This window comes from Lactobacillus kullabergensis, from assembly GCF_000967195.1.
GTDB lineage: Bacteria > Bacillota > Bacilli > Lactobacillales > Lactobacillaceae > Lactobacillus > Lactobacillus kullabergensis.
Genome location: NZ_KQ033871.1, coordinates 1,831,636 through 1,931,034 on the forward strand (window position 1 = coordinate 1,831,636; position 99,399 = coordinate 1,931,034).

Below are 99,399 nucleotides of genomic sequence, written 5' to 3' on the forward strand. Positions count from 1 at the left end.
TGTTGTCTTTGTCTACGAAAAAGACAACATGCCTGAATCAGATAACCACGAAGATACTGTTATTCCAAATTATCGCCAAAAAGCTGCACCAGTTACTGTAAAATATCAAGACGAATTCGGTAATACTTTAGCTGAAAATATAGTTTTAAATGGTTACGTTGGCGATGGCTATACCACTGGTTCCGAGCCTGTTGTAGGCTATACTCTAAAAGCTAGACCAGATAATGCCACAGGTTTCTTTAGTGCTTACCCACAAAGCGTAATTTACATATATGCCAAAGACAATCAGGATAATCCTCAAATTAATGACGGTGATACGGGAAAGGATAAAACTGATAAAACCGGAAAGTCCAATAAGATAACAGAAACCGGAAATCATAAGCGTAATAATAGTGGTAAAAATAATGATAGTTCCGGTGATTTAATTAACACTGACAACCATAATGGTCAAACTGCTACCAAGGTAGCAAACAATAATAATGCAAAAAAGGATGAAAAAATACCACAAACCGGATCTGATGAACATTCACAATTGGCTGCTTTGTTACTTGGTTTTATGGCAACTATTAGCAGCACAGCAGGTGCTTGGTTTAATCGGAAAAAGAAAGAATAACTAAAATCAATACTAATTGCAAAAATGCTTCGTGAAGTATACATCGCTTTTCGAAGTATTTTTTATGTAAACATTAACTTATTATTATATTAAAAAATGTTTATTTGACCTATAATTACTATCCTAATATACTATTTATGAACATTTTTTATATTAGTAGTATAGGAAAAATTATGAATAAACAAAAAACATTATATAGCAGTATGGCAGTCGTAACATTGGGACTGTTTTGTATCAATTCGCAAGTCGTTCAAGCGGATAAATTACCGAAAAACCAGGTAACTAACAGTTCTTTGACTAAGAAAGTTGTTAATCCTAAATATAATTCCACTTTAGCTTCTGCCAAACCAAACAATGACGCAGTTTCTGCCGATTATCTGAGTAATAAATCTAATTCTGAAATTAACAATTCCGCGATTAAAAGTGAATGGAACAACTTGGAAGTTAGTTACAATAACCATGTTTTAACAATTCACAGTGGTACTGTTACAAATCCCAAAAGAATAGCTGGTAACATTAAAAGTGTTGATACAAGCGACATTACGAAAATAAAACTAGATGGTAAATTAACAATTAATGGTTCGGCACTTGAGCTTTTTAGTGAGCTTAATAATTTAGTATCAATTGAAAATCTCAACCAGCTTGACACGACTAATGTAACTGACATGTCATATATGTTCGCTGGTTGCCTTAAATTACAAAACATCAATGTAGCTAGATTCAACACTACAAATGTGACCACCATGCGAGCAATGTTTGCTACTTGTGATAATTTAACCAACTTGGATTTATCAAATTTTGACAGTAGCAAGGTAGTAGATATGTCATATATGTTTGCTTCCAGCAGGCAACTAGCAAACATAACTTTCTCCAACAAGTTCAATACGAGTATTGTCACCAATATGTCCAACATGTTTTATGACTGCCAAAGCCTTGATGGTCTTGATTTAGCTAATTTTAAGACAACAAGAGTTGCCAATATGCAGGCAATGTTTGCGTATTGCTCAAAACTAACTAATTTGAATTTATCTAGCTTTGATACGAGCAGAGTTTATAATATGCAAAAAATGTTTACAGGTGACAAAAATCTTAAAATCCTTGATATTAGCAAATTTACTATATCTAATGGTGTTAATACAGGTGATATGTTATCTGATTTAGCCAGTCTCAACACTTTAAAACTCGGTTCTAATACAATTATTAAAAATACAGGATTAAATACACCAGTCACATGGTCATATAATGGCGAAAAGTTCTCATCAGCTGAGCTAATTGCACAATACGATGGTTCAAAACCTGGTACTTATACTGCTATTTCAACCACAAATCCCGGTCCTAAGCCTGTTGATCCGACACCTGTTATGCCTGATCCTAAACCAAAGCCAACTCCGATTAAACCCAACTTGTCCTCTTCATCTGTCACTGTTCATTATCAAGACGAAAATGGCAACGAAATTGCTCCAAACAAAATTATCACTGGATATATAGGTGACGGATATGTCACTCCTGCTATAACTGCTGGTGGCTACCTTTTGAAGCTTCGACCAAACAATGCTGTTGGTTTCTTCACCAAAAATCCGCAAGATGTTGTTTACGTTTATACCAAGGCATCAGAAAATGAAATTAATCAAGCAGATACCCCAGCTAATACAACACCTACTGATAAAAACAGGCAAAATTATACTCCTGAATCTAACCTGAATCCTGAAGTAACAGATGATAATTCCTCTGCTAAAATTACACCATCATTAAAATCAACCAACCTTCCTAATAATGAAAATGGCGTTAAAACTGTAGCTGCTACTGATAAGCAAAATATTAAAACTTTACCGCAAACTGGTTTTGATGAAAAAAGTCGAATAGTTGCCTTATTTTTCGGTAGCTTAGCTATATTCATCAGTTCAATTGGAACTTGGTTTAATCACAAAAAAGATTAATTTAGACTTAATTACATCTAATATTTACTGTGAATAAGCTTATTTTATGAATGATGGGCAAATTTTATTTACTTGTAGTATGCAAAAATATTAAATCTATATGAAAATACCTATCAAAGTATTGAATTGGTCAAAATATATGTATATACTTAATTACGGTATAATGAAATTTAGATGGTATAAATGGAGGAAAAATATGAGTAAGCATAACAATTTTTATCATAAAGGTAAAAAGGTACTATTCTCTAGTATGGCAGTTGCTGCGTTAAGCGTAATTGCAGTTAATCCTGTTGCAGCTAAGACTGCCGAAGCACAGAAAGAGCAACCTGCTAAGTCAGCTGATACAAAGCCGACAGTACCACCAGTTAATTCTGGTGATAACGCTGGCGAAAATGATTCACACAGTCTATGGGCTTCAAGTTGGACTGAGGGCATTTATAGTTATGACAAAAAGACTAAGACTTTTACTATTAGACTAGGTAAAGAAAATAAATTTAACAATCATTATGCAGGTGATCAAGAACCACCTATCAATCCCGCCCGAATAGCTTGGAATATTGATGATGTTAACACAGATGAAATTGAAACCATTAACATTGACGGTCCTGTTATTTTCGAAGGAGATGCCAGTTTATTATTTGCTAATTTACCAAACTTGAAGAAAATTAAGGGATTAAACAACCTTAATACAAAAGAAGTTACTAGCATGAAAGAAATGTTTGCCAATGATCCTAAATTAACTTCAATAGACCTGTCAAACTTTAACACTTCTAACGTAACTGACATGATGGGTATGTTCTTTGGCGATGAAGCATTAAGTACTTTAAATGTATCCAACTTTAAGACAGATTCAGTAGAAGACATGTCTTATATGTTTAGTGATGATTCAAGTTTAACCAAAATTGATGGCTTGGAAAAATTCAACACCGAAAAAGTTACTAAGATGTGGGAAATGTTTAAGGGTGATAAAGCTTTGACATCCCTAGACATTAGTAGTTTTAAGATGCTTGAAAATAACGAAACCATTAAAGATGACGTTTCTGACACTAACAATACCGACGATAATAAAGGTACTGCAAACCCATCTCATCAAACATATACCATTGATCAAGATATGTTATCAGGCATGGACAGCTTAAGTGATATTACACTTGGTGCAGGTAATATCATTAACAATTCAGGACTCCGTGGTTCAGTAGAAGAGAGTCTATGGGATGGAAAGACTACCTGGTTCTTAAATGATAGTAAAGACAAAGGATTAAGTTCAGTAGAACTTATGCAGAAATTTGACGGTAAAAATGATGTTACTAAATATGCTGGTGAATACACTACCACCAAGCCTGCTCCAACTACACCAAACACACCTTCAACCCCAAGCACACCAAGCACCCCTTCAACTCCAAGTACTCCAACTACACCAAGCACACCGACTACTCCAAGTAATACTACTAACACAGGTAACACCAACACAAATACTACGACTGATAAGCAAGACACTAATAAGACCGATACTAACAAGCCAGACACTAACAAGCCTGCTGCTGACAACAAGAAGCCAGCTAAGAAGGCCAAGAAAGGTGTTAAGAGAGTAGTTACCCACAACGCTTATATCTTTAACCAAAAAGGCAAGCGTGTAAAAGCTGAATACTTCGTTGGTAAAACTATTACTACTTATGGTACTAAGACCATTAACGGCAAGAAGTTCTATGCTTTAGGCAAGAACCGTTTCGTTAAGGCTAATAATGTTACTGGTATCAACCGTAAATTAAAGCACAATGCCTTTATTTACACTAAGAAAGCCAATAACAAAGTTAAACGTTATGGTCATGATGTTCTGAAGAAGAACAAGTCAGTTAGAACTTACGGTGGTGCTGTTAAGATGCACAATAAGTTATACTACATCGTAGGCAAGAATCAATTTGTCAAGAAAGCTAACTTTTAAAGATTAAGAGATTTACTCTATAAATGAAAAGAACTCAACTAGCAGTTAAAAATGCTAATTGAGTTTTTTTCTATGCTCAAAAATTAATAAATTACTTCTAAATTATGTGTCTATATTACTACCTAGTGCTATATCTTCCAGCAAATAACCAAATTGAATTTAAAAATCAAAAATTACCTCTTAGCTAAGGCTAATTATTAATTCTTTTAAAATAAGTCGAAATGTATAAATAATGTTATTAAGTTTAATGAATTGTATAATAAGGTAAATAAGGTATAAGAAAAATATTAATCATGTATATGTTTATTTTATAATCAAGGAATGAATAGCAAAATGAGCCAGAAAAAGAAATCTATGCGAACCAAAACAGCAACAATGTTTTTCAGTATTGCTACAGCAATTTCAAGTTCACTAACTGTTAGCTCTATAACAGCTAAAGCAGATCCATCTCTGCCCTCTCCTGCACAAATTAAGAATAAACAAATTAGTAATACCAATTATGCTAATTCTAAGTTAATTAGCAAAGAGCAACCAAACCCTCAAAAACAACTTCAGCCAAAAATTGCAGAGTCTACTGCTCCAAGTGCTGCTAATTTTAAATGGGGCAACCTTGATGTCAGCTATAGTAACCATGTAATTACCGTCCCCAGTGGCAGTGTAGGTCAACCGGATTCTTTAGCTCACATTAACGGCATTAATAGTGACGATGTGCAAGAAGTTAAATTTACAGGTCAACTAAAGATTGGCTCAGCTTCTGAAATGTTTAAAGACTTAACTAATTTAACTAAAATCACTGGTTTGGAAAATCTGGATACATCTGCTACCAGTGATATGCGGTACATGTTTACGAATTGCCAAAATTTAACCAGCATAGATGGCATTGATAATTTGCAGACCACCAAAGTTACTAATATGTCTTTTATGTTTGCGGGCTGCAGTAAATTAGCCAGTCTGGACCTATCAAGTTTTAATACTGCTAATACTAGTTATGTAGAGAGCATGTTTCAGGATTGTGAAAATTTACAGAACATTAAGTTTTCACCTGATTTCACAATAGCCAAGGTGGACGATATAAGTCACATGTTCAGTGGATGTTCAAGCTTAACTGCTTTAGATCTCAGTATGTTTAATACTAGCCAAGTTAAAAAAATGATTTGGACTTTTAAGGATTGCTCCAGCTTAACCAAGTTGGATTTATCATCATTCGACACGTCTAACGTAATTGATATGAATGGGATGTTTAATAATTGTAGTAGCTTAAAAGAACTTGATCTCAGGAGTTTTATCATAGATCCCAATATTGATAAGGGTTATATGTTAGATGGACTCGCTAAATTAAATACCCTTAAACTAGGTAAAAATACATATATTAATGATACACATCTTAACACTTCAGGAACTTGGGTCAATATCGGCAATGGAAAAGAAGACGCACCACAAGCAAACAATAAATATCCGTCTGAAGACTTAATTGCCCATGCCCGCGACATTCTTGGCGACACTTATATTCGACCAGGTAGTCCTATTACTGTTTCTTACTTGGATACTAGTAAAAGATCACTTACACCTGATATTAGTTTGAAGGGTAAAATTGGCGATGATTATAAGGTGACGGCGAAGACAATTCCGGGATATACCGTAAAGGAAGTCCCAGATAATGCCACTGGAGTTTTCACTGATCAACAGCAGAATGTCAAATTTATTTATTCTGCTGACCCCGAATCTAACTCTACAAATACACCAATTAAAGCTGCAAATGTTACCGTTTTTTATCAAGATGAAAACGGCAATCAAATCGCACCTGAAACCATATTACAAGGCAATGTGGGTGACGGCTATACTACTGGTGTTGTTGAGATCCCGGGTTATACTTTAAAAGTAAGGCCTGAGAATGCCACCGGTTTTTTCAGTACTGCACCGCAAAGCGTAACTTATATTTATGCTCAAAATAATGCCATCCCTGAAGAAAATGACCAAAATAGTCCAACAAATTCATCCAGTAATAACCCTAGCCAAAAAGGGACTTCACAAACTAATGAGTCCCAAAATAAGCACAGGCTCAACAAGAATGGTGTTACTGAGAACTATACTATTTTCAAATCCTCTGACAGTGATTCTGACTCCACTAATCCAGTACTTATCACCAACAATGGCCAAGAAGAAGAGTTGCCACAAACTGGCACTAATGAACGTTCACAAATAATCGAGCTGCTGTTAGGCCTGTTGTCGGTAATTTGCAGCCTGCTTGCCAGCTGCTTTAGTAAAAAGAAAAAAGGGTGATTGCAAATTCAAAAATTCCGTCATAATTGACGGAATTTTTTGTCTTGCATAAAAATAAACGAACCGTTTTAATAAGAGAAGAAATTTTTTAAAAAAAGGAGTAAAAATGGGACTTAACAAACCACTTTTATTTGCGCTTAGCGATACTAAGCCTGGACCAAAAAACTTAATTACAGATGTTGCGGGCATTACCGTTGGCCACAAGACGGTTGTCACTGACAGACTCAGGACTGGCGTCACTGTGATCAACCCCTGCCCAGACAATATCTTTCGTGAAAAAATGCCGGCAGCTGCACACGTTATCAACGGCTTTGGCAAAAGCACAGGACTCATTCAAGTTAACGAGCTGGGTACAATTGAAACACCACTGGTTTTAACCAATACTCTCAACGTGGGTACCGCATCAATGGCTTTAGTCAAAAGAATGCTGGCTGAAAATCCTGAAATTGGTCTGTCAACTGGCAGCGTCAATCCGATCATCATGGAGTGCAATGACAGTTCGATTAACCATATTCGCGATTTAGGCGTCACCGAAGACGATGTTAACGATGCTTTTGCAGCTGCTAGTGCAGATTTCGCTGAAGGCGGAGTTGGCGGTGGCACAGGAATGCGCTGCTATGAACTTAAGGGCGGTATTGGCTCGGCTTCAAGACAAGTCGAAATTGACGGTAAGACCTTTACAATGGGCGCACTTGTTATGTCCAATTTTGGTCTTAGTGCTGATTTGAACATTTATGGTCATGCTATTGGTAAAAAATTTGTGGATAACAAGGACAGTAAGGAAAAAGGCAGCATTATCACAGTAATTGCTACTGACATTCCGTTTAACTCCAGACAACTAAAACGCATTGCCAAGCGTTCCGGTGTTGGTATCACACGCAGCGGCTCATTTAGCGGCAACGGTAGTGGCGAGATTACTCTAGCTTTCTCTACTGCTAACCGGGTAAGTCATTTCCCCGACCATGAGTTGAGTACAATCCAGGCAATTACTGATGACAAAATTGACCGCTACTTCAGAATTACGGTAGATATTGTGCACGAAGCCATTCTCAGTTCTTTGGCTCATGCCCAAACAACGTCCGACCGTGACGGTAAGCCAATGTTATGCCTAAAAGATGCCCTATTGCATCTGGGTGATGATAAAGAGGCAGTGCAATTAGTTGCAGATTTAGGACTTTAATCAGATACCGGTAACAATAATTTTTCCTATCTTGCAGTGTTATAATTAACTGAAAATGTGAGCGATTGCAAAGGAGAATTAATATGACACCATGGTGGAAAAATGCAGTAATTTATCAGATCTATCCCAAGTCTTTCCAAGATAGCAACGGTGACGGTATTGGTGACCTGCCCGGCATTATTAGTCACTTGGATTATTTGCAAAAATTGGGAATAGATGCAATTTGGCTTTCACCAATTTATAAATCTCCTGGCATCGATAATGGGTATGATATTGCCGATTATAAAGCAATCGATCTGCAATATGGCAGCATGCAAGATATGGACAGGCTGATTAGTGAGGCTAAAAAACGCGGTATTCGAATCATCATGGATTTAGTCGTTAATCATACTTCTGATCAACATGAGTGGTTTATTGAAGCACGTAAAAGTAAAGATAATCCTTACCGAGACTATTACATCTGGCGTGATCCTGTTGCCGGTCATGAACCTAATGATCTAAAATCTGATTTTTCAGGTTCTGCCTGGCAATTTGATGATAAAACGAGCCAGTATTACTTACACTTTTTTGCCCCGCAACAACCAGATTTGAACTGGCAAAACCCACAATTACGGCACAAAATATATGACATGATGAACTTCTGGCTTGATAAAGGCATTGGTGGCTTTCGCATGGACGTGATCGAACTAATTGGCAAAGAGCCGGATCGCAAAATTCGCGAAAATGGTCCCCAGCTTCATCATTATATTCAGGAAATGAACCAAGCTGTTTTAGCTAACCGCGATGTAGTCACTGTTGGTGAGACCTGGAGTGCTGATCTCGATAGTGCCCGTAAATATTCTGATCCTGACCGGCATGAGCTCTCTATGATTTTTCAGTTTGAAGATCAAAACATTGATAAACAGCCGGGAAAGACAAAATGGGATCTTAAACCCTTTAAGGCCAGCGATCTTAAAGAGATCTTGATTAAATGGCAAACACAAATTGATTATAATCATGGCTGGAATAGTTTGTTCTGGGAGAACCATGACCTTCCCCGTGTCATTTCACGTTGGGGTGATGACGGCAAATACCGCGTACAATCTGCCAAAATGTTTGCCATTGCCTTACATTTAATGCGTGGTACTCCGTATATTTATAATGGTGAAGAAATTGGTATGACTAACTGCCCAGTCAAAGATATCTCTGAAGTTGAAGACCTCGAGAGTATCAATATGTATAATGAGCGAATCAAGCAAGGTTATACCAAAGAAGAACTTATCAGGTCAATCAATGCCAAAGGACGCGACAATGCCCGCAGGCCGATGCAATGGTCAACGGCTAAAGCTGCTGGCTTTACTACTGGTAAGCCTTGGCTGGCACTTAATCCTAATTATCAGGATATTAACGTTCAAGCCGCTTTGGCGGACCCACAATCAATTTTTTATACCTATCAAAAACTCATTAAATTACGTCATGAAAACGAAATTATCGTTAATGGCAGCTTCACTCCTGTTTCTGCCAGTCCTAGCATCTTGGCATATTACCGTGAACTTGCTGGCGAGCGCTGGTTAGTCGTTGCTAATTTGACAGGCAATGAAGAACGATTTTCTGCACCTGATAAAATTGACCAAGTTTTAATTAGTAATTATAATGCACCGCAATCACTTAATAACATTAACTTAAGGCCATATGAAGCCTTCGCTGTGGTCGTAAAATAAATAAAAGTCGTATTTAAGTTTAACTTCAAATACGGCTTTTTAATTTGCTCAAGTTGATTCTTTTCACCTGCTATAATATGCTTCATTAATTGTTGCACTGATATCACTATTTTCATCAGTATATGCCCTTGATTAATTCATATTTAACCTTAAATGTTCGAATACGACATTTTTGCTAATTCTTATTATACCCAAGTTATAACTTAAGTATAAAAGTTTTAAGTTAGGAGCTACAAAATTATGGACGTTTTCGCAAAAAATAAGAATTATCGCAATTTTACAATCGCCAGCTTTTTATCTGGTGCAGGCAACATTTTATTTTACTTAGCACTCATTACTTACGCTAGTAAATTAAGAAATTATGCTTTAGCAATTTCATTGATTTCAATTTCTGAATCAATACCTGAAATACTGCAAGTTTTTAGTGGTTATTTAGCTGACCGTACTAAAAATAAATTTAAATTGATGGTTTGGCTAGCCGTTATCCGTTTTGGACTTTACTTAATCGTTGGTATACTTTTCGCCAGTGGCTTTGCTGGTTGGAATCTAGTTTTAACTGTTATTGTCATCAACCTGATGTCAGATATTGCCGGTTCATATTCTGGTGGTTTGCAAACCCCACTAATTGTTGCTATTGTTGGAAACGATGATCTCGCTGAAGCTGAAGGCTTTGCCAGCGGCATTAACAGTATTATAAATATGATTGCCCAATTTATTGGATCAGGTTTATTACTATTTATGTCCTACTCTAGCCTGGCAATCTTTAACGCGTTAACATTTCTAGCAGCAGGTGCTCTTTTTGCCAATGTTGGTTTCAATTATCACAAAAATCATTCTCAAAAAGAAACTGTTCAGGTTAACGAGCATGGCTTTTTTAAGACGATTGCTTTGTCATTCAAAGAAGTTAGAAAAGCTAATGGACTATTAACTGTTGTTTTAGTAATTGCCTTGCTAAATGGTATTTTAGGCACTATTGAGCCTTTAATTTCAATCGTAGTTGCAGGCAATAAATCATCTATGATTATCGGAACATATAGTTTTACCATTGCTCTAATTGGCGGTGTAATGACTGCCGGCATGGCTCTTGGCAGTATCGTAGGCACCAAATTATTTAAAAACATGTCATTATTTACTGTAGCAATAATTGCCACTGCCCTAAGCACAGCAGTTGTAGGCAGCATGCTTATTAAAAATATTTTCATTTGCTTACCTGTTATGGCAAGTCTTGCAGCATTTATTGGTACTGCCAGTCCTAAATTAACGCAATGGCTAGTTGGTGCCGTTGACCAAGATATTCTATCTTCAACGATTGGATTGTTGAACACAATTTTAATAATAACCAGTCCTGTTATGACTACCATTTTTACTACAATTACTGCTTCGTTTAATGTTACTACTGCATTAATACTACTGGGAATCACAAGTTTAATAGTACTCGTAATAACGGTCAAAGTTGCTTGCTCAATTAACAAAAAGCCAGCAATTGAGGCAGCATAATTTGGAAATGTTTATTGGCAATTAAAAACCATCCTAGTTAACGGCTGGATGGTCTTTAACTTTTACTCAAAATTTTTTGATTTCTGCTTGGTATAACTGGGTTGTTTTGGAATCAAAGGCACACATAATGACTTCCATTTGATAATCAGATTGTTGAGTGAGCCAATTTTGCACGGCAGTAAAAGCAATATGTGCAGCAGCTGCAGCTGGAAAGCCGTAAGCCCCTGTAGAAATTGCCGGGAACGCGATACTATGTAAGCCATGACTTTTGGCTAAATTTAGTGAGTTAACATAGCAACTTTTCAATAACTTATTATCTTCTGCAGACCCTGAATAAATTGGTCCCACAGTATGGATTACAAACTTAGCCGGTAACTTGTACCCCTTGGTAATTTTAGCCTGTCCCGTTTCACAGCCATGAAGCTGGCGACACTCTGCCAATAATTCTGGTCCAGCTACCTGGTGGATTGCCCCATCAACTCCCAAGCCACCTAACAATGTCTTATTGGCAGCATTAACAATTGCATCTACCGTTAATTTAGTTATGTCCCCTTGAATTATTTTGATATTTTCCATAAACTGAGCCTCTCTTTTATTTCATTTTAAACCCAAAAAGATTTTTTGCTCAAAAAGTTATCTGTAAACTCTCTCTTATAATTAAATATTTTTAGTCAAAGTCTCAATGTTAAGTAATTCTACATCATAAAAACTCTTTATTTTGTCAATAAAATTTTAAAATTATTTCAATTCAAGCAGTGCTTTAAAGTATACATACATGTGAACAGTAAAAAACTTTTTTAAAAAGTATTGCTTTTTTATTCTCAAAGTATCAGAATTAGATATAGGTAAACGCTTACCTAAAAATGAATATATTTGTTGCAAATAAAAAAAGATAGATGAAATTTCAAAATTCTTATCCAAATTACTTATTCAGTTAATTTATAGTTTTCTACTATCAAATTTAGATTTGTTTTTAAGCTAATTAAGGAAGAAAAATTATGGTTTCATATATAATTCCAATTTTACTATTAATCAGCTTTTTCCTTTTTATTTATTTCATACTAAAGGGCGGCAATTTAACAATTGGTTTATTTGTGATGGCTATTTTGTGGGCTATCATTGGAATTGTTCCCTTTAACACAGCTATCAAGAAAATATTCACTGAACCAGTCCTTGGTTATGGACCAACAATTATTTATATCATATTTGGTTCATGGTTTGGCCGAGTGCTAGTTGAAAGTGGAATAGCTTCTTCTATTTCTGAAGAGACAAATAGGATTGGTAAAAAGAAGCCTTTATTATCGGCAATTTTAGTTTTATTGGTTACTTCGTTTATTTTTATCAGTGCATACGGCGTTGGCTCAGTTATAGCTATTGGGGTAATTTTATTACCGATTATGCTATCAGTAGGCATTCCACGTGACCTAGCTTTAACGACTTTTTGTTTAGCTATCGGTGCGCCAATGTACATTAATGTGGTTTTATTTAATCAAATAAAGCCTTTCTTTCCATCCGTTACCTATGATGACAAGTATCTGAAATTTGCTTGGATAGCAGCGATTATCCAACTGGCGTTCGTAATACTTCTGCTAGTCCTAAATCGTAAAAAGATAGACCCTGCAAAAGCACAGGAAAATCTTGCAGTTATCGGTGCCCAAATTGATAACAGTGATCAGAAACCCCAAATTTCAAAGATTGCCTACATAGTACCAATTATCCCTGTAGCAATGAATATGCTTTTTAAGTGGGACGCTGTCCCGTCACTCACTTTAGCTGCACTGCTAGCCATGCTTTTAACTAAAAAAATGAACAACTATAAGAAATTAGTGGATTTCATTAATGATACTGTTAAAAAAGCTATATCCGATATTGCTGGTTTAATCATGTTCTTAATGGCACTGACAATGTTTACAGGAGCCGCCAAAATTGACGCAGTTCATTTTAAGCCCCTGTTCAGTGCAATTTTACCTCATGGTCATTTAATATTAGCAATTATATTTGGAATATTAGCTCCGTTAGCACTATTTAGAGGCCCTCTACACGTTTGGGGAGCTGGTGCAGCAACAGCCGCAGTTCTTTCAGGTACCCACTTGTTTAGTGACTATTTCTTACTTCCACTATTACTGATTCCAAGCTTACTAGCAGTGTCCACTGACGTTACACAGTCTTGGAACATTTGGGGACTTGATTATATGAAGGTTGATACCAAGAGTTTCCTAAAATATGGGGTGCCAACAATGTGGATTGTGTCTATTATTAATGAAGTTGTGGCCTTCATGTTTTTCGGCTAAATATTAGTTAAATTTGGAAATTAAAATTATTATATAGAAATGGAGAACATAAAGATGAAGAAAGAATATATTTGCCCTATTTTGACAATATTAAAAGATGAAAATACTGTAGATTTTGATGCTATGCATAAGCTGTATGACCGCTTAATTAAAGATGGAATTTCAGAAATTGCTCTTTTAGGCAGTTGTGGAGAATTCTATGCTCAAACCTTTGAAGTTTGCCAATCTTTAGTAGAAGATGCAATTAAGTATATTGACCACCGGACTAAAGTTTTAGTCGGTGCCAACCGTATGGATGATCAATTAACTATTAAATTTGCAAACAAGGCATTGGAACTTGGTGCAGATGGCATTTTGCTAGTAGGACCATATTACATGTCTTGTGATAGAGCTGGTATTATTACCTTCTATAATAAGATGGCTAAAGCTATTAAAGGCGATATTATAATCTATAATTATCCTGACAGAACTGGTTATGATGTTAACGCCGACATTCTCTTAACTTTATTAAAAGACAACTCCAATATTGTCGGAATTAAAGATACTGTTGGAGACGTTAACCACACTCTCAACACTATTAAAGTTGTAAATGCACAATTCCCTGAATTTAGAGTTTACACTGGTTATGACGGTAATGTAATTGATGTAGTTAAAGCTGGTGGTCAAGGCGTAGTTGGCGGATTATCTAATCTTTACAGTCATGTTTGTGTTGACTTGTTAAGAAACTATGAGGCAGGTAATGATGAGCAAGTGGCAAAAGAGCAAAAGACAATTGCCGAGGCTTCTGAATTATTAAATATAGTTAACCCATTTATGACTTTATTCAAATATATCCTCGATCAAAGAGAAATCCCGAATAACGTTGTGGCTTTAACACCATCTTCTCCAATGTCAGATGAACAAAAGCAAAAAGCTTTAAGCATTTATGACAAGACAATATAAACTAGTTTATATATAACATACAAGGTTTGATTCTGATGCAACAGGTTAGAATCAAGCCTTTTTTTGTTCTGTTTTTATATAAAAATTTGGAATAACAAAAAATGCGACTCTTAAGAGCCGCATTTTTCTTACTAAGTCCTATCCCTTTTCTGCGCCAGCTGTAATACCATTGACGTAAAACTTCTGCATGAAGACGAATAAGATCGTAATTGGAATAGCGATAATCACACAACCAGCAACAAACTCTGCAAAATATGCGGTAGCATTGCCTTTAGTATTGTGCACCATGTTATAAAGTCCATATGCAATTGTGTATGTTTTAGGATTGCCAGACGTTGATAAAATAATTCCCGAGAAAATAAAGTCTGTCCACGGACCAATAAAGGCTGTTAACGCAGTGTAAACTATCATAGGCTTAGCTAATGGCAAATCAACGTGCATGAAGATTTGCCATTTAGTGGCCCCATCAATTTCAGCTGCTTCATCAATTGAAAATGGTACCGTGTCAAAGAAGCCTTTGGCAACGTAGAATCCCAGTCCAGCACCACCGACATATACCAGTAGCAGGCCGCCCAGGTTTAACATGTTTAAGCCCTTTAAAATGTAATAAAGAGCAATCATTGACATAAATCCAGGAAACATGCCCAAGACCAGTGCAATCTGCATGAACGGCTTTCTAAACGAAAAGCGTAACCGTGACAACACATAAGCAACTGAAATCGTTAAAAAAGTAGAAATGATCATTGATAGTATAGAAACAATCAATGTGTTAATAATCCAGCTGACCAGTGGGTACTGTGAATTGGTAAAAATACCAATGTAGTTGTCAAAAGTAAATTTGTCAGGCCAAAAAGTTGAAACAAATCCCGTATCATTATAGGAAAAACTGGCTAATATTATCCAGATAATTGGTAAAATCCAAACCACAGCCAGGATAATCAATAATAGATAACGAAAAATGAGTGAAAGGCGTTTTTGATTTTGATATGATTTCATTTTTAGCCCTCCTTAAAAGCATTGGTATGGCGGTATGCAATTAATGAAAATACCGCACTAATAATAAAGATAAGGATGCCTAAGACTGCTGACGCATTGTAGCGCTGCTCCTGACCAAAGGTTAAGTTGTACAGCCACGTTACCAATAAGTCGGTAGAACCCGCACCATTATACTTATTATTCATTGGTGCTCCTCCAGTTAACAGGAAGATCACGTTAAAGTTATTAATATTACCAATAAACTGTTGAATAAGAGAAGGTGCCATTACAAATAATATTTGTGGAAAAGTAATTGATTTGAATACTTGTAACGCATTAGCACCATCGATTTTAGCAGCTTCAATTTGATCAGTTGGCAAGTTTTGAATAATCGCAGTTGAAACTAGCATTGAAACCGGGATACCGATCCACATATTAACAATAATAACCGTTATTCGTGCCACCAAAGGTGATGCCTGACTGTCAATAAAATGTAACGGGTGAGAAATCCAGCCGATATTCATTAAGATATTGTTGAGTGCGCCTTGATAATCTAAGAACTGAGCCATCATTAACAAAGAAACAAACTGAGGTACAGCCCAGACAATCACAAAGATTGTCCGCCAGAAGCCTTTATGTTTTATTCCTTTAGATTCAATCAACAAGGCAAGCAAAACTCCAAAAAAGAATGTTGTTGCCGTAGCAGCTACTGCCCAGACGAGTGTCCAGCCCAAAACCGGGAAGAAAGTGCCTGAAAGATCGCCACTAAGGACATTGCCAAAAGCTTGAAACCCTGTCCAAGAAAAGGCAATTGGGTGTTGCCGATTATAGTTGGTAAACGCCATTGAAATCATAAAGATTGTTGGCAAAATGGTGAAGCAGAGAATACCAATAATTGGAAAAGTCATCAGAGTATCATGCAAACGAGAATCAAACAAGTTTGCCAGTTCTTCTTTATTGGTTAAAATGTGTTTGCCATCCCGCTCGAGTACATAATTTTTTCTGGTAGAGCGCAGGTTGACAATGTATAAGTAGACCATTGCAATGCATACAATTATTGCCAGTAAGCCAAACAAAAGAATCAAAACTGAATTTGAAGGTTGCTTGGTAATATAAACGCCTTGGGCGCTATCATAAACAACCTTTTTATTTTTAATTGATCCCAAATTTGACAACATACTAATTGCGGATATGCCACTAAAAACAAACCAAACAATAAAGGCTACTTCTGCCAGCAATAATGCTATGCCTTTTACCCACTGATTATTTGCCAGAGCATTGGAACCCATGAAAAAGAATGACAATTTGGTAGCAATATTGCCTTTAGACCATACTTCCTTAAAGGTTGCCTCAGGTGCCGCATGTTTTTTCTTTCTAAACATAATTCTTCCTCTTCTTGAACAAAAAGGTTGGGCACTACTTGTCCAACCTTTAAGTATTTTAATTAACTATTTCTTTGATGAGTGCTTAGCTAATTTATCAAGTTGTGCTTTATATTGATCAGGTTTAACTTTACCATCATATGCACCATTGATTAGAGGAGGAACATCGTTCCAGAAGACAGACATTTGTGGTAATTTCGGCATCAAGACTGAGTTGCCAGGTTTAGACATTTCAATTACCGCATCAGCAACTGGATCATTCTTAATTGCTGAGTCATTAACTGCCTCTTTAAGAACTGGGATTTGACCAGCTTCTTTGTGAGCAATTAATTGTGACTTTTTATCTGTGATAAATGCTGCTAATTGTGATGCAGCCTTAGGATTCTTAGTATGAGCATTAACAGCGAACCCTTCGATTCCCAAAAAGGCCTGCATTTGCACGTTCTTGCCACCAACATTAATCATTGGGTACTTAGCAACAGCAAAGTTTTTACCTAAAATCTTCTTAATGTTAGCTGCGTTCCAAGGACCATCCAAGATGGCTTGAGCGTTGCCCTTCTTTAATTGGTTCAAAGCATTAGAGGTCTGCATTACGCCCTTATTATTCTTTTGCTCTGCAAACCACTTCAATGCGTTAACACCTTTAGCGGAGTTAAAGGTTGAGCCCTTCAAATCTTCACCACTGTCACCATAAAGCTTTGTACCAGCAGAGAAGAATACCGGCCACATAACATAAGCGTTAGTAAAGTCTGTTGCCACAACTCCCTTTGAAGTTAAAGTCTTCCAGTCTTTTACATCGCTTGCTGACAATTTAGACTTGTTGTAATAAATTGTTTGTGCCTGTTGTGCATATGGATAAGCATAGATCTTGCCCTTCCAAGTTACACCTTTAGCTGCAACGTCAATGTAATTAGATTTAATGTTATTACTATCTTTTGGTGACAGCGGGTTAATATAACCAGAATCTGCCAGTTGACCTAATTGATCATTTGGTGCTTCAAAAACATCGGCTGCTTTTGAAGGGTCCTTGCCCACATCAGTTTTAGCATTAGCTGACCCGGTTGGATTTTGCGTAACACGCACTGAAATATTCTTATGTGATTTAGTAAAATCACTGGCAATTTTCTTATAATACGATACTTGGTTAGTATCAACCCATAAAGTCAGCTTGGTATTTTGATTACTGCTACTGCTTGATGAGGAATCTGATTTACCATTAGAACATGCTGCAAGTGACATTGCAGCTAAAACTGCTGTACTTCCTAAAGCTACTTTCTTCCAAATATTCATGTTATTTACCTCCTAATATAAAACAACATGTTTTTATATCAATGACAACTAAAGTCACTGATTTTATTCCCTAATTAACTACCGCCAAGGTTGTATCCTTGTCGAAAAAGTGTGCTTTGTTTAAATCAAAGCCCATCTTGACCTTTTGCCCTGGTTGATAAATATCCCGGGCATTGATGTTAGCTACAAACTCTGTTTCATCCACTCTTTGGTAAAGCTGAATAGTAGCGCCCAAGAGTTCAGAAACAACGACTTCAGATTCGACCACCGCGTCAGGCCAAGTTTCTAAAAAGGCCTCTTCTGCGTGGATATCTTCTGGCCGAATACCCAGTATCAAGTCGCGGTCATTATAGCCCTGCTCATTAAGCAGTTTTGACTTGCCTTCAGGTATTCCCAGATTAAGGCCCTTGCCATCAGAGACTTGACCATCATGATAGTGGACATTAAAGAAATTCATTTGCGGTGAACCGATAAAGCCGGCGACAAATTGATTAACTGGATGGTTATATACTTCCTGCGGTGTCCCAATTTGTTCAATTTTACCGACTGACATTACGACTACTCGGTCAGCCAAGGTCATAGCTTCAGTCTGATCATGAGTAACGTAAATTGTAGTTGTACCTAAGTTCTGGTGCAGCTTGGCAATCTCTGCCCGCATGGAAACACGCAGTTTCGCATCCAAGTTTGACAGCGGTTCATCCATCAAGAAGATGGGAGCATCCCGCACAATTGCCCGTCCTAGTGCAACTCTTTGCCTTTGACCACCAGAAAGTTCTGCGGGCTTTTTATCCAAATATTCACGCAAATTAAGAATCTTAGCAGCATTTTGTACCCTTTTATCAATCTCATCTTTATGATAATGGCGTAGTTTCAAGCCGAATGCCATATTATCGTAAATTGACATGTGCGGATAAAGCGCGTAGTTCTGGAAAACCATGGCAATGTGACGGTCTTTTGGTGCTACATCATTCATTACCTTGTGATCAATTTCAAGAGTACCTTTGCTAATATCCTCTAATCCCGCAATCATTCTTAAAGTAGTTGATTTACCACAACCTGAGGGACCGACAAAAACAATGAATTCTTTATCTTTAATGTGTAAATCAAAGTCTTTCACTGAATAGTGATCATTGCCTTCATACTTTTTACACATATGGTTTAAGTCAACTTCAACCATATCTTTAACCTACCTTCTTATTATTTTTCTTAAATACAGCCACAATTTGATCCAGCTTTAATTCTTTTGTAGATTTAACGATATAATCAGCTCCTTTAAGTATTTGTTTATCTCCAATTCCCACTGCAAACTGGTACGCAGCCTTAATTGCTGCAACACCGGCAGCTGCATCTTCAAAGCTAATTACTTCATCATTATGCAACTGCAATAATTGCTGTGCTTTTTGATAAATTTCCGGATCCGGCTTGCCGCGTTTCAGTAAAGCAGGATTAACAATTTGATCAAATTGACTGGCAATACCCAGCTTACTCAAGATTTTGGGGGCATTTTTAGAAGCAGAAGCAATACACATTTTCAGACCTGCCTTTTTGGCATCTGCCAGTAATTCTGTGATTCCGGGCAAAATATCAGCTGGCGTCATGGTTTCGACCTGCTCTAAAAACTTTTCATTTTTTTCTGCCGCAAATTCTTCTTTTTGGGTCTCAGTGTACTTATTTTCCTGCTTGCCATACTTCAGAATTAAATTAAGAGAGTCCATCCGTGATATTCCCCGCAGAGAATCTAACTGCGCGCTGGTTAATTTAATACCCAGTTCTTGAGCTAAATTATTCCACGCTGCCAGGTGAAATTTGGCTGAATCTGTCAGCACACCATCTAAATCAAAAATCAGGCCTTTAAGCAATTTTGTTCACCCTCTTTTAAAGTAACCTTTTGCTCTTTAACTAAAATCGTTAGTTCCTTTCCGCTAATTAACGTAATGCGTGTCTCCTGCTGCGTTACTTCCACCTGAATTAAGCGACCGCGGTAATTAATTTTAAAACTATACCCGACCCAATTATCTGGCACAAAAGGATTAAATCTCAATTGATTGTGACCATAACGCATGCCGGCAAATCCCTGGACTATTGCCAGCCAAGAACCGCTCATTGAAGTAATGTGCAGGCCGTCATCTGTATCATTATTGTAGTTATCGAGATCTAGGCGGGCCGTGCGTTCATAAAATTCTACTGACTGCTTTTTACGCCCTAATTCTGCTGCCAAAATTGAATGGATACAGGCGGAAAGTGAACTTTCATGTACCGTCAACGGCTCATAAAATGCAAAGTTACGCTCTTTTTGCTCCTTGGTAAACCTGTCATCCAAGTAATAAATACCCTGCAATACATCGGCCTGCTTGATGAAAGGTGACCGTAAGATTTTATCCCAAGACCAATGCTGATTTATTGGTCTTTGGTCAAGCGGAATTTCTGTAGCCGGTCTAATATCTTTATCCAAAAAATCATCTTGCTGCAAGAAAATGCCGCGTTCTTTATCTTCAGGCAAATAAATATTTTCAATAATGTCCTGCCATTTTGCCTGTTCTTCTTTAGTTACGTTTAAACGCTCCTGGGCAGCCTTATCCGCAAGTGGCAGTCGCTCTAAAGTATATTGCAGTACCCATTGCGCCATAATATTGGTAAACCAATTATTATTAACATTATTGTCGTATTCATCAGGTCCTGTTACTCCGTGGATAACATATTTATGCCGCCATTTGGAATAATGGACTCGATCAGCCCAAAATCTGGCAGTGCCTACCAGGACATCCATGCCTTCGTCCTTAACGTAGGATTCGTCTCCCGTATAACTAGTATACTGTTTGATTGCAAAGGGAATATCTTCATTACGGTGTATTTCTTCAAAAGTAATTTCCCACTCGTTATGACATTCAATCCCGTTAAAGGTTACCATCGGGAAAAGCGCTCCGGCTAAGCCCTGCTGCTGGGCGTTATAATAGGCACCGTCAAGTTGATCATGCCTGTATTGTAATAATGCCCGCGTGACATTTGGCTTAGTAATACAAAGGTACATCGGAAAGATAAAAGCCTCTGTGTCCCAATATGTGGCTCCACCATATTTTTCACCAGTAAAACCTTTAGGACCGATATTAAGCCTTTTGTCTTCACCGTAATACGTCATGAATAACTGTAAAATGTTAAAACGAATACCCTGTTGCGCTTCATCATTACCAGTAATAACTACATCACTTTTAGTCCAGCGATCCTGCCAAACCGCAGTATGATCAGCCAAATTTTCTGCAAAGCTTTTTGATTGCAATTGTTGCATCAACTTATCCGCACGATCACTTTGCTTTTCGGGTGCTACATCACGACTGGTAATTACGATTACATCTTTTTCTAGAGTGTAACTTTCTCCAGCATTTAGAGTAACTGCTAGTTTCTCGCTTAACTTTGCTGTTTCAGTTTTAACAGTACCCTTAACAACATGATTATTATTTCTCAGGCCTGCTTTTAATAAAACCGTAAACTGGGGCACATCGTAAGGATTGGGCTTGGTTATAACTTGAATAGAACGCTTTGCAGCATTCTCATTGCAGCTAAGCCAAAAATGTTCATTATAGTTACTGTCTTCATTAGTAACTGTGCCGTCAAGCGTTGAATTAAACTCAATTTCTGCCTGACCTGCAAGTACAGTAGCTTTAACAGTGATTAAAGCCGCTTCTTTTAACCTGATATGTAAAAAACGCTGAAATTCAAACTTAACTTTAGTATCCACACCCTCATAAATAAAACTGCGGGTAAGCAAGCCTTGATGCATATCTAATTCAAAATAAAAATCTGTAAATTTAATCTTGGCTAAGTCAATTTTTTCATTATTAACTGTGATGCCAATTCCAATAAAGCTGGGGGCATTAATGCTTTTGCCAAAATATTTCGGATAGCCGTTTTTCCACCAGCCTACTCGCGTTTTATCTGGAAACCAGACACCTGCTATGTATGTACCCTGCAGTTGATCGCCAGAATAGCCTTCTTCAAAATTACCGCGCATCCCCATGTAGTCATTACCAATCGCAGTAATGCTTTCCTGCAGCCTTTTATCCACCGGGGAAAACTTGTGCGTGGCAACTTTCCATGGGTCAACCTCAAAAATTCGTTTCATTTACTTTCGCTCCCTCTTTGTGAGGTTTTTGTTTACGCTTTCATTATTCGCAAAAACGGGATATTTGGCAATAGCAAAATCGCTGTTAACGGTATCAGAATCATGTTTTAAAAAAGTCTGGGAAGAAATAGTTTCTCCCAGACTCTTTAAAATTAATTTGCAAGTTCAATGATAAATCCGTGCTCAGCAAGTTGTCCATCTGCAAAATTCTGACTCAGTACTACCTGACCGTTTGTGGAAACGGCAATCTTATCAGGAGTTGTATTAAAAAGAGCAGTGATCTTTTCTGTACCAATTCGCTTAACTTTGATTAAGCCGGTAGACGTAACGCTTAGACTGATTGTGCCGTTACCTAAAGTAGCAGCATGGTTATTTCTAAAAGCAATCAACTTTTGCACTTCATGCCAAAAATGCGTGCCTTCTTTTTGCCAGTCCATTGGCTTGCGGCAATCGGGATCTTCTCCTCCCGTCATTCCCATTTCAGTACCGTAATAAATGCACGGGCTGCCAGTCTGCACGAACATGAAAGTCAGGGTTTGCAAAGCCAGCGCCTTATTTTCACCTGCAAGCGTCAGTAAACGGGCGGTATCATGAGAATCAAGCATATTCATCATTGCCTGATTCGTGCAGTCGCGGTACATCATTAGTTGATCAGTAAGAGCCGCAACTAGTTCCTGGGCTGTTTTTGTTTTGTGCAGAAAATGTTCCTCAATCTGTAAAGTATACGGATAATTCATCACTGCAGAAAACTCGTCACCGTTGAGCCAGGGCCGTGCACTATGCCAAATTTCACCTACAATATAGAAGTCGGGCTTAATTGCAGTAAGTGCATCATGAAATTTTCGCCAAAAATGATGGTCTACTTCGTTAGCCACATCCAACCGCCAGGCATCAATATCAAAATATTTTACCCAGTAAGTTGCGATTTCCAGCAGAAAATCTTGGACTGCAGGATTGGCAGTATTTAATTTGGGCATCTGTCCTTCAAAAGCAAAGGTATCATAATTTGGACCGCCTGCCTCAGGTCCTTGATATGGTTTAACTGGAAAATGATTAATATGAAACCAGGATGCAAACCGCGATTTAGTGCCATTTTTGATTACATCCTGCCACTGCATTGACTGGCCGCCTAAATGATTAAAGACAGCGTCCAGCATTACTTTCATTCCCCTTTTATGAGCTTCACTCACAAAATTGGCAAACAAATCCTTGTCACCAAAATCAGGGTCAATCTGCAGATAGTCAATCGTATCATACTTATGATTGGAGCTGGCCTTAAAGACTGGGCACAGGTATAACCCACTAACTCCCAGTTCCTTTAAGTAGTCCAGATGGTCAATAATGCCTTGTAAATCGCCCCCGTAAAAATCTTCTCGTCCGGGATGATCATGCGGATTCCAGGGTTTTGTGCCTTGAGGATCATTATTTTTATCACCGTTTGCGAAACGCTCTGGGAAGATCTGATACCAAACAGTATTTTTAACCCAGTCAGGGGTTTTGGTTTGATCAATTCCATGCAAGTAAGGCAATTTGAAGTAGCTGCTGTCAGCTGCTAAATTTGCTGCAGTAAAATCTTTAATCCCGCGGTCCCCAACAATTTTATGGCTGTCATCCTGGCCAATGACTTCGAAAGTATATTTAAGGCGGCGATAAGGAGCATTCAAAGTTGCTACCCAATAATCAGTTGCCTGACCTTGTCCTGCTTTAGTCATGGCCACGGTTTTATCAGTCTTGGTATCAAGATAATTATCAGTATAGTGAACTATTACTTTTTTAACATCATTTTTGGCACTGTGGAACCGGATCCGCACGTGATGCTGACTAATGACAAAACAGTCTTCGCTTTCTGTTCTATGTTTTAGGGCTGCTAATTGCATTTTTTCCTCCATTATTTACTTAAAACCACACCAGAGTATGGCATCAAAATTAATTCATCCTTATTCAAATAATGCTGTCCGGCAGTTAACATGACTTTCCTATATTCACTAGGTAGTTTAATTCTTAATTTTTGACTGCTTAGTGAAACTGCCACAATTGCACTATCATTTGCTAAATCCCGCTGGTAAACGTAGCTGTCATTAGCGGTTGCTAGCAAGTAAAAACTACCTGATTGAAACAAAGCCGTTTTTTTCAAACTAATCAGTTGTCTATAGAAGTTAAACATACTGTCAGGGTCATCCAGTTCAGCCTGAGCATTAGCGTTATTTTGGCTTTGCCCTTCAAGCCACGGACTCACTTTTGAAAAACCATAATTTGGCTTTTTAGCTGTCCACGGCATCGGCCCTCGTGCCGGCATTTTATGCGTTTGACTGACCATTTTTAGTGCTGCTGCTTTTGTTAGATCCCAATCTGCAGCTTTCGTGATAAAACGTTCCGCTTCTTGATCATTAAATTCTTCTTTAGCAGTAAAAAGCAGATTTTTTAAGCCCAATTCTTCGCCATAATAGATAATTGGGATTCCCCGTTGCAAATACATCAGCATTGCCAAGCTGCGTGCCTGTGTTTCAGTTTTTGCTATTCTGCTAGCCAGTCGCGGCATGTCGTGATTACTCCAATATAATGTAGGCTGAGAAACCTGCATCAGAGTTTGCTGCCAAATAACCTGCGTCTTTTTAAAAGCATCCCAGTCAAGCCCTTTAGGCTGAAAATCTGCTGGCAAGTTAAGATCAATATGACTCTGATCATCCTTAAAATAGCGAAAAGTAACAACACTATCTAAAAGATGATGATCTTTTGCCGTATAGTCCGCTGCCAAGTTAACATTAGCGCTGGCAGCTTCCCCCAAAAGGAAAGCTTCAGGATAATCCTTTTTTATTTGCTCACAAAATGGTCGCAGCCATTTCTGAACTTGGGGCAAATTAGCAAAAAAGGGTTCGGCAACTATCGTTTGGTCGTTTTCGTTTGCTATTTCCTTTACCGGAAAACTTTGCCGTAAATCTGCCTTGGCAATATGAATAAAAGCGTCAAGGCGCAAGCCATCTATTCCTTGAGCCAGCCAAAATTCCGCAATTTTGAGCATTTCTTGTCTTACTTTAGGATTACGCCAGTTTAAATCGGGCATGTGCTTGTCAAACAAATGGAAATAAAATTGGCCCGTACCTGCCGGATCCGGCTCCCAAACGCTGCCGCCAAAAAAGCTGCCCCAGTTATTGGGACGCTGATTATTTGCACCTGCAAAAATATAGTAGTCGCGGTATTGACTATGCGGATCACTTTTGGCCTTTTGAAACCATTCATTTTGATCAGAAGTATGGTTTAAAACAAAATCTAAAAGCACATGAATCCCTACTTGATGACAAGCAGCAATTAGAGCTTTCATGTCTTTCATTGTTCCCATTCGGGGATCGATTTTAAAATAATCTGCCACATCATAGCCGTTATCAACCTGCGGTGAAACAAAGATAGGATTTAGCCAAATAGTATTAATACCCAGCTGTTGTAAATAAGGTAATCTCTGCCTGATTCCATTTAAATCACCAATACCATCATCATTACTGTCTTGAAAAGACTTGGGATAAATTTGGTAAATTATTGCATGCTCATACCAATGCGTCATAAATCTATACCTCCACCTGTAGTTTAGCGGAGAAATCTCATACAAGGCAACTATATTAATGATGTTACCGCTATCAGAAAAAATCGCCGCTAGTTCAATTAAATTAGCGTAGTTCGGTATATTCAGGTATGTTTTTTCCTAAAAAACTATTGTATTTTTTGTGAGTTCAATTATATCATTTCAATTCTCACAGACTAGCCTTTTTAACCATTAAAAAAGCACATAATAATCAGTCCGATATCTGATTATTATGTGTATTTCTATTTGTACTTAAATATTTTACCTGGTTGATTCTCTCTTAACTAGGGAAGGCTTAATTAATGCCTCTCCTTGAGGAGATCCCTTTTGATTAATTTTGCGTAAGAGCATGTTGGCTAGCAATTCTCCCATTTTAAAAATTGGCTGTTTAACGGTAGTTAACTTCAAGTTGGAAACCTGATCCAGGAAAACGCCATCGTAGCCAATCACACCAAAGTCAGCCGGAACTTTAGCCTTTTCATCCTGCAATTGCCTAACCACTCCTGTAGCAATACGATCGCTGGCACAGATAAAACAGGTATCTTTAGGAAACTTGTGGAAATTATTTTTGATTACTTCTTGCGCTGCATGACTATGATTAGCAATGCGATAGATTTGAGGCACCTTTTTATTCTTCTGTAAAGTATTGACGTAGCCCGTTTCACGTGAATACTCAAATGGCTCTCTGACATCAATGCCAATGAAAATAATATTTTGGTATAACCGCGAAAGTGCATATTTTGTCGCCAGTTCTCCACCATACTGGTTATTATTGTCCACATAATCATAGCCATGGTGATTTTCACCAAATAAAATAAAGGGTTTTTTAAGACTGTCAAATAAAGCATAATCGCTAGAACGGGCGCCGGTAATGAGATAACCGTCAAAGTTGCCATCTTCTATTTGATTTCTGTCTGTAACCAGCTGGATGGCATATTGCTTTTTAGATAACCCGCGAGCAATACCAAATAACAGGTTCATATAATAGGGCTCTGTCGTATCCACATCTTCCAGCGTGACAAATTTAATCACATTTGTACGCTTATTTACCAAAGCCTGAGCAACATAATTAGGGTGATAATCAAGTTCATCCATCGCCTGTTCAACTAATTCGCGCAATTCATCGGTTACTTGTTCAGGATGATTAATTACCCGCGAAACCGTCATCTTTGAAACATTAGCTTTTTTAGCAACATCAAGCAAGGTTACCATCACGATTCGCCCCTAATCTAAGTACATTCGTTTTAGTTGAGCCAAGTCATCATCATTAAAGCCCAATACTTTTTTGAAAAAGGTGGGAAAATCGCCCCAGCCGCCACGGACTGTTTCTGTAATGCCGCGAATAGCTATACCTTCACCTTTAGTTACATTCATTTTTGAAACCATTTGCGTAATTTCATCATTACTTGGCAATTGGCGAGAAACAGCAAAATCATATAACTCGTTAGTTAATAAATAATCGCGGGCGATGGTATCATCATCTACGCCAAGTGCCATTAATATTAAAGCCGAAACCATTCCTGTTCTGTCCTTACCAGCACTGCAGTGATAGACCAGTGCTTCATCTTCGGGCAATTCCAGCAACTCCGCAAAAACACGGGCAAACATTTCCTGACTGTGCGAACTAAGCAGAGTTTGCTGGTAAATGCGACCAATAAAATTATTGTGCATATCAGGAATATGGTGCAAAAAACGGTAGATTGAACGATTGTTTTGGGCATCATTGACGTTATCAGAATATACCGGCAAGTCCACATATTCCACATCGGGCCAAGAAATATCCGGTGAAGAGGACTTCTCGTATTCAGAGCGTAAATCGCAATCAACAGTGACACGCATTTTAGCTAATTTAACTTGATCCCTGGCCGTTAAAGAACTAAGTGAATCTGAACGATAAATTTTATTCCATTTAACTGTTTTACCAGTCACACTTTGATAACCGCCAACATCACGAAAGTTCATCGGACTATCTAGTGCAACTATTCGATCATGTGCCAATTTCTTGTCCCCCTTTTTTAAATAACTTATTCACCATGTGCAAAAACCTGAGTAGCTTTTACGGCCTTCTTCCAGCCTTGATATAAATGTTCTTTTTCACTTTCAGGCATTTGAGGTTCAAAGGTCTTGCCTACAACAAAAATATCTTTTAATTCAGCCACATTTTGCCAATAGCCGACTGCGAGGCCAGCCAAGAAGGCTGCGCCCATTGAAGTTGTTTCCAATACTTTAGCACGTTCGATTTTAATGCCCAGGATATCTGACTGGAATTGGAGCAAATAATCATTATTGGACGCTCCGCCATCAACGCGCAAGGTTGGAATTTTAATGCCGGAATCAACCTGCATCGTATCCACTACATCCCGTGTTTGATAAGCCAGCGATTGCAACGTCGCCTTGATAAAATCCTTATCATTTGTTCCACGTGTAATTCCAAAAACGGATCCACGTGCTTCTGAATCCCAGTACGGTGCACCTAAACCTGTGAAAGCCGGAACAACGTAAACCTCATTTTCAGACTTCGACTGCCTGGCCGCCTGTTCTGAATCTGCAGCCGTCTTAATCATTTTTAACGAGTCACGCAGCCACTGAATAGCACTGCCCGAAACAAAAATAGAACCCTCTAAAGCGTAGGAAATTTTACCATTTAAGCCATAAGCAATAGTCGTCAACAAATTATTGTCCGACTCTGTCGGCTGCTCACCGGTATTCATCACGATAAAGGAGCCGGTGCCATAAGTATTTTTAACCATGCCCTTCTTCAAGGCTAACTGACCAAACAAGGCTGCCTGCTGATCTCCTGCAATACCGGCAATTGGTACTTTGCCACCAAAAAAAGTATAAGATTTGGTATAACCATAGATTTCAGAATTGGACTTAACTTCTGGCAACATTACTTTGGGAATATTGAGCAGTTTCAAAATGTCGTCGTCCCATTTTAAGTCGTGAATATTAAACAGCATCGTTCTCGAAGCATTAGTGTAGTCAGTCACATGGACTTCACCATCAGTTAAGTTCCACAAAAGCCAGCTGTCAATTGTACCAAAAAGCAAGTCACCATTTGCGGCTTTTTCTTGTGCACCAGCAACATGGTCTAAAATCCAGCGAATTTTAGTAGCACTAAAGTACGGGTCAATTATTAGTCCCGTCTTTTTATGGATCAATTCACTATAGCCATCTTTTTTTAGCTTTTCAGCTAAGTCGGTTGTCTGCCGCGATTGCCAAACAATTGCATTATAAATAGGTTTGCCGGTCTTTTTATCCCAAATTACCGTTGTTTCACGCTGGTTAGTAATACCAATTGCTGCTATCTGCCCAGGGCGCACGCCAGAATTAATAATCGCATTGGCAATTGTTGTTTGGACTGCATGCCAAATCTCTTCAGGTTTATGTTCTACCCAACCAGGTTGAGGAAAATATTGGGTAAATTCTTTTTGTGAAGAAGCTATTTTTCTGCCCTGATGATCAATTATCATCGCCCTAGTTGAAGTAGTTCCCTCATCGATCGCCATAATATATTGTTTTAGCATGTTGTCTCTTGTATCCTCTCCGACAGAAAGCGGTTTATACTAATTTTACTACCCGGACTTGCTTTTACAAGAAATTATTATAACATTATCCCTATTTTAAGTTATACTGGTTACATAGAGCTTACGTTAAAAAGAGGATACATGAAAATGAAAAAAGAAATTATTGCTTTAACAATCGCGGGAAATGACAGTGATGGCAGTGCGGGGATGACTGCCGATTTACATTCATTTTATGCCCGTCAAGTGTACGGTATGGGGCTTTTGACAGCTGCCGTTGCTGGTAATACAACTGGTATATATGCACAAGAAGTTATGCCTATTTCTTTTATTCAGGAACAATTTGACGTACTAAACGATGATTTTAAAATTGACGCACTTAAAACCGGTATGCTGGCTAACAAGGACGTAATTGCCTGTGTTGCTGCTAATTTGCACAAATATGATATGGGTAAGATCGTACTCGATCCGGTTATTATGACCAAACACGGTGATACCTTGCTTGATGACGATGCCTACCAGGCTTTTCTTGAGCAGTTAATGCCACTGGCTGACATTATTACACCTAACTTTTACGAGCAGAAAAAGTTAACAGGCTTAAGTTTAGAAACCAAAGATGAAATTCATCAGGGAGCCAAAAAATTGCAGGATATGGGAGCCAAAAATGTTTTAATGAAAGGCCGTCATGATGATTCTGCGCAGTCGCAAGTAACAGATATTTTACTCACTGCAGACGGAAAATTTCACGAATTTACCAAGCCGTTTATTAATACAGATAGAATTAATGGTACAGGTGACACACTATCAGCAGTAATTGCTGCTGAATTAGCAAAAGGACAATCAATTATTGCCAGTGTACAAACTGCTAAAGATTTTACTTATGAAGCTATTGCTCACCCCATTGCAGTTGGCTCCAAATATGGCCCAATTAATCATTTTGCAGCGCAGCAAAATCTTAAATAACTATTCTTTGCCCGCTTCTAACTATTAAGATATACTTTAAACAAGATAATAGGGGTTGGTAAACAATGGCAAACAAAACAATTAAGATTGCATATTTATACGAAGACCTGATGAATACTTACGGTGATTCTGGCGACGTTAAAATTATCAGGTTTTTGCTAAAAAATCAGGGCTATGATACACAAGTTGATAATATTTCTCTTGGTGATCAATTTAACGCTTTTGACTATGATTTCATCTTTTTTGGCGGTGGACAGGACTTCGAGCAAACTGTTATTGCCAAAGATTTACCGCGTCATAAGGAAACTTTAACCAAGTACATTAACGCAGGTAAACCTATGGTAGGCGTTTGTGGCGGCTACCAACTCGTTGGCACTTATTACAAAACTAATGCCGGTGTGACTATCAAGGGGCTAGATATCCTGCCTTTCCATACCGTTTTTAAGGCAGATAAGCGGATGATTGGCGACACCCGCTACATGAGTGAATGGGGCGAAGTCAAGGCCTTTGAAAATCATTCCGGGCAAACTTATTTTGATGATCAGGATAAGTTGCATCCATTAGGAGAAATGATTGAGGGCTACGGCAACAACCCGCAAGACCACGTTGAAGGCCTGCGTTATCGCAATTTCATTGGTACCTATTCTCACGGACCATTGTTAAAAAACTTGAATGTCGCTAACGCCATAGTAAAGATGATTCTTGAATGGCATGATGAGCGAATAGCAGCTAAAACAAATTAATTACAAAAATGCTACTAGGCGTAGTAAATGATATGACCCCGAATTAAGACAATTTCGCAGGTCATATTTTTATGTCTAAATTGTCTAAGCAAGATAAAATTGAAATCTATTATCTTTGGCAGAACTATCAGGGTGGAACAGTTCGCTTGTTACCATCGTAGAACATTTACTGGCGCATATTGTGATACATCAGGGTCAGTGCCTTATCGGTGACAGTACTATCACTGGCTAGCAGCTGCTTTAAATATTTCTGTTCCTGACCCTCTTCAATCATAGGCGGTTCAAACTCGCCTTGGTACGTTTCCACCCCGCCTGATCCATTACGCAAATATCCTGGAAAGGCAGCCGTATCGCGGGCAACAATCTTATTAAGCTTCTTTTCGAAGTTTAAGTCTAGGGGCATTTTTTCGTTGATGGCAAACTGCCAACCGCGCTTAAGTTGAACGATAATATTAATATCATCGATTGGAATGCCATCAACACCCAGACCCATCAATGATTGTCTGGGTCTGTGGCATAGTGATAGTCAGGCCTTCAAAGCGTGAGTTCGTGAAGACTAATTTGGTTAAATTAGTTTTGGCAAAGCGTCTATTTTCTTCAGGCGTTAGTCTGAATTTGTCTTCATACTTCAATTGATTTATCCTGCTTTCTAATCTAATCCAAGGCTATCGTCATGATCAAGCCCCTGCTGCTCTTTTTCCTGTTGTTCAGCGTATTTTTGGGCAAGTTCAGCTTGGCTAAGTGTCTTTCCAGCACTTTGCAGTACTTGGAACGCTCGATTGCGGCTGGGTGTGTTTTCGACTTTAATTAGTTTAGCAATTTTGTCAACATTAGCTTCATTTTGCGCTTCAATCATCTCTTTGTTTCTTCGCGGATAGTCAATTACTTGGCCATGATTAGCCGCGTATGCAGAAAGAAAAACTTTGCAACTACGGCCGTTGCCCTCTCTAAACGGGTGCATGAAATTAATTGCGTCTAGCAGCTCAGCATAGTCTTTGTTAGCCAAAGGCTTGCCCGCGGGGTGCTTGTGCAGCATGTTATTAATATCTTTTTCGGCAAAATCGAATCTGGTATGATCAAAAAACTCATACCCGTTTTTATTGAAATTGCCGGGGCGATATTTACCGGCCCAATCGTATAGTTCACCAAATAAGAATTGGTGTACCTTCTTAAGGTCTTCGATATCGTTTATTTGGGGCTTTTTTTGCAACAAGAACAAAGCATTCCGAGCGGATAGCTCATATTCCTTTTTCTCTAACTCCTTTGGGTCATGGATATGGAGCTTATTTTTTAGGACGCCATTTGAATACAAGGTTTCACTAATCCAATCACTCATTATCCTTGCCCCAAATTTCTTCAAAGCGCTCAGCTACTACTGGATCAGGCTGGATAGCTTCATCAAGCAATTCCTGGATATCTGATTCTGTAGGATTCCACCCTTCCAGGTGGTTGACTTCCACGACAGTTCTAATTTGTTGGTAAATTTCTTTATTAGCAATGAAAACGCCTTGGATAGTCTGCGTTTCATCGTTTATATCTAAAATATATGGTTGTGTTTCTAGCATATTGAGTAAATCTCCTGGCTTCTCTTTAAGTGCGATTGCAAAGGCATTAAGGACCCTAATTGACCAGGTCTCAATTGGTTTAACAATTGAGTTTCTTAAAGTACTAAGTGGGACGTTGCTGGCCTCAGCGACTTTAGCGACGCTTATATTTTTGCTTTTGAGTAGTTTAACGATTGTTGCACTCATTTTAAAGCCTCCAATATCTTTACTCATATTATACCATATTTAATCACTTTTATAGTGATATATGGTAAAAAGCGATATTAGATTTTAAAGTAGTGCTATTCAAGTTCTATACTTGTGGATTGTATTACCTGCTTATTGGAAATCACAACACTATCTGTTTTGTCTTTATTTAATTGTATCTCCGCTTAGTAGAATTTTCTTGTTTTTTACTATTAACTAACACATCGTTCCAATCTTTACCAATAGTTTTGGCAGGCTGTAAATTGCTGAATTGGGGTGTAGTGGTCAAAATTGCAATTTTCGAATTTGATTATTTACAAAAGGAATGATTTTTTTGTTGTAGGCTAATTCAGGAATATCTTTATTTTCCATATATTTTAATGAGAGTTACATCGTCACCTTTGACCTCAATAACCACTGTGTTGTCAATTGTTGCTATATTTTTTATATGTTGCGACAAGCTCAAAAGGCTCTGCAGATGTATTATTCATCTCAGGCATATTATCATTTGATGCAAAAACGGTATTAATTCTTAAAACCCCAAAAGTGATATAATTAAGGCTACTATTAATAAAGAAGACTGTTTATATTTTTTAAATTCTGTTTTCATAATTTTTTCTCTCTTCCTAACATATTAAAAATGAGCAAAAATGAAAAAATAACAAAAACTATAATTGTATTTATTTTAACATTTCTCTTTTTAGGCATTGGAATGGGCTTTATACATTATTATAGAATTAATTCTTTAGAAAAAACCGTATATCTTAGTGCTGGCGAAAGAAAATATTCATATAACTTAGACACATATAAATGCTTACATAATAAAAAAATTGCTTCTGTTAAAATAACTACTGATAATCAAGGATCTTATGATACGCTTTATTATGTCGGAAAAATTAATAATAGATATTATGGCTTTCTATTTAAAGATCGTGGTATATTAAGAAAAGCAAAATTAATTTATATTAAAAAAATTGATGAATAATAGCATACTAGCTTTTAATATAATGATTTCAACAATGCGAAATAACTGAACTAAAAAAGGCAGCTTAAGCTATATGACCCCAAAATTTAGGACAAATTTGGGGTCATATCAGTTACTGCCTTTTTGATGAATTAATGAAATTAACCGTAATATTGATCCTGGTCTAAAGCAGTTTCATCAAAATCAACTATCATAAATTCATAGTTTGAAAAACACTCCATCCAGTTGTTATAATAGTCGTTCTCCTTTTTTAGCGCCTTGCTGTTTTCTTCTCCTTCTATTATAAAAGGCTTTGAACGTATATTAAAATTTGCATGTATTGCACCCAGCAAATTCAATAAACACAAGAAATCTTTTGCGGAATCCACACTTACATGAAAAGATTTAAACGAATTATTATTTTCGCCAAGATAACTTTTTGCCCTATTATACTCATCAGCAGATTCTGTTTTAAAATTTTCAACGCTATTTACATTCTCTTCAATAATAGCTGTCGGAGCTTGCTTTTTAAAAAAATCTAGTATCTTTCTTAATTTAAAAAATTGTTCATCATTCATTTTTATTATTCTCATTTAAAAGGCGGTGCTCGGAAACATTATATCTCCTATGAAGCAATCAATTTTACCGCTTAAAGTGGCATAGCCATGTCATCTACGAATGCAAGAATAAGAATATTGCGACTAAGTTTGGCATCGGCCTATACCGCGAGCACTATAACTGACGGTTCTTGCTTTTTTTTGCTTCCACTAGCATAGTAGTGCATTGTTAGCTCTCCAGACCAATTATAGACTAGAAATACAGGTTTAAGATCAGTTGCTTTTAGTGCATAATATATGCTGCCACTAGTAACCCACATTTTAGAAATTCCTAAATCACCATTAACAGTACTAGGTAAATCTACATTATTATAAAATAAATATATCTTATTTTCTCCAAGTTGCACACTTTCCTGGGACTTTGAACAATAATTACATTGTCCAATATCAAAATTTTATTATGAAATTGACTAAAGACAAGTAAGAATAAAATAAAAGCGGTTTTTACAGAAGTTACTTCCAATCTTGCTTTTCATAAGCCATCTGCCAAAACTGCAATTCATAATAGCTGCTGCGCACAAACGCAGTTTGCATTTGCTCAAGTTCTTCATTAGTGGCACTTTCAGCCAAAGAGTTGGTTAAATGCAGCATTTTGGCTACGTTGGCGCCATACCATTCGCCATCATAAGTATCAATCCATTCCTGATAATAAGAAACCGGTGAGCCCTTTTCTGCCATTTTTTGGCCAATTTCCTGATAGAGCCAGTAACATGGTAAAAGTGCTGCAACCGCTGGTTTAACACCAGATCGATTTAATGTCATATGCATATGGTTAACGTAGTTATAAGCTGTTGGCGCCACCGGAGTTTCAGCAATTTCAGACGCAGTTATGTTTAATTCTTCAAAAAAATGGCCTCGCACTGATATTTCGACATCTTTTAAGTCTTGTGCCCCTGCCAGTAAAAATTCCTTTACTTCCTGATTATCCGTTTTTGCCGCAATTAATTCATGCAACTTGCTAAATTCTCTTAAATAATAGCGATCCTGCAACAGATAAAATTTAAAAGTGGCAATTGGGAGTTCGCCACTTTGTAACTCCTTTATAAAGGGATGCACCATACTTTTATGCCACAATGCCTTCCCCGTTTCGTGCAGTCGATCAGTGAAATTCATGATTATTCTCCTCCAAATTAAATAACTGTTAATTATTACTAACTACACTTTATTCAAAATTAACTATAATCACTATCCTTTTTTTGCTTTTTAGCACATTTTTAATAATAACTAAAATTCTAGTACTTATGACATAAACAAATAGTATCTTTATCAACCTAACGTTGTAATAAGCAATAAAATACGCTATAATTGTAAGCGATAACACGAGGGGTGCCTTTTTGGCTGAGATGAAAATTTTTCAGACCCTTTGAACCTGTAAGTTAATACTTGCGTAGGAACGTGTCAAAACTGCTTTAGCTTTGGCATTTCCATATGCCAAAGTTTTTTTATTAGTCAAAAATTTTAAGGATATTAAATTAGGAGTAATAAAATGCAGTTAGAATTATTAGACAAATTGCGAGCAGAAAACCCGGTTATTTTCAACATTGCTAATTTTGTAACAGTTCAAGACGTGGCCAATGCTGTTAATGCTATTGGTGCTTCGCCAATTATGAGCAATGAAGTTGCTGAAGCTGAAGAAATTGTGCGGATGGCTTCCGCCGTGGCAGTTAATATTGGTTGCTTAACCAAGCAGCAAATTAACCACATTAAAAAAGTGGAAGATTTAGCGCGCCAATATAATAAACCCATAGTATTTGATCCCGTTGCCGTTGGCGCCGTGGAGTACCGTTATAAAATCACAGATAAACTTTTATGGGATTTTCATACTAGTATTATTCGGGGCAATATTGGTGAGATAGCTGCCTTAGGTGGCTTTGATTGGAGCTCAAAGGGGATTGATGCAGGCTCCGGTTCTGGTGATATTGATGAAATTACTGCAAAAACTGCTCAAAAATATCGTTGCACAGTCATTGCGAGCGGGCCTATAGACACAATAAGCGACGGTAAAAGAATAGCCCATATCCATAACGGCTCACCCCTTTTTAAAACTCATGTCGGCTCAGGAGATATGTTAACCAGTATTGTCACAGCTTTTACAGCTGTTGCTGACGATCCTTTTGAAGCAGCTCAAATAGGTGCTTTAGTTTTCAGTTGTGCGGGTCAAATGGTTGTCCAAGATCATCCCAGTGTTGGACCAGGTACTTTTGGTATGTACCTCATGGATTATTTGTACAAAATAACAGTCGCAGATATTAAACAAATTGCTGATTTTGATTAAGGAACTTTATGATGACTGAAAAAATTAATTCTTTTCCCCAGGTTTTAACTATTGCCGGCACAGATTCAGGTGGAGGTGCCGGAATCATGGCTGATTTAAAAACTTTTCAAATGCAAAAAGTATTTGGTACAGCTGTAGTAGTAGCAGTGACAGCACAAAACACTTTAGGTGTGCAAAAGTCTTTTTTACTGCCCTTAGAAATGGTCGATGCCCAATTCGCCTCTCTGGCAGAAGATTTCCACATCCGTGCTTGTAAAACGGGAATGTTAGGTGATGCAGCTCACGTTCACCAAGTCGCACTTAATTTGCAAAAGTATGACTTTGGCCCTGTTACCATAGATCCAGTGATGGTTGCTAAGGGTGGGGCACCATTATTAAGTCAAGATGCTGTCGCCACCGTTAAAAACGAATTGCTGCCTTTAGCCGATCTTATAACACCCAACTTGCCAGAAGCGGAGACTTTAACTGGCATCAAGGTACAAGATCAAGCCCAATATCCAGAATTAGCTCATAAATTACAAGATATGGGAGTTAAAAATGTGCTAATTAAAGGCGGTCATGCAAGTAGCGCAGAAGTAAAAGATTATGCTTTATTTGCTGATGGTTCCGATCTTTGGGTCAGCAGTTCCAGAATACATACCGAGCGCACCCACGGCACCGGTGACACGTTAGCTGCAGCAATTACGGCTCAGCTGGCTTTAGGTCAAAGTTTACCGTCAGCAATTAAAATTGCTAAAAAGTACGTTACTAAAACCATTAAAGAAACCATTCAAGTTGGTCATGGTCACGGCCCCTTAAATCATTGGGCCCAGTAATTTAGGAGAAATAATGAAAGACTTTAACACTGAATTTTTACATGCTTATTTTATTTGTGGCAGTCAAGACGTTCCAGAAGGTAAAACATTACCGGGCATAGTCGAAGAAGCACTTGCTGCAGGTATTACTGCTTTTCAATTTCGGGACAAGGGACCTAATTCAACTTTAAGTGAAGCTGAAAGACTCCCTATGGCGCAAAAGCTGCACCAATTGTGTTATGCATATCACGTGCCCTTCTTCATTGACGATGATGTTCAGCTTGCACAACAAGTTCATGCCGAAGGCGTTCATGTTGGTCAAAGCGATGAAGAAATCAGACAGGTCATTAAAGAAGTTGGCGCTCAAATGATTATCGGCTATTCCTGCTCGAATTTAACGCAAGTTGAACAAGCCAATAAAATTAGCGGAATTGATTATTATGGCAGCGGTCCAATTTATGCCACCCAATCTAAAAGTGATGCTGACCCCGAAATTGGTATTGCCGGCTTAAGCCAACTGGTTAAAAATACTGCTCGGCCAATTGTTGCTATTGGTGGGATTACTGCTAGCGACTTAGAAGCAATTGCTAAAACTAAAGCAGCTGGAGCTGCGGTCATTTCTTTGATTGCCCAAAGCAATGATATTAAGCAAACCGTTAGTCAAATGCTTACAGCACCATGGATGAAAAATGACTAGCATATTTTAAAGACACAAAAAATGATTCTGCACTGGACAGAACCATTTTTTATTGATGATAAACAGTCTTTAATTGTAAAAATATGAGTTATATTGATAATTAACCTAACTGGGCAATCTTTTGCAGTGTTCTGATCATTTGGGCTACAAAACCGGACTCATTATCATACCATGCGTAACCTTTGACTAGCTGTACCCCATTATCTCCAGTTTCAACCTGGGTAAGAGTTGGATCAAAGACCGAACCAAATTCAGTGCCAATAATATCTGATGAGACAATTTGGTCGTCATTATAGCCAAAAGAAGCATTGCCTTCGGTATGCTTTTTAATTCTAGCGTTAAATTCTGCAGCTGTAACTTTTTCTCTTAAAATAGCAGCTAGTTCAGTAATAGAACCAGAAATAACAGGGACTCGTTGAGCAATACCCGTAAGTTTGCCATCCAGTTCAGGTATAACTAGGCCAATAGCTTTAGCTGCTCCAGTTGAATGCGGAATAACATTAGCGACAGCGGCACGAGCATTACGGACGTTGCCACCACGATCAGGGCCATCCTGCAACATTTGTGAAGCTGTGTAGGCATGCGTTGTAGACATAATTCCCACTTGAATGCCAAATTCATCGTTCATTGCCTGAGCTAATGGTGCTAAACAATTAGTGGTACATGAGCCTGCGGAAATAATTTGATCAGAGTCAGTTAGTTGATCATCATTTACGCTATAGACAATAGTTTTCATATTGCCTGCGGGAGCAGAAATTAATACTCTTTTAACACCGGCATCAAGGTGAGCTTGGGATTTTGCAGTTGAAGTATAAAATCCAGTGCATTCAAGTACTATTTTAACTCCGTCGTTTTTAACCCACGGAATTTGACTGGCATCTTTTTCCGCATAAACCGGAATATTTTTACCATCAATTACAATACTATTAGTTGTAGCAGTTACTTCATGATTAAATTGACCATGCGCAGTATCATATTTTAATAAGTGTGCTAACATAGCTGGTGAGGTTAAGTCGTTGATTGCGACAATTTCGATGTCGTCACTGGCCACTTCATAAATTCGCCGTAAAGCAAGCCGACCAATGCGACCAAAACCATTAATACCAATTTTTGTAGTCATAATAAGTTCCCCCTTTAGATTACAAAATTAGTATATTAAAACTAAATCACCTTGCATAATCCGAGATTGTAATAGGGTTATCACTTTTAATGATATGGAGTATTATGAATTTTAACGATTTATATATTTACCAAACAATTTATGAAACTAGATCACTGAATAAAGCGGCATTAAAACTGGGCTACACTCAATCCAATATTACGGCCAGGCTCAAAACAATGGAGCGAGAACTGAAAGCGCCACTTTTTGTGCGTTCTAATTTAGGAGTCAGACCAACTAAAAATGGGCAAAAAATGTATCATTTTGCGACTAAGGCACTACAAAACTATCAGAATTTAAAAGACGATTTAACCAGTAACAAACCCAAAGTTTTAATCTCTGAGTTGCTTTTTGGTTATATTATTACCCGAAAGGCACAACTTGCACTTGATCAATATGAAATCATCATTAAAAGTACTAATGAAATCCAAGAATTATTAACCAAGCATCCTTATGACATGGTCTGGGCCTTTACTCCGATCACTTTACCCCAATATTCGTTAATCAAGAAAAGTCATTTACAAGCCTGTTTTTTAAAAGGCAAAAAGCAGGAAAGTAAAAATGTACCGGTTGCCATAAACGCAGACATAAATTGTCCGTTTCGTAACTTGACTCTCAAATTAACGCAGAATAAAAACAGCGTCACTGAAATTGATTCGCTGGAAATGATTTTAGAGCTGGTCAAAAAAGGCCAGGCAACTGCATTATTGCCTAAATACTTAATGAATGATGATTTAGTTGCAGCTGATTCGCAAAGTTGGAATATCCCCTATTATTTTTATCGCTATCAATTATAGATAAGTAAAAAGACGCCATTATTTGATGTGAACCCTAAAATTAGGACAAATTTGGGGGTTATATCAATTTGCATAAAGGTGCCTTTTTAAATCTCTAATCTAATTTTTTTAAATACGTTTCATAAACTGGACACAGATTAAACGCATATTTGCTGTAAGTCCGCGTTGCTAATGGGTCTGTAGAATCAAATTCACCACTTAAAGTTTGATATTTTGCTTGTGCCCAATTTAGCAATTGCTGTTGCAATTGGTCTAACAAATTAGACTTAACGGCACCCATCCATCCTAAAGTCAATTCTTGAGAGGTATCCTCAAAAGAAAAGCAATAAGCCTTAATTTGTCCAGCAGCAATTAGTGCTAAGGGGGCGTGTTCAAGTTGATCAGTGAAAATAGTTTTGCTCCACTCACTAAGAGGTATCTTTGCAACCGGATTTGCTAAATGATTTTTTTGATAATCGGAGAAACTCACTTGTGCCAGCCTATTCATTATTACAGAATCTTTTTTTATTTCGTGTAGAGTGATCAACTGTAAATCAGTATCTATCAGAATATTTTTCAGTGCCCTTTTCAAGGGCATCTGGGGTTCTACAGTAGTTCTGATTAACTTAAAACCATTTTTTTGACCAATGGCATTAAAGAGTAATTGCGGTGCATAATCATAAGTAATTAAAGCGTTTTGGTGATTTTTTTGGGCTTTTGCCGTTAAATCCGTCAATATTTGCTCATAAACCTGCATTTGTTCACCGCTGGTTAGTCTAGGTGCAAGATAGCCCGCAAAATTTAAGGAATAAGGGTGAAAAGCATTTTGTCAACATGTCATTAATCCGACTGGCTTATTTTCCAGATAATAGGCTTGTGTATGTTGAGGAAATTGTTCTATAGTTTCCCTAATTTTTCTATCTGAACTTACATTGGCTAATAATGAGCCATACATAATTAATAATCTCCTTTATGGACTATTTTTTCGCCCGTAAAATTTTGGCCTTGGCATCATTGTAGCCGTCAATGTAGCGTTCTATTTCAATTGCTTTATTCTGGGTAACACGATTAACTAAGTTAACACCTTTTTTAGGAAAATCCTTGAAAGAATGACTCTCTGCATAGTCCTTTTTGGCTTGTTCATAACCCATTTGATAATCACTGAGAGAACTCTTTTTCACAGCAGTTTTTGCTGCATTATAGGTATAATCATTGGTATCACGCCATTTTTTATATGCTTTTTCAGCATCTTTATAGTTTCCGGCTTCATAATTTTCTTTGACATAATCATGTAATTGTTTTAAATTGACCATTTTATTTTCCCCAAGTTAAACATAATTAACTTCCACATCACCCATGCTGAAATGCCCAGTTAGCATTAATGTAGGACCGTCACCGGTAGATTCGTCATTAATATCTAATTCTCCCAGAGCTAAGTTCAAGTTATCACTGTTGACTTTCCATGAAGTTGGAACGTAAATTTCAATCTCACCCATAGTGCCATTAATGTCAACAGTCACCACATCGCCTGCAGCTTTAGCCTGATCAAGGTAGACTTCTACTTCACCCAAAGAAGAATTAATTGTTATACTGCGTAAATTTTGTGAATGAACGTAGCGCGAAACTGATGACAAGCGCTGATTGATTACTATATCTTCGCCATCAACTTTTCCAGTACCGCTACTGAATACGTTATTATCAATTCTTGAACGATTATTGCTAAAGTTCTTCCATTTGCCGTCTTTTTTTTGGTTAAAATAGACTATCCTGGGAAACCAGCTTCTCTTAAAAATCAGCGTTAAGCCTAAATAAATTAATAACGCCGCCACTAAGACCGTCCACGGTACAATTTTGGTAATATGCAAGGGTTCAGCGTAAACAATTAATAAAAAGGCAATGGAAAAAGTTGTACCAAACAAACTTTTATTAGCCACGCTTTCGATCAGTGCTGCTCCGAATATTATCGTCCAAATAATCATGCTTACTTTTAAATGAAATGAAAGCAGATGCAGCTGATTAAGGACTAAGAATACGGCAGCTGCTACTAGAGCAATGCCCCAAAATACTTCTCTAAGTTTAAATTTTTTCATTATGATGACCTTCTCTCGTTTAACCTATCATTCAAATTGTGATAGTAGTGACGTGAAACATAGACAGTTTTATAAGAATCGCGAAAATTAATCTTACAGTTAGAAATCGAACGTGTTAACGCATAAATTTGATTTAAATTTAAAATTGTTGACTTAGATACCCGCATGAACTGATTATTTAACAAATTTTCTAGTTCATAGAGTTTGTAGTCTACGGTAAAGGCATCCTTGGCAGTATGTGCAATCACCTGTTTATCTTCTGTTTCAAAAAATAAAATCTCATTCATGCTCAAGTAATAGGACACATTATCTTTTTTGCCTTCTATCTGGTCAGGATGTTCACTGATACCTTGCAACTGTCGGTATATCTGTTCAACTTCTGGCGTTACAGATTTAGCATGAATTGTTACACTGGTATCGTCATCTTCCATATCCGGATTCAGTTCTATTTTTATTTTCACGCTTCTCACCTGCCCTTCATCACTTGATGATTTAATTAAACGCTTATTTTAATGTAAAATCTAGCACTTTTAACTAAGTGGCAATTATAAGAAACCAAGTGGCATATTTTTTTGATTGAAGAAAAGAAAAAAATTCAAGAGCAGTAAAAAGCCGTAATTCGCTTTAGTACGAAATACGGCTAAAATATGGTTTTATTTAAGACAATTTTAGGCTAAAATTTACAAAAAGTACCTAAAATATGCTATTTTTGGTACTTTTATGATATTATTTGTGTAATAAAATAATTTCGGGAGGCAAATTATGGCAACTAAGATTGTTACTAAAAGATACTCTGTTAATATAGACAAGCAAATAGCGGATACTGCAGAGCTAGTTATCAGAAAAATTGGTCTTAAACCTAATGATGTGATTTCAATGATGCTTACACAGATTGCTGACAAAGGTAAACTACCCGTAGCATTTTCAGTTGACGACTATGACCATCTAAAAGATGAAATTATTGCAGCTAGTCGTAAAATTCCTGCACAAAAGGTCGAAACCTCCGAAGAAATAGCTGACTTTTTCGCAGATTAAGGAGACCAGTTAATGAATTTGGGCGATATTTTTATAACATACCTTGAATACGAAGATGTACCAAACGGAAAAAGTCGGCCAGTTTTATATATTGAGCAGGATGATGAATTTTATTATGTATTTAAAATTACCAGTAAATATCAGAATAAATCAAAACACATTCGCGCAAAGTATGCTAAAATTACCGATTGGCAAAAGTCTGGCCTTAACAAGGAATCATGGATAGACTGTAATAAGCGTTATCAGCTAAGAATTGATAAAACAAGACTAAAAGGTATTGGTTATTTAACGGTAACTGATTTAAATAATCTTAAGAAATTTATGTGGTAGAGAACAACTGGGACAAGTATGAAAAAGGCACTGAGTTTTGATGTGAACCCTAAAATTAGGACAAATTTGGGGGTCATATCATTTTGATACTCAATGCCTTTTAATTGTTCTAAGAGAAGCAGGTTTTTTCAAACCCATTTAAATTTCAAACAACCATTTATTTAATTTTGCTCAATGCATCCCTGACAGCATCTTTTAATCCTCTAGTAGTATTAGAGGCGCCCGAAACCGCATCTACGTCAACCTTATTTTCATCGACCATTTTTTGAGGTAATTCGTTAATTGCTTTTTGACCATAGTCATCGGATTCAGCTTGTTTCAGAACTTCAACTTTTTTGAGGTTCTTTTGCTTATCAGCTGTTACTCTGACAACTATTTCATCTCCCATTCCTTTAGTAGATTTACCAATATATTGTTCAGGGCCAGTCGGATATTCTTCTTTCTTAATATCAGAAGCAAGTGGACGTGGCTTTAACGGCTTTTCATGCTTAGGAGAAGGTACATTAACTTCTGCGATATCGTCTTTAGGATGGGCTGCATTTTGACCGGCAATTTTACCGAAAATCAAACAGTCGCCCAAATCCGAACCACCTTGATATAAGTTAGACATATTACTGCCCAGTTCACCAGCACCATATAAATGTGGAATCGGCTTGTGCTCAGGATCAAGAATTTCAGCTCGGGCATTTCTTCTAGGACCAGCTTCAGACCAGCCAATAGTCTGTACTAGCGGTATAGCATAATACGGACCCTCTTCAGAAAATGCACTTAAAGTAGCGGGATCACGATGATAAGCATAATCATGCTTCTTTTCGGCAAAAAAGTTAAATTCATCAATTGTACTTTGCAGTTTATCCGCAGCAACTCCCATCTTTTCTGCTAATTCAGAAACAGAATCAGCTTTAAGAACGGAATTAAGTGCTTTATTATCAGGGAAAGTATCAATCTCACTGATCTTGTCATATTGCTTTTGATCAAAGACAAAGTAAGGGTGAATTGGATTCAATGGTTTATACCATGAACCATGATTTTCTACATAGCCTTCACGTGCTCCTTGATCTTCCTTAAAGTAGCGTGTGCCGTCATCGCCAACCGTAAAAATACTGCCTGTATAGAAGATTGGGTTACCCATATAAAATGGTGCACGCTTCATCCCAGGTTCATAAAAAGCAAAAGCTTGTTGCATTCCACCGGCCGCATACATTGACATATGCCACATATCCGCACCTGCTTCGTGAGCCAAGTCAATACCCTTACCTTTATTATAAAGTGAACCCAGTGGCACTAACTTGTGTGAACCAATGTAATCCTGAACCATTTGCGGATTATTTTCGATACCACCAGTGGTCAACACGACACCATTTTTAGCGTAAACATTTAATAAAACATGATCACGCTCAATTTGAGCTCCGACAACTTTTTTACCAGGAGTTTGCAAAATATGCTTAACAGGTGCAGAATACCAAACATCAATCTTATCACTACGATCAAGTACTTTTTGCCGTAAAATGTTCCACAATGAAGCGTTAAAAATACCCTTCTCTATTGTGATCATGTCATAGCTTTTAGCACCTGGTAGATTAGGATGATCTGCAATTACAGCATCTTCTGGCAGCCCTAAAATAGTTTTATAGCTAACAGGTTCATTAACATCCAGATATTTTTTAAAATATTCTTTCATGTGTGTAATGCCATGAACAACTGTGTCTTCTATTTCAGGGTCAATATTAAAGTGTTGTGCCAAATGTTCATAGTAGGACCGATAATCCTCTTCGCTGCTACTGTAACCTACAAGTTCAGCAGCATATCTTGTATTACCACCTTCATGACCCTCCGGAGCAGAATCAACCAGCAGCACTTTTGCACCACTATCAGCAGCAAAGCGAGCTGCGGTCGCACCGGCTCCACCGAAGCCCAAGACTACTACATCATAACTTGCATCGTAGTATGTATGTTCATTAACTATCATAATTGACTACCTCTTTTAAAAAAGAATCTTATTTTAGCTTAAAAGACTTAAATTTTTGCCTTTCAGCCTTTAAATATTATCTAGTGTTTATGTTAATAATATCACATAATCGCTTACATTTTTTATTTATCAGCAATTTAAATTCCATGACAAAAAGCAGCTCACTATTAAGTGAACTGCTTTACTATTTATTATTCTAAGCCAACTTTTTTAAAGATTTCATCAACATGACGCAAATGGTAATGATAATCAAATGCATCAGCTACATCATCTTCTGAAAGATAGTCCATGATTGGACTGCTTTCAACTAATTTTCTAAAGGAAATTCCTTCGTTCCAAGATCTCGTGGTTAACTTCTGAACCATATCATAAGCATCTTCACGAGAAAGACCAGCCTCATCAATTAATTTTAACAGCAAGCGCTGAGAATAAATCAACCCATAAGTTTTATCCATGTTCTTAAGCATGGTTTCTGGAAAAACATCAAGATTGGTCAAAATGCGATTAAAACGATTGAGCATATAATCAATACCAATTGTAGTATCAGGTAAAATTACACGTTCAGCACTGGAATGGGAAATATCGCGTTCATGCCAAAGTGATACATCCTCATAAGCAGTTATAATATAGCCCCGTAAAACCCGTGCCATACCACAAAGATTTTCTGAGCCAATAGGATTACGTTTGTGAGGCATTGCTGAAGAGCCTTTTTGCCCTGCACGGAAGTGTTCTTCTACTTCGTGAATTTCAGAGCGTTGCAGACTTCTAATTTCGGTTGCCCAATTTTCAATACTGGTGGCTATTAGCGCCAAAGTCGCAATATATTCAGCGTGTAAATCGCGTGGCAATACTTGACTGGTAATTGGCTGCTGGGTTAAGCCTAGCTGCTTTAAAACACTAGTTTCAACAGCTGGCGGCACATTAGCAAAAGTCCCAACGGCTCCGGAAATTTTTCCCGATTCTACCCCTTTTGCTGCATGTTCAAAGCGTTCAATATCACGCTTAATTTCCGCATACCAGCGAGCTAGTTTCAAGCCAAAAGTAGTGGGTTCAGCTTGCACACCATGCGTGCGCCCCATTTCCACCGTATTTTTATATTTACGTGCTTTTTCAGCAATTGTCTTTTTTAATTCATGTAGATCTTGAAGAATAATCGCATCTGCCTGTTTTAAGATATATCCTTGTGCCGTATCAACAACATCCGTCGAAGTCAGCCCAAAGTGTACCCACTTTTTCTCAGGTCCAAGGCTTTCAGAAACTGTTCGTGTAAAAGCAACCACGTCATGATGAGTTACCTGCTCTAATTCTGCCACCCGCTCTGGCGTGAAGCTGGCATTTTGGGCAATTTTAGCAGCATCTTCTTTTGGGACTTCGCCTAATTCACTCCAGGCATTGGTAGCAGCAATTTCTACTTTTAGCCATGCTTCATATTTATTTTCATCAGACCATATTTTACCCATTTCAGGGCGAGTATAACGTTCCAGCATAAATTACATTTCCCACGGATTCTGTAACACGATTGTTTGTTCGCGGTCAGGACCTACCGAAACAGTAACTAAAGGTATGCCTACAAGTTCTGAAACGCGGTTTAAAAACTTCTGTGCATTTTCTGGCAAATCAGACCAAGTCTTAGCGCCTGTAATGTCCTCTTTCCAAGCAGGTAATTCTTCATAAACAGGTTGACAGCGGTCCAATTCTTTTAGACTAGCAGGATAGTAATCAATTTTTTGACCATCAAGTTCATAAGCAGTTGCAATTTTAATAGAGTCAAAGCCGCTAAAAATATCAAGCAGGTTAAGACTTAAACCATTGATGCCAGAAACGCGTTTGGCGTGACGTAAAGCGACTGAATCAAACCAGCCCACGCGCCGAGGACGACCGGTAACTGTGCCATATTCATGAGCAGTTTCGCGAATACGGTCACCAGTTTCATCTAATAATTCGGTCGGGAAAGGACCAGCACCAACACGGGTGGTATAAGCTTTGCAGACACCGATGACACTTTTTACCCGGTTGGCACCAACACCGATACCGCTGGCAATTCCACCTGAAATTGTGTTTGACGAAGTAACAAATGGATAAGTTCCTTCATCTATATCAAGCATAATTCCTTGCGCCCCTTCAAACAGTACTTTTTTATCATTATCCAGAGCATCGTTAACTAGCACTGAAGTGTCAGTGACGTATTTCTTCATTTTTTGACCATATTCATAATACTTAGTGAAAATGTCATCAAATTCAAGTGCCGGTTTGCCATAAATTTTGGTAAATACTTCGTTTTTTTGCTCTAAATTAGCGCGTAATTTAGCTGCAAAAGTATCCTTCTCAAGTAAGTCACAAACGCGAATACCAATTCTGGATGCTTTATCCATATAAGCCGGTCCGATACCATTTTTAGTAGTACCGATTTTTTGATCGCCTTTTGCTTCTTCTTGGTATTCATCTTGCTTGATATGGTAAGGCATGATGATATGAGCCCGGTTAGAGATCTTTAATTTACTGGTATCGATTCCCTTTTCAGCCAGATTCTCTAATTCGCTAAATAAAACCTCGGGATTAATAACTACGCCATTACCGATTACAGCCCCTTCTTTTGACGCAAAAATACCTGAAGGAATTAAACGCATCTTAAAATCTTGACCATTTATTTCAATAGTATGGCCAGCATTATTACCACCATTGGAACGAACAGTATAGGCAGCGTCATTACTTAAAAAATCAGTAATTTTGCCCTTTCCTTCGTCGCCCCATTGGCTACCAACGACTGCAACTGCTGTCATTTTTATTCACCTCATTAAATTTCTACAAATATCACGTAAATAGTCTAGCAATTTACCATTCTTTAGTCAAATTTAAATGCGAATTATTATAGCAAGTTTATTTTTAATAGTTCGATTTTTATATTGACAAAAAAAGCTTTTTTGATTATAGTGATTTCGTTTGTAAAGATAGTTAATAAGGAGCCGATTTACTTATGAGCAATTATTTCAGTATGGAAGCATTTGATTATGATGATATCCAGCTTGTTCCGAATAAAGGGATCATTAAGAGCCGTCATGATGCAGATACCAGTGTTAAGTTCGGAAACCGAACATTTAAAATACCAGTCGTACCTGCCAACATGGAAAGCGTCATTAATGATGACTTAGCAGTCTGGCTCGCACAAAATGGCTACTACTATGTCATGCACCGCTTTCAACCTGAAAAGCGTTTCGCTTTTATCAAGATGATGCATGAAAAAGGTCTATTTGCTTCTATATCTGTTGGTATTAAAAAAGGCGAATATGATTTTATCGATCAGCTGGTTGCTGAAAACATTAAGCCTGAATATATCACGATTGATGTAGCTCATGGGCATTCTGTCTATGTTATTGATATGATTAAATACATCAAAGAAAAATTGCCGGATACTTTTTTAACAGCAGGTAACATTGCAACCCCTGAAGCCGTACGTGAATTAGAAGGTGCAGGAGCAGACGCCACAAAAGTTGGTGTTGGTCCTGGCCGCGCTTGCATTACCAAGCTTAAAACCGGCTTTGGCACTGGTGGCTGGCAACTCGCTGCATTAAGAATGTGCAGTAAAGTAGCAAGCAAACCGCTGATTGCTGATGGCGGCATCCGTTATAACGGCGATATAGCGAAGTCAATTCGGTTTGGCGCTACCATGGTTATGATTGGCTCAATGCTTGCAGGACATGAAGAGTCCCCTGGTAACGTGATTAAAATTAATGGTAAAACCTATAAGCAATATTGGGGATCAGCTTCTGAAGTCCAAAAAGGTGCCTATCGCAATGTTGAGGGTAAACAGATGCTCGTTCCCTACCGCGGCCACATTGCCGATACCTTAAAAGAGATGCAGGAAGATTTGCAATCCTCAATTTCATATGCCGGGGGCAGAAATCTTAGTTCAATTAAATTAGTTGATTATGTAATTGTTAAAAATACAATTATGAATGGCGACAAATAAGCAATTTAAATTTTATCCCCAAATCATTGACAAATATGGTAATAATTTGCTTTTTCCGTTAAAATAATGTTATCCCAGTTCTGTTAGGTAGTCAGCGCTGGGATTTTTTGTGTTCAAACTATAAAAGGTTTTGTATCTTTATCAAAGGCTGTTTTGCCTTGCCTAAATCTGAAAGCAGAGCTTATATATTTTCAATTAGTTGCCTGGTATTTCTTTATTTATGCTTTTTTATCCGCTTTAAAGTGTTACACGAAACATGAAAAGCGTATAATTTGTTTGTAGTAAAGCTAAATTTTGTATAGAGGTAATAAAAAATGAAATTTAAAAAAGTGATTATGTTGGTAGCTGCCTTAATAAGTGTTGGCACGATTGGCAGTTTTATTAATACGCCAAGTAATGTGCAAGCTAAGCAAACTCAGGCAGTTTTTCCTAAAAGCTGGCGTGGGACATGGTACTCATATAATTCAAAGACAAAGAAAATCGATAAGATGACTTTCACTAAAACAAAACAAATTTATTACGAAAATGGCCACCAGTATCCTAAATTGCTAAAAGCTAAACCTAAGGTTATGCCTAAACCTAGTAAAAAAACAAGATCTTGGGTTTATTTATCAAATAAAATGACTCAAAAAGGCTATACTTGGACAGGAGTTGGCATTTGGGGCTACCCTGACGAAGGTACGCTTGATTGGTATAACGTTGCTAAATTAGATGGAAATAAAGTTTTAGGTTATGCAGAATATCAGAACGTTTATTGGTATGTAGATAGTCACTGGTATCAGACAGCTAAACTTGCCAAAAAGTTAAAAGATCACAAATATCCAAATTACGACTTTATTATTGGCGGCGATGACCTATAAATTTATCCGTATATTCTTATTCTGTTTTTAAAGGGAAATAAATAATGAAGAAAAAATCAGTTGTTAAAATTATTGCTACTTTTTTTATGCTATTGACTGGCCTTATTCTATTTTCACCTAAAAGCGTTAGTGCATCTGCTATAACAATTAAAGCAGCTTTTGATAAAAAATATTATAACGTTAATTCTACTAAAAAGGCTTATAGTGATTGGGTAGGAAATGTTACTTTTTTCACTCGACATCTAAAAGTTAACACGGGAAAGCCAATGTTCTTTACTCCAAGCATATATGTTGTTAATAAAAAGGCGACAGGACTTTCTGCTAAAGAAGATGGTATTTACATAAATACAATCGACCACAAAAGGTTTGTACATGGTCGTGTTTATTTAATGCGATTTCGCTTTGATCTCTCTCACCTTAAGCCCGGGAAAAAATATCGTTTTAAAAATGACATGCTCTTCAATAGCCCACATTATGCTAAATATCGGTGGTTTACTCAGAAGGCTTCACGCAAAGGCAATCTTTCCAATAGTACTCACCTTCCCCAAGTAGACCTGTATGTCAACTGTGGCGCCAAGAAATCCTTTTTGAAAAAAGTAATGCATAATAATAAAAAGATCGTTAATTCGAAAATTAAATTATATTAATTTAATAATTTTTTGACTAATAAGTTTTATTATTTTATGAAGGGAGAAGCAATGAAGAAAAAGAGTTTTATTGCAATAATTGCCAGTATTTTAATATTACTAGGTACTGGTTCATTTAGTAGTCCGCAACCCGTATCTGCTGCGAAACACCAAATATTTGTTTCCAGCAAAACATATGTCTATGATCACAAGGGCAAGAAAACCAAAAAAGTATACAAAAAGAGCAAGAGTCTTTATTATACTTCTATTAAAAAGATTAAAGGCTATAAATATTATCGTATCGGTAAAAATAAATACATTCACTATTACGATGGTTTACCAATTAATATTGTCAAAACTCCAAAAAATAGGCCTGCTAAAAACGGAGCAAGTTTGATGGATTTTATGGCAAATGATAGTTCGCTAACTACTGCTCAAAGACAAGAAGCACAAAAAGCAGCCACTTTACTCAGAACTGGAAAAATTGATAATCAAGCGCAAAAAGGTGCACCATCATGGTTCAATACTTATGTCAAGCTAGGAGGCAAAGATGATGCTACCAGCAACGTTAATATTAAAGCTTCACTTCAGAGTCTTGCTAATGCAAACAAGGAAAGAAAAAGAGCTGGAGTTGGTGAGCTAAAGATTTCTCCAACTTCTACAGCAATTTCAATGATTGATGCGGATTATCAAAAACAGGGTTCCTTAAATCATCCAGGCTTTTACGGTTATCATTTCAACCTGGAAAATCTTTCTGCCGGTGCTGAGCCAATTAGCAACTGGATGACTGAAAAAGTAGCCTGGGAATGGAACGTAAAAAAAAGCCCTAGCCTAGCGCCTTATGAGTTCACCCCTAATTGGGAAGACCCTGTATATAATCAGGCCGTTTTAGGAACAAACGGTTATAGAATGGCAGGACACTATACCAACTTATTAAATAAGGGACATCGCGTAATGGGCATGGCTCATATGACGCAAACTCCTTATGGTGCTGCTGATGCTTTTAACGCAACTAGTGAAGGTGAAGATGGCGCAATTACTTTGGCTCAATATAAGGCTATAGTAAAAGAATGGTTAAAGAAATAAACGTCTTCACTTCTTAAGTATGAAAAAATCTGTTAGTTTATATTGTGAAATCTCACAATATCTGACTAGCAGATTTTTTGGTTATTATTTAATTAATTTTTTCACTCTCTACTTAATTTCTTCAAAAAGTGGAATCTTTTTCTGACTTTTGACCTCAAATAGACCCTTATCTGAAATTTTAATGGTTGGTGAAACCAGCAAAGACAAAGTAGAAAATGACATAATCTCGTTAGGATTTTTATACCCTAGCTCCTGCAGTGTCTTGCGCACCTTGCCTATTTCTGTGCCTAAAACAGACATTGGTTGGTCACTGGCAACACCGCCAATAGCTAATTTTGCATTAGCAACTATTTTATCACCCTTTGCTGCAATATAGCCACCCTGCTGTTCAACCAGTTGATTCTGAATCTTGAGCATTGCAGCAGTATTCGTACCCATGATCATTATGTTGTGGTGATCATGAGCCCAAGTCGCTCCTACCGCACCGTCTTTTATAATACCACGGTCAACGAAGCCAAGACTATAATGTCCGCTGCCGCTATAACGGTCCTGCACCATAATCAGTGCTAAACCGGCTTTCTGCCATTGAACTATGTGATCTTTTACCTCAAGCTTTTCTTGAATATGGTTAGTAAAAGTACCCACAGGATTAAGTTGAATAATATTTGCCAATACTTCGCCGTTTGCGACTAAATCTGTTTTAACCACAAAGTCATCAGGTAATAATTTAGGCGCATTAACCGAGTGACGCAACTCTGGCAAAAATTGGTAACCTGTCTGCTCTTTGATATCTGCTGCATTAATTCCATTTTTATAAACAGCTGCGATTGACAAATCTTGCAGATCATCTAGGATAACAAAATCAGCTACTCGGCCAGGAGCAATTGCACCTCTATCCCATAATCCCATATGGCGAGCCGGTGTATAGGTAGCTATGTAAATTGCTTCTTCTGGTGTCATCCCCATTTTGATTGCTTTTTTCACCAAATAGTTTAAATGACCATGAAGCAGAGTGTCAGGCATAGAATCATCAGTCACCAGGGCAACATGTTCAAAGTAGTTGTTCTTAATGATCGTGTCAATTACTTCCTGCAACATTGATTTCAGTTGCACCTCGACAAACATGCCATTAGGAACTTTTTCATTAACTAAGGCAGCTGTCTGTTCCGTATGGTCAGTGGTAACTCCAGCATAGATAACTTTAGCCAGATCTTCACCAGCATATGCCGGCACATGTCCTTCAAGAGGCATTGTAGGTTTTTCCTCACGACAAACTTTGATAATATCTTTGATCAAGGTTTTATGCGGAGAAGTCATATCCTTAAAGTTCATCACTTCGCCTAAGCAAATAAAGCGCGGATCTTTAAGCAGTTCTTGTACTTCTTTCACGCCAATTTTGCCACCTGTTGTTTCCATATCTGGATTCGTTGATGGAACCGAAGATGGAATGCCAAAGAAAATATCAATCGGTGACGGCTCTGCAATGAAATTTTTTAGTCCCTTGATGCCAGCAACATTCGTTACTTCATGGTCGTCAGCAATAATCGTTGTCGTACCGTATTTTAGAATCGTTTGTCCCATAATCGCAGGAGTAGTCATGGATGAATCGATATGCATGTGGGCATCAACAAATCCTGGGATCAGATACTTACCTTTGAGATTAATTGTCTTTTTAGCCCTAATTCCGGGTAAATCTTGGTTAACCCAATAGAATTTGCCATTTTTGACTGTAACTTGAGTATCAACAAATTTACGTAAAAAAACATTAAAAACATGGCCATTTTTTATCAAAAGATCAACTTGTGTCATTTTTCTCCCCCATAAACAACGAAAGAGTTGAAATATTCCAACCCTTCATTTTATATCTACTTATTCATAATTTTATTCCATTGATTAACCCAAGAAGGCAAGTGGCTATTAACATAGAAGAAATTCATGTTCTTTGCGCGTTTAGCCACATCCCCGTAAGTCTTATTAGCGGCTTCAGCCGGTGTTAACTTAACTTGCGTGTTAACTGGGGCGTTATTAAGTGATTTTGCACTGGCACATCTCTTTTGAATAGCTTCACTTAGTCTAAAATTAATATACTTATATGCAGCATCTGTATTCTTGCTATTCTTTAAAATGGCAACAACGTTGCTGTTAGAATATGTGCCTGATGCTGGAACAATGTATTTAAGGCCTGGATTAGTAGCCTGCAACATGCTGATAGCATAGTCACCAACAACGGCCACACTGATTTCACCTGTTTTGAACATATTGGTTAAATCTGAACTTTGATCGTATGTCTTAACCACATTAGGCTTCAATTCTTTCATAGCCTTGAAAGCTGCTTTACCACCGTCGCTTGGGACATCGACTTTAGCATGGCGACCCGCAATATACAGCATTGCAGGACCAAAAGTTGTTACGATATCAGGAATTGCAATCTTGCCCTTTAACTTTTTAGACCACAGTTGATCCCATTCTGTAATATGAACTTTTTTAGGATTATAAATTATACCTACGCTGTTAACAGTATAAGGAACGGTGCCTGTGTCTTTAGCCAGCTTTTGTTCACTACTGGATAAATATTTAAAATCTTTGATTTTAGAAAAATCTACTTTTTTATACAACTTCTTTTTCGTACCCGCATAAGCATTCTTTTGTGCCACTTCAATCACGTCAACTGAAGAATTAGGATTATGCTCAATTTGGGTTAAGCTCGTAGTTGTATCTGCAGTAAATTGTGCGGAAACTTTAACGTTATTTTTCTTGGCAAAAGGATTGAGTACATCTGATCTCATTTGCTTAGTCAAGATGCCGAACGTAGAAACAACCAACTTGCCACCGTTTGCTTTAGAAGAACAAGCTGAAGTAGCAATAGCTGCTCCCGCAACAATTAAACTTGCTGCCATTAAACATACTTTTTTGATTTTCATGATAGACCTTTCCGTAAATCTAAAATGCCTTATTAATGAAGGCAGGTTCTTTTTTGACAATTATTGGTTCATAATTTTATTCCATTGACTGATCCATGAAGGCATTTGCTTGTTCACGTAATAAAAGTCAATAGTTTTTGCTCTTTGGGCGATCGCACCATATGTTTTATTGGCAGCTTCAGCAGCAGTCAATTTTACTTGTGAATTAACCGGTGCATTATTAAGAGATTTTGCACTGGCAACTTTCTTTTGGTTAGCTTCACTTATACGAAAGTCAATATACTTATATGCCGCTTGAGTATTCTTACTGTTTTTCAAGATTGCAATATTATCGTAGTTAGCATATGTTCCTGAGGCTGGCACCAGATACTTCAAACTAGGATTAGTGGCCTGCAGCATGCTGATTGAAAAATCACCTACAACCGCTGCGGTAATTTCTTCCGTTTTAAACATATTGCTTAAATCTGAACTTTGAGAATATGTTTTAACAACGTTCGGCTTTAACTGCTTTAACGCTTTGAAGGCAGCCTTGCCATCATCCTTGGTTACGCTCACTTTAGCATGGTCCCCTGCCACATAGAGCATTGCAGGACCAAAAGTTGTTACAATATCAGGAATTGCAATCTTGCCCTTTAAGTTCTTAGACCATAAATCATCCCAACTTTTAATGTGGGCCTTTTTCGGATTATAAATAATGCCAAAACTATTAACAGTGTACGGAACAGTATTTGTGTCTTTTGCCAGCTTTTGCTGATCAGCTGATAAATACTTGAAATTCTTGAGTTTGGAAAAATCCAATTTTTTAAAGAGTTTCTTTTTGGATCCTGTAATTGCATTGTTTTGTGCCAATTCAATGACATCTACAGGTGAATTAGAATTGTGCTCAATCTGAGTTAGGCGAGTTGAGCTGTCCCCAAACTGTGTAGACACCTTAACATTGTTTTTCTTAGCATACGGATCAAGCACGTCGGAGCGCATCTGTTTAGTTGCCAAGCCAAAAGTAGAAACTGTCAGTTTACCGCTGCCAGCATTAGACGAGCAAGCTGAAGTTGCCAAAGTTGTACCGGCAATGACAAAACTAGCTGCTAACAAACAAGCTTTTTTAAATTTCATAACAAAACCTTTCTAAAGAATGATTATTCTGATAACGGATGAAGATGTTTAGCAGGAAGAGTTAGCGTTACTTCTTCTCCTGAGCTGCGCATCTTTTGCCGTGCTTCCTCAACTTGAAAGTCTCCAATAGCTGAATGAATGGCATACTTAAAACTTTGTCCTAAATATTCACGACTCATGATTGTACCGGCAAATGTATTTTCAGAAGCATCCGCTAAATTCAAGTGGATGTTTTCCGGACGAATAGTTAGCACTTTTGCATTTTGATTTGGTTCAACCGTATTCAAAACCGTATCACCTACTTTGATATGATGCTCATCCTGACGATTAGCAGCAGTGACAGTAATAAAATTGTCATAGCCAATAAAACGGGCAACATATTCTGTCCGGGGATGATGAAAAATATTCTGTGGCGTATCAAACTGATCAATACGTCCCTGTTTCATAATTAAAACCTTGTCGGAAATTGCAAAACATTCTTGCTGATCATGTGTTACAAACAGCACTGTCATTTTAAGTTTTTGCTGCAAGTCACGAATTTCTTCACGCATCTTCAGTCGCAATTTTGCATCAAGATTGCTTAATGGCTCATCCATTAATAACAATTCTGGATTGGTAACCAGAGCCCTTGCTAACGAAACTCTTTGTTGCTGTCCTCCAGAAAGCTGCGCTGGAAATTGTTTAGATAGTTGACTTAAGCCGGTAGTTCCCAGCATTTCAGTCACTCTTTTCTTGATGGCACTTTTGTCAAGCTTGCGCATTTTCAGTCCAAAAGCAACGTTATCAAAAACATTCATATGGGGAAAAAGTGCGTAGCTTTGAAAAACCATCCCGAAATTTCTCTTATAAACAGGTACTTTAGTAATATCTTTACCGTTAACTAAAACTTGTCCTGCAGTTTCTGGAATTAAACCGGCAATAATTCTAAGTGTTGTTGTTTTGCCACAGCCGGAAGGACCAAGAATTGAAACCAGCTCTCCGTTATTGACAGCAAAAGATATATCTTTTAAAACTTTAGTTTTGCCATCGTATGATTTTGCTAAATTTTGTACTTCTAAATTTGCCACTGCACTACTCCTCTACTTTGTAATATTTTTAATACCAATTGCTTTTTCAACCAAGAACATCATGAGTGCTGTAAAGATCATCAAAAGCACAGAAATTGCTGATACAGTAGGGTCATAATTATTTTGCAAATAATTTAAAATTGCCGGTGGCAACATGGTTAAAGAAGGACCGCTCATGAATAAAGAAACTGGAATGTTGTTGAAGGAATTGATGAAACACATCATAAACGCAGCAATGATACTGGCCTTAATATTTGGCAAAACAATCAGAAAAAATCCTTTTTTGCGTGAGCAGCCACAAATCCAGCCCGCTTCTTCGATATGACTGTCCATTAGCAGCATGCTGGCTGTAATTAAACGAATGACATACGGTAAACACAAAAGAAAATGTCCGACAATCAAGCCAATAAATACCGGAATTCTCATAGTAATAACTGCGGCTTGATAGAGCGCAAAGCCAATAACAATTTCGGGAATTAAAGTTGGACTGAGAAAAAATGATTGAAACCAAGCGGCATGATGAATGTTGTAACGCGTTAAGGCGTAGACAGCAGGAATGCCAATAACTAAAGCCGAAATGCTGGCAATTAAAGCTACAATTAAACTTGATTCAAAACCTGCAATAAAATCAGGCTGTTGAAAAATATTGCTGTACCAAGAAAGGGTAAAGCCGGTAATTGGTAATGAAATCGAGCTTTGCGTATTAAAGGATGTAATTACGACTAAAATTAGTGGCAACATGATTAAAGCCAAAATAATAATCGAAATCACAGTCAACGTTTTATTTTTACGATCAAGCATTAGTTGGCCTCCGATCTAAATGTTGGCTAAGCTTCCTCATGAGCCACATTGAAAGAGCAGAAATAACAATTAAAATTAATGAGATAACGCTGGCATTTTGCCAATTGCCCAACGTCATTGCTTGCTGATAAATCAAAGTCGCCATTACCAGATGGCGGTTGCCACCAAGAATTTCTGGGGTAGTATAGGCTGTCATTGTTCCGGCAAACACTAAAATGCAGCCAGTTAAAATGCCAGTAGTTAATTGAGGAATGATCACCTTAAATAATGTTCGCCAAGGACTGGAACCAAGAACGGCTGCAGCTTCTTCAATCTCCACATTTAATTCAGCCACGCTGCCAATTAATGAATTAATCATAATTGGTAAAAACAAGTAAACTGAACCAATAATAATAGAGGTATTAGTGTAAAGTATATTTAGCGGTGACTTAATTAGATGCAATGCCAGCAAAGTTTTATTGACGATTCCATCATGTCCCAAAATAATAATCCAGGCAAAGTTTCTTACAACTGCATTGGTTAACATGGGAAAAAGGATTAGCAAATTTAGTATTTGTCTAACTACTGTTTTTTGTCTTCCTATCCAGATAGAAATAGGCACTCCAAGGATCAAAACAACAATCACTGTTACAATTGCTATTAGAAAACTACGTCCAAGAACTGCCCAGTTGAAAGAACTCTTTAAAAATTGTGCGTAAAGTGAAAAGAAGCCACTTTTACTTTGGAATGTTGGTATTGCAATTTGAATTAAGGGGAAAAAAGTGAATACCAATACTCCCAAGAATGCAGGAATTAACAACCATACTGCTGTTTTGCGATTCATATATTACCTCCGCTTTGTATATTAGGTTATCTAATTTTTAATCTGCTGTCAACATAAAATACGAATAAAATTTATCATTATTCATTAAATAGTTTGTATTTTTCAACTAATGAAAGTGCTTAAGATTGCCATACGTGTATTATCAAGAGCATTACGAACATTAAACAAAAAAACTCTTTTAAACTGAATTAAATCAGTTTAAAAGAGTTAATTTTTATATTAAATATTGAACAGCCCAAAGTTTGGCTTATTTATTAACAAAAACATTACTTATCAGGGACACGCACCAAATTATCTCTGACTAAACACTCTGCAATTTCCACGGTATTGCTGGCAGCGCCCCTTAATAAGTTATCAGCAACTACCCACATATTAAACGCACCGGGATTTTCCTGGTCTGGACGAATACGGCCAACGAAAGTTTCTTTTTTACCTGCTGCTAAAAGCGGTTGCGGATAAATTTGGTTTTGCGGATCATCTTGTAAAACTAACCCGGGAGTCCGCTCAATTTCCTGCTTTATTTCAGCAGCAGTCGCTGACTGATCTTTTAAGGTGAAATAAACCGTTTCACCATGACCAATTTCAACTGGCACACGAACACAAGTAGCAGTAACTTTTATTTGCTTTGAATCCTGATCATTAAACAAAATCTTTTTGGTTTCATGAATCATTTTCCATTCTTCGTGCGTATAGCCATCATCTTCAAAAACATCAATCTGCGGTAACAGGTTAAATGCCATAGGATAATGCTTTTTAGCAGACGCAGTTGGCAAAATTTTGGCTTCAGTTTTTTGATTATTCAGCCTATCTTGTGCTTGTTGCAGCAGTTCATCCCAAGCCGCTTTGCCAGCGCCAGAAACAGCCTGGTAAGTTGAAACGATGATTTGCTTAATACCCCACTTGATGTGGAGTGGATAAAGTGCAGCTACCATCTGAATAGTCGAGCAATTAGGATTAGCAATGATGCCATGATGATTAACTAATTGGTCATCGTTAACTCCAGGAACAATTAATGGAACATCATCATTCATACGAAAAGCACTAGTATTATCTACACACACTGCCCCCCTTTTTACAGCTTCAGGCAACAATTTTTTTGAAACAGCACCGCCAGCAGATGATAAAACCAAGTCCACGCCAGTGAATGATTCAGGTTGTGCCTCTTCAACTGTAATTTCTTGCCCTTTGAATTGTAACTTCTTGCCTGCTGAACGCTTGGAAGCCAGCAACTTAACTTGCTTGACTGGAATTGCTGCTTTTTCCAATTCACTAATTAAACGTTGACCTACTGCACCTGTAGCACCCAAAATTGCAACTGCGTATTTTCTCATCAATTTTCACCCTTTTCTGCTAAAAACTTTTGAATTCGACTCATAGCTGTATGTAGATTTTCATCACTCGCAGCATAAGAAAAACGAATATAGCCTTCTCCGCCAGGGCCAAAAGCATTACCCGGAGTGCCACCAACTTTGGCTTTATGAGCCAAATCCAGTGCGAAGGCTTCATCATCCTTACCATAGCTTGCCGGTATTTTGGCAAAAACGTAAAATGCACCCTCACTGGCATGAGTTTCTAAACCCATTTTGTTTAATGCATCAACAATATAGTCACGCCGTTTTTGATAAATTAGTCGTGCTTCTACCGGATCCTGATCACCATTTTCCAAGGCCTCAGTAGCTGCTGCTTGTGCCGGATTTGATGGAGCTGTAACCAAGAATGCATGCATTTTTGCAATTAAGCTAATTAGATCGGCTGGTCCAGTTACATAACCCAAACGGTAACCGGTCATCGCATGAGACTTGGATAAGCCATTAATTAGTAGGGTACGATCGGGTAAATAATGCGCAATCGATACGTGATTAAAGTTATAAGTCAGCTCACTGTATATTTCATCAGAAATCACATAAAGGTGATGCTCTTTAATGATTGGTGCTATTTGCTCTAAAACAGAACTGGGACATTCCCTGCCAGTTGGATTAGTAGGATAATTCAGTAAAATTGCTTTAGCATGAGGGTGCTCATCCAGTGTCTTTTCCAAATCTTCGGGAGTTAACACAAAATTTGTGTCTGCTGTATTAATAGCAACCAACTCAGCTTTAGTGTATTGAATTAATGGAAAATAAAGGGCATAAGAAGGAGTAGGTACAATAATTTCATCCCCCGGTTGAAACAAAGCCAGCATTGTTACGGCTATAGCTTCAGTTGCACCCACTGTGACTACAATTTCGCTGTCAGGATCATAAGTTAAGCCCTGCTTGCGCTGTAAAAAGTTGCTAATAGCCTGACGCAATCTGGGTGTTCCTTTTTGAGCAGAATAATGTGAATCATTATCTAAAATGCTCTGAGCAGCTGCTTTTTTAACATGTTCAGGTGTATTTAAATCAGGTTCTCCTAAGGTTAATTTTATTAAATCTGGAATGTCCTCAACTTTTTGGGCAAAAGCACGTATACCAGAAGGAGGGATTTTTTCCAATGGTGTATGAATAATTGAAGTTAAATCAGTAGCTAATTGTGGCATTTTTGTTCTCCTTATAAATTATAAAATCTGGTCTAAACCGACCACTAAATCTGGTAAGTCCATTACCCGACTCAAGGCCACTTTCACGCCCTGCATAAATGAAGAACGGGAAAATGAATCTTGTCTGATTGTTAAAGCTTCTCCGATGCCACCAAAAAGCACCTGTTCGTGAGCTACATATCCTGGTAAGCGAACGGAATGAACAGGAACGCCATCATAATCAGCACCGCGAGCTGCAGAATCGTTCGTAGTTTGAGAGCAATTTTCTGGATTGCGGTTTTCTGCAATTAATTTTGCAGTTGCTATTGCCGTTGCACTAGGTGCATCCCTTTTATCAGCATGATGCATTTCAATGACTTCTGCATCTGGAAAATAACGGGCCGCTTCTTGAGCAAACTTCATTAATAAGACAGCCGACAACCCAAAATTCGGAGCAATAAGGCCACTGACTTTTTCTTTTTTCGCCAATTCTTGTAACTGTTTTGTTTGTTCAGAAGTTAAACCACTTGTTCCCACAATGGGATGCATATGGTGCTTTAAAGCAAATTTGGTATTTTCATAAACGGCTTGTGGGGTGGTAAAATCAATCCAAATATCCGCATCAATATCAACAGCAGCCAAATTGTCAAAGCATTTGACAGAAGATTTGAAGTCTGAACTTTTAGATGCCGTTGGAGCTAAAACAGCTACTAATTGACAATCAGGTAATTTATTAACTAATTGCACTGTTTGTTTTCCCATAGATCCCGTGGCTCCAGCTACTAAAATTTTTTTCATATTATACTCCTAGTTCTAACGGCAGTTTATGTAATAAAGCCGAATCAGCTAAACCTAAATGAACAGCTAATTGCCGCTTTTCTGCTTCATTTAAGTCCATAATAGGCAGGCGACATCCACCAGCTGGTAAGCCTTGTGCATTTAACACAGCTTTAACTGGAGATGGTGAAGGATACATGAACAAGGCTTGCATCTTTGGCATTAGTCGTCTTTGCAATTTCCCTGCTGCAGCTACTTTGCCCTGATCTAAATCATCATACATTTCACGCATGGCCGAGCCATAAATATGAGAAGCTACCGAAATCACTCCTTTTGCACCTAAAACTTTAGCAGTTAAAGATTGCAGGTCTTCGCCTGTATACACTAAAAAGTCACTTGCTGCGTGTTCAACAATATATTCTAAGTCTTCTAACTCCGCACATTGCTTAACACCAGCAATTTTAGGATTATGCGACAGACTAACCAAAGTTTCTTTACTAATCTTAATTCCTGTTCGACCTGGAATGTTATAAATAATAATTGGTACGGGAGAATTTTCTGCTACTTTTTCAAAGTGGGCTATAATGCCTCTTTGATTAGGCTTGTTATAATATGGCGCTACTACCAAAGCCATATCAATGCCGGGAATTTGCCCTACTTCTTGAGTAAATGCAACTGTCTGTTCAGTATTATTACTGCCCGTGCCCGCAATTACAGGGACTCGTCCTGCAATTATTTGAGCAAAATTAGTATATAGTTCTATTTTTTCGTCATGGGTCATTGTTGCTGTTTCACCAGTGGTACCCCCAATCACAAAGCCGTTGCTGCCCGTATTAATTAAATGTTCTGTCAATTCTTTCAGTCCGGGATAATCAACTTTTCCTTCTTTATTAAAGGGCGTAATTATCGCGGTCATTAAATCCGCTTTATCAAAATTAGTCATGTCTTTCTCCTTTTGAGCTACATATGACTCAGTAAAAAACCTACCATTGCTTTAATTCCTATTACTATTGCTTCTTCGTGTGGATTAAAGGTTGCAGAATGGAGTTGAGAATTATCGTTCACTCCCAGCCAGAACATAGTACCGGGAATTTGTGCCAGTAAGTAGCCAAAGTCTTCCCCTGTCATAGCCGGTTGCATCTCTTGGTAGTTAATTTGAGGATTTTTCTTCATATAATTAATGAATTCTGCTGTAATTTGGGGGTCATTTTCAACTGGCAAATAACCACCCTGATTAAGCTGCAAATCAACCTTAGCATTAAAACTCTGCGCTATTCCTTGAGTCACATCCCGCAGGCGTTGATCGATTCTTTCAATCATTTTTTGGGTTAGTCCGCGAATAGTTCCTTCTAGATGAGCATGACCTGCAATAGCATTTCTAACTGTTCCAGCCCTGACCTTTCCTATTGTGATAACTCCGCTTGCAATGGGATCAATACTACGTGAGACAATTGTCTGAATTTGTTCTATTAAAGAAGCAGCAGCTACTACCATATCGTTAGCTTGCTGTGGATATGCGGCATGTCCATCTTTACCATATAAATCAATATTGATTTCAGTTGTCCCCGCAAATAATGTTCCCAAACGGCAGCCAATTGTGCCAGTAGGCAAATCAGGAGTAACATGCAAGGCAAAGAACTCGTCTGGACGCCATTTACCAGAAAAAATTCCAGCTTCATAGGCTTTTTTACCGCCACTTTCACTTTCTTCAGCTGGTTGAAAAAAGAAAAGCAAATTATCCTGTGGCTGATGTTCACAAAAATAAGCCAAAATTCCTAGGGCTACCGTCATGTGGATATCGTGACCACAGGCGTGCATTTGACCTTGAGTTTGAGAAGCAAACGCCAAGCCGGTATCTTCTTTAATTGGGAGACCATCTATATCTGCTCGATAACCAATTGTTTTTTGCGGTTTGCTTCCCTGAACCCTGACCAATATTGCTGTGGGCAGCTCAGGGCATGTGCGAACTTCAATATATTTTTGAGTAAAATTGCCAATAATCTGTAATAAATATTTTTGTGTTTGGTGTTCATGCAAGGCTAATTCAGGGATTTGATGTAAATCGCGGCGGATTTTAACAAGTTGCTCAGAAGTTAACATTAATTCACAGCTTTCTTAATCCCTGTTCAATTCCTGTCTTAGAGGCAGTTTTTTGATCACGCATTTTAACAACTTTTGCCGGCACTCCGGCAACGACGCTGTTCGCAGGTACATCTTTTGTTACTACCGCCCCGGCGGCTACTACCGCATGGTCGCCAACTTGGACTCCTTCTAAAACCACGGCATTAGCACCAATCAAAACGTTTTTGCCAATTTTCACAGGTTGTGCTGAAGCCGGTTCGACAACTCCGGCAATTACGGCACCCGCTCCTACATGGCTGTTAGCACCAATGATTGCTCTACCGCCCAAAACAGCATTCATATCAATCATGGCATTTTCACCAATTTCCGCACCAATATTAATGACTGCACCCATCATGATTACAGCATTTTTCCCTATCTCAACGTTTTCACGGATAAGCGCACCCGGTTCAATTCTGGCGGAAATATTTTTTAAATCCAATAATGGAATGGCAGAATTACGACTGACATTTTCCACTTGATAATATGTTATCTTCTTGGCGTTTTTTTCTAAAAAAGGTTCCAAGACTTGCCAATCTCCAAAAACGACACCAGTGTGAGTTTCATTAAAAATTTTGCAGTTTTCAGGCCAGTCTAACTTAGCCATCTCACCTTTGACATATACTTTAACTGGTGTTTTTTTGGTTGAATTAGCAATGAAATCAATGATTTCAGCAGCCGACATTTTTTTCATATTTATTAATTATCCTTTCGTTTGATAAAAGCGATCATGGTTGATTAGATCCGCATAAGTTTCACGTGTAACTACTACTTGTGCTTGACCATTTTCTGCAAATACAACGGCTGGCCGTGGAACACGGTTGTAATTTGAAGCCATACTATAGCCATAAGCCCCAGTTGCCAGAACTGCAATTACATCACCTGGTTTACTTTGAGGCAGTGCCAGTTCGTTAATAAGAATATCGCCTGATTCACAATAGCGCCCTGCCAGTCTGACAGTTTCTTCAGGCTCTGCATGAGGATTTTCTGCTAATAATGCCTCATATTGTGCTTGATAAAGTGCCGGTCTGATATTATCTCCCATACCACCATCTACTGTAACGTAAGGCAATAGTCCCGGTACTTCTTTGCGTGCACCAACTGTATATAAGCTATAACCAGCCTCTCCTACAATTGAACGACCCGGTTCTATCCAGATAGCCGGCATTTTTAAGTGACTTTCTTGTATGCATTTTTTAACTGTCTGCACTATTTGACTGATAAAAGTTTGCGCAGTCAAAGCTTTGTCCTGCTTGGTATATCTAATGCCAAACCCGCCACCTAAATTTAAGACTTGAGGCTGGTAATCATATTTTTGTTTCAAGTTATTGACCAGTTGCATAAGTTTTTCAACTTCCAGCTTAAAACCCGCTGTTTCCAAAATTTGTGAACCGATATGTGCATGCAAGCCAATCAAGTCCATCTGTTTATTAGCTTTTACCTCTAAAAATGCCTGCTCGGCTTGGCCTGATCTAATATCAAAACCAAATTTACTGTCCTCTTGACCAGTTTGATCATACTCGTGAGTATGTGCTGAGACAGCTGGAGTTAGCCTCAGCATTACTTGCACTTGAGCATTTGTTTTTTGCAAAATTTGCGTCAGCAACTTAATTTCATAAAAATTATCTAAAACAATGACACCGACATGGTTTTGCACAGCCATTAATAACTCATCTGCTGTCTTATTATTACCATGAAAACTGATTTTTTCTGCCGGAAATCCTGCTTTTAAGGCTGTATACAATTCGCCGCCAGAAACAACATCAACATGTCCGCCAAGTTCATTAATTACCTGATAAATCGCAATTGTAGCAAAAGCCTTACTGGCATAACTAATTGCATAATTCACATTTTCTTCTGCAAATGCATTTTGGAAAGCCTGAAATTGCTGTTTGATTTTTTGTACGTCATAAACAACTAATGGAGTACCAAATTCTTTTGCCAGTTTCAATGCATCTACCCCACCAATTGCTAAGTGACCTTGAGCGTTAGTCTGGTAATAATCATTAGCAGCCATTTAAGTCTCTCCCTTTTGTTAAATAAAAAAGGCTCTTTTGTTGTGCTTAACAAAAGAGTCCTTCAAGTTATTATCTGGTATCAATTTTGTCGATAGCGCTCCGCGAATATAAAATTGCGACAGTTCGTAACCTGTTAGATTACGTCCCAGCTAATTAATTACCGCAATAATTAATGCTTCGGCAACCGCCCCTTTAACTGGCTTCTTAGTTTTTGCAGAAACTCCACCAGCTACTTTTGTTGGTTGCAACCTCTTCGATTTATTAAAATATTATTATTAATTAATATGATTGTCAACCATTTTTGCTGGTAAATATTTTTTGATTTTCAAATCCGCAAAATTATTTTTTACAATTGATTTTTTTAAAGTTATAACAAATGCTATTAAGACCGGCATTTATCGAGAGTCTTTTTACCAAAGTTTTCTTAAGAGAAATAATAGCGTTATTAATTAGCAACTTTCTTTTTCAGTTGAAGATTAAAATTTTAATGTTAAAATCCAATACTAATTACTTAAATTAAATTTAATTGTGAAAGGTATTAACATGAAAGTTGTAAAATTTGGTGGTAGTTCTCTAGCTGACGGAGAACAGTTTCAAAAAGTTTTAAAAATTATTAATGCTGATCCGGCTCGTAAAATTGTAGTTACTTCAGCGCCAGGAAAAAGATATAAAAATGACACTAAAGTAACAGATTTATTAATAAAATATGCCCAGGAAACAATTAATAAACAAAATTATAGTGAAACTGTTACAACAATTTGGTCCAGGTATCATGACATTGCCGCTTATTTTAAAATACCCGAACAATTACTAAAGCCTCTATTGCAGGAATTACATAATCTGCCTCAAGTTTCTTATCCAAGTAAAGATTTTTTAATGGCAGGCTTTAAAGCACATGGAGAAAAACTAAATGCACAGCTTCTGACTTTAATTTTACAAAGTTTACATCTACCCGCTCGTTTCTTAGACCCGAAAGAGTCTGGCTTTATAGTGACTGATAATCCTAATGACACCCAGGTTTTGCCGGAAACTTACAGCAATTTGCAGAAGTGGACTCAAACTTCAGACTTATTAATTGTTCCTGGCTTTTATGGTGTTACTCAAGACGGTTTAATTGCTACTTTTTCTCGTGGTGGTTCTGATATTACCGGAGCAATTTGGGCACGGGGACTTGATGCTGACCTTTATGAAAATTTCACTGATGTCGATGCTATTTACGCTGCTGATCCTAGAATAGTTACGCATCCCCACGCTGTTAATGTTATGACATACCGCGAGTTGCGAGAACTGTCATATGCGGGCTTTTCAGTTTTTCACGATGAAGCTATTATTCCTGCAATTGAAGGACAAATACCAATTAATGTCAAAAATACCAATCACCCAGATTTACCGGGAACAATGATCGTACCTGAAAATAACTTCCAGCCTCAAAGTACAATTACAGGAGTAGCTAGTTCTGGTCATTTTGCAGCATTATATTTACATAAATACTTGCTAAATAAACAGGTTGGTTTTACTCTTAAATTACTACAAATTTTTTATAAATTTAATATATCTTATGAGCACATGCCTTCAGGAATTGATGATTTAACTGTGATTTTTGACAAACGCCAATTTAATGAGCAAATTCGCCAGCAAATGTGTTTTGAAATTCAACAGGCACTTAATCCTGATCAATTAGAGTGGATCGATGACTATGCCATTATCATGGTTGTAGGAGAAGGAATGAAAAACAAAATTGGCGTAATGAAGAATATCACGCTGCCTCTGGCACAAAAGCATATTGCAATTCATATGATTAACCAAGGTGCTTCACGAATCTCAATTATGCTGGGTACCAAAAAAGCGGACGCAGCTGCTGCTGTTAGAGAAATTTACCACCAGTTTTTTTAATTAATTTAAGGAGCAATTTTTATGGTACAACTACAAAAAGTTCACGGTTCACAGAATAAATTTTTTCTACTAGATCAAACACAATTGCAAAACCCTTTAACTAAAAATGAATTAGTTAATTTGGCTCGGCAAATAACTAACTCTGCCACTGGATTATTAAACGGAGCTGATGGTCTGTTAGTAGTCAGCAATTCGCATCATCCACAAGCTTTAGGCAAAATGCAGGTCATTAATGCTGATGGTTCTTTTGCTTCCATGTGTGGCAATGGCTTACGGACTGTGGGCCGTTATCTAGCGCAAAAATTTCACAAAAAATCTTTCAAGGTTGAAACAATGCAAAGTGATTTACGTGTTAGTTGTCAGCCGGACTGGGCGCAAAACGTTAAAGCAGTCAGTGTCGAAATTAGTCCGGTTAGTTTTGCAGCTGCAGATCTTCCTTTTACCAACTTAGGCTGCTCTGAACTACTAAACCAAGCAATACCTGAATTTGCACCCAAGTTAACCTTTTCAGCAGTCGCTGTCCCCAACCCTCATTTGATTAGTTTAGTTTCAGATGATGTTTTAAAAAGTGACTTGTTAGCAAATTTAGGAACAAAATTAAATCATAAAAATCCTTATTTTCCAGATGGAGTAAATGTCAGTTTTGCTCAAGTTCTGAGTTCTGACCACCTTTTCGTTCGCACTTTTGAGCGCGGTGTTGGTTTTACCAATGCTTGTGGTACTGGCATGTCTGCAGCAAGCTTAATTTACGCTTTGACTAACAAGTCAGAGGATCTGTTTGATAAATTGCTGACTGTTTCAAATCCCGGAGGATTTGTCCAAATAAAGGTACATAGCAACGCCAATAGCTATTGGATTGAATTAATTGGAAATGCGACAGTTACACATTACATTGACGTTGCAGAAAGTACCTTGCACCAGAAGCAGCCTGATTTTAATAATTTTAAGATTACCACTACTTCAGAGAATGAAGCATATCAGAATTTTATTGCTGTGAATAATAACTAAAGTAGCTGATATTTTAAAAACCAAACTTAAACAAGTTTGGTTTTTTATGGCTTATGTTTAAATATATAAATTAATAAGTTAATATATTAATATTAAATATAACAAAAAATAATATTTTATTTCCATGTTAATTCTTTCTTTTTTATCCAGTTTTTAAAATGCAATACAGCTTTTGAATTATCATCTTTTCTAATAGCGATACCGTATCTGAGCTTTAAATCTGTCTTAAGTGGCCTAGTATAAATAGTTGAATCATTTGGATCAGTGACGAAATTACACCATAATCCTAATGCTAAACCAGATTGCACCATGGCGTTTTCCGCGGTTATATTATTAGCATAAGTAATATCTATATTTTTATTTAGCTTGCTAATTTTTTTTTGCAAGTTGATAGAAATTGTAGGGAGCCATTGTGTATCAAGAAAAATAATACTTTTAAAATCTAAATCTTTTACATAAATTTCTTTATTAAAAAAATAATTTTCATTTTTAGGAATACTGATTACATAATGGCCATTTGTTAAATTAATATAATGTAAATCTGACATGTGTCTGACAATATCTGGCATAGTAAATATTATATCAAGATCACCATTACTAAGTCTTTGCTTGAGATTCTCATGACTATGTATTTCTAAAAAAATTTTTACTGTAGGATTTTCATTTTTATATTCTTTTATAATTCCAGGCAATTCTGCAATCTCCCATGGTGTGCCACTATAGCCAATGCTTAAATCAGTTTGATCGTTATCGTTAGCATGCTGAGCTTCTTGTTTAGCTTTATAATATATATTGATAAGAGATTTGATATTAATATAAAAAATTTTACCTGATTTTGTTAAATTGACTGTTCTTCGATTCCTAATAAAAAGCTTAAAGCCTAATTGATTTTCCAATTTAGAAATATTTTGGGAAACAGCCGACTGAGATATATTTAGTTTTAATGCTGTTTGCGTAAAACTCAAATTTTCTGCTAGATTTATAAAAATTGATAATTGTTCTATATTCATTGTAACTTATTAGTTTTCCTTATTAGTCATTGCAAAATGGATAATAACATATACTTGAAAAATGGTAAATTTTATTTGTAAGCGATTTGTTTATGAAATAGAGGTAAAGTAATATGTTAACTAATAAAAATAAATATGATGTAGTAATAGTAGGCGGAGGACTATCTGGCTTAATTTCTGCTTTTCAAGCAGCTGATAAAGGCTTGAAAACATTAGTCCTAGAAAAGGGACGAAATTTAGGTGGTAGTGGTAATTATGTCGAAGGCTTATGTGCAGTTGGAACAGAAATGCAAAAAGCAAAAGGCATAAATTATACTCCTTCTCAACTAGTACAAACTGAATTAAATTATTCTCATTATGAAGCAGACAGTCGCAGTTTGAAAGAATACTTTAATGAAAGTGCTGAGACTCTAAAATGGTTACAATCAAAAATGGGAGTGGAATTTACCGAAGTTACTAAATTAGGCTCAGGTATGGTAACTTGGCACTTACTAAAAGGACAAGGTAAAGAACAAATTCAAAAAAACATTATTCCTTCAGTAAAAAAGGTGGGTTGTGAAATTGAGGTTTCTGTTTCTGCACAAAAAATTTTAAAAGACGGAAAAGGAAAAGTATCTGGATTAGTTATTAAAAGTGAAGCTAATGGAGCAGAAGAAGCAATATCTACTAATGCCGTAGTTATTGCTACAGGAGGATTTTTAAATAATCCAAAATTATTAAGAGAAGAAACTGGATACGATCCTGATAAAATTATTAATATTAATTCAGGCAAAAACACTGGTGATGGTCAAAAACTTGCTTGGGCAGCTGGTGCTCAAAGAGTAGCAAAGGGAACTTTAATGGCATTTAATGGCTATCTAAATGACCCCACTAATCCTCCATATAAATACTGGTATTCAGAAATGAACACCGCTGCGTCATTACAATCATTACTTTTCGTCAATGAACAAGGCGACCGCTTTGTTAATGAACAAGTAACAGACAATTTTGCTGATTGTGGGAATGTTTTTCTTCATCAAAATGCTGTTTATAGCATTATAGATCAAGCTACTGTGGATTATCTAAGTAAAAAAGGTCTATTGAAGATTATTGAAATCTATTATGAAGACACTAATAAGCCACTCAGCCACTTACAAGAACAAATTGATGAAGCTCTCACACAAAAATTACCATTTATACATAAAGCTAACAGCATTGAAGATTTAGTGAAAAAACTAAGCTTGACCAATTTAAAGCCTACTGTAGAAAGATATAATGAATTATGTAAAAAGGGTATTGATGAAGATTTTGGAAAAGATTCTCATTTTTTGGTTTCAGTAGAAAGGGGACCATTTTATGCTTTTGATCTAGGAGTTGGTGCATTTACAACACTAGGTGGACTAAAAACTGATTTAGATAATCATGTACTAGATCGAAATGGAAAAATAATTGATGGATTATATGCTATTGGAGCAGACGCGGCTGGAAAATTGTGTGGCGACACTTACAGTCCCAATATTTGTGGCACTTGCGCAGGGTACTGTGCATATTCTGGCAGAAAAGCAGCTTTAGATATCGCTAAAAATTTAACTAGATAAATTATAAAATAATTTAAAATATTGTAAGCAATTATTTTACAAAGTGAAAATTTTCTAAGAGATGATTTGACGTTAATTTATGATCTTCTTTTTTACTTATATTGAAGTAAAATATAATACTAAAGCGATTACAAAAAAGGAGAGCTGTAAAATGTCAGAACCTGACTATCGAAAATTAGTTGAAGAAACACGAAATGCAATTAAAAAAGGTGATGATCAGCGCGATGCTGGATTGCCAACACAAATTCCGGAAGTAGAAAGGTTTGACAATATTTCCTATGGTAAGGATCCCAAGTATCAGATACTCGATGTTTATTTACCAAAGAATAGAACCCATGCTAAATTACCGGTAATCGTAAATATTCACGGTGGTGGCTGGATATATGGCACCAAAGAAACTTATCAGTTTTATTGCTTGGCTCTGGCTAAAGAAGGATTTGCCGTAGTTAATTCCAATTATCGATTAGCACCAGATGTGGCCTATCCCGGAGAACTAGATGATATCAACCGTGTATTTCACTGGGTAGCCCAAGAGGAAAATGCGACAAAATATCAATTCGATCTAAATAACGTCTTTATTGTTGGAGACAGTGCCGGTGGTCAAATGGGAGAACAAATTTTAACAGCATACACTAACAATGAATACCGTAAGTATTTTGGTTATTCAGTACCCCGTTTAACAATTAAAGCTGCCGCTTTAAATTGTGGCGCCTACTTCCTAACCGCAATTCCCTCATATACTGGGGCACCAGAAGCCTATTTTCGGCCAGAAATTCGGTTAAATAAGCATGATGAATTAGATGCGGAACAGTTTTTAACCCAAGCACTGCCACCGCTTTTCTTAATGACCTGCACAGATGATTTCTTGCGTGATAACGCCTACATGTTGTCAGGCTACCTGAAGGCCAAAAATATTTATCATGAACTTCATTTCTATGGTGATAAGGAACATCCACGAGGCCACGTTTTCCATGTTAATCAAAAGGATGACTTGGCCAAAAAATGTAATGAAGATGAACTAAACTTCTTCCGTAAATACATTAATTAACAGTGTAAAAAACCGAACTAGTATTTTCTAGTCCGGTTTTTTTACTGTAAATTTCTAAAGCTATTGCTGATTGCTTCTTTCTTTTCTGGAAAACCAAAACATAAATAGTGGTAAAATTATGAACCCAAAGATCATCATGAAAATTGCATACCAGTTAACACCAACGACTTTACCATTCTCAATAATACCAAATTGTGCTTGCCAGTTATATTTAACCAGCAAAAAGATTACTAAAACTATTGACAAAATTGGTACAAATATATCAGTTATGATATTCTTAGGAGCCGGTAAAATTGGTTGCTTATTTTTACCGTAGTAAAAGCATATTACTGCCAGCGGAACAATGATAAAGCCTAAAAATCTGACCATAGCACTCAATGTAATCAAGTTAGTCATGTTATATTGAAAAGCTAAGGGTACTAAAATTGCTAGTGCTTCAGAAATAAAGAAAGTTTTAATGGGAAAGTTATTTTTAGTTCTTTTGGTTAAAGTAGCTGGCAGTTGATGTTCACGGGCCATTGCCTCCAAAATGCGTGGTGCATTAAAACTAGAGGCAACATTTATTCCTAGCATCGAAATGAGCGCCCCAACTAAAATTACATCCCGCAATATATCATTTTTAAAAATCGCACTGATTGCCACCACTTGTTTAGTTGTCATCAGCGCCTTAGGATCCAAAACCATTGCTACAGCGACTACTCCAATATAAATAGCAGCGATAACCAAAATTGCCAGTGGAATAGCCTTAGGTAAATTCTTTTCTGGTTCCTGCATATCTTCCGAACCAGAAGCAACTGATTCAAAACCGGTAAAAGCATAAAATGCAGAAACAACAGCCATAACAAGACCGGTAGTGGTTAAAGCCGGTACTATTTTATGCCCATTTTGCGTTATTTGGTCAACAGACGACAAACTATGTGTGGCACCAGTGGTAATAAGTAAAATGACACCTGCCACTATGATCAAAATTAATGCAGCTAATTTACCTGCTGTAGCCATGTTCATCACAAGTTTTACAAATTTTTGTCCAAATAAGTTAATTACAGTTACTGCAAGCATTAATATAATGAAGCCAATGGTGACATTTAAAAATTTGTCAGGATTGCCACCAAAAATAGAAATAGTTGATTTGATTACACCAACAGCCATTACTCCCCAGGCAACACTAGCAGAAAAGTAACGCAAAATGCCGACATAAAAACCAACGTTATTACCAAAAGCAGCTTTAGAGTATGCATAAGAAGCACCAGACTTGGTGACATATTTAGCGGCTGCTGAAAATGAAATAGCTAAGACTGAGGCAAAAATTGCAGCAATGAAGTAGACAATTAAAGCTTTACTCCCTGCCTGACTAACTACACTACCAGGTGTTAAAAAGATACCGGAACCAATAATTGAGTTAATAGCTAAAAGAACAATCGACCAAAAGCCAAGTTTGTCTCCTGCGTTTTTGTTTTGAGTCATATTTACTCCCTACTTGGCATTTTCAACCACAAATTTAAATAAATTATTCATATACTTAGTATTAGGATTGTTATGTAACATTTCTGGGTGCCATTGAATCGCCAAAACAGTACCCTGTTTATTTTCAAGCCCTTCCGGGACGCCATCGCTTGCATCCGCAACTTCAAGTAAATCTGGCGCTATGTCTTTAATTAATTGATGGTGAAAAGAATTAACCATGCATTCAGTCTTACCCAATGTTTTAGCTAATAAGCTGTTTTCCTTAATTGTTACTTTGTGAGTAGGCAAATCAGGTGTATGACCTTGTTCGTGTTTTAGAGTTTGCTCTGAGCGATAACTAATATCCTGGTAGAGACTGCCGCCATGTGCTACATTAATAATCTGTGCCCCGCGGCAAACTCCCAGAACGGGTTTATTAGATTCTTCAGCAATTTTTAATAAAAGCATGTCAAAGTGATCTCGCTCAGGCCAAATCGGCCCTATTTTGGGCGATAATTCTTCACCATATAGATGAGGGTCAACATCGTGACCGCCACTTAAAATAAGACCCTGAACATATTCCATTTGGCTCTTTATAATGTCGTCATTTTCGGTAAATGGAATTATAAACGGAATTCCGCCATTTTTAACAATAGAATCCACATAGTCTTCATTAACATAACTACGTCTGTATCCTGGAAACATTCCACCAGAATCAATCATTTCAGATCCGGCAATGCCAATAATTGGTTTCGTCATTTTTTCTCCTCATTTAAGCTGATACTAATAGTTATTAATATTATAATAGTTATTATCAATTTAAGTGTATCTTTTGTTTTTAAATCTTTTTTACCAGAAGCATAGTAATAATTTATAGTTATTTATGTAAAAAATTAACTCTTGTTTACTTTTCGTAGTAAAATATTTAAGTTAAAAATTTTGAGCAGGTTATTTCTAAAAGAGTGATGCAGCATGAAAGCAGTCAATAAAATCATTAAGCAGCAAAAAATAATGTGGGCTACTCTTCTAATTTTATTTTTAGTTTGTGTGATTTGTCGCACCCTGCCAAAAATATCCGATGTTAACTGGCAAACAATTTTATCTTTATTTAGTTTAATGCTTGTCACACAATATTTGATTAACATTAAGGCATTGGACTACTTAAGTCAAAAAATCATCAATCTAGCTCATACCCATAGACAAGTTACTCAGTTATTAGTTCTATTAGCAGGATTTTTAGCTATGTTTTTAACTAATGATGTTGCGATCCTAAGCTTAATACCATTATTTTTAGTTATTCACAAGCAGGTTCATGGACCATTTACTTTTCCTTTGGCACTAATCACAATTGCAGCAAATCTAGGAAGTGCATTGGCTCCTTTCGGTAATCCGCAGAACCTCTATCTCTATAATCATTATCAGCTTTCTACGGCTAATTTTTTCAAAATTTCACTCCCATTGTTCCTAATTAGTTTTGTTTTAATTTTGTTAACAACATTTGTAATTCCAGCAACTCCACTTCCAGTTTTAAAACAAACAGACTATGAGGTAAAACCAATTTCTCTAATCATTGCTTTTGCACTACTAATAGTTACACTTGCAGGAGTACTTCATTTCGTACCGCTAATTTATACTACAATTGCTGTTGTGGCAGTCATTTTAATTACAAACCGTTTTGTTTTTACACAAGTTGATTATGGTACTTTAATTACTTTTATCGGCTTTTTCCTGATAGTAGGCATTTTAGGAAGACAAAAATTTATCATTACGCTTGTAACCCAGCTTTTAAAACAGAGTTTCTTTATCACCTATTTAACTGGTATATTATTGAGCCAAGTAATCAGCAATGTTCCGGCTACTTTCCTAATTACACGCTTCAGCACAGATATCACTGCAATCTTTCTTGGCGTTAATGTCGGTGGATTAGGGACTCCATTAGCATCATTTGCAAATTTATTAGCTTTAAAGCAAGCCCACGTACATAGCAGGCAAGTATTATTAGGCTTTTTGACAATTAATTTTATTTTTTTAATTGTTTTAGCTACAATAATTTTCCTGCTATTACCCCAATTAATAAAACTTAGTTCTTTTTAGAAATTCTATTTATTTCCCGGGAAATATTTTCAATGTCATTAAATGAAGCATTAGGATCGGAAATCAGTTGGTCTAATTTGAATTGTAATAAACTGATCTGATTAGCAATTTTAGCATTTTCTTTACTCGAGAAATCACTGGGAGTTATTAACTTGTGATTTTTTATTTTCCAAGAAGTAAAGTTTAAGTTTTTTAACAGGTTCTGATCGTGAGAAACTACAATAACAGCAAACGGATAGTTTCTTAGAAATTCTTCTAAAGCATTAATAGATGAAATGTCTAAGAAATTGTCCGGTTCATCAAGGACCAGTAAGTTATGCTCACCTAAAAGCACTTTTGCCAATTTATAACAAACCAGCTGTCCTCCACTCAAAGCACTAACGCGATTATCCAAAGATCTTTGCAAATGCAAGTCACCTAAAAGCTGCATTGTAGTGGTTTTATTAAAAATGCTGTTTTTATATATTACCTCTTTTACTGTAGCTGTTTCTTCAGTTTCCTGCGCCATATTTTGTTTGAAATAGCCCATTTTTAGCTGTGGATTAAGCCAGACAGCCAATTCTTTGTGAAATAATTTTGCTAAAAAAACTGATTTTCCAGCACCATTTTTTCCAGTTAACGCTATTTTTTCTTTTCCTTTGATTTTCAGTTCTTTAGTTATACTGAATAATTGCTTTTTATGAACAGCAACATCTTGAGTCTTGAATCTGACTATGCTGCTTTTCTGTGACAGCTCTAGGTTCATGTTTTCAATATTACCCAAAGTGATTGGATGATGAACTTGTGGCTTTTCCAGCGTTGTTTCTGCTTTAGCTATACGCCTTTTCAGTAAAGTACTTTTACGAAAAAGACTTTTCTCTAAACCGCTACTATCTTTTATTTTCCAATCAGACCAGGAAATATTTTTCTTTTTCTTAGTAGATTTTTTAGCCCTGGTTTCAAATTTTTGTTGGTTCTTTTTTAGTCTTTTAATCTCAACTTGTTTTTGAAAATACTGAGTGTTCTGCCTTTTTTCTTGTGCTCTAAGAAATTGCTGGTATTCGTCATAAGTACCTTTAAATTCATAAACTTGCTGGTTTTTGATCTGCCAAATAACATTGACAAGCTTGCTTAAAAAAACCTGATCATGACTTATTACTAAAAGCGGTTGTTTTAAGCCGTTTAAGACTTTAATTAACCATTTCTGTTGCTCAATATCTAAATTAGATGTCGGCTCATCCAAAATTAGCAGAGAATTCTGAGTTTGATTTAACTGAAGTAATGCTTGAATAATAGCTGCTTTTTCTTTTTCTCCACCACTTTGCTCACTGTTATTTAAAATTTGGGGTACTAAAATAGTATGACAATTTCGTTTAACTTGCCCTTCTATCCCAAAAATTATAGGCTTTTCAGCAATAATGTTGACTAACGTAGTTTTACCTACACCATTATCACCTATCAAACCAACTATTTGTCGGTCTTGAACATTTAAATGTGGAGCTTGAAATAAAACCTCACCTTGATAATCTACTCTAAGATTAGTAATTTTAATGTATTCCATATTAACACCTGCTTTTTGCTAAAGAAAAAGCACTGATAACCAAATTGCCCATAATTTGATTAGCAGTGCACAAAAAGCTAGTGAAACTAAAGAATCACCACAAAAGAGAACAAAACTAATTTCTGATTATCGGCAAAAAAGCATGACAAAAGCTTTGGCTATCAAACTTTTTGCTTACTAATAAAACCAGAAATTAATTCTCCATTTTGGCAATAACCTCTTTCTCTAAATTATTTTAACTATATCATATTTTTTTCATTTTGCAACGTCCCAATTAATCAATCTTTGCAAAAGTTTCACAAACCATTGGCGCTTGAGGATAAAATTTTTGCCCATTAGCTTTAAATTCTTCTTCAAAGAATTGATCATGAACTGTGCGCCAATATTGATAACTGCGATCTCCTTCTCCTTCATGATAAGCATGCTCTGCGGAAATTTGATTATACGGAATAATTTCTACAACTTTGTCTTGGACAACACAGACGGGTTTACCTTGACCATCGAGAATTATGTTCCAATCGCCAACTTTAGGTATATCTTCATCACCTGGTACATATTCTGAAGTTGTGGCAGTTTTTATGCCTCTCTTAACTAACTCAGCCAATTCATCTGCATCTTTTTCACTAGAACCAAAAGCCCAAGCGTCAACTTTAGTGCCGGCAGACAAATTGTGCTTAAGGCAAAAATCCTGCCAAAATTGTTTTACTTCTTTATCCATTATAGCCACCATTCTGGAGTTAATTCGCCCATTGTAGTGACTTTGTCCTTTTCATAGTCCAGCATAATTTCAACTTGTAGATAATCCTTTTCCATTAACTGAACAATAAATTCGCGACAAGCACCACAAGGAGCACCATTTTTACCATCTGCCATTAATGCTAAAACTCTACTAATTTTAGTTTCACCATCTGTAATCATGTTAAAAAGCGCACTGCGTTCTGCGCAGACACCTAACCCACAAGCTGTATCAACACAAACCCCAGTATAAATTTTTCCTGATTCAGCTAGAACAGCAGCAGCGACTCCACCAGCTTCCATATGAGGACCAATGGCAGTGAACCCTTGCACCTTTTTCGCTGCGTCATACATTTTTTGCCATGTTTTGTCCATATTTTTCCTTCATTTCTTTCATAAACCAGCTATAAAATTTAGCTCAAATTTTCTTTGACATGATATCAAACTTATAGATGCCACCATTTGAATGTACCATTTCAGTATTTCTTTTGACATAGCCAGCTCTTTGGTAGACTTTAATTGCACGCAAATTAAAGTCAGCAACGGATAAAACAATTACTTTATAGTCATAGTTATTTTTGACAAAATTTTCAATAACAGTAATAAATTCACTGCCTAGCCCATGACCAGTCAATTTGGGAGCCAATCCTAATCCTATTTCAACTTGCTCTTCTCTTTGGTCATTTTGATCAAGACAAAAGAAGGCGACTAAGTTGTCGTTTGTATCCAAAACCTGAAAGTAGTTATTTTTACGCATTTTGGGAGAAATTATTTCATCATAATCTTCTTGATCATTTTTCATATCATAAAAAGCATATTGTCCGTCGTAATGCCACTCATCTGCAATAATCCTGGCATTTTTTTGCGACAGTAGTGCTATTTTTTGAAAAATACTTTTATTCATTTCTTCACCTCCATACTTTTGGATATTAAATACTAATTAATTATTTAATATACTGAAAACCCATCCAAAAGGCAAATTTAGCTAAAAAATCCGCTTTTGCTTACACGGAAGCAAAAACGGAAATTAAATTTTATTTATTATTCCTTAATTAATAGCTGGTCCACCTGTGGCACCATATACTTGGCCTGTCACATAACTTGCCAAGTTTGAAGCCAAGAAAATATAAACATGGGCTATTTCATCAGGTTGTCCAGCACGCTTCAATAGCACTTCTTGACCAAATGTAGCAAGTGCATCAGTTGGCTGGCCACCACAAACCTGCAAAGGAGTCCAAACCGGACCAGGAGCAACGCTGTTAACGCGAATTCCTTTAGGAGCAAGGCTTTGAGCCAAATTAATAGAAAAGCTGACAATTGCTGCTTTTGTAGCAGCATAATCAAGCAATATTGGTGATGGACTGAATCCTTCTAAAGAAGTCGAGGTCAAAATTACACTGCCTGGTTTCATATGCGGTACAGCCGCTTTAGCCATTTCAAACATTGAGATGATATTAACTTCAAAGGTATCGTGAACTTGATCCATTGACAAATTCTCTAAACCATCAACATTTTGTTGGATAGCAGAGTTCATCACCAGCAATTCAAGGCTGCCGAATTCTTTGACAGCTTTTTCAACAACTTTTGTTGCTTCACCGCGTTTACGGAAATCAGCTGGCAACAAAACCGCCTTACGTCCAGCCTTTTTAATCAATTCGGCTGTATCTTTAGCATCAGCTTCTTCTTCTGGCAGATATTGAATAGCTACATCAGCACCTTCTTTAGCAAAGCCAATTGCTACAGAACGGCCAATACCAGAGTCACCCCCTGTAATAAGGGCATGGCGGTCTTTTAATAAGCCGTGGCCTTCATAGTCATTCATGTCTCCAGCAGGTACTGGATCCATTTTACTTTGCAGTCCAGGATATTCTTGTGATTGCTTAGGAAAATCATCATGATGATAACGTTTTAACGGGTCTGATAATTTATTGTCCATTTGTACTTTCTCCCTTCAATAAATTCAAGTTCAAGATACCGCTTTTATAATAATAAAACAAAAATATTGCTTATTAATGCACAAAAAATACATTATCTTTGCTCTATTACTTTCTTTGTTCTATGATGAATTTATGAGCTATAAACAGGAGGAAAAATTCAATGCTTAAATCTTATAAAAAATTCTGGCAGAATATCTTTAATTTTTCTGGTACTGCTAATCGGTCTGAATATTGGTGGCCAGTAATTATTAACTGGGTATTAGCTTTTATTTTAATGCATTTAGTTGAAGGTCTATTAGGCCATTCAATTAATGATATTTATAATTGGGGCGATTGGAGTATAAAGACTAGTTCTCTCATTATTTCCTTCGTTGTTTGGATTGCAATGCTATCTTTGCGTTTTCGTCGTTTACATGATACTAATCGCTCTGGCTGGTGGGTTCTAATTATGATAGTACCAATCATTGGAGATATTTGGTTTATTATCTTAATGCTGCTGCCGTCAAAAGCAAATAATTATGATTAAAATAATGTTAATCTTTTGTTTCAAACCTGCCCAAACTACTCTGTTTAAACTTAAATAATATAAATTATGTGTAATAATGTACCTTTAGTGCAGTTATTGCACTTTTTCTTTTCCAGCCAATATTTCCGCTAATCACTTTTTGTTTCTGTTTTAAAAACATTTCCTTGGCTGCTCAACTGTATCAATACCATTCTCTGTTAGTTAAAGATACTTTTTAATTTCCTTAAATGGCATTCTCGTTTTTCTTAGATAAATAATCGTACTAAATCGCTATCAGATCATTTGGTTCAAATTCACGAATTCCATTTTCGTCACGTTTAACAAATTTTAATAAACCAATTTTTTCATTAGTATCTCCTTTTTAGCAACTTCACCAAGATAGGATAAAGCACTTGTTTTTTATATTTCACTTTCAACTAAACTAAACGACATTTATTAAAAAATTTGACTTAGAGTTGCTCGAACCCACTATACTGAACATTAATTACAAAAAGGGGTGTAATTATGAATTTCTTAATTTTAGCGGCTAATGGTCAAATAGCTCGAATTGTTGAAAACCGCATACTTTCTGAAAATAATTTCCAAGATATCAAATTGACTCTGGGTTTGCGTAATTCACATCGTTTAGTTTCCTTGGAATCCAGAGCCCAAATAATGGAAGTTGATTTAACTGACAATCAGGCCGTTAATAAAGCTATGCATAACCAAGATATAGTTTTCGTAGACGTTGTAGATCACACTAAAGACAATATCATTACTAAAAACGTAATTGAAGCAATGAAAGTTAACCGTGTTTCACGTGTAATTTTTGCTAACATTCTGGGTATATATAACGAAGTTGACGGTGAATTTGGCCGGTGGAATCACCAATTTGTTATGCCGGGACTACAGGCTGCCATTAGCTCGGATAAACTTTTAGCAAGATCTGGTTTGCATTATACTACTTTACGTTTACCCTGGCTCAACGATCGTAACGAAATCAAATATTCTATCACTACTCATAATGAACCCTATATTGGTGTTTCAGGTTCACGCAAAAGCATTGCAGACGTAATTTTAAAAATTGTGCGCAATCCTGAATTATATGATAATGATAGCATTGGAATTGCCGATCCAGATACACAGGGAAAAGATCGGCCTGTTTACTAAAGAATTAGTATAAATGAAAGCAGGAACATTTATTAAACTAAGCAGAGTGATTTAAAAGAATTTCCTATGCCCAAACTTTAACCAGAAAATGATGCAATTTTAAAAGTTGTTCGTTCCTCTGTATACGAATCTGATTTATGGTGATTCTGTGATATATCAAAAATTTCTGCAAATTCAACTACGAAGCATGAAACATCGAGCATTGTTGAAAAAGTGAGCAAAAAATGTCGTTGATATTCAGCTGGAGACTTTGTTATTGCATCATTTACACACGGTCATGGTCAATATTCAATCTATTTACCAAGATTGATGGTAATCATCTCCATAAAAGTCATTTTAGAAATAATGTTTTTCAGTCAGACTATCTTAACTTTCATTACGCTAACTTGGTATTACTCAGAATATCGAGGAAGCGTACATATTATAATTAAGTTTCACATGAAACAGAAATTGACTATCGTTCATTAATCCAATGATAAAAGTCTTTATAATCTGTAATTCTTTAACTGATATATTTTTATCTTTTCAGCAAACAAGTAGCTGACGATTACTAAGTCTAACCGCATTTATAAACAAAACTTTTGCCACTATCTACTGAAAAATCAATTCAGTCAAATGATAATATGTAATTTAGTAATTGTTTTTATTATAAAAGCATTTCAATTATTTACTTTAATTTGTATATTAGCTTGATCTGATAGCAGCTTTTTCAATATTTATAATATACGTTATCTTAATCGTATATAAAATATTGATATAATTATCATAAGATAAATAATATTTATATTAAATTAATCACTTGTCTATGATTAAAATTTTTATATAATTTAAAAGGTACCGGTACAAAAATTAAAAAGCAAAGGAATGATTAATTTAAAATTAATAAAATGGCAATCTCAGAAGTGACTGCTTTAGCTTTAAGTCCAGTTGCAATTTTTATATTTTAAAAATAGAGTGTAATTATGGAAACAAATAAACAAAAACTAACAGCAAATCAAAAAAGATCAAGAAGTAAGCCCAAACACTTTAAACTTTATCAGTTTTTGGCAAACTTTTTCTCCATAATGATAAGCAGCATTTTGGTTGAAAAATTTTTACCGAATTGTTCGCCATTTTGGGCTAGTGGTAGAAATCTTCTGATATTTTTAATTTGTATTGCAATATATTTTATATTTTTTACTTTTACAGATAAAGCTCTTAACTATTTCTGTTTTAAAAACAACTTTTAAACTATAATTTCGGGTGCAGATAAATCATCAAAATGTGATTTATCTGCTTTTTTAGTAATTTCAATAATTTATTTTTTCTTTTCGTCCAAATATTAATACCTACCCTCTAGTAACATATTTTGATAGAAAAAATTATAAAATACGAACTTTAATAACACAAGCTAATATTTTTGTTCTTGCATAGTTGCTAATTTTATTTTATTCTTATTATTGCCACATATGATAATAATAAAGCGAAAAGTGAGGATACAATGTCAAGTTTTCAAAAATACTATGCTAAACTAACTGAAACTGCTGATTTTTTACTTCATAATCCAGAGCTTGGTTACAAAGAATTTAAAACATCTAAAAAGATCGAAGATGAAATTCACAAAATTAGTCCTGAGTTAAAAGTCGAACATTATCTAGATACTGGTTTAAAAGTAGCATTAACTAATGGTAGCCAGAAAACTATTGGAATTATCGCTGAAATAGATTCACTCTATCAGCCCAATCACAAATTAGCAGATACAATTACTGGTGCTGCTCAAGCTTGTGGTCATTACACCCAAGTCACTACTGCACTTGCAATCTTGAATGAAGTAATTAACGATCACCGACTTGAGGATTTTGGGGCCAATCTAGCTTTTATCTTCACTCCGTCAGAAGAGTTTGTTGATCTTGCTTGGAGAAAACAACAAAAAGAGGCAGGTAAACTAGATTACTTCGGTGGAAAGCAAGAAGCTATCAAACTCGGCATCTTTGACGATATTGACTATTGTGTTTCAGTTCATGCGATAGGTGAAGACTTTGATGAACGAACTATCGAAATTAATTGTGATCTTGCAGGCTTTAATTTTGAATATTTTGATTTTTATGGCAAGGCAAGTCATGCGGCTTTCGCCCCAGATGCAGGTATTAATGCTCAAAGCATAGCAACATTATTTAATACCGCTTTAGCTCTGCAACGTCAGCAAGTTAAAGATCCCAATCGCATAAGATTTAATCCAGTAATTGTTGGCGAAAATCATGAATCAATTAATGTTATTCCTGATCACATTAAAATGGGGACAGACTTACGATTTTTTGACATAGATAACGCACAAAAACTAATGAATCGTTTTAAACAGGCAGCAGAAGGCTGTGCCTCAGCACTCGGTGGCTCAGTTAAGTGCGAAAGGCAAGTTGGCTACCTGCCTTTGATTTCCAGTAAGAGTATGAGTGCTATAGTGAAAGACGTCTTTTCTGCAAATGAAAAAATTACCGGTTTAATAGAAGACCGAGGCTACACAATGGCGGCAGGTGATATCGGAGATGTTAGTTTCTTAATACCAACCATCCAAATCGGTTATGGTGGTTGGAACGGAACCATTCATGGTGATGATTTTACTCTAGTTGATCCTGAATTTGTACTAGCAATTTTCCCTGAATTTGTCTTTAACAGTATTCTTAAGATTTCAAATAACTTAGATCAGGTAAAAACTTATAAGAAAACAAAAGAAGAATATCTTACTGAATTAGAAAAGATGGCAAAATAAAATGAAATATTTAAAAGCGTATGGTCCGCTAATCATTTTAGTGTTGTTAATAGATACAGTTTCTGAAATGATTAGTACCCAAGTATTTAAAATCGGCAAAATTGAAATCTCTATCTTACCTCTAGTATTTGCGGTAATTATTGCCATTTTAGTTTATTTAATTCCAGCAAAATCTATCAAAAAACTCTATAACGATAAACGGGTACAATTTGCCGGTAAATACATGATTCTTATCATGTTGCCTTTAATGGCACGGTATGGGGCAAATGTGGCTCCTAAAATCAACGAAATTATTTCTGTTGGTTGGGTTTTTCTAGTCCACGAATTAGGTAATTTAGGCACGATTATCTTCGGTTTACCTGTAGCGCTATTACTTGGCTTAAGAGAAGAAGCTATAGGTTCAACCTTAGGCTTAGGCCGTGAAGGTGAACTAGCATATATTAGTGAAAAATACACGCTAAATTCCCCTGAGGGTCGTGGCGTGCTCGGAATTTATTTAATTGGTACCATTTTTGGTTCAATTATCTTTTCAATCCTTGCTCCACTTCTTCTAGGAATGGGCTTTAACTATAAAGCTGTTGCAATGAGTGCTGGTGTTGGTTCTAGTTCAATGATGACTGCAGCTTCATCGTCTTTAGCAGCTTTGGTACCAAAACACAGTGACACTATTTTGTCCTTTGCCGCGGCCAGTCAGTTACTAACTAGTTTTATTGGCACCTATATCATGTACTTCCTGGCAGTGCCTCTGCAAAGATTCATGTACACACACATCACCAGCCTGCTAGACAAAAAGAAAGAAGTTTATCCAGATCATGACTAAAGAAAACAATTTATATGAATTATTTAAAGATGCTGTCATTCTTTTACTTAGTGTTAGCTTAGTATTATTTGTTCAATGGGTTAAATTAATTAGAAATCCCAAAAGCACACCAATTACTACTGACACATTCATTGGTTTAGGTATGTTATGGCTTTTTTCGCTATTAGGCATAGTTATTAGTATGCTGATGAAAAAAGTACCTTGGAAAATCATTCAGGGCTTTCCTATTCTAGGTTGGGTTTCAATTGTTTCTTTAATTTTTTGTTTGCTTAGTCCCTACTGCGTTCGCGTTATTAATGCTGTAGACTTTTTGTCACTAACAACCTCTGTTCTAGCATTTGCTGGAATATCAGTTACCCACCGTTTGAAAGAACTGACTAAAATATCCTGGAAGATTTTAATCGTCGCAATTTTTGTTTTCTTTGGTATGTACTTTATGGACACCTTAATCTCACAAATTGCCCTTAATCTTAGTTAAAAGTAGTTTTTAAAAAGCCAAAAGTCGCGCTAACTTTAATTAGTTTAAACGGCTTTTTATTTTTCCTTATATATCATTTAATAAAAATTTGAAGAAAAGCAATTTATATATTCCATTTTGCTAAGATAACTGCAGTTCTTAATTTTTAACTACAGATTTAAATCAAATTTTTTATGTTATTTCCTAGTTTGGCAATATTTCCCGGGAAATACTACATGATTGCCTACTTTAACTATTTAGCTCGTTACTTTTCCAGTTTCACATGAAACAATATGATTTTTAGAAACATATAGTTTTAACATCTGTAAGGATTAAAAAATACTATAAATATTTTTGATACGCTTAAAATTTTTAGGCAATAAAAACAACTATGATAATTACCATAGTTGTCTTTTTAAAGCTCTCAAGCCAAATATTCTGTCAGTCCCGCCTTTAATCGTTCTAAGCCATCTTTGACCATGGTTAAGGGACAAGCAAGATTCATACGCAAAAAGTCGTGACCATTTCCACGATAAATGCTTCCCGGTGACAAAACCAGACCAGTTGTTTTTTCTAAGTATTCTGCTAATTTTTGCGAGTCGCTACTAATTTGACTTACATCAAGCCAAATTAAGTATGTTGCTGCGCCTGCAACTACCTTAACTTGTGGAAGGTTCTTATTGATGAATTCTTCAGCATAAGTGAAATTAACATTTAATTGCTTAATCAATGCCTCTAGCCAGTTGTGACCATGTTCATAGGCTGCAATTGTTCCAGGTATAGCTAGCAAATTTGGTTCAGCTACCTCATCACTATTAAGGCCGCGATTAACCATAGCGCGCAAATTACTATTTGGTACAATCGCTGTTGCTGCGTGTAGTGCAGCAACGTTAAAAGTTTTACTAGGTGAAACTAATGAAATGACATTTTCGCGTGCAGGACCATTTACTGAAAAAGTTGGGGCATAATCTGGTCCTTTGCGTACCAAGTCGCCATGAATTTCATCAGACAAAAGTATGACATGATGCTGATAGCATAGTTCTGCAACTTTTTGTACCTCTTCTTGAGTCCATACCTTACCAATAGGATTATGAGGATTACAAAAAATCATCAGTGTTGTCAAAGGTAAAGTTAATTTCTGTTCGAGATCATCCCAGTTGATTGCATAATTTTCACCATCAAATTGCAAGTCATTGGATAAAACATGTCGACCATTATTTTCAATTGAATTGTAGAAAACATTATATACGGGAGCTTGGACTAAAACGTTATCGCCAATGTGGGAAACCCGCCGTACAATTGAAGAAATTGCGGGTACTACCCCAGTAGTAAAAATCAGCCATTTCTGCTGAGGCCGATGACCATGTTCTTTTTCGTACCAGTCCGCCACTGCTTTAAAATAGTCATCTTCAGGCCACTCGTAGCCAAAAACACCGAGATCAACTTTCCTTTTCATTGCGGCAATTATTTCCGGTGCTGTTTTAAAATCCATATCAGCGATTGACATCGGTAAATAGCCCTTTTTGACATGCCATTTGACTGAATCTGTATTGCTTCTATCTGGTGCATTAACAAAATCAAACTTATTCATGATATTTAGTCCTTCGGTTTCTGATTTTCATCTGAATGATTAACTTTCGCATCAATTTTAGCACAGTCAATTTCAGTTTCACTAGGAGTAATTTTTTGGGGATCCAAAATTAATTTACCGATTGCAGGAGCAGAAATTTTACCAGAAATGGGATTTTTCACACTGTCAATTTTGCTGGAAACCCTAGCATTAATATTAGAAACGTATTCAAAGGCTAAATCCGTGTGAATTAAGCTGGTATTTTTCAATTCCAGATGGTCGATATAATTAAGCCCCTGGTCGCTTTCAATTTTACAATTGATAAATTTGATATTTTGTCCGTTCCACGCCAAATATTCACCATCTATTATTGAATCGTACACAGTAACATTTTCACAGTTCCAAAAGGCATCTTTAGAAATAAAAGTGGAATGATGTACTTCAACATTTTGGGCACCATCAAAAGCATAATTACCAATAATACTAACGTGATCAAGATAGATGTTTTGACTGTCTTTACCAAAATAGTCACCGTTAACTTGGCTATTGGTAATCCTAATATCTTTACAGGTCCACATTGTTTCTGCAGCATTAGCAAAATGAACATGATCTAGGACTATTTTTTCTGCTCTTCTAAATAATTTTGGAGCCTGCAAAGCCGAATTTTTAACAGCAATATTTTTGGTATACCAAATACCACTGCGAGCCATAGTTTCAAATACAGTATTATCCACATTAATGTCCTTGTCGTACCATAATGGATACTTCCATTTAAAGATAGAATCCTTGATATCAATTTTGCTGGCTTCCTTAAGCGGCGACTCACCTTCACCAAAAGTTATTCCTTCCAGCTGTGAATCTTTTAGTCCAAAAAGAATTCTTTCACCTTCAAAAAAATGATTTTTGATAATATTCATTCCGATCTCTTTCCTCTTTTGTATTATTAATAGAAAAAACCTATTCTTTATTATCCTCTGAAAACCTTTCAACTTAAAATGCTATTTGATTAGGTCTTTTTATTACAAATAGTTATAGCAAGTTTATCGCTAGCTGCATATTTATTTTAGCATTCGCCTAAAAACTCATTGTATATTTTTAAGCTATATGATAAGGTTATTAAATAATTATTACGTTTATTATTTTTTTAAATCTGCAAATGCTGATTTTTCTGTCTAAATTGTTTGGGGGTTTCACCAAATTTTTCATAAAACTTACTATAGAAAAAAGTTGTATTTTTAATACCTACGTTTAACATAATTTCAGTGATAGGCAATGACGTTTCAGATAGAAGAAATTTTGCTCTTTTTAACTGTGTTTCAATTTTAATCTGAGAAAAATTTTTACCAGTTACTTCTTTTAACAACTTATAAATTGTGCTAACAGAAAAATGAAGTTCTTTTGCTACTTCATTGAGTGAACAATTGCCATCTTTCTTCTCAATAGTTTGCAAAATCTGTAAAACATTCTTATCGGCCGTATTGACAATTAAATTTTGATTATCATCACCAATTATCCTGCTCAAATAAAAAAATAAAATCGAACAATAATTTTCAATTATGTTAATACTATTGGATTTAGGAAAATAATGCTCTTCTAAAAGCATATCAAAAATTTGCGCAAATTTTTTTGTGTTTTCTGTATGAAAGATTAAAAAGTTATCGGAGCTTTGTTTACCTATAATTGCATTCAACAAAAATCTGCTCAAAGTATCTGAACCGTTAAACTGTGATAAAAAGTTTGAAGAAAAATATTCTTTTTTAAACATTATATTAAAAACTATGTCCTTAGTTCCCTTATATGCGGCACTATTTATAACATCTGTATCTAAAATACATACATCACCTTTCCTCAAAGTAATTTTTCTACCATTAATAAAAAATGTACATTTCCCGGAATAAATATAATTCATTTCCATATCTTTATGTAAATGCGGTGGTATTGTTGTATATCGTGTTTCGCGAATCATACCTATTTTGTTTTCCTTTAACGTATTGACAAAATCAAAGAAGAATACTTGATGACCATGATAATTTTTAGTTTTTAATGTTTTGTAAAAAGGACTTAATTTGTTCTTATTTCGTAAATGCCATTCTTCGCTATCTGTAGTTTGAAAAATTTTTTGCTGTAATAATTTGCTCACAATGTTACCTTAATGAATATGATAAAAAATAAAACTGTTAATGATATTTAAATGATTTACAACTCCAATTATTATAGCATTGTAAGCGGTACAAAAACTTAGAAAGTGAGTTAAATAAATATGAAGAAAAAAGATTATGATAAAAATTACCTGCTTGGAGGAGCAATTGCATGTTCTCAAGCAGACGGAGGCTTTCAAGAAGGAGGCAAAGGAATTTCTACGCAAGATTTACGCTACCTAGATCCTAGCTGGACACCTGAGCAAATTGAAGATAAGCACCAAAATAATCCTTTTTCACAAGAAGAATTTGATCAAGCTTTAAAAGATCAGGGAACAAAATATTATCCCCTCAGAAGAGGTATTGATTTTTACCATCATTATAAAGAAGATATAAAAATGCTGGCAGAAATGGGATTACAAATTTTTCGTACTTCAATTTGTTGGTCAAGAATCTTTCCTAATGGTGATGACCAAGAACCAAATGAAGAAGGAATCAAATATTATCGTGATATGTTTACTGAGTGTAAAAAATACGGCATAAAAGTTTTTGCCACAATGATTCACTATGACATCCCCGTTAATTTGGTCATAAAATACGGTGGCTGGAAAAACAGAAAAATTATTTCATTTTTCGAAAAATATGTAACTGTTTTATATAAAAGATTAGGTGACTTGGTAGATTACTGGTTGCCGTTCAATGAAATAAACGCTGCTAAGTTTTCCCCTTGGGATGGGGTTTGCCTAATACCCGGTACAGAAAAAAACATGGACCAGGAGATTTTCCAATGCTTACATCACCAGTTCTTATGTAGTGCAAGAGCGGTACAACTTGGACGAGAACTTGTGCCAGGAAAACTAGTTGGCGGTATGATTGCCCGTTTCACTACTTACCCCGCTACTTCAAAGCCAGAAGACAATTTGCAAGCCATCCAAGATGACCAGTATTCAAATTGGTTTTACTTAGACGTTTTAGCAAGGGGCTATTATCCAGAATACATGAAACGTTATTTTGATAAAATCAACGTTCACATTCACTTTGAGCCCGGTGATAAAGAATTATTAAAAGACGGAACTGTTGGCTTTGTTTCCTTCTCATACTACTTTTCACAAGTATCTACCAATGATGATAATTGGGAACAAACAGCAGGCAATCTGATTATGACTAAGAAAAACCCTTATCTAAAGGAATCCGAGTGGGGTTGGCAAATCGATCCTATTGGCTTAAGGTTCACTCTTAACCAAATATATGATCGCTATCACCTACCAATTATTGTTGCAGAAAATGGTATTGGTGCCCATGACGAATTGACTTCAGATCACAAAGTACACGACGATTACCGCATCGCATATCTTAGTGCCCATATAGATCAATTAGATGAAGCTGTAAAAGATGGCGTAAATTTAATTGCTTACACCATGTGGGGCATAATCGATATTGTTTCTTGCGGTCCGTTAACCATGGATAAACGATACGGTGTAATCTATGTTGATTTAGATAATGGCGGTAAAGGCACAGGAAAAAGATACAAAAAGGACTCACTTTACTGGTATAAGAACAAGATTAAAGAACATATCAACAATTAATCTCGTTAGTACCAGAAAGGAAAATTTATAATGGAAAAGAAGGAGTTAGCAAAGAGTATAATTAATTATCTGGGTGGAAATAATAACATCAATAACTATTGGCATTGTGTTACTAGGCTTAGATTTACTATAAAAGATGCTAGCAAAGCAAAATTAGCAAAAATTGATAATTTACAAGGCGTTCTTGGAACTACTATCAAAAGCAATCAATATCAAATAGTAATTGGTCCAAACGTGGATTCAGTTTTTGCAGAAATTGAGAAAATCCTAGGTCCTCAGCAAAGCGATAATAGCCAAGATCAAGGTAAACACAAGTTTAAAATCACTGGAAAAGTAATTCTAGATGTCATTTCAGGAGTTTTTCAACCAATTTTACCGGCATTAGTTGCAGGAGGCATGCTAAAGGGGATTTTGGCAATAGTTCTAGCAATTTCACCAGGACTCGAAAAAAACACCACAATGGCCCTATTTAATTTAATCGCTGATGTTCCTTTTTACTTTTTGCCATTCTTACTGGCAATTTCATCAGCACGCAAATTTAAATTAAATGAATTTCTCGGTATTTGTATGGCCGGTGCATTGCTTTATCCGACGTTTGTTGCCAAAATAGCTAGTGGTCATTCTGGATTGACATTATTCGGCTTAAATATTCCAGTATTTAACTACGCCTCTTCTGTTTTTCCAGTTATTTTAGGCGTGGGATTAATGGCCATTATTTATCACTTTGTTGACCGCTTTATACCCGACGTATTAAAGTTGGTAGTAGTTCCTGCCATAACTTTAATTACTGCTGTGCCAATTGCAATGTGGATTTTAGCGCCACTAGGAGCATATGGCGGTCAGTATCTAGCTGATGGCATAGTATGGTTATTCCATAAAGCAGGTTTGTTAGCAGGATTTTTATTAGGATTTTTCATGCCATTAATCGTTTTAACAGGTATGCATCAATCAACATCTCCTATTCAAATTCAGAACATCGCTACATTAGGTTATGATTACTTATTGCCAGTGTCTTTTGTACACAATATGGCCGAATCCGGAGCAGCTTTTGGCACTTCTTTAAGAATGAAAAATAAAGAATTACGTGCCGCAGGATTATCTACCAGTTTCTCTGCTTTCATAGGCATTTCTGAGCCTGCTCTTTATACAGTTAATGTAGTTCATAAAAGTTCCATGTTAGCAGCAATGTGTGGTTCCGGAGTTGGTGGCATGCTAACCGTTTTACTTGGTATTAAGTGCTATGCATTTGTAATGCCCGGCATCACTTCTCTGCCAGTTTATGTCAAGTCAGGTCAAGGTTTTACCAATGCTTTGTTAATGATTATCTGCTTAATAGCAGCTTTCTTAACTAGTGCTCTAGTGGCAGTAATTTTGGGTGGAAAAGTTGCTAGGGAAAATGATACAAAACCAACTTCTACACAAAGCATGACTTTTTCTACTCCTGCTGCTGGAGTTGTAATTCCATTGGAAGATGTAGCTGATTCGGTTTTTGCCAGCAAAACGATGGGTGACGGTTTTGCAGTTAAGCCTTCTGAAGGCAGCATCTATGCTCCAGTTTCAGGTAAAGTTACTATGTTGGCTGAAACAAAACACGGAATCGGTATTACCACAAATAATGGACTAGAAGTTTTAATACATTTAGGTATTGATACAGTTGAACTAAAAGGCAATCCCTTTAAGCTCTTTATTAAAGAAGGCGATGAGGTTGTCTCTGGTCAAAAAATTGCATTCATGGATATTAAGCAAGTTAAAGATAGTGGCAAGGATCCAACTGTCATCGTGGTAATTACAAATTCAAAAGACAAGGTTAAAAATATTAAATACACTCTGACAAATAAACCTGCCGCAGATTTCGACGAGGTAATGTCTGTGCAATTATAAAATTTAAATATACACCAAAAACGTGATTCTGTTTTCATAGCAGGATCACGTTTTTAATTTGCTATTTATAATTGATAGAGATAATTGATAGAGAATTAATCAATTTTCTGAAATAAAATGATACATATCACCAGATTGGACAAATTTAACTGGTATTTCTAAACTTTTAATAGCTTGTGGCAACCATTTCTCCATGTAGCGCATCCCTGCCTCTTCTGTGTTGAAGTGTCCAATTTGAACAATTGTCTTATTCAATCCCAACATGTTACTGTCCCTAATGTACTCTGCCAACGTAAAATCAATCATTTCCATCGTTAATATACAATCAATTTTTTCTTTATTAATTAAGTTAATAGTTTCATTGGCATCACCTAGATTATGAAAGGGAATAATAGCTTTTCTTACAGGAGTATCAGGTGCCCCTTCAATTCGGCAACCATTTAAGTGCAACTTGGTTAACAAATGATGTGAAATGCTTCTTGCTGTAGTACCAACTGGAAAATCAAAGTAGAATGGAATGCCATTAAAGTTTTTCATAAACTTTGTCCAACCAAGTTCTTGCGCATAGCCATAAAAAATACCATCTGCCCACCCATCAGGACTTTCACTAGCCGGAATACCTGAATGTAGATGATCATGGTCTCTTCTCACCACGATTTTATATTGATCTAATAGCTCCTTCTTTTTTGCGAAAGTTTCATTGTGATTTTCTTTGAGCCAGTTTGTATGATCGCCATGATTCCAAAACATTGCCTCATGACAAATAATTAGATTGGCTCCGATTTCATGAGCTTTCTCAACTACTGCCACACTGGGCCAACAAGTAGTAACAACACCTGTGCATTCGTCATTTAAGTGCTTTTGTCCATAAAGAATTTTATCTCTATCAGTATCATGTCCCAGCTTAGTTAGCTTTCCAGTTATTTCTAGTCCCTCAAATTCTTTGACATCTATTTCACCTCGCTCATATTGAATTAGATTATCTATTACATTTGCAATTTTCATTAGTTTATCCCACCTCATTTATTCATCTTGTGAACTATTTTCTACCTGCTTTAAATGAATAACTAAATAAAGACGCTCACTGCTATTTAATTTATAATCCATTTCCTGGAAAAAGTAATCTTGTACTTTTTTAAGAGTTCCTTTTAATTCTGGAGACTGTTTTAAAAAGGAATCTAATATCTGTTTATTATCTTGAGACTTATCATTTAAATACGTATTATTGGTTTGAATTTGTGAAATCAAAAATTTCAAGTGAACTGTCAGCCTTTCAAGTGCTGTTGGCTTAGCAGGATAGCCTAAATCCCTGATAATAATTTGCAATATTTTGCTTAAATGTAATGTAACGTAATTTTTATTTGTCTGCTGTTCCTCGTTAATAGGACTAATTTCATTTTCAACAAAGTGAATTGCAATTAAACTGGTTTCACCAGATGCTAATTTAACATTAAAGGTGGCATTGATCCTTTTAACACTTTCTTTAGCCTCCTCATATTCAAGGGGATAAACATTTTTGACACTAGTCAAAGATGAAATATTGTTATTACTATTCCTTTTAACAGCAAAATAGATATGATCGGCTAAACTAATAATCAAAAATTGATTAAACTTAGTTCCCAATTTTTTCTCTGCATGATCAACAATATTCTTTGATACTGCTAAATATTCAAGTGGTACATTTTCCAGTAAATTTGATAATGAATTAAGCCATTCTGGATCCTTAATATTCTTTATAAAAGTCTGAACACCTTTGCCCTTATTAATTTGATCTCCAGGTTGCTTTTTGAAGCCAATACCTTTACCAAAAAGAATAGCTTGTTGATGATTTTTGATATTAACCAGAACAACATTATTATTAAAGGCTTTTACTACTTCCATAACTTTATTTCCTATTCATCATCTGATTCATTTTCACTGTTATAATCATTCATATATACAATCTGGTTTTTAGCTTGGGCTATTAATTCTTGGATTTTTTGCTTCTTTAACTGCTTACTTGGATCAAGTATAATTGACAACACTAAAGCCAAATTAACGCCAGTAATTACATTGACATTTTCTCTTTTGATTAATTGTGAACAATTCTGATTGACACTGCCACCTAATAAATCAGTTAACAAAAATACTTGATCTTGTTCACTAAAATCACTTATTAATTTTGTGAGTTCTTGGATTGGAAATTCATTTTTACCATCTTCATAAGCACAAAGATAATGGATATTTTTAATATCACCCGCAAAAAATTTAACCGTTTCAGCCATACCTTTTGCTAAAGTTTTATGTGAAATAATTACTATTTGTTTCATATTAAGCCTTTAAAATTCCTAATGCAGCACCAACCATGGCAATAACAATTACCATTAAAATTAATGTGGTCATTTTACGTCCTTTTTTTAACATCCAATATAGTAAAGCCGTCAATAATACTGGTAATAATCCTGGCATTAATTGGTCTAAAATATGTTGCCCTGTAAGTGTCACACCAGCCTGACTAAACTTCAATGCTAATTGAAAATTGATTGTGGAAGGAACAATTGCACCGATTACGGCAATTCCCAATACTGAAACAGCATCTGTTAATGCAGAAAGTTTATCACTCATATTGGTCATTAAAGCAGTTCCAGAGTCATAGCCAACATTATATAAGAATGAACGTAAGAAAAAGAATAAAATATAAACGGCTAAGTATATCCACATGCCAACACTGTTACCATGCTTACCCATTGAAGCGGCAATGGCACCCAACACAGTTGGAAATAGTACCCAAATTAAGGTATCACCGATACCTGAAAAGGGTCCCATTAAAGCAGTCTTTAAATCCTGAACTGCTTGCAAAGATTTGGTTTTGCCTTTCTCTTCAATTGCCAAAGTTGCTCCCGTGATAATCGGAGACATCCATGGATTGCAATTATAAAATTTGAATTGATTATCAATAGAAGCCTGTAAACCATCCGGATCATCTTGATAAATTTTACTAAGTGCTGGGAACAATTCCCAAACCAAAGTCGCTGCAAAGCCGCTATCGTAGTTATAAGTACTAATCGCTAGATAATGCCTTCTCATAGCTCTCCAAATATCTTTTTTGGTTAAAACTCTGCCTTCTTTTTTAGTTTCAATTTCTTTATTCATCTTCCATATCCTCCTGTGTCAACCCATTTGCGTTAGTAACCGAATTATTATTGCTATTAGTTTTTGCATAATTCATAAAAGTTGGAATCGCACCTGCAGCACCAATTAATGCTACCCCCAAGATTGGCATCTTTAGATATGCAGTTAGTGCAAAACCAACTAATAGCCAGTAGCCATATTTTTTAAGTGGCATATAAGTTAAAAGCATAGCCATACCAACTGCTGGCAACATTCCTCCAGCAACATTGAGACCAACCGTAAACCAGGCTGGCATGAAGTTTAAAATACTTGTAACAACGGTTTTACCAAATAGTACTGCTATAAATACAGGTACTGCTGATTCTAAAGGCATTAATGCAGTCATAACTGGGATGAGAAGACGCATTTTACGGTATTGTCTTCTATCAGCAAGTTCATGAGCTTTATTGGTAATAAACGAGTTCAAAATTTTAAGTAAAACATCCAACTGAATGCATATCATCCCTACAGGGACTCCAAGTGCTAGTCCAGCAGCCATTCCTTTTCCCGTACCAATCGCAACCGCTGTTGAGATTATTGCAGCTACTGCATAATCAGGTGTAGAACTGCCTCCTAAAGCTGCTACACCCAATGACATTAACTGAATAGTTGCACCAACAACCAGTCCCATTTGAAAATCTCCTAGTATTGCGCCAACAACACAAGACCAAAACATATAGTTTGCTGGAATGATTTGCGCGGTCTCAAAATCCAGCCTTTGAATATAAGCTATTACAGTAATTAAAATGATCTGCCAAATAGTAAATCCCATAATTATGCCCCTGCTTTCTTACTTTTTAAAACTTTTGCTACATCAACACTGTCATCTTGAGGGACGTATTGAGAAACTATTTTACATCCCTTGTTAAGTATTGCTTGATAAATTTCAACTTGTTCAGGCTTAATATATGCTCTTTTTGTTACCTTTATTGCATTATCAAATGTCAACGTTCCACCTAGAACCAACTTGTCAATTTTTTCCCCCTGCTCTAACAAATCGAGAAAAACTTCAGGTGTTTGCGAGATGATAAAAACTTTTTGACGATCATACTTGTGATTACTAAAATTTTCTAGAGCAGTCTTCTTTGTGATAATTGACACTGCCATACCAGATGGTCTTCCCAGTCTCATTGCCTGCTTTTTTTGTGGATCATTTGCCACATCATCGTCTATTACCATCACTCTTGTAGCACCAGAGTCCGGTGCCCAGCTAGTTGCAACGATACCATGAAGTAATCTGTTATCAATTCTTGCTCCTATAATTGCCATGTTTTTTCCTCCTAAAAACAAAAAACCAAAATAAAGATTCATGATATACTTTGCAAATACATCATCATCAATATTTTGGTTTCGCCAGTTTCTAAACTGTTACGATCCTTTATTCACTTATACTTATTATATTATCAGCTTTATTTTAGTCATGCAAGCGCTTTTTTATTATTTTAGCTATTTCAATACACATATCTTCAGCCTGTGGTTCTGTACCAAAAAAGTTTAAACTACCATGATCACATCCCATATATTTGATAACATTTATGTCGACATTGTGTTGTAAAGCTTGTTTGATAAACTCTTCCGCTACTAACGTAATCAAATCGTATTGATTCAAAATAAAAGTAAGCGGTGGTATCTTACTCCAATCCCTAATATTAAAAAGATCAACCACCTCATCTCTAGGATCTAATTTGTAATGTAGATAGTTGCTTTCAAAGCCAGCCAAAGAACTTAGCATTCTGCGAACTCTATTTTTAACATATTGCTCATCTGCTGGACAAACATCAAATTTATTCCAATCATAGTATGGCTCCATATTATTATCTATAGCCGGATATAGTTCTATGGCCCGGGAAATAATTGAGGTGTCCTTCATTAAAACAATACAAGAGTTAATCAATCCACTGCCTGCACTGTCACCTGCCAAGACCAGCTTTTTACTATGTGATCCAAGTTTTTCGTGGTTACTTGTTGCCCATTTAATGATACCTAATGCATCATTAATTGCTGCTGGATAAGGATTTTCTGGAGCCAGCCGATAATGGGGAAAGATGACTGTCGTTTGTGCCTGTTCAGCAATATATTTCATTTGCTTACCAAATTCTTCTATTTTACCGGTCATATAAGCTCCACCATGAAAATAAACTAAAATGGGATTGTCAGGGTTTGCATTTTCAGCTTTAAAAATAAAGGTATCAATGTAATGGTCATTATCAATTTCAACTAATTGTTCTTCTTCAATTACCTTACTAGTTGTTAAATCATAGGTAATATTTTCTGGACGATTGCGGTCAAAATTTAGTGAAAATGGTTTAGATCCTATACCCTCATCCATCTTTTTCTGAATAATTTTTTTAACATATGGATCTACTATATTTAGTTTTGTTTCTCCTGTTTGACCAGGTACAGGTTTAACAGTTTCTTTAACGCCATTAATATTTTTTTCAAAAGTCTTCGTCTGTAATTCAGTTATTAAAGACTGTGAATATTGCCTTTGCTCCATGATTGCTCTCCTTTTTTGCATAAAAAAACCGAAAAAGCATACATTATTGTATACTTCTTCGGTTTCGCCAGTTTCTAAGCTGTTACGATCCTAACTAATTTTCAAAATTATATTAACATACTTTTTTTGGTTTGGAAAGCGCTTGCTAAAAAATTATTCAGAGCAACGACTTAACTCCTAATAATACCAGCAAGAAACCAATTGTGGGTTTCATGTAGCGTGTGATTTTAGTTTTAGCTAGAATTTGGGCAAGTCTAGGTGCAATAACAGCTCCAATGATAGCACCGATCATCAAGGGCAACCCAGCAATCCAATCTACTCGCCCATCAGCGATATGAAAGATAGCACCCGTGATAGTCATAAAAACCAGAACATAAGTTGAAGTTGCAATAGCCTGAAAATCTTGTAATCCCAGTAAAAATAAGCCGCCGATAATAACAGCGCCACCGCTCATACCAGCAACGCCAACCATTAAGCCACCTAAAATACCATACATCCCTGCTTGTAGTC

The 99,399-nt window shown here is 36.5% G+C and carries 92 protein-coding genes and 2 riboswitches; of the genes, 34 read left to right on the top strand and 58 right to left on the bottom strand.

The genetic code is table 11. The annotated features are described in order from the left end of the window. From JF76_RS09040 to JF76_RS09070, 7 genes are all read left to right on the top strand, one after another. A partial coding sequence (locus tag JF76_RS09040; RefSeq protein ID WP_167594944.1) for a MucBP domain-containing protein occupies positions 1-613 on the top strand: 613 nt, incomplete at its 5' end. Positions 614-786: 173 nt separating this feature from the next. Then, complete coding sequence (locus JF76_RS10025) at positions 787-2,550, top strand: BspA family leucine-rich repeat surface protein (protein WP_052697115.1); 1,764 nt, start codon at positions 787-789, stop codon at positions 2,548-2,550. A 196-nt stretch (positions 2,551-2,746) separates the two neighbouring features. Then, positions 2,747-4,492: an SLAP domain-containing protein gene (locus JF76_RS10030; RefSeq protein WP_052697116.1), complete on the top strand. Its 1,746-nt coding sequence runs from the start codon at positions 2,747-2,749 to the stop codon at positions 4,490-4,492. A 333-nt stretch (positions 4,493-4,825) separates the two neighbouring features. Beyond that, positions 4,826-6,772 (top strand): MucBP domain-containing protein, encoded by a 1,947-nt coding sequence (locus tag JF76_RS10035; RefSeq protein ID WP_052697117.1) that lies wholly within the window; start codon positions 4,826-4,828, stop codon positions 6,770-6,772. A 106-nt stretch (positions 6,773-6,878) separates the two neighbouring features. Continuing rightward, positions 6,879-7,952 carry a P1 family peptidase gene (locus tag JF76_RS09060; RefSeq protein WP_045928739.1) on the top strand — a complete coding sequence of 358 codons (1,074 nt, stop codon included), beginning with the start codon at positions 6,879-6,881 and terminating at the stop codon, positions 7,950-7,952. 83 nt (positions 7,953-8,035) lie between these two features. Further along, positions 8,036-9,652, top strand: coding sequence for a glycoside hydrolase family 13 protein (locus JF76_RS09065; RefSeq protein WP_045928740.1), 1,617 nt, complete (start codon positions 8,036-8,038; stop codon positions 9,650-9,652). A gap of 240 nt (positions 9,653-9,892) precedes the next feature. Next, positions 9,893-11,149, top strand: coding sequence for an MFS transporter (locus JF76_RS09070; RefSeq protein WP_045928741.1), 1,257 nt, complete (start codon positions 9,893-9,895; stop codon positions 11,147-11,149). Between the two features lie 66 nt (positions 11,150-11,215). Here JF76_RS09070 and JF76_RS09075 read toward each other — a convergent pair whose 3' ends face one another. Then, positions 11,216-11,725, bottom strand: a complete 510-nt coding sequence (locus JF76_RS09075) for an O-acetyl-ADP-ribose deacetylase (protein WP_045928742.1) — start codon at positions 11,723-11,725, stop codon at positions 11,216-11,218. Between the two features lie 422 nt (positions 11,726-12,147). Between JF76_RS09075 and JF76_RS09080 the strand changes: the two genes are divergently transcribed. Together JF76_RS09080 and JF76_RS09085 are read left to right on the top strand one after the other, a co-directional pair. Then, entirely contained in the window at positions 12,148-13,440 is a 1,293-nt protein-coding gene (locus JF76_RS09080; protein WP_045928743.1) for a transporter permease, read from the top strand. Between the two features lie 54 nt (positions 13,441-13,494). Continuing rightward, entirely contained in the window at positions 13,495-14,382 is an 888-nt protein-coding gene (locus JF76_RS09085; protein ID WP_052697118.1) for a dihydrodipicolinate synthase family protein, read from the top strand. 138 nt (positions 14,383-14,520) lie between these two features. On the opposite strand, the gene JF76_RS09090 is transcribed toward JF76_RS09085, so the two are convergent. The 11 genes from JF76_RS09090 to glpK form a co-directional block, all read right to left on the bottom strand. Continuing rightward, positions 14,521-15,378, bottom strand: coding sequence for a sugar ABC transporter permease (locus JF76_RS09090; RefSeq protein WP_045928744.1), 858 nt, complete (start codon positions 15,376-15,378; stop codon positions 14,521-14,523). 2 nt (positions 15,379-15,380) lie between these two features. Beyond that, positions 15,381-16,739 carry a carbohydrate ABC transporter permease gene (locus tag JF76_RS09095; protein WP_045928745.1) on the bottom strand — a complete coding sequence of 453 codons (1,359 nt, stop codon included), beginning with the start codon at positions 16,737-16,739 and terminating at the stop codon, positions 15,381-15,383. 66 nt (positions 16,740-16,805) lie between these two features. Then, positions 16,806-18,029 (bottom strand): extracellular solute-binding protein, encoded by a 1,224-nt coding sequence (locus tag JF76_RS09100; protein ID WP_045928746.1) that lies wholly within the window; start codon positions 18,027-18,029, stop codon positions 16,806-16,808. Between the two features lie 70 nt (positions 18,030-18,099). Beyond that, on the bottom strand, positions 18,100-19,206 hold the full coding sequence (locus tag JF76_RS09105; RefSeq protein WP_045928747.1) for an ABC transporter ATP-binding protein: 1,107 nt from the start codon (positions 19,204-19,206) through the stop codon (positions 18,100-18,102). Between the two features lie 4 nt (positions 19,207-19,210). Then, complete coding sequence (pgmB, locus tag JF76_RS09110) at positions 19,211-19,888, bottom strand: beta-phosphoglucomutase (protein WP_045928748.1); 678 nt, start codon at positions 19,886-19,888, stop codon at positions 19,211-19,213. Then, on the bottom strand, positions 19,873-22,146 hold the full coding sequence (locus JF76_RS09115) for a glycoside hydrolase family 65 protein (RefSeq protein WP_045928749.1): 2,274 nt from the start codon (positions 22,144-22,146) through the stop codon (positions 19,873-19,875). The genes pgmB and JF76_RS09115 overlap by 16 nt, the downstream gene beginning before the upstream one ends. Positions 22,147-22,298: 152 nt before the next feature. Further along, a complete protein-coding gene (locus JF76_RS09120) occupies positions 22,299-24,023 on the bottom strand; it encodes a glycoside hydrolase family 13 protein (RefSeq protein ID WP_045928750.1) in 1,725 nt (574 codons plus the stop codon). Positions 24,024-24,034: 11 nt separating this feature from the next. Next, on the bottom strand, positions 24,035-25,702 hold the full coding sequence (locus tag JF76_RS09125; RefSeq protein WP_045928751.1) for an alpha-glucosidase: 1,668 nt from the start codon (positions 25,700-25,702) through the stop codon (positions 24,035-24,037). 279 nt (positions 25,703-25,981) lie between these two features. Further along, positions 25,982-26,932: a LacI family DNA-binding transcriptional regulator gene (locus tag JF76_RS09130; RefSeq protein ID WP_045928752.1), complete on the bottom strand. Its 951-nt coding sequence runs from the start codon at positions 26,930-26,932 to the stop codon at positions 25,982-25,984. A 12-nt stretch (positions 26,933-26,944) separates the two neighbouring features. After that, positions 26,945-27,718, bottom strand: a complete 774-nt coding sequence (locus JF76_RS09135; RefSeq protein ID WP_045928753.1) for a tyrosine-protein phosphatase — start codon at positions 27,716-27,718, stop codon at positions 26,945-26,947. A 26-nt stretch (positions 27,719-27,744) separates the two neighbouring features. Continuing rightward, entirely contained in the window at positions 27,745-29,247 is a 1,503-nt protein-coding gene (gene glpK / locus JF76_RS09140) for a glycerol kinase GlpK (protein ID WP_045928754.1), read from the bottom strand. 147 nt (positions 29,248-29,394) lie between these two features. Here glpK and thiD (JF76_RS09145) point away from each other — a divergent pair, with 147 nt between their 5' ends. Together thiD (JF76_RS09145) and JF76_RS09150 are read left to right on the top strand one after the other, a co-directional pair. Continuing rightward, entirely contained in the window at positions 29,395-30,207 is an 813-nt protein-coding gene (thiD, locus tag JF76_RS09145) for a bifunctional hydroxymethylpyrimidine kinase/phosphomethylpyrimidine kinase (protein WP_156962779.1), read from the top strand. 65 nt (positions 30,208-30,272) lie between these two features. Continuing rightward, entirely contained in the window at positions 30,273-30,950 is a 678-nt protein-coding gene (locus JF76_RS09150) for a type 1 glutamine amidotransferase (protein WP_045928756.1), read from the top strand. 166 nt (positions 30,951-31,116) lie between these two features. On the opposite strand, the gene JF76_RS09155 is transcribed toward JF76_RS09150, so the two are convergent. Genes JF76_RS09155 through JF76_RS10160 form a run of 4 tightly spaced genes read right to left on the bottom strand, consistent with a single transcriptional unit; the run spans position 31,117 to position 32,701 of the window. Further along, the gene (locus tag JF76_RS09155) at positions 31,117-31,443 is read right to left on the bottom strand and encodes a hypothetical protein (RefSeq protein ID WP_052697119.1); all 327 of its coding nucleotides are present in this window, start codon (positions 31,441-31,443) and stop codon (positions 31,117-31,119) included. Next, complete coding sequence (locus tag JF76_RS10275; RefSeq protein WP_156962780.1) at positions 31,427-31,582, bottom strand: hypothetical protein; 156 nt, start codon at positions 31,580-31,582, stop codon at positions 31,427-31,429. The genes JF76_RS09155 and JF76_RS10275 overlap by 17 nt, the downstream gene beginning before the upstream one ends. 17 nt (positions 31,583-31,599) lie before the next feature. Further along, entirely contained in the window at positions 31,600-32,286 is a 687-nt protein-coding gene (locus tag JF76_RS09160) for a Fic/DOC family protein (protein ID WP_084600368.1), read from the bottom strand. Beyond that, positions 32,279-32,701 (bottom strand): helix-turn-helix domain-containing protein, encoded by a 423-nt coding sequence (locus JF76_RS10160; protein ID WP_084600369.1) that lies wholly within the window; start codon positions 32,699-32,701, stop codon positions 32,279-32,281. The genes JF76_RS09160 and JF76_RS10160 overlap by 8 nt, the downstream gene beginning before the upstream one ends. Positions 32,702-33,341: 640 nt before the next feature. On the opposite strand from JF76_RS10160, the gene JF76_RS09170 reads away from it, so the two are divergent. Then, positions 33,342-33,686: a hypothetical protein gene (locus tag JF76_RS09170; protein WP_045928757.1), complete on the top strand. Its 345-nt coding sequence runs from the start codon at positions 33,342-33,344 to the stop codon at positions 33,684-33,686. Positions 33,687-33,826: 140 nt separating this feature from the next. Here JF76_RS09170 and JF76_RS09175 read toward each other — a convergent pair whose 3' ends face one another. Together JF76_RS09175 and tenA are read right to left on the bottom strand one after the other, a co-directional pair. Continuing rightward, entirely contained in the window at positions 33,827-34,243 is a 417-nt protein-coding gene (locus JF76_RS09175; RefSeq protein ID WP_156962782.1) for a hypothetical protein, read from the bottom strand. Positions 34,244-34,735: 492 nt separating this feature from the next. Then, positions 34,736-35,395, bottom strand: a complete 660-nt coding sequence (gene tenA, locus JF76_RS09185; protein ID WP_045928760.1) for a thiaminase II — start codon at positions 35,393-35,395, stop codon at positions 34,736-34,738. Positions 35,396-35,594: 199 nt separating this feature from the next. Beyond that, positions 35,595-35,693: riboswitch (TPP riboswitch) on the top strand. Positions 35,694-35,768: 75 nt separating this feature from the next. On the opposite strand from tenA, the gene thiM reads away from it, so the two are divergent. Genes thiM through thiE form a run of 3 tightly spaced genes read left to right on the top strand, consistent with a single transcriptional unit; the run spans position 35,769 to position 38,048 of the window. Further along, positions 35,769-36,557 carry a hydroxyethylthiazole kinase gene (thiM, locus tag JF76_RS09190; protein WP_045928761.1) on the top strand — a complete coding sequence of 263 codons (789 nt, stop codon included), beginning with the start codon at positions 35,769-35,771 and terminating at the stop codon, positions 36,555-36,557. Between the two features lie 11 nt (positions 36,558-36,568). Beyond that, positions 36,569-37,372 (top strand): bifunctional hydroxymethylpyrimidine kinase/phosphomethylpyrimidine kinase, encoded by an 804-nt coding sequence (gene thiD / locus JF76_RS09195; protein ID WP_045928762.1) that lies wholly within the window; start codon positions 36,569-36,571, stop codon positions 37,370-37,372. Positions 37,373-37,382: 10 nt separating this feature from the next. Further along, complete coding sequence (gene thiE, locus JF76_RS09200) at positions 37,383-38,048, top strand: thiamine phosphate synthase (RefSeq protein WP_379854798.1); 666 nt, start codon at positions 37,383-37,385, stop codon at positions 38,046-38,048. A 100-nt stretch (positions 38,049-38,148) separates the two neighbouring features. Here thiE and gap read toward each other — a convergent pair whose 3' ends face one another. Beyond that, on the bottom strand, positions 38,149-39,168 hold the full coding sequence (gene gap, locus JF76_RS09205; protein ID WP_045928764.1) for a type I glyceraldehyde-3-phosphate dehydrogenase: 1,020 nt from the start codon (positions 39,166-39,168) through the stop codon (positions 38,149-38,151). 104 nt (positions 39,169-39,272) lie between these two features. Here gap and JF76_RS09210 point away from each other — a divergent pair, with 104 nt between their 5' ends. Beyond that, positions 39,273-40,004 carry a LysR family transcriptional regulator gene (locus tag JF76_RS09210; RefSeq protein WP_052697120.1) on the top strand — a complete coding sequence of 244 codons (732 nt, stop codon included), beginning with the start codon at positions 39,273-39,275 and terminating at the stop codon, positions 40,002-40,004. Positions 40,005-40,098: 94 nt separating this feature from the next. Here JF76_RS09210 and JF76_RS09215 read toward each other — a convergent pair whose 3' ends face one another. The 4 genes from JF76_RS09215 to JF76_RS09230 all read right to left on the bottom strand — a co-directional run bounded on the left by JF76_RS09215 (position 40,099) and on the right by JF76_RS09230 (position 42,534). Then, on the bottom strand, positions 40,099-40,740 hold the full coding sequence (locus tag JF76_RS09215) for a hypothetical protein (protein ID WP_045928765.1): 642 nt from the start codon (positions 40,738-40,740) through the stop codon (positions 40,099-40,101). Between the two features lie 220 nt (positions 40,741-40,960). Beyond that, positions 40,961-41,296 carry a hypothetical protein gene (locus JF76_RS09220; RefSeq protein ID WP_045928766.1) on the bottom strand — a complete coding sequence of 112 codons (336 nt, stop codon included), beginning with the start codon at positions 41,294-41,296 and terminating at the stop codon, positions 40,961-40,963. Positions 41,297-41,311: 15 nt separating this feature from the next. After that, the gene (locus JF76_RS09225) at positions 41,312-42,073 is read right to left on the bottom strand and encodes a LiaF transmembrane domain-containing protein (RefSeq protein WP_045928767.1); all 762 of its coding nucleotides are present in this window, start codon (positions 42,071-42,073) and stop codon (positions 41,312-41,314) included. Next, positions 42,073-42,534 (bottom strand): LytTR family DNA-binding domain-containing protein, encoded by a 462-nt coding sequence (locus JF76_RS09230; RefSeq protein ID WP_045928768.1) that lies wholly within the window; start codon positions 42,532-42,534, stop codon positions 42,073-42,075. The genes JF76_RS09225 and JF76_RS09230 overlap by 1 nt, the downstream gene beginning before the upstream one ends. A gap of 301 nt (positions 42,535-42,835) precedes the next feature. Between JF76_RS09230 and JF76_RS09235 the strand changes: the two genes are divergently transcribed. Both JF76_RS09235 and JF76_RS09240 read left to right on the top strand, forming a co-directional pair. Further along, positions 42,836-43,108 carry a type II toxin-antitoxin system RelB/DinJ family antitoxin gene (locus tag JF76_RS09235; RefSeq protein ID WP_038524621.1) on the top strand — a complete coding sequence of 91 codons (273 nt, stop codon included), beginning with the start codon at positions 42,836-42,838 and terminating at the stop codon, positions 43,106-43,108. A 12-nt stretch (positions 43,109-43,120) separates the two neighbouring features. Beyond that, complete coding sequence (locus JF76_RS09240; protein WP_045928769.1) at positions 43,121-43,438, top strand: type II toxin-antitoxin system PemK/MazF family toxin; 318 nt, start codon at positions 43,121-43,123, stop codon at positions 43,436-43,438. Positions 43,439-43,595: 157 nt separating this feature from the next. Here JF76_RS09240 and JF76_RS09245 read toward each other — a convergent pair whose 3' ends face one another. The 3 genes from JF76_RS09245 to JF76_RS09255 form a co-directional block, all read right to left on the bottom strand. Beyond that, a complete protein-coding gene (locus JF76_RS09245) occupies positions 43,596-45,407 on the bottom strand; it encodes an FAD-binding protein (protein ID WP_045928770.1) in 1,812 nt (603 codons plus the stop codon). A gap of 191 nt (positions 45,408-45,598) precedes the next feature. Next, on the bottom strand, positions 45,599-46,894 hold the full coding sequence (gene purB / locus JF76_RS09250; protein WP_045928771.1) for an adenylosuccinate lyase: 1,296 nt from the start codon (positions 46,892-46,894) through the stop codon (positions 45,599-45,601). A gap of 3 nt (positions 46,895-46,897) precedes the next feature. Beyond that, positions 46,898-48,187, bottom strand: coding sequence for an adenylosuccinate synthase (locus JF76_RS09255; RefSeq protein ID WP_045928772.1), 1,290 nt, complete (start codon positions 48,185-48,187; stop codon positions 46,898-46,900). Between the two features lie 194 nt (positions 48,188-48,381). Here JF76_RS09255 and JF76_RS09260 point away from each other — a divergent pair, with 194 nt between their 5' ends. From JF76_RS09260 to JF76_RS10165, 4 genes are all read left to right on the top strand, one after another. Continuing rightward, on the top strand, positions 48,382-49,374 hold the full coding sequence (locus JF76_RS09260; RefSeq protein WP_045928773.1) for a GMP reductase: 993 nt from the start codon (positions 48,382-48,384) through the stop codon (positions 49,372-49,374). A 314-nt stretch (positions 49,375-49,688) separates the two neighbouring features. Next, the gene (locus JF76_RS09265; RefSeq protein ID WP_045928774.1) at positions 49,689-50,234 is read left to right on the top strand and encodes a hypothetical protein; all 546 of its coding nucleotides are present in this window, start codon (positions 49,689-49,691) and stop codon (positions 50,232-50,234) included. Between the two features lie 44 nt (positions 50,235-50,278). Then, on the top strand, positions 50,279-50,881 hold the full coding sequence (locus JF76_RS09270) for a hypothetical protein (protein ID WP_045928775.1): 603 nt from the start codon (positions 50,279-50,281) through the stop codon (positions 50,879-50,881). Between the two features lie 51 nt (positions 50,882-50,932). Beyond that, the gene (locus JF76_RS10165; RefSeq protein WP_084600372.1) at positions 50,933-51,946 is read left to right on the top strand and encodes an SLAP domain-containing protein; all 1,014 of its coding nucleotides are present in this window, start codon (positions 50,933-50,935) and stop codon (positions 51,944-51,946) included. A 108-nt stretch (positions 51,947-52,054) separates the two neighbouring features. Here JF76_RS10165 and JF76_RS09280 read toward each other — a convergent pair whose 3' ends face one another. The 13 genes from JF76_RS09280 to lysA form a co-directional block, all read right to left on the bottom strand. Then, complete coding sequence (locus JF76_RS09280; RefSeq protein ID WP_045928776.1) at positions 52,055-53,755, bottom strand: adenine deaminase C-terminal domain-containing protein; 1,701 nt, start codon at positions 53,753-53,755, stop codon at positions 52,055-52,057. Positions 53,756-53,811: 56 nt separating this feature from the next. Further along, positions 53,812-54,867, bottom strand: coding sequence for an ABC transporter substrate-binding protein (locus JF76_RS09285; protein WP_045928777.1), 1,056 nt, complete (start codon positions 54,865-54,867; stop codon positions 53,812-53,814). A 60-nt stretch (positions 54,868-54,927) separates the two neighbouring features. After that, on the bottom strand, positions 54,928-55,980 hold the full coding sequence (locus JF76_RS09290) for an ABC transporter substrate-binding protein (protein WP_045928778.1): 1,053 nt from the start codon (positions 55,978-55,980) through the stop codon (positions 54,928-54,930). 23 nt (positions 55,981-56,003) lie between these two features. Next, entirely contained in the window at positions 56,004-57,047 is a 1,044-nt protein-coding gene (locus JF76_RS09295; protein WP_045928779.1) for an ABC transporter ATP-binding protein, read from the bottom strand. Between the two features lie 12 nt (positions 57,048-57,059). Further along, a complete protein-coding gene (locus JF76_RS09300) occupies positions 57,060-57,848 on the bottom strand; it encodes an ABC transporter permease (protein WP_045928780.1) in 789 nt (262 codons plus the stop codon). Then, complete coding sequence (locus JF76_RS09305; protein WP_045928781.1) at positions 57,841-58,671, bottom strand: ABC transporter permease; 831 nt, start codon at positions 58,669-58,671, stop codon at positions 57,841-57,843. Before JF76_RS09305 ends, JF76_RS09300 begins: the two co-directional genes overlap by 8 nt. A gap of 266 nt (positions 58,672-58,937) precedes the next feature. Further along, positions 58,938-60,002, bottom strand: coding sequence for an aspartate-semialdehyde dehydrogenase (locus JF76_RS09310; RefSeq protein ID WP_045928782.1), 1,065 nt, complete (start codon positions 60,000-60,002; stop codon positions 58,938-58,940). Continuing rightward, positions 60,002-61,189 (bottom strand): aminotransferase class I/II-fold pyridoxal phosphate-dependent enzyme, encoded by a 1,188-nt coding sequence (locus JF76_RS09315; RefSeq protein ID WP_045928783.1) that lies wholly within the window; start codon positions 61,187-61,189, stop codon positions 60,002-60,004. Before JF76_RS09315 ends, JF76_RS09310 begins: the two co-directional genes overlap by 1 nt. A gap of 18 nt (positions 61,190-61,207) precedes the next feature. Next, a complete protein-coding gene (gene dapB / locus JF76_RS09320; RefSeq protein ID WP_045928784.1) occupies positions 61,208-61,966 on the bottom strand; it encodes a 4-hydroxy-tetrahydrodipicolinate reductase in 759 nt (252 codons plus the stop codon). Position 61,967: 1 nt separating this feature from the next. Then, a complete protein-coding gene (dapA, locus tag JF76_RS09325) occupies positions 61,968-62,888 on the bottom strand; it encodes a 4-hydroxy-tetrahydrodipicolinate synthase (protein ID WP_045928785.1) in 921 nt (306 codons plus the stop codon). A 17-nt stretch (positions 62,889-62,905) separates the two neighbouring features. Continuing rightward, on the bottom strand, positions 62,906-64,045 hold the full coding sequence (locus JF76_RS09330) for an N-acetyldiaminopimelate deacetylase (protein WP_045928786.1): 1,140 nt from the start codon (positions 64,043-64,045) through the stop codon (positions 62,906-62,908). A 4-nt stretch (positions 64,046-64,049) separates the two neighbouring features. Continuing rightward, the gene (gene dapD, locus JF76_RS09335; protein ID WP_045928787.1) at positions 64,050-64,760 is read right to left on the bottom strand and encodes a 2,3,4,5-tetrahydropyridine-2,6-dicarboxylate N-acetyltransferase; all 711 of its coding nucleotides are present in this window, start codon (positions 64,758-64,760) and stop codon (positions 64,050-64,052) included. Between the two features lie 9 nt (positions 64,761-64,769). Then, positions 64,770-66,083: a diaminopimelate decarboxylase gene (gene lysA, locus JF76_RS09340; RefSeq protein WP_045928788.1), complete on the bottom strand. Its 1,314-nt coding sequence runs from the start codon at positions 66,081-66,083 to the stop codon at positions 64,770-64,772. Positions 66,084-66,167: 84 nt separating this feature from the next. Then, positions 66,168-66,346, bottom strand: a riboswitch (Lysine riboswitch). Between the two features lie 281 nt (positions 66,347-66,627). Here lysA and JF76_RS09345 point away from each other — a divergent pair. Together JF76_RS09345 and dapF are read left to right on the top strand one after the other, a co-directional pair. Beyond that, positions 66,628-67,977, top strand: coding sequence for an aspartate kinase (locus JF76_RS09345; protein ID WP_045928789.1), 1,350 nt, complete (start codon positions 66,628-66,630; stop codon positions 67,975-67,977). A gap of 21 nt (positions 67,978-67,998) precedes the next feature. Continuing rightward, positions 67,999-68,985 (top strand): diaminopimelate epimerase, encoded by a 987-nt coding sequence (gene dapF / locus JF76_RS09350; protein WP_045928790.1) that lies wholly within the window; start codon positions 67,999-68,001, stop codon positions 68,983-68,985. A gap of 116 nt (positions 68,986-69,101) precedes the next feature. Here dapF and JF76_RS09355 read toward each other — a convergent pair whose 3' ends face one another. Then, positions 69,102-69,995 carry a LysR family transcriptional regulator gene (locus JF76_RS09355; RefSeq protein ID WP_045928791.1) on the bottom strand — a complete coding sequence of 298 codons (894 nt, stop codon included), beginning with the start codon at positions 69,993-69,995 and terminating at the stop codon, positions 69,102-69,104. A gap of 113 nt (positions 69,996-70,108) precedes the next feature. Here JF76_RS09355 and vprA point away from each other — a divergent pair, with 113 nt between their 5' ends. Both vprA and JF76_RS09365 read left to right on the top strand, forming a co-directional pair. Next, the gene (gene vprA, locus JF76_RS09360) at positions 70,109-71,572 is read left to right on the top strand and encodes a vinyl phenol reductase (protein WP_045928792.1); all 1,464 of its coding nucleotides are present in this window, start codon (positions 70,109-70,111) and stop codon (positions 71,570-71,572) included. A 151-nt stretch (positions 71,573-71,723) separates the two neighbouring features. Then, entirely contained in the window at positions 71,724-72,620 is an 897-nt protein-coding gene (locus tag JF76_RS09365) for an alpha/beta hydrolase (protein ID WP_045928793.1), read from the top strand. 60 nt (positions 72,621-72,680) lie between these two features. Here the strand turns inward: JF76_RS09365 and JF76_RS09370 are convergent, their stop codons facing one another. Next, positions 72,681-74,084 carry an APC family permease gene (locus tag JF76_RS09370; RefSeq protein WP_045928794.1) on the bottom strand — a complete coding sequence of 468 codons (1,404 nt, stop codon included), beginning with the start codon at positions 74,082-74,084 and terminating at the stop codon, positions 72,681-72,683. Between the two features lie 9 nt (positions 74,085-74,093). Continuing rightward, positions 74,094-74,822 carry a gamma-glutamyl-gamma-aminobutyrate hydrolase family protein gene (locus JF76_RS09375; protein WP_045928795.1) on the bottom strand — a complete coding sequence of 243 codons (729 nt, stop codon included), beginning with the start codon at positions 74,820-74,822 and terminating at the stop codon, positions 74,094-74,096. 213 nt (positions 74,823-75,035) lie between these two features. Between JF76_RS09375 and JF76_RS09380 the strand changes: the two genes are divergently transcribed. Next, on the top strand, positions 75,036-76,157 hold the full coding sequence (locus tag JF76_RS09380; protein ID WP_045928796.1) for an SLC13 family permease: 1,122 nt from the start codon (positions 75,036-75,038) through the stop codon (positions 76,155-76,157). Here JF76_RS09380 and JF76_RS09385 read toward each other — a convergent pair. The 5 genes from JF76_RS09385 to JF76_RS09405 form a co-directional block, all read right to left on the bottom strand. Continuing rightward, a complete protein-coding gene (locus tag JF76_RS09385) occupies positions 76,144-77,697 on the bottom strand; it encodes an ATP-binding cassette domain-containing protein (protein WP_045928797.1) in 1,554 nt (517 codons plus the stop codon). The genes JF76_RS09380 and JF76_RS09385 overlap by 14 nt on opposite strands. A gap of 274 nt (positions 77,698-77,971) precedes the next feature. Next, positions 77,972-78,415, bottom strand: coding sequence for an ASCH domain-containing protein (locus tag JF76_RS09390; RefSeq protein WP_045928798.1), 444 nt, complete (start codon positions 78,413-78,415; stop codon positions 77,972-77,974). After that, complete coding sequence (locus JF76_RS09395; RefSeq protein ID WP_045928799.1) at positions 78,415-78,807, bottom strand: cytidine deaminase family protein; 393 nt, start codon at positions 78,805-78,807, stop codon at positions 78,415-78,417. The genes JF76_RS09390 and JF76_RS09395 overlap by 1 nt, the downstream gene beginning before the upstream one ends. Before the next feature lie 43 nt (positions 78,808-78,850). Next, positions 78,851-79,336: a GNAT family N-acetyltransferase gene (locus tag JF76_RS09400; RefSeq protein ID WP_045928800.1), complete on the bottom strand. Its 486-nt coding sequence runs from the start codon at positions 79,334-79,336 to the stop codon at positions 78,851-78,853. 144 nt (positions 79,337-79,480) lie between these two features. Then, entirely contained in the window at positions 79,481-80,368 is an 888-nt protein-coding gene (locus JF76_RS09405) for an SDR family oxidoreductase (protein ID WP_045928801.1), read from the bottom strand. A gap of 161 nt (positions 80,369-80,529) precedes the next feature. Between JF76_RS09405 and JF76_RS09410 the strand changes: the two genes are divergently transcribed. The 5 genes from JF76_RS09410 (at position 80,530) to JF76_RS09435 (ending at position 86,088) form a co-directional block, all read left to right on the top strand. After that, positions 80,530-80,895, top strand: a complete 366-nt coding sequence (locus JF76_RS09410; RefSeq protein WP_045928802.1) for a DUF805 domain-containing protein — start codon at positions 80,530-80,532, stop codon at positions 80,893-80,895. Between the two features lie 504 nt (positions 80,896-81,399). Next, entirely contained in the window at positions 81,400-82,044 is a 645-nt protein-coding gene (locus JF76_RS09415; protein ID WP_045928803.1) for an NAD(P)H-binding protein, read from the top strand. A gap of 1,480 nt (positions 82,045-83,524) precedes the next feature. Beyond that, positions 83,525-84,790, top strand: a complete 1,266-nt coding sequence (locus JF76_RS09425) for a M20/M25/M40 family metallo-hydrolase (RefSeq protein ID WP_045928805.1) — start codon at positions 83,525-83,527, stop codon at positions 84,788-84,790. 1 nt (position 84,791) lies between these two features. Further along, positions 84,792-85,610, top strand: a complete 819-nt coding sequence (locus JF76_RS09430; RefSeq protein WP_045928806.1) for a DUF3100 domain-containing protein — start codon at positions 84,792-84,794, stop codon at positions 85,608-85,610. Next, on the top strand, positions 85,603-86,088 hold the full coding sequence (locus tag JF76_RS09435; RefSeq protein WP_045928807.1) for a hypothetical protein: 486 nt from the start codon (positions 85,603-85,605) through the stop codon (positions 86,086-86,088). The genes JF76_RS09430 and JF76_RS09435 overlap by 8 nt, the downstream gene beginning before the upstream one ends. A gap of 403 nt (positions 86,089-86,491) precedes the next feature. Here the strand turns inward: JF76_RS09435 and JF76_RS09440 are convergent, their stop codons facing one another. The 3 genes from JF76_RS09440 to JF76_RS09450 form a co-directional block, all read right to left on the bottom strand. Beyond that, positions 86,492-87,658, bottom strand: coding sequence for a MalY/PatB family protein (locus JF76_RS09440; RefSeq protein WP_045928808.1), 1,167 nt, complete (start codon positions 87,656-87,658; stop codon positions 86,492-86,494). A 5-nt stretch (positions 87,659-87,663) separates the two neighbouring features. Then, positions 87,664-88,554 (bottom strand): DUF3737 family protein, encoded by an 891-nt coding sequence (locus tag JF76_RS09445; protein WP_045928809.1) that lies wholly within the window; start codon positions 88,552-88,554, stop codon positions 87,664-87,666. A 227-nt stretch (positions 88,555-88,781) separates the two neighbouring features. Beyond that, positions 88,782-89,777, bottom strand: coding sequence for an AraC family transcriptional regulator (locus JF76_RS09450; RefSeq protein WP_052697121.1), 996 nt, complete (start codon positions 89,775-89,777; stop codon positions 88,782-88,784). Between the two features lie 120 nt (positions 89,778-89,897). On the opposite strand from JF76_RS09450, the gene JF76_RS09455 reads away from it, so the two are divergent. Together JF76_RS09455 and JF76_RS09460 are read left to right on the top strand one after the other, a co-directional pair. Further along, on the top strand, positions 89,898-91,361 hold the full coding sequence (locus tag JF76_RS09455; protein ID WP_045928811.1) for a glycoside hydrolase family 1 protein: 1,464 nt from the start codon (positions 89,898-89,900) through the stop codon (positions 91,359-91,361). Positions 91,362-91,391: 30 nt separating this feature from the next. Then, entirely contained in the window at positions 91,392-93,242 is a 1,851-nt protein-coding gene (locus JF76_RS09460) for a glucose PTS transporter subunit IIA (RefSeq protein WP_045928812.1), read from the top strand. A gap of 99 nt (positions 93,243-93,341) precedes the next feature. Here JF76_RS09460 and JF76_RS09465 read toward each other — a convergent pair whose 3' ends face one another. From JF76_RS09465 to JF76_RS10455, 8 genes are all read right to left on the bottom strand, one after another. Then, the gene (locus JF76_RS09465; RefSeq protein ID WP_045928813.1) at positions 93,342-94,247 is read right to left on the bottom strand and encodes a Nif3-like dinuclear metal center hexameric protein; all 906 of its coding nucleotides are present in this window, start codon (positions 94,245-94,247) and stop codon (positions 93,342-93,344) included. Between the two features lie 18 nt (positions 94,248-94,265). Beyond that, positions 94,266-95,123 (bottom strand): PRD domain-containing protein, encoded by an 858-nt coding sequence (locus JF76_RS09470; protein ID WP_045928814.1) that lies wholly within the window; start codon positions 95,121-95,123, stop codon positions 94,266-94,268. Positions 95,124-95,134: 11 nt separating this feature from the next. Continuing rightward, positions 95,135-95,551: a PTS sugar transporter subunit IIA gene (locus JF76_RS09475; protein WP_045928815.1), complete on the bottom strand. Its 417-nt coding sequence runs from the start codon at positions 95,549-95,551 to the stop codon at positions 95,135-95,137. Position 95,552: 1 nt separating this feature from the next. Beyond that, the gene (locus JF76_RS09480; protein WP_045928816.1) at positions 95,553-96,374 is read right to left on the bottom strand and encodes a PTS system mannose/fructose/sorbose family transporter subunit IID; all 822 of its coding nucleotides are present in this window, start codon (positions 96,372-96,374) and stop codon (positions 95,553-95,555) included. Next, on the bottom strand, positions 96,367-97,164 hold the full coding sequence (locus tag JF76_RS09485; RefSeq protein WP_045928817.1) for a PTS mannose/fructose/sorbose/N-acetylgalactosamine transporter subunit IIC: 798 nt from the start codon (positions 97,162-97,164) through the stop codon (positions 96,367-96,369). Before JF76_RS09485 ends, JF76_RS09480 begins: the two co-directional genes overlap by 8 nt. Before the next feature lie 2 nt (positions 97,165-97,166). Continuing rightward, complete coding sequence (locus JF76_RS09490; RefSeq protein ID WP_045928818.1) at positions 97,167-97,661, bottom strand: PTS sugar transporter subunit IIB; 495 nt, start codon at positions 97,659-97,661, stop codon at positions 97,167-97,169. Between the two features lie 145 nt (positions 97,662-97,806). Further along, positions 97,807-98,889 (bottom strand): alpha/beta hydrolase, encoded by a 1,083-nt coding sequence (locus JF76_RS09495; protein WP_045928819.1) that lies wholly within the window; start codon positions 98,887-98,889, stop codon positions 97,807-97,809. Between the two features lie 157 nt (positions 98,890-99,046). Further along, positions 99,047-99,399: TSUP family transporter (locus JF76_RS10455; RefSeq protein ID WP_045928820.1), on the bottom strand; the 353-nt coding region annotated here is incomplete at its 5' end.

What these genes read in the sequence shown, in the direction of transcription:
- JF76_RS10025 (WP_052697115.1), top strand. Translation starts at nt 787, where the DNA reads ATGAATAAACAAAAAACATTATATAGCAGTATGGCAGTCGTAACATTG.
- JF76_RS10030 (WP_052697116.1), top strand. Translation starts at nt 2,747, where the DNA reads ATGAGTAAGCATAACAATTTTTATCATAAAGGTAAAAAGGTACTATTC.
- JF76_RS10035 (WP_052697117.1), top strand. Translation starts at nt 4,826, where the DNA reads ATGAGCCAGAAAAAGAAATCTATGCGAACCAAAACAGCAACAATGTTT.
- JF76_RS09060 (WP_045928739.1), top strand. Translation starts at nt 6,879, where the DNA reads ATGGGACTTAACAAACCACTTTTATTTGCGCTTAGCGATACTAAGCCT.
- JF76_RS09065 (WP_045928740.1), top strand. Translation starts at nt 8,036, where the DNA reads ATGACACCATGGTGGAAAAATGCAGTAATTTATCAGATCTATCCCAAG.
- JF76_RS09070 (WP_045928741.1), top strand. Translation starts at nt 9,893, where the DNA reads ATGGACGTTTTCGCAAAAAATAAGAATTATCGCAATTTTACAATCGCC.
- JF76_RS09075 (WP_045928742.1), bottom strand. Translation starts at nt 11,725, where the DNA reads ATGGAAAATATCAAAATAATTCAAGGGGACATAACTAAATTAACGGTA.
- JF76_RS09080 (WP_045928743.1), top strand. Translation starts at nt 12,148, where the DNA reads ATGGTTTCATATATAATTCCAATTTTACTATTAATCAGCTTTTTCCTT.
- JF76_RS09085 (WP_052697118.1), top strand. Translation starts at nt 13,495, where the DNA reads ATGAAGAAAGAATATATTTGCCCTATTTTGACAATATTAAAAGATGAA.
- JF76_RS09090 (WP_045928744.1), bottom strand. Translation starts at nt 15,378, where the DNA reads ATGAAATCATATCAAAATCAAAAACGCCTTTCACTCATTTTTCGTTAT.
- JF76_RS09095 (WP_045928745.1), bottom strand. Translation starts at nt 16,739, where the DNA reads ATGTTTAGAAAGAAAAAACATGCGGCACCTGAGGCAACCTTTAAGGAA.
- JF76_RS09100 (WP_045928746.1), bottom strand. Translation starts at nt 18,029, where the DNA reads ATGAATATTTGGAAGAAAGTAGCTTTAGGAAGTACAGCAGTTTTAGCT.
- JF76_RS09105 (WP_045928747.1), bottom strand. Translation starts at nt 19,206, where the DNA reads ATGGTTGAAGTTGACTTAAACCATATGTGTAAAAAGTATGAAGGCAAT.
- JF76_RS09115 (WP_045928749.1), bottom strand. Translation starts at nt 22,146, where the DNA reads ATGAAACGAATTTTTGAGGTTGACCCATGGAAAGTTGCCACGCACAAG.
- JF76_RS09120 (WP_045928750.1), bottom strand. Translation starts at nt 24,023, where the DNA reads ATGCAATTAGCAGCCCTAAAACATAGAACAGAAAGCGAAGACTGTTTT.
- JF76_RS09125 (WP_045928751.1), bottom strand. Translation starts at nt 25,702, where the DNA reads ATGACGCATTGGTATGAGCATGCAATAATTTACCAAATTTATCCCAAG.
- JF76_RS09130 (WP_045928752.1), bottom strand. Translation starts at nt 26,932, where the DNA reads ATGGTAACCTTGCTTGATGTTGCTAAAAAAGCTAATGTTTCAAAGATG.
- glpK (WP_045928754.1), bottom strand. Translation starts at nt 29,247, where the DNA reads ATGCTAAAACAATATATTATGGCGATCGATGAGGGAACTACTTCAACT.
- thiD (WP_156962779.1), top strand. Translation starts at nt 29,395, where the DNA reads ATGAAAAAAGAAATTATTGCTTTAACAATCGCGGGAAATGACAGTGAT.
- JF76_RS09150 (WP_045928756.1), top strand. Translation starts at nt 30,273, where the DNA reads ATGGCAAACAAAACAATTAAGATTGCATATTTATACGAAGACCTGATG.
- JF76_RS09155 (WP_052697119.1), bottom strand. Translation starts at nt 31,443, where the DNA reads ATGGGTCTGGGTGTTGATGGCATTCCAATCGATGATATTAATATTATC.
- JF76_RS09160 (WP_084600368.1), bottom strand. Translation starts at nt 32,286, where the DNA reads ATGAGTGATTGGATTAGTGAAACCTTGTATTCAAATGGCGTCCTAAAA.
- JF76_RS10160 (WP_084600369.1), bottom strand. Translation starts at nt 32,701, where the DNA reads ATGAGTGCAACAATCGTTAAACTACTCAAAAGCAAAAATATAAGCGTC.
- JF76_RS09170 (WP_045928757.1), top strand. Translation starts at nt 33,342, where the DNA reads ATGAGCAAAAATGAAAAAATAACAAAAACTATAATTGTATTTATTTTA.
- JF76_RS09175 (WP_156962782.1), bottom strand. Translation starts at nt 34,243, where the DNA reads ATGAATGATGAACAATTTTTTAAATTAAGAAAGATACTAGATTTTTTT.
- tenA (WP_045928760.1), bottom strand. Translation starts at nt 35,395, where the DNA reads ATGAATTTCACTGATCGACTGCACGAAACGGGGAAGGCATTGTGGCAT.
- thiM (WP_045928761.1), top strand. Translation starts at nt 35,769, where the DNA reads ATGCAGTTAGAATTATTAGACAAATTGCGAGCAGAAAACCCGGTTATT.
- thiD (WP_045928762.1), top strand. Translation starts at nt 36,569, where the DNA reads ATGACTGAAAAAATTAATTCTTTTCCCCAGGTTTTAACTATTGCCGGC.
- gap (WP_045928764.1), bottom strand. Translation starts at nt 39,168, where the DNA reads ATGACTACAAAAATTGGTATTAATGGTTTTGGTCGCATTGGTCGGCTT.
- JF76_RS09210 (WP_052697120.1), top strand. Translation starts at nt 39,273, where the DNA reads ATGAATTTTAACGATTTATATATTTACCAAACAATTTATGAAACTAGA.
- JF76_RS09215 (WP_045928765.1), bottom strand. Translation starts at nt 40,740, where the DNA reads ATGCAGGTTTATGAGCAAATATTGACGGATTTAACGGCAAAAGCCCAA.
- JF76_RS09220 (WP_045928766.1), bottom strand. Translation starts at nt 41,296, where the DNA reads ATGGTCAATTTAAAACAATTACATGATTATGTCAAAGAAAATTATGAA.
- JF76_RS09225 (WP_045928767.1), bottom strand. Translation starts at nt 42,073, where the DNA reads ATGAAAAAATTTAAACTTAGAGAAGTATTTTGGGGCATTGCTCTAGTA.
- JF76_RS09235 (WP_038524621.1), top strand. Translation starts at nt 42,836, where the DNA reads ATGGCAACTAAGATTGTTACTAAAAGATACTCTGTTAATATAGACAAG.
- JF76_RS09240 (WP_045928769.1), top strand. Translation starts at nt 43,121, where the DNA reads ATGAATTTGGGCGATATTTTTATAACATACCTTGAATACGAAGATGTA.
- JF76_RS09245 (WP_045928770.1), bottom strand. Translation starts at nt 45,407, where the DNA reads ATGATAGTTAATGAACATACATACTACGATGCAAGTTATGATGTAGTA.
- purB (WP_045928771.1), bottom strand. Translation starts at nt 46,894, where the DNA reads ATGCTGGAACGTTATACTCGCCCTGAAATGGGTAAAATATGGTCTGAT.
- JF76_RS09255 (WP_045928772.1), bottom strand. Translation starts at nt 48,187, where the DNA reads ATGACAGCAGTTGCAGTCGTTGGTAGCCAATGGGGCGACGAAGGAAAG.
- JF76_RS09260 (WP_045928773.1), top strand. Translation starts at nt 48,382, where the DNA reads ATGAGCAATTATTTCAGTATGGAAGCATTTGATTATGATGATATCCAG.
- JF76_RS09265 (WP_045928774.1), top strand. Translation starts at nt 49,689, where the DNA reads ATGAAATTTAAAAAAGTGATTATGTTGGTAGCTGCCTTAATAAGTGTT.
- JF76_RS09270 (WP_045928775.1), top strand. Translation starts at nt 50,279, where the DNA reads ATGAAGAAAAAATCAGTTGTTAAAATTATTGCTACTTTTTTTATGCTA.
- JF76_RS10165 (WP_084600372.1), top strand. Translation starts at nt 50,933, where the DNA reads ATGAAGAAAAAGAGTTTTATTGCAATAATTGCCAGTATTTTAATATTA.
- JF76_RS09280 (WP_045928776.1), bottom strand. Translation starts at nt 53,755, where the DNA reads ATGACACAAGTTGATCTTTTGATAAAAAATGGCCATGTTTTTAATGTT.
- JF76_RS09285 (WP_045928777.1), bottom strand. Translation starts at nt 54,867, where the DNA reads ATGAAAATCAAAAAAGTATGTTTAATGGCAGCAAGTTTAATTGTTGCG.
- JF76_RS09290 (WP_045928778.1), bottom strand. Translation starts at nt 55,980, where the DNA reads ATGAAATTTAAAAAAGCTTGTTTGTTAGCAGCTAGTTTTGTCATTGCC.
- JF76_RS09300 (WP_045928780.1), bottom strand. Translation starts at nt 57,848, where the DNA reads ATGCTTGATCGTAAAAATAAAACGTTGACTGTGATTTCGATTATTATT.
- JF76_RS09305 (WP_045928781.1), bottom strand. Translation starts at nt 58,671, where the DNA reads ATGAATCGCAAAACAGCAGTATGGTTGTTAATTCCTGCATTCTTGGGA.
- JF76_RS09310 (WP_045928782.1), bottom strand. Translation starts at nt 60,002, where the DNA reads ATGAGAAAATACGCAGTTGCAATTTTGGGTGCTACAGGTGCAGTAGGT.
- JF76_RS09315 (WP_045928783.1), bottom strand. Translation starts at nt 61,189, where the DNA reads ATGCCACAATTAGCTACTGATTTAACTTCAATTATTCATACACCATTG.
- dapB (WP_045928784.1), bottom strand. Translation starts at nt 61,966, where the DNA reads ATGAAAAAAATTTTAGTAGCTGGAGCCACGGGATCTATGGGAAAACAA.
- dapA (WP_045928785.1), bottom strand. Translation starts at nt 62,888, where the DNA reads ATGACTAATTTTGATAAAGCGGATTTAATGACCGCGATAATTACGCCC.
- JF76_RS09330 (WP_045928786.1), bottom strand. Translation starts at nt 64,045, where the DNA reads ATGTTAACTTCTGAGCAACTTGTTAAAATCCGCCGCGATTTACATCAA.
- dapD (WP_045928787.1), bottom strand. Translation starts at nt 64,760, where the DNA reads ATGAAAAAAATGTCGGCTGCTGAAATCATTGATTTCATTGCTAATTCA.
- lysA (WP_045928788.1), bottom strand. Translation starts at nt 66,083, where the DNA reads ATGGCTGCTAATGATTATTACCAGACTAACGCTCAAGGTCACTTAGCA.
- JF76_RS09345 (WP_045928789.1), top strand. Translation starts at nt 66,628, where the DNA reads ATGAAAGTTGTAAAATTTGGTGGTAGTTCTCTAGCTGACGGAGAACAG.
- dapF (WP_045928790.1), top strand. Translation starts at nt 67,999, where the DNA reads ATGGTACAACTACAAAAAGTTCACGGTTCACAGAATAAATTTTTTCTA.
- JF76_RS09355 (WP_045928791.1), bottom strand. Translation starts at nt 69,995, where the DNA reads ATGAATATAGAACAATTATCAATTTTTATAAATCTAGCAGAAAATTTG.
- vprA (WP_045928792.1), top strand. Translation starts at nt 70,109, where the DNA reads ATGTTAACTAATAAAAATAAATATGATGTAGTAATAGTAGGCGGAGGA.
- JF76_RS09365 (WP_045928793.1), top strand. Translation starts at nt 71,724, where the DNA reads ATGTCAGAACCTGACTATCGAAAATTAGTTGAAGAAACACGAAATGCA.
- JF76_RS09370 (WP_045928794.1), bottom strand. Translation starts at nt 74,084, where the DNA reads ATGACTCAAAACAAAAACGCAGGAGACAAACTTGGCTTTTGGTCGATT.
- JF76_RS09375 (WP_045928795.1), bottom strand. Translation starts at nt 74,822, where the DNA reads ATGACGAAACCAATTATTGGCATTGCCGGATCTGAAATGATTGATTCT.
- JF76_RS09380 (WP_045928796.1), top strand. Translation starts at nt 75,036, where the DNA reads ATGAAAGCAGTCAATAAAATCATTAAGCAGCAAAAAATAATGTGGGCT.
- JF76_RS09385 (WP_045928797.1), bottom strand. Translation starts at nt 77,697, where the DNA reads ATGGAATACATTAAAATTACTAATCTTAGAGTAGATTATCAAGGTGAG.
- JF76_RS09390 (WP_045928798.1), bottom strand. Translation starts at nt 78,415, where the DNA reads ATGGATAAAGAAGTAAAACAATTTTGGCAGGATTTTTGCCTTAAGCAC.
- JF76_RS09395 (WP_045928799.1), bottom strand. Translation starts at nt 78,807, where the DNA reads ATGGACAAAACATGGCAAAAAATGTATGACGCAGCGAAAAAGGTGCAA.
- JF76_RS09400 (WP_045928800.1), bottom strand. Translation starts at nt 79,336, where the DNA reads ATGAATAAAAGTATTTTTCAAAAAATAGCACTACTGTCGCAAAAAAAT.
- JF76_RS09405 (WP_045928801.1), bottom strand. Translation starts at nt 80,368, where the DNA reads ATGGACAATAAATTATCAGACCCGTTAAAACGTTATCATCATGATGAT.
- JF76_RS09410 (WP_045928802.1), top strand. Translation starts at nt 80,530, where the DNA reads ATGCTTAAATCTTATAAAAAATTCTGGCAGAATATCTTTAATTTTTCT.
- JF76_RS09415 (WP_045928803.1), top strand. Translation starts at nt 81,400, where the DNA reads ATGAATTTCTTAATTTTAGCGGCTAATGGTCAAATAGCTCGAATTGTT.
- JF76_RS09425 (WP_045928805.1), top strand. Translation starts at nt 83,525, where the DNA reads ATGTCAAGTTTTCAAAAATACTATGCTAAACTAACTGAAACTGCTGAT.
- JF76_RS09430 (WP_045928806.1), top strand. Translation starts at nt 84,792, where the DNA reads ATGAAATATTTAAAAGCGTATGGTCCGCTAATCATTTTAGTGTTGTTA.
- JF76_RS09435 (WP_045928807.1), top strand. Translation starts at nt 85,603, where the DNA reads ATGACTAAAGAAAACAATTTATATGAATTATTTAAAGATGCTGTCATT.
- JF76_RS09440 (WP_045928808.1), bottom strand. Translation starts at nt 87,658, where the DNA reads ATGAATAAGTTTGATTTTGTTAATGCACCAGATAGAAGCAATACAGAT.
- JF76_RS09445 (WP_045928809.1), bottom strand. Translation starts at nt 88,554, where the DNA reads ATGAATATTATCAAAAATCATTTTTTTGAAGGTGAAAGAATTCTTTTT.
- JF76_RS09455 (WP_045928811.1), top strand. Translation starts at nt 89,898, where the DNA reads ATGAAGAAAAAAGATTATGATAAAAATTACCTGCTTGGAGGAGCAATT.
- JF76_RS09460 (WP_045928812.1), top strand. Translation starts at nt 91,392, where the DNA reads ATGGAAAAGAAGGAGTTAGCAAAGAGTATAATTAATTATCTGGGTGGA.
- JF76_RS09465 (WP_045928813.1), bottom strand. Translation starts at nt 94,247, where the DNA reads ATGAAAATTGCAAATGTAATAGATAATCTAATTCAATATGAGCGAGGT.
- JF76_RS09470 (WP_045928814.1), bottom strand. Translation starts at nt 95,123, where the DNA reads ATGGAAGTAGTAAAAGCCTTTAATAATAATGTTGTTCTGGTTAATATC.
- JF76_RS09475 (WP_045928815.1), bottom strand. Translation starts at nt 95,551, where the DNA reads ATGAAACAAATAGTAATTATTTCACATAAAACTTTAGCAAAAGGTATG.
- JF76_RS09480 (WP_045928816.1), bottom strand. Translation starts at nt 96,374, where the DNA reads ATGAATAAAGAAATTGAAACTAAAAAAGAAGGCAGAGTTTTAACCAAA.
- JF76_RS09485 (WP_045928817.1), bottom strand. Translation starts at nt 97,164, where the DNA reads ATGGGATTTACTATTTGGCAGATCATTTTAATTACTGTAATAGCTTAT.
- JF76_RS09490 (WP_045928818.1), bottom strand. Translation starts at nt 97,661, where the DNA reads ATGGCAATTATAGGAGCAAGAATTGATAACAGATTACTTCATGGTATC.
- JF76_RS09495 (WP_045928819.1), bottom strand. Translation starts at nt 98,889, where the DNA reads ATGGAGCAAAGGCAATATTCACAGTCTTTAATAACTGAATTACAGACG.